The 115,343-nt window shown below is 63.6% G+C and carries 93 protein-coding genes and 2 pseudogenes (1 of these 95 running past the window's edge); 62 read left to right on the top strand and 33 right to left on the bottom strand.

What is annotated here, in order from left to right; all coding sequences use genetic code 11:
- The first annotated feature begins 226 nt into the window (after nucleotides 1-226).
- The 10 genes from BUS42_RS23650 (at nucleotide 227) to BUS42_RS23600 (ending at nucleotide 11,358) form a co-directional block, all read left to right on the top strand.
- Nucleotides 227-556 (top strand): tetratricopeptide repeat protein, encoded by a 330-nt coding sequence (locus BUS42_RS23650; RefSeq protein WP_074310234.1) that lies wholly within the window; start codon nucleotides 227-229, stop codon nucleotides 554-556.
- 211 nt (nucleotides 557-767) lie between these two features.
- Nucleotides 768-1,904 carry an iron-containing alcohol dehydrogenase gene (locus BUS42_RS23645; RefSeq protein ID WP_074310232.1) on the top strand — a complete coding sequence of 379 codons (1,137 nt, stop codon included), beginning with the start codon at nucleotides 768-770 and terminating at the stop codon, nucleotides 1,902-1,904.
- A gap of 212 nt (nucleotides 1,905-2,116) precedes the next feature.
- Nucleotides 2,117-3,286 (top strand): PP2C family protein-serine/threonine phosphatase, encoded by a 1,170-nt coding sequence (locus BUS42_RS23640; protein ID WP_074311386.1) that lies wholly within the window; start codon nucleotides 2,117-2,119, stop codon nucleotides 3,284-3,286.
- Nucleotides 3,287-3,374: 88 nt separating this feature from the next.
- Nucleotides 3,375-3,680 (top strand): STAS domain-containing protein, encoded by a 306-nt coding sequence (locus BUS42_RS23635; RefSeq protein WP_074310230.1) that lies wholly within the window; start codon nucleotides 3,375-3,377, stop codon nucleotides 3,678-3,680.
- 134 nt (nucleotides 3,681-3,814) lie between these two features.
- Nucleotides 3,815-4,180 carry a response regulator gene (locus tag BUS42_RS23630; RefSeq protein ID WP_074310228.1) on the top strand — a complete coding sequence of 122 codons (366 nt, stop codon included), beginning with the start codon at nucleotides 3,815-3,817 and terminating at the stop codon, nucleotides 4,178-4,180.
- A 437-nt stretch (nucleotides 4,181-4,617) separates the two neighbouring features.
- Nucleotides 4,618-6,897 (top strand): chemotaxis protein CheA, encoded by a 2,280-nt coding sequence (locus BUS42_RS23620; RefSeq protein ID WP_074310224.1) that lies wholly within the window; start codon nucleotides 4,618-4,620, stop codon nucleotides 6,895-6,897.
- Nucleotides 6,897-8,708, top strand: a complete 1,812-nt coding sequence (locus BUS42_RS23615; RefSeq protein WP_074310222.1) for a methyl-accepting chemotaxis protein — start codon at nucleotides 6,897-6,899, stop codon at nucleotides 8,706-8,708. Before BUS42_RS23620 ends, BUS42_RS23615 begins: the two co-directional genes overlap by 1 nt.
- 159 nt (nucleotides 8,709-8,867) lie before the next feature.
- Entirely contained in the window at nucleotides 8,868-9,380 is a 513-nt protein-coding gene (locus BUS42_RS23610) for a chemotaxis protein CheW (protein WP_074310221.1), read from the top strand.
- A gap of 1 nt (nucleotide 9,381) precedes the next feature.
- The gene (locus BUS42_RS23605) at nucleotides 9,382-10,239 is read left to right on the top strand and encodes a CheR family methyltransferase (RefSeq protein WP_254053694.1); all 858 of its coding nucleotides are present in this window, start codon (nucleotides 9,382-9,384) and stop codon (nucleotides 10,237-10,239) included.
- A 6-nt stretch (nucleotides 10,240-10,245) separates the two neighbouring features.
- On the top strand, nucleotides 10,246-11,358 hold the full coding sequence (locus BUS42_RS23600) for a protein-glutamate methylesterase/protein-glutamine glutaminase (RefSeq protein ID WP_074310217.1): 1,113 nt from the start codon (nucleotides 10,246-10,248) through the stop codon (nucleotides 11,356-11,358).
- A 236-nt stretch (nucleotides 11,359-11,594) separates the two neighbouring features.
- Here the strand turns inward: BUS42_RS23600 and BUS42_RS23595 are convergent, their stop codons facing one another.
- From BUS42_RS23595 to BUS42_RS23555, 8 genes are all read right to left on the bottom strand, one after another.
- The gene (locus BUS42_RS23595) at nucleotides 11,595-12,194 is read right to left on the bottom strand and encodes a chalcone isomerase family protein (RefSeq protein ID WP_254053693.1); all 600 of its coding nucleotides are present in this window, start codon (nucleotides 12,192-12,194) and stop codon (nucleotides 11,595-11,597) included.
- A gap of 496 nt (nucleotides 12,195-12,690) precedes the next feature.
- Nucleotides 12,691-13,047 (bottom strand): hypothetical protein, encoded by a 357-nt coding sequence (locus tag BUS42_RS23585; RefSeq protein WP_074310213.1) that lies wholly within the window; start codon nucleotides 13,045-13,047, stop codon nucleotides 12,691-12,693.
- A 51-nt stretch (nucleotides 13,048-13,098) separates the two neighbouring features.
- Nucleotides 13,099-15,033, bottom strand: a complete 1,935-nt coding sequence (locus BUS42_RS23580) for a hybrid sensor histidine kinase/response regulator (protein ID WP_074310211.1) — start codon at nucleotides 15,031-15,033, stop codon at nucleotides 13,099-13,101.
- On the bottom strand, nucleotides 15,026-17,200 hold the full coding sequence (locus BUS42_RS23575; RefSeq protein WP_074310209.1) for a response regulator: 2,175 nt from the start codon (nucleotides 17,198-17,200) through the stop codon (nucleotides 15,026-15,028). Before BUS42_RS23575 ends, BUS42_RS23580 begins: the two co-directional genes overlap by 8 nt.
- Nucleotides 17,197-18,228: an ATP-binding SpoIIE family protein phosphatase gene (locus BUS42_RS23570; protein WP_074310207.1), complete on the bottom strand. Its 1,032-nt coding sequence runs from the start codon at nucleotides 18,226-18,228 to the stop codon at nucleotides 17,197-17,199. Before BUS42_RS23570 ends, BUS42_RS23575 begins: the two co-directional genes overlap by 4 nt.
- A 2-nt stretch (nucleotides 18,229-18,230) precedes the next feature.
- A complete protein-coding gene (locus BUS42_RS23565; protein WP_074310205.1) occupies nucleotides 18,231-18,635 on the bottom strand; it encodes an anti-sigma regulatory factor in 405 nt (134 codons plus the stop codon).
- Nucleotides 18,616-19,011, bottom strand: coding sequence for an STAS domain-containing protein (locus BUS42_RS23560; protein WP_074310203.1), 396 nt, complete (start codon nucleotides 19,009-19,011; stop codon nucleotides 18,616-18,618). Before BUS42_RS23560 ends, BUS42_RS23565 begins: the two co-directional genes overlap by 20 nt.
- 13 nt (nucleotides 19,012-19,024) lie before the next feature.
- Nucleotides 19,025-19,891: an STAS domain-containing protein gene (locus BUS42_RS23555; protein ID WP_074310201.1), complete on the bottom strand. Its 867-nt coding sequence runs from the start codon at nucleotides 19,889-19,891 to the stop codon at nucleotides 19,025-19,027.
- Nucleotides 19,892-20,269: 378 nt separating this feature from the next.
- On the opposite strand from BUS42_RS23555, the gene BUS42_RS23550 reads away from it, so the two are divergent.
- Complete coding sequence (locus BUS42_RS23550; protein ID WP_173878252.1) at nucleotides 20,270-20,962, top strand: ABC transporter ATP-binding protein; 693 nt, start codon at nucleotides 20,270-20,272, stop codon at nucleotides 20,960-20,962.
- Nucleotides 20,959-21,759, top strand: a complete 801-nt coding sequence (locus tag BUS42_RS23545; protein ID WP_074310197.1) for an ABC transporter permease — start codon at nucleotides 20,959-20,961, stop codon at nucleotides 21,757-21,759. Before BUS42_RS23550 ends, BUS42_RS23545 begins: the two co-directional genes overlap by 4 nt.
- A gap of 548 nt (nucleotides 21,760-22,307) precedes the next feature.
- Here BUS42_RS23545 and BUS42_RS23540 read toward each other — a convergent pair.
- Entirely contained in the window at nucleotides 22,308-24,059 is a 1,752-nt protein-coding gene (locus tag BUS42_RS23540) for an IS1634 family transposase (protein ID WP_083670021.1), read from the bottom strand.
- A 491-nt stretch (nucleotides 24,060-24,550) separates the two neighbouring features.
- On the opposite strand from BUS42_RS23540, the gene BUS42_RS23535 reads away from it, so the two are divergent.
- Together BUS42_RS23535 and BUS42_RS23530 are read left to right on the top strand one after the other, a co-directional pair.
- Complete coding sequence (locus BUS42_RS23535) at nucleotides 24,551-24,850, top strand: hypothetical protein (RefSeq protein WP_143206448.1); 300 nt, start codon at nucleotides 24,551-24,553, stop codon at nucleotides 24,848-24,850.
- An 871-nt stretch (nucleotides 24,851-25,721) separates the two neighbouring features.
- Nucleotides 25,722-26,582 (top strand): hypothetical protein, encoded by an 861-nt coding sequence (locus BUS42_RS23530; RefSeq protein WP_254053692.1) that lies wholly within the window; start codon nucleotides 25,722-25,724, stop codon nucleotides 26,580-26,582.
- 107 nt (nucleotides 26,583-26,689) lie between these two features.
- Here BUS42_RS23530 and BUS42_RS23525 read toward each other — a convergent pair whose 3' ends face one another.
- Nucleotides 26,690-28,165 carry a DUF1501 domain-containing protein gene (locus BUS42_RS23525; protein WP_074310193.1) on the bottom strand — a complete coding sequence of 492 codons (1,476 nt, stop codon included), beginning with the start codon at nucleotides 28,163-28,165 and terminating at the stop codon, nucleotides 26,690-26,692.
- 119 nt (nucleotides 28,166-28,284) lie between these two features.
- Nucleotides 28,285-31,608, bottom strand: a complete 3,324-nt coding sequence (locus tag BUS42_RS23520) for a DUF1549 domain-containing protein (RefSeq protein WP_083670454.1) — start codon at nucleotides 31,606-31,608, stop codon at nucleotides 28,285-28,287.
- A gap of 1,142 nt (nucleotides 31,609-32,750) precedes the next feature.
- Here BUS42_RS23520 and zwf point away from each other — a divergent pair.
- Both zwf and BUS42_RS23510 read left to right on the top strand, forming a co-directional pair.
- Nucleotides 32,751-34,304 carry a glucose-6-phosphate dehydrogenase gene (zwf, locus tag BUS42_RS23515; protein ID WP_074310191.1) on the top strand — a complete coding sequence of 518 codons (1,554 nt, stop codon included), beginning with the start codon at nucleotides 32,751-32,753 and terminating at the stop codon, nucleotides 34,302-34,304.
- A gap of 112 nt (nucleotides 34,305-34,416) precedes the next feature.
- Nucleotides 34,417-35,562, top strand: a complete 1,146-nt coding sequence (locus BUS42_RS23510; RefSeq protein ID WP_074310189.1) for a glucose-6-phosphate dehydrogenase assembly protein OpcA — start codon at nucleotides 34,417-34,419, stop codon at nucleotides 35,560-35,562.
- 182 nt (nucleotides 35,563-35,744) lie between these two features.
- On the opposite strand, the gene BUS42_RS23505 is transcribed toward BUS42_RS23510, so the two are convergent.
- The 4 genes from BUS42_RS23505 to BUS42_RS23490 form a co-directional block, all read right to left on the bottom strand.
- Nucleotides 35,745-37,118: a transposase gene (locus BUS42_RS23505; RefSeq protein WP_074307590.1), complete on the bottom strand. Its 1,374-nt coding sequence runs from the start codon at nucleotides 37,116-37,118 to the stop codon at nucleotides 35,745-35,747.
- Nucleotides 37,119-37,446: 328 nt separating this feature from the next.
- Nucleotides 37,447-37,935, bottom strand: a complete 489-nt coding sequence (locus BUS42_RS23500; RefSeq protein ID WP_143206447.1) for a hypothetical protein — start codon at nucleotides 37,933-37,935, stop codon at nucleotides 37,447-37,449.
- A gap of 471 nt (nucleotides 37,936-38,406) precedes the next feature.
- Nucleotides 38,407-39,633: an IS4 family transposase gene (locus BUS42_RS23495; RefSeq protein WP_074304436.1), complete on the bottom strand. Its 1,227-nt coding sequence runs from the start codon at nucleotides 39,631-39,633 to the stop codon at nucleotides 38,407-38,409.
- Nucleotides 39,634-39,951: 318 nt separating this feature from the next.
- Nucleotides 39,952-40,503: a hypothetical protein gene (locus BUS42_RS23490; protein ID WP_074311381.1), complete on the bottom strand. Its 552-nt coding sequence runs from the start codon at nucleotides 40,501-40,503 to the stop codon at nucleotides 39,952-39,954.
- Nucleotides 40,504-40,665: 162 nt separating this feature from the next.
- On the opposite strand from BUS42_RS23490, the gene BUS42_RS23485 reads away from it, so the two are divergent.
- Complete coding sequence (locus BUS42_RS23485) at nucleotides 40,666-41,169, top strand: acyl-CoA thioesterase (RefSeq protein WP_074310185.1); 504 nt, start codon at nucleotides 40,666-40,668, stop codon at nucleotides 41,167-41,169.
- A gap of 36 nt (nucleotides 41,170-41,205) precedes the next feature.
- Here BUS42_RS23485 and BUS42_RS23480 read toward each other — a convergent pair whose 3' ends face one another.
- From BUS42_RS23480 to BUS42_RS23450, 8 genes are all read right to left on the bottom strand, one after another.
- Nucleotides 41,206-41,520, bottom strand: a complete 315-nt coding sequence (locus BUS42_RS23480) for a twin-arginine translocase TatA/TatE family subunit (protein ID WP_074310182.1) — start codon at nucleotides 41,518-41,520, stop codon at nucleotides 41,206-41,208.
- 108 nt (nucleotides 41,521-41,628) lie between these two features.
- A complete protein-coding gene (locus BUS42_RS23475) occupies nucleotides 41,629-41,847 on the bottom strand; it encodes a Sec-independent protein translocase subunit TatA/TatB (RefSeq protein WP_074310180.1) in 219 nt (72 codons plus the stop codon).
- A 75-nt stretch (nucleotides 41,848-41,922) separates the two neighbouring features.
- Nucleotides 41,923-42,246 carry a hypothetical protein gene (locus tag BUS42_RS23470; RefSeq protein ID WP_074310178.1) on the bottom strand — a complete coding sequence of 108 codons (324 nt, stop codon included), beginning with the start codon at nucleotides 42,244-42,246 and terminating at the stop codon, nucleotides 41,923-41,925.
- A gap of 280 nt (nucleotides 42,247-42,526) precedes the next feature.
- Complete coding sequence (locus BUS42_RS23465) at nucleotides 42,527-43,348, bottom strand: sulfatase-like hydrolase/transferase (protein WP_410001691.1); 822 nt, start codon at nucleotides 43,346-43,348, stop codon at nucleotides 42,527-42,529.
- A gap of 113 nt (nucleotides 43,349-43,461) precedes the next feature.
- On the bottom strand, nucleotides 43,462-43,827 hold the full coding sequence (locus BUS42_RS45310; protein WP_254053690.1) for a sulfatase-like hydrolase/transferase: 366 nt from the start codon (nucleotides 43,825-43,827) through the stop codon (nucleotides 43,462-43,464).
- 173 nt (nucleotides 43,828-44,000) lie between these two features.
- On the bottom strand, nucleotides 44,001-44,411 hold the full coding sequence (locus BUS42_RS23460) for a hypothetical protein (protein WP_074310176.1): 411 nt from the start codon (nucleotides 44,409-44,411) through the stop codon (nucleotides 44,001-44,003).
- A 421-nt stretch (nucleotides 44,412-44,832) separates the two neighbouring features.
- Nucleotides 44,833-45,543, bottom strand: coding sequence for an iron transporter (locus tag BUS42_RS23455; RefSeq protein ID WP_074310174.1), 711 nt, complete (start codon nucleotides 45,541-45,543; stop codon nucleotides 44,833-44,835).
- A gap of 215 nt (nucleotides 45,544-45,758) precedes the next feature.
- The gene (locus tag BUS42_RS23450; RefSeq protein ID WP_074310172.1) at nucleotides 45,759-47,963 is read right to left on the bottom strand and encodes an FTR1 family protein; all 2,205 of its coding nucleotides are present in this window, start codon (nucleotides 47,961-47,963) and stop codon (nucleotides 45,759-45,761) included.
- A 161-nt stretch (nucleotides 47,964-48,124) separates the two neighbouring features.
- On the opposite strand from BUS42_RS23450, the gene BUS42_RS23445 reads away from it, so the two are divergent.
- From BUS42_RS23445 to BUS42_RS42980, 3 genes are all read left to right on the top strand, one after another.
- Nucleotides 48,125-48,808, top strand: a complete 684-nt coding sequence (locus BUS42_RS23445) for a class I SAM-dependent methyltransferase (protein ID WP_074310171.1) — start codon at nucleotides 48,125-48,127, stop codon at nucleotides 48,806-48,808.
- A gap of 457 nt (nucleotides 48,809-49,265) precedes the next feature.
- Nucleotides 49,266-49,784: an RDD family protein gene (locus BUS42_RS23440; protein ID WP_074310170.1), complete on the top strand. Its 519-nt coding sequence runs from the start codon at nucleotides 49,266-49,268 to the stop codon at nucleotides 49,782-49,784.
- Between the two features lie 249 nt (nucleotides 49,785-50,033).
- Nucleotides 50,034-50,333: a hypothetical protein gene (locus tag BUS42_RS42980; protein ID WP_143206446.1), complete on the top strand. Its 300-nt coding sequence runs from the start codon at nucleotides 50,034-50,036 to the stop codon at nucleotides 50,331-50,333.
- On the opposite strand, the gene BUS42_RS23435 is transcribed toward BUS42_RS42980, so the two are convergent.
- Complete coding sequence (locus BUS42_RS23435; RefSeq protein WP_074310168.1) at nucleotides 50,293-51,222, bottom strand: dihydroorotate dehydrogenase; 930 nt, start codon at nucleotides 51,220-51,222, stop codon at nucleotides 50,293-50,295. The two genes, BUS42_RS42980 and BUS42_RS23435, sit on opposite strands and share 41 nt — an antisense overlap.
- Before the next feature lie 176 nt (nucleotides 51,223-51,398).
- Between BUS42_RS23435 and BUS42_RS23430 the strand changes: the two are divergent.
- The 11 genes and pseudogenes from BUS42_RS23430 to BUS42_RS23380 all read left to right on the top strand — a co-directional run bounded on the left by BUS42_RS23430 (nucleotide 51,399) and on the right by BUS42_RS23380 (nucleotide 64,808).
- Nucleotides 51,399-53,188: pseudogene (locus BUS42_RS23430) on the top strand (glycoside hydrolase family 15 protein).
- 256 nt (nucleotides 53,189-53,444) lie between these two features.
- The gene (locus tag BUS42_RS23425; protein WP_074310166.1) at nucleotides 53,445-53,786 is read left to right on the top strand and encodes an ArsR/SmtB family transcription factor; all 342 of its coding nucleotides are present in this window, start codon (nucleotides 53,445-53,447) and stop codon (nucleotides 53,784-53,786) included.
- Between the two features lie 15 nt (nucleotides 53,787-53,801).
- Nucleotides 53,802-54,287, top strand: a complete 486-nt coding sequence (locus BUS42_RS23420; RefSeq protein ID WP_074310164.1) for an SRPBCC domain-containing protein — start codon at nucleotides 53,802-53,804, stop codon at nucleotides 54,285-54,287.
- A gap of 297 nt (nucleotides 54,288-54,584) precedes the next feature.
- Nucleotides 54,585-55,934: a HEAT repeat domain-containing protein gene (locus tag BUS42_RS23415; RefSeq protein ID WP_074310162.1), complete on the top strand. Its 1,350-nt coding sequence runs from the start codon at nucleotides 54,585-54,587 to the stop codon at nucleotides 55,932-55,934.
- A gap of 16 nt (nucleotides 55,935-55,950) precedes the next feature.
- Entirely contained in the window at nucleotides 55,951-56,778 is an 828-nt protein-coding gene (locus BUS42_RS23410; protein WP_074305915.1) for an IS5 family transposase, read from the top strand.
- 8 nt (nucleotides 56,779-56,786) lie between these two features.
- On the top strand, nucleotides 56,787-57,038 hold the full coding sequence (locus tag BUS42_RS23405) for a HEAT repeat domain-containing protein (protein WP_074310160.1): 252 nt from the start codon (nucleotides 56,787-56,789) through the stop codon (nucleotides 57,036-57,038).
- Between the two features lie 240 nt (nucleotides 57,039-57,278).
- Nucleotides 57,279-58,850 (top strand): hypothetical protein, encoded by a 1,572-nt coding sequence (locus tag BUS42_RS23400; protein WP_143206445.1) that lies wholly within the window; start codon nucleotides 57,279-57,281, stop codon nucleotides 58,848-58,850.
- A gap of 78 nt (nucleotides 58,851-58,928) precedes the next feature.
- Nucleotides 58,929-59,426, top strand: coding sequence for a hypothetical protein (locus BUS42_RS23395; RefSeq protein WP_074310156.1), 498 nt, complete (start codon nucleotides 58,929-58,931; stop codon nucleotides 59,424-59,426).
- Entirely contained in the window at nucleotides 59,426-61,495 is a 2,070-nt protein-coding gene (locus BUS42_RS23390; protein ID WP_074310154.1) for a tyrosinase family protein, read from the top strand. Before BUS42_RS23395 ends, BUS42_RS23390 begins: the two co-directional genes overlap by 1 nt.
- Before the next feature lie 44 nt (nucleotides 61,496-61,539).
- On the top strand, nucleotides 61,540-64,317 hold the full coding sequence (locus BUS42_RS23385; RefSeq protein ID WP_074310152.1) for a LodA/GoxA family CTQ-dependent oxidase: 2,778 nt from the start codon (nucleotides 61,540-61,542) through the stop codon (nucleotides 64,315-64,317).
- Nucleotides 64,314-64,808, top strand: a complete 495-nt coding sequence (locus BUS42_RS23380; protein WP_074310150.1) for a hypothetical protein — start codon at nucleotides 64,314-64,316, stop codon at nucleotides 64,806-64,808. The genes BUS42_RS23385 and BUS42_RS23380 overlap by 4 nt, the downstream gene beginning before the upstream one ends.
- 36 nt (nucleotides 64,809-64,844) lie before the next feature.
- On the opposite strand, the gene BUS42_RS23375 is transcribed toward BUS42_RS23380, so the two are convergent.
- The gene (locus BUS42_RS23375) at nucleotides 64,845-65,792 is read right to left on the bottom strand and encodes a choice-of-anchor A family protein (protein WP_074310148.1); all 948 of its coding nucleotides are present in this window, start codon (nucleotides 65,790-65,792) and stop codon (nucleotides 64,845-64,847) included.
- A gap of 538 nt (nucleotides 65,793-66,330) precedes the next feature.
- Between BUS42_RS23375 and BUS42_RS23370 the strand changes: the two genes are divergently transcribed.
- Nucleotides 66,331-69,261, top strand: a complete 2,931-nt coding sequence (locus BUS42_RS23370; RefSeq protein ID WP_074310146.1) for an FAD-binding and (Fe-S)-binding domain-containing protein — start codon at nucleotides 66,331-66,333, stop codon at nucleotides 69,259-69,261.
- A 292-nt stretch (nucleotides 69,262-69,553) separates the two neighbouring features.
- Here the strand turns inward: BUS42_RS23370 and BUS42_RS42975 are convergent, their stop codons facing one another.
- Nucleotides 69,554-70,009 carry a hypothetical protein gene (locus BUS42_RS42975; protein ID WP_143206444.1) on the bottom strand — a complete coding sequence of 152 codons (456 nt, stop codon included), beginning with the start codon at nucleotides 70,007-70,009 and terminating at the stop codon, nucleotides 69,554-69,556.
- Between the two features lie 530 nt (nucleotides 70,010-70,539).
- Between BUS42_RS42975 and BUS42_RS23360 the strand changes: the two genes are divergently transcribed.
- The 3 genes from BUS42_RS23360 (at nucleotide 70,540) to BUS42_RS23350 (ending at nucleotide 73,195) form a co-directional block, all read left to right on the top strand.
- Nucleotides 70,540-70,884, top strand: a complete 345-nt coding sequence (locus BUS42_RS23360) for a hypothetical protein (RefSeq protein WP_074310142.1) — start codon at nucleotides 70,540-70,542, stop codon at nucleotides 70,882-70,884.
- A 166-nt stretch (nucleotides 70,885-71,050) separates the two neighbouring features.
- Entirely contained in the window at nucleotides 71,051-72,184 is a 1,134-nt protein-coding gene (locus BUS42_RS23355; RefSeq protein ID WP_074310140.1) for a glycoside hydrolase family 88 protein, read from the top strand.
- 153 nt (nucleotides 72,185-72,337) lie between these two features.
- Nucleotides 72,338-73,195 carry an NAD-dependent epimerase/dehydratase family protein gene (locus tag BUS42_RS23350; RefSeq protein ID WP_074310138.1) on the top strand — a complete coding sequence of 286 codons (858 nt, stop codon included), beginning with the start codon at nucleotides 72,338-72,340 and terminating at the stop codon, nucleotides 73,193-73,195.
- 23 nt (nucleotides 73,196-73,218) lie between these two features.
- Here BUS42_RS23350 and BUS42_RS23345 read toward each other — a convergent pair whose 3' ends face one another.
- Nucleotides 73,219-73,641 (bottom strand): zinc ribbon domain-containing protein, encoded by a 423-nt coding sequence (locus BUS42_RS23345; protein WP_074310136.1) that lies wholly within the window; start codon nucleotides 73,639-73,641, stop codon nucleotides 73,219-73,221.
- 269 nt (nucleotides 73,642-73,910) lie between these two features.
- On the opposite strand from BUS42_RS23345, the gene BUS42_RS23340 reads away from it, so the two are divergent.
- From BUS42_RS23340 to BUS42_RS23305, 8 genes are all read left to right on the top strand, one after another.
- Nucleotides 73,911-75,458 carry a sugar ABC transporter ATP-binding protein gene (locus BUS42_RS23340; protein WP_074310134.1) on the top strand — a complete coding sequence of 516 codons (1,548 nt, stop codon included), beginning with the start codon at nucleotides 73,911-73,913 and terminating at the stop codon, nucleotides 75,456-75,458.
- Nucleotides 75,459-76,190: 732 nt separating this feature from the next.
- Complete coding sequence (locus BUS42_RS23335) at nucleotides 76,191-77,693, top strand: cellulase family glycosylhydrolase (protein WP_254053687.1); 1,503 nt, start codon at nucleotides 76,191-76,193, stop codon at nucleotides 77,691-77,693.
- A gap of 248 nt (nucleotides 77,694-77,941) precedes the next feature.
- Nucleotides 77,942-79,330, top strand: coding sequence for a CehA/McbA family metallohydrolase domain-containing protein (locus BUS42_RS23330; RefSeq protein ID WP_074310132.1), 1,389 nt, complete (start codon nucleotides 77,942-77,944; stop codon nucleotides 79,328-79,330).
- A gap of 410 nt (nucleotides 79,331-79,740) precedes the next feature.
- Nucleotides 79,741-79,986 carry a hypothetical protein gene (locus BUS42_RS44430; RefSeq protein WP_074306014.1) on the top strand — a complete coding sequence of 82 codons (246 nt, stop codon included), beginning with the start codon at nucleotides 79,741-79,743 and terminating at the stop codon, nucleotides 79,984-79,986.
- A gap of 5 nt (nucleotides 79,987-79,991) precedes the next feature.
- Nucleotides 79,992-80,948 carry an ISAzo13 family transposase gene (locus BUS42_RS23320; RefSeq protein WP_254053738.1) on the top strand — a complete coding sequence of 319 codons (957 nt, stop codon included), beginning with the start codon at nucleotides 79,992-79,994 and terminating at the stop codon, nucleotides 80,946-80,948.
- Nucleotides 80,949-81,487: 539 nt separating this feature from the next.
- Nucleotides 81,488-81,907 (top strand): hypothetical protein, encoded by a 420-nt coding sequence (locus BUS42_RS23315; RefSeq protein ID WP_254053686.1) that lies wholly within the window; start codon nucleotides 81,488-81,490, stop codon nucleotides 81,905-81,907.
- Between the two features lie 188 nt (nucleotides 81,908-82,095).
- The gene (locus BUS42_RS23310; RefSeq protein ID WP_074310130.1) at nucleotides 82,096-83,085 is read left to right on the top strand and encodes a DUF1559 family PulG-like putative transporter; all 990 of its coding nucleotides are present in this window, start codon (nucleotides 82,096-82,098) and stop codon (nucleotides 83,083-83,085) included.
- A 685-nt stretch (nucleotides 83,086-83,770) separates the two neighbouring features.
- The gene (locus tag BUS42_RS23305) at nucleotides 83,771-84,313 is read left to right on the top strand and encodes an Hsp20/alpha crystallin family protein (RefSeq protein WP_254053685.1); all 543 of its coding nucleotides are present in this window, start codon (nucleotides 83,771-83,773) and stop codon (nucleotides 84,311-84,313) included.
- Between the two features lie 213 nt (nucleotides 84,314-84,526).
- On the opposite strand, the gene BUS42_RS23300 is transcribed toward BUS42_RS23305, so the two are convergent.
- Nucleotides 84,527-84,832 carry a helix-turn-helix domain-containing protein gene (locus BUS42_RS23300; RefSeq protein WP_074310126.1) on the bottom strand — a complete coding sequence of 102 codons (306 nt, stop codon included), beginning with the start codon at nucleotides 84,830-84,832 and terminating at the stop codon, nucleotides 84,527-84,529.
- Nucleotides 84,833-85,414: 582 nt separating this feature from the next.
- On the opposite strand from BUS42_RS23300, the gene BUS42_RS23295 reads away from it, so the two are divergent.
- From BUS42_RS23295 to BUS42_RS23270, 4 genes and pseudogenes are all read left to right on the top strand, one after another.
- Complete coding sequence (locus BUS42_RS23295; RefSeq protein WP_074310124.1) at nucleotides 85,415-88,168, top strand: non-ribosomal peptide synthetase; 2,754 nt, start codon at nucleotides 85,415-85,417, stop codon at nucleotides 88,166-88,168.
- Nucleotides 88,169-88,500: 332 nt separating this feature from the next.
- Nucleotides 88,501-88,728 carry a hypothetical protein gene (locus BUS42_RS23290; RefSeq protein WP_074310122.1) on the top strand — a complete coding sequence of 76 codons (228 nt, stop codon included), beginning with the start codon at nucleotides 88,501-88,503 and terminating at the stop codon, nucleotides 88,726-88,728.
- Between the two features lie 859 nt (nucleotides 88,729-89,587).
- On the top strand, nucleotides 89,588-91,174 hold the full coding sequence (locus BUS42_RS23280; protein WP_254053684.1) for a hypothetical protein: 1,587 nt from the start codon (nucleotides 89,588-89,590) through the stop codon (nucleotides 91,172-91,174).
- Between the two features lie 425 nt (nucleotides 91,175-91,599).
- A pseudogene (locus BUS42_RS23270) lies at nucleotides 91,600-92,426 on the top strand (class I SAM-dependent methyltransferase).
- Here BUS42_RS23270 and BUS42_RS23265 read toward each other — a convergent pair.
- Complete coding sequence (locus BUS42_RS23265) at nucleotides 92,392-93,669, bottom strand: MoeA family protein (RefSeq protein ID WP_254053682.1); 1,278 nt, start codon at nucleotides 93,667-93,669, stop codon at nucleotides 92,392-92,394. The pseudogene BUS42_RS23270 and the gene BUS42_RS23265 sit on opposite strands and share 35 nt — an antisense overlap.
- 308 nt (nucleotides 93,670-93,977) lie before the next feature.
- On the opposite strand from BUS42_RS23265, the gene BUS42_RS23260 reads away from it, so the two are divergent.
- The 8 genes from BUS42_RS23260 to BUS42_RS23225 all read left to right on the top strand — a co-directional run bounded on the left by BUS42_RS23260 (nucleotide 93,978) and on the right by BUS42_RS23225 (nucleotide 102,530).
- Entirely contained in the window at nucleotides 93,978-94,415 is a 438-nt protein-coding gene (locus BUS42_RS23260) for a hypothetical protein (protein ID WP_074310114.1), read from the top strand.
- Nucleotides 94,416-94,706: 291 nt separating this feature from the next.
- Nucleotides 94,707-95,405, top strand: a complete 699-nt coding sequence (locus BUS42_RS23255; protein WP_074310112.1) for a class I SAM-dependent methyltransferase — start codon at nucleotides 94,707-94,709, stop codon at nucleotides 95,403-95,405.
- A gap of 82 nt (nucleotides 95,406-95,487) precedes the next feature.
- Complete coding sequence (locus tag BUS42_RS23250; RefSeq protein ID WP_074310110.1) at nucleotides 95,488-95,841, top strand: TMEM14 family protein; 354 nt, start codon at nucleotides 95,488-95,490, stop codon at nucleotides 95,839-95,841.
- A 228-nt stretch (nucleotides 95,842-96,069) separates the two neighbouring features.
- The gene (locus BUS42_RS23245) at nucleotides 96,070-97,905 is read left to right on the top strand and encodes a DUF1549 domain-containing protein (RefSeq protein WP_074310108.1); all 1,836 of its coding nucleotides are present in this window, start codon (nucleotides 96,070-96,072) and stop codon (nucleotides 97,903-97,905) included.
- Between the two features lie 37 nt (nucleotides 97,906-97,942).
- The gene (locus tag BUS42_RS23240; RefSeq protein ID WP_074310106.1) at nucleotides 97,943-99,232 is read left to right on the top strand and encodes a DUF1501 domain-containing protein; all 1,290 of its coding nucleotides are present in this window, start codon (nucleotides 97,943-97,945) and stop codon (nucleotides 99,230-99,232) included.
- Between the two features lie 342 nt (nucleotides 99,233-99,574).
- Complete coding sequence (locus BUS42_RS23235; RefSeq protein WP_074310104.1) at nucleotides 99,575-100,228, top strand: hypothetical protein; 654 nt, start codon at nucleotides 99,575-99,577, stop codon at nucleotides 100,226-100,228.
- A 484-nt stretch (nucleotides 100,229-100,712) separates the two neighbouring features.
- Nucleotides 100,713-101,711: a hypothetical protein gene (locus BUS42_RS23230; RefSeq protein WP_074310102.1), complete on the top strand. Its 999-nt coding sequence runs from the start codon at nucleotides 100,713-100,715 to the stop codon at nucleotides 101,709-101,711.
- A 285-nt stretch (nucleotides 101,712-101,996) separates the two neighbouring features.
- The gene (locus tag BUS42_RS23225) at nucleotides 101,997-102,530 is read left to right on the top strand and encodes a hypothetical protein (protein WP_074310100.1); all 534 of its coding nucleotides are present in this window, start codon (nucleotides 101,997-101,999) and stop codon (nucleotides 102,528-102,530) included.
- A gap of 174 nt (nucleotides 102,531-102,704) precedes the next feature.
- Here the strand turns inward: BUS42_RS23225 and BUS42_RS23220 are convergent, their stop codons facing one another.
- Nucleotides 102,705-104,039: a sulfatase family protein gene (locus tag BUS42_RS23220; protein ID WP_074310098.1), complete on the bottom strand. Its 1,335-nt coding sequence runs from the start codon at nucleotides 104,037-104,039 to the stop codon at nucleotides 102,705-102,707.
- A gap of 317 nt (nucleotides 104,040-104,356) precedes the next feature.
- Here BUS42_RS23220 and BUS42_RS23215 point away from each other — a divergent pair, with 317 nt between their 5' ends.
- Both BUS42_RS23215 and nikR read left to right on the top strand, forming a co-directional pair.
- Nucleotides 104,357-105,520 (top strand): Gfo/Idh/MocA family protein, encoded by a 1,164-nt coding sequence (locus tag BUS42_RS23215; RefSeq protein ID WP_074310096.1) that lies wholly within the window; start codon nucleotides 104,357-104,359, stop codon nucleotides 105,518-105,520.
- A gap of 63 nt (nucleotides 105,521-105,583) precedes the next feature.
- The gene (gene nikR, locus BUS42_RS23210; RefSeq protein WP_074310094.1) at nucleotides 105,584-106,051 is read left to right on the top strand and encodes a nickel-responsive transcriptional regulator NikR; all 468 of its coding nucleotides are present in this window, start codon (nucleotides 105,584-105,586) and stop codon (nucleotides 106,049-106,051) included.
- A 41-nt stretch (nucleotides 106,052-106,092) separates the two neighbouring features.
- Here the strand turns inward: nikR and BUS42_RS23205 are convergent, their stop codons facing one another.
- The gene (locus BUS42_RS23205) at nucleotides 106,093-106,635 is read right to left on the bottom strand and encodes a DUF2721 domain-containing protein (RefSeq protein WP_074310092.1); all 543 of its coding nucleotides are present in this window, start codon (nucleotides 106,633-106,635) and stop codon (nucleotides 106,093-106,095) included.
- 332 nt (nucleotides 106,636-106,967) lie between these two features.
- Here BUS42_RS23205 and BUS42_RS23200 point away from each other — a divergent pair, with 332 nt between their 5' ends.
- The 5 genes from BUS42_RS23200 to BUS42_RS23180 all read left to right on the top strand — a co-directional run bounded on the left by BUS42_RS23200 (nucleotide 106,968) and on the right by BUS42_RS23180 (nucleotide 113,796).
- Entirely contained in the window at nucleotides 106,968-108,923 is a 1,956-nt protein-coding gene (locus tag BUS42_RS23200; protein ID WP_074310090.1) for a S8 family serine peptidase, read from the top strand.
- Between the two features lie 147 nt (nucleotides 108,924-109,070).
- On the top strand, nucleotides 109,071-110,492 hold the full coding sequence (locus BUS42_RS23195; protein WP_074310088.1) for a hypothetical protein: 1,422 nt from the start codon (nucleotides 109,071-109,073) through the stop codon (nucleotides 110,490-110,492).
- A gap of 314 nt (nucleotides 110,493-110,806) precedes the next feature.
- Complete coding sequence (locus BUS42_RS23190; RefSeq protein WP_074310086.1) at nucleotides 110,807-111,535, top strand: Crp/Fnr family transcriptional regulator; 729 nt, start codon at nucleotides 110,807-110,809, stop codon at nucleotides 111,533-111,535.
- Nucleotides 111,536-112,360: 825 nt separating this feature from the next.
- A complete protein-coding gene (locus BUS42_RS23185; RefSeq protein ID WP_074310084.1) occupies nucleotides 112,361-112,669 on the top strand; it encodes a hypothetical protein in 309 nt (102 codons plus the stop codon).
- Between the two features lie 788 nt (nucleotides 112,670-113,457).
- Nucleotides 113,458-113,796, top strand: coding sequence for a hypothetical protein (locus BUS42_RS23180; protein ID WP_074310082.1), 339 nt, complete (start codon nucleotides 113,458-113,460; stop codon nucleotides 113,794-113,796).
- A gap of 240 nt (nucleotides 113,797-114,036) precedes the next feature.
- On the opposite strand, the gene BUS42_RS23175 is transcribed toward BUS42_RS23180, so the two are convergent.
- The gene (locus BUS42_RS23175) at nucleotides 114,037-114,735 is read right to left on the bottom strand and encodes a PAS domain-containing protein (protein WP_083670448.1); all 699 of its coding nucleotides are present in this window, start codon (nucleotides 114,733-114,735) and stop codon (nucleotides 114,037-114,039) included.
- 172 nt (nucleotides 114,736-114,907) lie between these two features.
- Nucleotides 114,908-115,343 carry the 3' portion of a glycosyltransferase gene (locus BUS42_RS23170; RefSeq protein WP_074310080.1) on the bottom strand. Its footprint extends 851 nt past the window's final position, so the window shows 436 of its 1,287 coding nt (coding positions 852-1,287); its start codon lies beyond the right edge, outside the window — the gene reads right to left on this strand; its stop codon occupies nucleotides 114,908-114,910.

Here is a 115,343-nt window from a genome sequence, read left to right as displayed (position 1 = left end):
AAACCTAAGCCGATCGGGTCAATAAATTGTGGTGAATCGGGTACAAAACCAGTTCGGTGCCTCAGGCGAGCCGGGTTGGCTCGTTCAAGCGGGAGGGATCAGGCAAAAACGTCCGGCTGCGAACGCGTTGACTTTGGTTGACAGTGAGCCGTGGGTGCCGTTAGGCTTGAACCCATCGTTCGGCACGAAAGGCGCGCCGGCGGCGTGCCCGGTTCGAGGGGGTGTGATGGCGGAAAAATCGTCGCGTCGAGTGGCTCTCGAGCAGAGCCTCGCCGAGGATCCGGCCGACTCGTTTTTGCGATACGGTCTCGCCTTACAATGCCTGCGTGAGGGGGACGTCGACGAGGGGCGGCAACGGTTGCTCGCGCTGATCGCCGACCATCCCGAAGACCAGGTCGCGGCCTACCAGCAACTCGGTCAGTCCTTCATGGAGTCGGGTGACTCGGCCCGTGCCGTCGAGATCCTCCGACTTGGGATCGAGAAAGCGAAAGTGCGGGGAGACTGGCACGCGGCGGGCGAGATGGATGGCCTGCTCGCACAACTCGGAGGGAATTGACGAGCCCCGGAGCACACGGTCGGTCGAGTTCCGCAACTTGAACCGCCGACAATCTCTCTGATGTCGCTCATCCGTTTCTCTTCGAAAGAGCACGTCATCCGACCGTCGCGTTTCGTAAATTCTTCTCATGCCGCGGTTCGATTCTTGTTGAATTCTCTGCGCAGTCAGCTCTGAATCCATGCCAAGCCAAGCCGCCTGCGACGGAGCCGTGATGCCCGCGACATTCACCTTTCCGAACCGAATCCTCTTCGGAGCGGGTGCGCGGAGGTTGCTGGGTGAAGAGTTGGCCCGCCTCGGCGTTCGCCGGCCCTTGGTGGTCACCGACCCCGGCCTGCGATCGACCGGGCTGGTCGACGAGGTCCTCTCGGGGCTGGACGACCCGGTCGTCTTCGAGGAGGTCCAGGCCAACCCGACCGAGGCCGACGTGCTGGCCGGCCTGGACCGCTATCATGCGCAACGGTGTGACGGCCTGATCGGCCTGGGCGGAGGGAGCCCGATCGACGCGGCGAAGGCGATCCGCCTGATGGCCACGCACCCGGGCCGGCTGGTCGACTATGACCTGACCACCGGCGGGCTCGAGCGGATCACACCGAACCTGCCGGCAATGGCCGCGATCCCGACCACCGCCGGGACCGGAACCGAGGCCGGGCGCGGCACCCTGATCCAGCTTCCCCAGACCGGGCGCAAGACCATCGCCCTCAGCCCGCACCTGTTGCCGAGCGTCGCCCTCTGCGACCCGGAACTGACCCGTGACCTCCCGCCGGTCCTCACCGCGGGAACCGGCATGGACGCATTCACACATTGCATCGAAAGCTACCTCTCGACCACGTTCCATCCGATTTGTGACGGAATCGCGCTCGAGGGACTGCGCTACATTTCGCGCGGGCTCGAGGCCGCCGCCCGCAACGGGACCGACCAGGCAGCCCGCGAATCCTTGATGATGGGGGCGCTGCTCGGCGGGATCAGCTTCTCGAAGGGGCTCGGCGTGATCCACTCACTGTCGCACGCCCTGGGGTCGGAGGGGCGGGTGCATCATGGGACGCTCAACGCGATCCTGCTCCCGCACGCCTTACGGTTCAACCGCGAGGTCGCCACTCCCCGCCTGTCCGACCTTGCGGCCCGGCTCGGCCTGGGACGGAGCGGCGAGGGCCCCGCGCACTTGATCACGCTGACCGAGCTGGTCCTGATCCGACTCCCCTTGCCGAAGCGACTCCGCGACGTGCCGGACCTCCGCCACGACCGGATCGCCGAGTATGCCCGCCTGGCGATGCTCGACCACTGTCACAAAACAAACCCCCGCCCCTGCACCCAGGCCGACATGGAAGCGATGCTCGACCGAGCCTGGTGAGGCCTCGACCACGTCAAGCGCGGCGGCGATGGGAGCCGAGCCAACTCCGGGGAGCGTTCCCCAATTCCCGAGTCGGGTCCCTGGGCATCCCCCCCCTAGACAGTGGTGCCTACCGCTCCGTATCGTGAGTACGTCTCACTCATTCTGATAAGCCCTAAACGATCCGAGCGTTCTCGAGGCGGTCGCTCCCGAGCGTGGCCGAGGAGATCGGGATGATGGCATCGCGTCGCATCTTGCTGGTTGAAGATAGTTCCACCATGCGCCGAATGCTCTCGACCCTGCTCCAAGACGAGGGCTACGAAGTCGCCCTTGCCAAGGACGGCAAGGAGGGGCTCGCCAAGGCTCGGGAAGTTCCTCCGGTCGACCTGATTCTCACCGACTTCGAGATGCCCGAGTTGGACGGCGCGGGGCTCTGCCGCGAACTCAAGGCGGACACGGACCTGCGCTCGATCCCGGTGCTGCTACTCACCACCCTCTGCGAGACCGAGAACAAGGTGCTCGGGCTCGATTCGGGCGCGGACGACTACATCCAGAAGCCGAGAAACCCCGAAGAAATCAAAGAGTTGTTCGCCCGGATTCGCGCCCACCTGCGGATTTCCGCGCTCCGTACCGAGCTCGCCGAGCGGAATCGGCTCCTCGAAGCCGCCCACAAGAAGCTGAGCTTCGAGCTGGACCTGGCCCGCAAGGTGCAGCAAGCGATGATGCCTCGACCGCCCCAGCCGCGCGGGGTGCTCCAGGTGGCCGTCCGGTACACGCCCGCCAATCAGTTGGGGGGGGATATCTACGACTTTTACCGGCTCGACAAGATGCGGCTCGGAATCCTGGTGGCCGACGTCTCGGGGCACGGGGTCAACTCGGCGATGCTCTCCGGCATGGTCAAAACCCTCGCGGCGCCCTTGTCGATCGCGGTCATGGAGCCGGGCGAACTGCTGGCCGGGCTCGACGTCGCCGGGGAACAGTTCTTTCCCGAAGGCTATTTCTGCACGGGGTTTTACCTGATCGCCGACGAGGAGACCGGCCTGCTCCGCTACGCGGGCGTGGGGCATCCCCCCGCAATCATCGTCGGCCCGAACGGCCCTCGGCTCTTGAATTCAAACCCAGGCATGCTTGGAATCGGCATGGTTGACGGCACGGCCGGCGACAGCGATCGGCTCGCCCCCGGGGAATCGTTAATCATGTACACCGATGGTCTCACCGATGCCATGGATCCCAGCGATGTCCTGTTTGGTGAACAACGTCTGAAGACGGTCCTCCAGGCCCACCACGGCGCCGATCCGTTGGAAATCCTCAACCAGGTCGACCAGGCGGTGGCCATCCACACCTCTCCCGGGCGCGCATCGGACGACATCAATATCATCGTCCTGCAATATCCCGTCAGGTGATTGCTCCCCCTGGCCATCGGCGCGTGGTAGACTGAATCGGCCCGAGAAAAAATTCGTTCGACCGAACCGGAAACGAGCGGCGTGCGCCATGTCCTTGGGAGACCTCGGATTTCAGACCGTCTCACTCTCGGGCCCGGCCACGCTCTATGAGCTGGCCGAGATTCGCGAGTCGTTGTTGGCGGCGATCGCCGTGGGAAAAGACCTGCGGATCGACCTGGAAACGACGGGTCCCTGGGACCTGGCCGGTTTGCAACTAATCATTTCCGCGACCGCGTCGGGACGGCGGGCGGGCCAGGCGGTCCGGCTCGTGAACGTTCCCCGGGTCTGTGTCGAAATCGCCGAACGTTCCGGACTATCAAACTGGCTGACCGGTGTCACCGACACCTTTCTTTGACGATTCAAGACGCTTAAATTCTCTAACAGCCGACAACCCGAACGCAGGTCAAGCGAGAAAGCGAAGGCCGTCGCCTTCACGTCCACGAACCGGGCCGGAAGCGCGACGCTGGCGGGGTCCAACACGGCACGTTCATGGGTATGACGATCTTGCATGCCGACGACAGCTCTGCGGTCCGCCGCTGGGTCGCCGCGCAATTCCAACATTCGGGCATCCAAGTTGTTTCGGCTGCCGATGGGAACGCCGCGCTCCAGGTCCTGCGTGAATCCCATTGCGACTTGCTGCTGACCGACCTGGAGATGCCCCACCTGGATGGCCTGCAACTGGCGGCCGCCGTCCGAGAGTTGCCGATGTACCGATTCTTGCCGGTCCTGATCCTCTCCACTCGACGCCCGAACGAGGTCGAGCCGGAGCGGCGCCTGGGAGTCACGGGTTGGATCGTCAAGCCGACCGATCCGGAACACTTGCGACGATGGGTCCGCCGTTCCCTGCCGTTCTAGAAAGAGGTCCAGAAAAACATTCGGATTCTTAGAATGATAAGACACGATTCTTGTCCCGTGGTTTGACAGAACGTCCCGCGGAGCTCGATGCCGATGGCAAAAAACACAACGACCCGATCCAGGGCGAGGAAGCCGCTCGCGACTCGTTCCCACGGTCCCCCGTGGGAGTGAAGTCTGGGACGCTCTGCGTCCTCGGCTTGCGAAGGCCAGACGACGCGGAGCGTCGGGGACGGCATTCCCACGGGGGACCGTGGGAACGAGGGTGATTCCTCGCTCTCTGGCGGGTTGTTGGAAAAACATGCTTGTATTTAGGATCCGGCGTTCCTCATGCCGATGATGCTTGAGATTCTTTTCCTGACTCCCACTCACTGCCCCCTGACTATCGTCCGTCGTGCCCGATTAGAATTGGAGCCGTGGAACGAACGAGGGGTTGCACCTTGGCTGCCAACGACGATCGCTTCCGCTTGATGTTCTACGAAGAGGCACGCGAGCTCCTGATCGGCCTTGAGGAAGGGCTGGTGGAGTTGGAACGGCGCCAGGGGGACCGTGCGCACCTCGACCAAACCTTCCGCGCCGCACACAGCATCAAGGGAGCGGCCGGGATGGTCGGACTCGGTGCCATCGCCGAGTTCACCCACGGGCTTGAGACGGTGCTGGACCGGATCCGCGCGGGCAAGCTCGCGGTTGACTCGGACATCATCAGCACGCTTCTCGAGGCCAAGGACCACCTCGCGACGATGGTCGAGGGCGAAGCGGCGGGAGAGCCCGTCACCGGCTCCCCGGAACTGAACCAGCGGCTGGCGGCCTTGATCCACGATCCTGGTCAGACACCCGCGCCACCCGCCACACCCACGAGGCCCGACCCTCCGCCACTCCCACCGCCGACTCCGCCTGCTCCTGAACCGAACAGCCCGCGGCCTCCGTCCCCGCCTACCGCGCGGAACCGCAAACCGAGTCCGCGAGCCTCCGAAGAAAACACCAAGTCCACCCCCCGGACCCGAGCGAAGAAGTCGAAGGAGGGCGTGACGTCACCTCCGATCGAGCTCCCGTTGCACGAGCTCTACCGGATCACCCTGAAGCCTGGACGCGACACCTTGCGGCGCGGGGTCAATCCCTTGGGAGTCCTCGACGAGCTCCGCGACTTGGGCGAGGCGCACGTCAGCACCGACGCCGACCTCGTGCCGCCGCTCGACGAGATCGACCCCGAACGGTGCTACCTGGTCTGGGTCATCGACCTCAAAACCGTCGAGCCCGCCGACCGGCTCGACGACGTCTTCCTGTTCGTCGCCGAAGACAGCACCGTCTCGATCGAGCGGCAGACCGCGGACGGAACCCTGTGGGCCCAACCGCCTCCGCCGACCTTGGCGATCACGCCCACCGCCACCACTCCCGAGCCCCGTCGGGCACCGCGCAGTGCGCCGGCTCCCGACACTCCTGAACCTGAGCCCGAACCCGTGGCGGTCAAGCCCGCGCCGGAACGAGCGGCGGCTCCGCTCCCCTTGAATGTGAACGGGCACCGCGCGACGGCGCGGATCCGGGTCGATGCGGTGCAGCTCGATGACCTCGTCGGCCTGGCCGGAGAGTTGGCGGTACTCTCCGACAACCTCCAAGGGTTGCGCGAGTTGCCCGAGGCCCAACCCTGGATCCACACCTTGGAGTCACTGGAACGCGTCAGCCGACAGATCCGCGACACCACGCTCGACCTGCGGATGGTCCCCGTCGACGAGCTCTTCTCACGCTTTCCGCGGGTCGTCCGCGACCTGGCCGATCGGTCGGGCAAAGAGATCGAGTTGCGGATCATCGGGCAAGACACCAGGCTGGACCGCACGATCATCGAGCGGCTGAGCGAACCGATGATCCACCTGATCCGCAACGGGGTCGACCACGCCCTGGAGACGCCCCAGGAGCGGCAAGCCGCAGGCAAACCGCGGGCGGGCCGGATCACGCTGACGGCCGGCCACGAAGGGGATCGGGTGATGATCCGGGTCACGGACGACGGCCGCGGACTCGACCGTGACCGGATCGTCCGCAAGGGAATCAAGCAGGGGCTAGTCCCGGTCGGCACCTCAGCCGACGACTTGCGGGTCGACACCTTGATCTTCGAGCCCGGCTTCTCGACCCGGGACCAGGTCAGCGAACTCTCGGGGCGCGGAGTGGGCCTCGACGTGGTGCGCGACGCGGTGCGCGGACTCCGCGGCAGTATCGCCGTCGAGAGCACCCCCGGCGCGGGGACGTCGTTCATCTTCCGGCTGCCGCTGACCTTGGCCCTGATCGACGGCCTGCTCGTCGAGACGGCCGGGAACCGCTACGTCGTCCCGCTCGCTCAGGTGGAGGAATGCGTGTCGCTGAATGGGTCCAAGCCCGCGCTCTCTCAGGGCCGCCCCTGCGTCACGGTCCGAGGGGAGCTGGTGCCCATGGTTCCGCTCCGCAAACTGTTCCTCGCCAGCGGCGAGCCGCCCGCGCGCCAGGAGCTCCTGCTGACCCGGCACGCGGGTCAGCGGGTCGGCGTCTCCGTCGATCGGCTGCTCGGACGCGTCCAGGCGGTCATCCAGGCCCTCGGCGAAGGCTTAGTCGGAATCAATCGGTTCTCGGGAGCCACCATCCTGGGCGACGGCTCCGTCTCCCTGATCCTCGACCTGGCGGCGCTCGTGACCGAGTCCCGCACCGCCGACAATCATACCACGCCTCCTGCCGGCGGTAGAGCGGAGGGTTTTTGATGAGAATGTCCTTACAGAAGCAAATCACCCTGGCGTTGGTGCTGTTCGGCCTGGTGCCCTCGCTCATCATCGCATCGTTCGCGCTGGATGCGGCCGAGGACTTCAAGCTGAAACAGTTGATGCTGATCAGGCTCGCCGCGACCTCGATCGGCGACCGGTTCACGGCGTTCCTGGCGCACGGCGAGAAAGACAACACGGAAGACAAGCCGGCCTGGGACAGCGCCCTGGATAAAACAAAGCTCAACGGCATCCTCGACCTGGCGATGCTCCAGTTCGGCCTGAGCAACAACGCGCGAATCTGGATCGTCAGCCCCAAGGGCGAGGTCCTCGTCGACCGAAAGCCGGACGGCATGATCGACATCCCTGGCACCGCGACCCGCACCTTGCGCTACGCCCGCCCGGTCGACGCCGCCCGGCCCCAAGGTCCCCTCGGCGCGGTGCTCAATAACGGCTCGGGCGCCGTCCAGATCAGCGACCCCAACGACCCCAACGACGTCCCTGAAGTCGTCGGGTACGCCCCCTTACGGCTCAAGGGGAATACGAACTACGGCGTTTTGGTCTCGATTCCGCGGGGCGAGGCGTTCGCGACGATCTATTCGATCTGGTCGAGGACGGTCATCCTCGTCGCCGCCTGCCTGGTGCTGATGATCGCGCTCGGCTGGTGGCTCGGCCGACGATTCGTCAAGCCGTTGCACGAGATCATGGCGATCACGCAGCAACTACGCGAAGGGCACTTGAGCAACCGTGCACTCGTTCAGCGTAACGACGAGCTCGGCCAGCTCGCCGCCCAGGTCAACGGGGTCGTGGACAAGCTGGCCGACGTCGTCAGCCACATCCGCGGGGCCACCGCCTCGGTTTCCACGGCGAGCAGCCAGCTCAACTCAAGCGCCCAGCAGCTTTCCCAGGGGGCGACCGAGCAGGCGGGGACGATCCAGGAGATCGCCTCGAGCCTGCACTCGGTCGACGCGTCGGTCGCGCGGAACGCCCAGCACGCCAAAGATACGGCCAAGACCGCCAACCAGGCCAGCAGCCAGGCCGAGAAGGGGGGCGAGGCCGTTCAGGAGACGGTGACGGCCATGCGGCAGATCGCCCAGAAGATCACCGTCGTCGAGGACATCGCTTATCAGACCAACCTGCTCGCCTTGAACGCGGCGATCGAGGCGGCCCGCGCCGGCCAGCAAGGCAAAGGGTTTGCCGTGGTGGCCGGCGAGGTCCGCAAGCTCGCGGAACGGAGCCAGGCCGCCGCGCAGCAAATCGGCGAGTTGGCCGGCAACAGCGTGGCCGTGGCGGAGCACGCCGGGCAGTTGCTCGACCGGATCGTACCGATGATCCGCGACACCTCGAACCTCGTCCAGGAAATCGCCGCCGCGTCGCAGGAGCAGATGGCCGCGATCCGGGAAATCAACGTCGGCGTCAGCCAGCTCAACGAGGTCGTCCAGCAGAACGCGGCGGCCAGTACCGAGCTGGCCACCACCTCCAGCGACCTCGCCTGGCAGTCCACCACGCTCCAGCATCACGTCGACTTCTTCCAGCTCAACGGCGGGACCGACAGCCACGTGGGGCAGGGGCCGCCTCATCGCCTCGCGACGCCGTTGCCGGTCACGCATCGACGCCTCCCGCTCCCGACGCATCGCCCCACGGGCGGGCTCAGTCACGACAACCATGTCCCAACCCCCGCGCAGCTCCCTCCGCACCCACCGGCTCAGGGGAGCGGCCCCGGAACGCACGGCGGCCACCTCGGAGGCCCCCAACATAACGGCGGCGGGGTCGTGGTGAATCTGGACGACGATGACAACTTCGAGCGGTTCTAAACGAGCTCGGTTTTCTTGGGAGGCCTGGGGCACGGAATTTCCGACGAAACCAATAATAACGATGCGGGCGAGGCGCCCGCGGTTCCAGAGAACGCGACGGACTCGACACGGAAAGCGGCGATTTCACCCGTTCGTGCAGGTTGAGCAAAGGGGCCGGAGATGGCTGAGGCTGTGACCGAACCATTTCATGAATCAGAACGTGCTCAATCGTACGTAATATTTCGCCTCGGAGGTGAAGGGTATGCGCTGGAGGTGATGCGGGTTCAGGAAGTTCTTGACGTCGGCACGTTGACCCACGTCCCGGGCGGTCCCAAGTCATTGCGTGGGGTGCTCAACCTCCGGGGGCACGTGGTGCCGGTCTATGATTTGCGGATCCCGTTTGAGCTGCCGATCGACCCCCAACCGGTCCGTGCGCCGAGCGTCTTGATGGTCGAGTCGTCGGCGGGCCATGATGCCCATGTGACCGGCCTGCTCGTCGATCGCGTGTCCGACGTCCTCGAGTTTACGCCCGAGGAAATCCAGCCCGCGCCGCAACTCGGCCTGGGCAAGGCCACCCCCTTTGTTCGCGGCTTGATCCGTCATCAAGACGGGTTCTTGCTCGTGCTGGATGTGGACTGCGTTTTCACGGCGCTCGAGTCGCTGAACGCGCACTTCAATGGTGGGGGATTCTGACGTGGCGCCAACGGATCAGCCACTTTCGACGCCCCCTGAACCTTGGTCCGAGACCGACTTCGCGCCGATCGTCGCCTTCCTGCGCCACCAGATCGGAATCACGCTCGAGCCGCACCGGATGGGCTTGCTCCAGGCCCGGCTCCGTTCTCGCCTCCAGGCAAAAGCCCTGACCAGCTTCACCCAGTTCTGCGAACGGGTCCTCAAGCTCGACCCGACCGGGCCCGGCACCCAGCTCTTGATCGACCTCAGCACGGTCAACCACACCTCCTTCTTCCGCGAGCCCGCGCACTTTACGCTTATGGCCGAGCATATCACGATGCTCCTGAAAGAAGGAACGACGTCACCGATCCGGATCTGGTCGGCAGGTTGCTCGACCGGCCAAGAGCCGTTTAGCATGGCGATGGTCATGGCCGAGACGATCCCCGGGCTCTCACCGCAGCGGGTGGAGATCTGGGCGAGCGACCTCTCGTTGGAAGTGCTCAAGGCCGCCGCCAACGCGATCTACAATGAGAACGAGGTCAAAGGGGTTCCCCCCGCGCGGCTCCGCCGCTACTTCCTCCGCGGCCGAGGACCGCGCAACGGATCGTACCGCATCGTTCCCGAGATCCGCGACCTCGTCAAGTTCCGCCATGTCGACCTCCGCCACGCGAACTGGCCGCTTCCCGCCGACTTTCATCTCATCTTCTGCCGCAACGTCTCGATCTATTTCGCCGAGGACGAACGCATGGTGCTCATGAATCGCCTGGCGCGACACCTCCGGTCCGGAGGCTGGCTCGCGATGGGCAACGGCGAAATCCTCTCGTCCATCCCGGCCTCGCTCCGCAAGCTTTCCCCATCCATCTATGGCAAGGAATCGTGATCGATCATGCAACCGACCGAGCGCTCTGGAACCACTCCCGCTCCCATCGACGTCATGGTCGTCGACGATAGCGCAGTCGTTCGCCAGCGTCTCAAATCGATTATCGAAGCCGATTCTCGGTTCCGCGTCATTCTGGCCGCCGACCCGTATGAGGCGGTCGCCCTCCTCCGCAAGTCAGTCCCCGGCCTGATCCTGCTCGACGTCGAAATGCCCCGGATGGACGGCCTGACGTTCTTGCGAAAGCTGATGCGTCAGCACCCGCTGCCGGTCGTCCTCTGCACCGACCAGGCCGAGCGTGCGGTGACCGCCCTGGAGATGGGGGCCGTCGACGTGATCGCCAAACCCGACTGGCGCGATGCGGGCCGGCTGAGCGCCTGGTCGCACAACTTGCTGGAAAGCCTCCGGAACGCCGCGCGGGCCGGACGGATCCCGATGCACGAGGAACGGGCGGCAGCGACCGACCCTCGGCATACGGCCGACGCCATCCTCCCGAGGATTCCCTATCACCCGAGGACGGGCCTCGCCGAACGGATCGTCGTGATCGGCGTCAGCACCGGCGGCGTGCAGGCCGTCCAACGCCTGCTCTCGGACTTCCCGGCCGATGCGCCCGGCATCATCATCGTGCAGCACATGCCCCCCGACTTCACCGGCGCCTTCGCCTCACGTCTGAACAACGACCCCAAGATCGCGATGGAAGTGGCCGAAGCCAAACACCACGAACCGATCCGCCCGGGCCGCGTCCTGATCGTTCCGGGCGATCAGCACGGCCTGGTGCGCCGGACCGGCGTCGGCTGTCGCGTCGAGCTGGTCGACGGTCCCCCCGTCTGCCGTCACCGGCCGAGCGTCGAAGTCCTCTTCCGCTCCACCGCGCAGGCGGTCGGCCCCCACGCCGCGGGCGTGATCATGACCGGCATGGGCGACGACGGGGCAGGGGGCCTCCTCGAAATGCGCGAGGCCGGTTCGCTGACGATCGCCCAGAACGAGGCGACTTGCATCGTCTTCGGCATGCCCCGCGAAGCCATCCGCCGCGGCGCCGCCAAGTTCGTCACCCCGCTCGACCGCATCGCCGCCGCCGTTTTAGCCTGGAACGCCGGCTCCGACACCGGGTCTTGGCACTGAGATCCGATCCGGAAACGCGGATGCCGCAACCTCGAATCGAATTCCCCGGGACCGCGGGCGCCCCGCCCGCATCTCCTTCTTTTCAATGAAGAAAGAGCGGGCGAGGCGCCCGCGGTCCCAGGGAATACCAATCCCAAACCCATTTTAAACTAAAATAAAAATCATATTTGAACACGAGATTCAACAGTAGTTCCATGCACAAGAATCAGTCAGTCTCGCCCCAGCCGGCGAGCGGCTCACCGCGAAAGGTGGGACGTGAGGCCCGACTGGATCGCCACCCCCAGGTTCTTGCGACCAAGATAGACCTCCCAGATCGTCTGCGCCAGCGCGACGTTGGGGATCTTGAGTTCCGGTGCACCCGAGACCTGGCACCCCAGACCGACGCCGGGGACATAACTCAACCAGATCCGGCTCCCGGCCTTGACCGGGTGCGCCTTCATGTAGCGAGTCAGCGTCGCGAGCTCGGCCGCGAACGCGGGGGCGGGGCGGATCATGCCGATGGAGTCCCGGAACGACTCCGAAAGCGCATCGCCATCCACGTCACGTTCGAACGAGAGACAGAGCTGCTTGGGAACGTCCGCGCTCACCAATTCGCTGGCGTTGCGCACCGCCACCTTCTCCTGCACGTAGCTCGCGATCGAATAAACCTTGAAGGAGTATTTCGTCCGCATCGCGGCTCCGGTCAGCACCATCTTCACCGGCTTACCCCCGACGGAGCTGTCGAGCGATCTCGGATATCGGGTTCGACCCACGGTCACGCCCGGATCAGCGGCTTCGGACAGCACGCAGACCCCAAGCAAAATTGCTACCAGGAATCCCTTCCTGTAGATCATCATTAAATCTCCACCAGTCTCTAAAAAAAGGGGGGGGACCCGGACCGGTCGCGGGCATCAGAATCGCCCGCCAGACTGACTTGCGGCAAAAGATGCCGGAAGTGGCAAAATCGTGCAAGAGCAACCTCGACGATCAACCGGGGACACACGACCGCCAACGGTCCCCACCCCGCGGCGCCCAGTCCTCGATTCGGGTGGAGAACGCTGTCCAGCGGATTCCCAAGATCAAAATACAAGTCCCCCCTATCACGTTAGATCGTCGACGAGGGGAGACCGGGAACCGACAAGTCGTCGTAGCTCGAGTTTGCCGCGGTTCCGATCGCGATCTCCAACGTCTGTCCCAAGCGAGGGATGTGGATGGCCGGACGACTCGACAAGAACGCGATGCTGGAACCGCCCCCGCTTTGGCCGTTCAGGACGAACCCGATCTCATTTCTCAACCAGAGCCTAAGCCGTTGGTCTCGGTTTTCATTGCTATTTTGATGAGCGACCGTAGCGATCACCCCGTGCGCTGACTCGGCCGGGCCATCACGCAACGGATGCTTCCCAGCAACAACCCAAGGAGTAAGCCGATCATCGCGCAGGCGACGATGACGCCCACCGCCAGGAACGGAAGCATCGCAACAAACATGGGGCCTACTTCGGCGTCTTCAGGCTCTTTTGCTGACATATACAAAAGGATCATGGCAATCGAGTCCAACACCAGCCCCAGGCAACCGCCGATGGCGGCCCCGAGGAAAGACCCGCGCAGCGGGTGGAGGAGGCTTGTCCTTGATGTCGTATCGAGCGGAGCGACGGGCGATTGGTACGGGTTGTCGACCCAATCCGAGGTTGCGTCTGATGAGGGATCGGGCATCTGACCTCCTCCGTTGCCTCGCCTCGCGTCCCAGGAGATTTCGCCGGTCGACTAGGCCACGTCCTCACGGTCGGCTCGCAGGCGGGCCAGGTCGGGTTCGGAGAGGAGTTGGCGGAGGTCGTCGAGGCTGACCGGCTTGACCATGTGGAGGTCGAAGCCCGCCCTCCAAGCCCGGCGCAGGTCTTCTTCCTGGCCGTATCCCGTCAGGGCGATCAGGACCGGACCGCTCGCTCCCGAGCCGGCGATCTCCCGGAGTTGGCCGGCGACCTGGTAGCCGTCCATCCCCGGTAAGCCGATATCCAAAAGGACCAGGTCGAACGGGTTGGCGGCGACGTCTTCAATGGCCGCCGGCCCGTCGTGGACGACGCGGACCTGGTGGCCCCAGAGCCGCAAGACCCGGGAGAGACTCAGAGCGGAGTCTTCATGATCATCGACGACGAGCACGCGCCGGGGACCCGCGACCGGCGCTTCGGTCGAGTCCACGGCCTCCGTGATCGGCGACTGCGAATCGTCCATGAGGACAGGCAACCGCACGACGAACTCGCTTCCCTGCCCCAGGCCCGGGCTGGAGGCGGTGATGCTCCCGCCGTGCATCGCGACCAGGCTACGGACCAGGGTCAGACCGATCCCGAGCCCCCCTTGAGAGCGGTCGAGCGAGAGGTCGGCCTGGGAAAACAAGTCGAAGACGCGCGGCAGCATCTCCGCGCTCATGCCGATCCCGGTATCCCGCACCCGAAGCAACGCCTCTTCGGCCACGCACTCCAGGCTCAGGGTGATCTGTCCGCCCGGTTCGGAATACTTTGCGGCGTTGTTCAAGAGGTTGCCCACCACCTGCGCCAGACGGGTGGGATCCCCGGCCAGCCGGACGGGACCGTTCGGCAACCTGACAGTCAAGTTCTGACCGTTCGACGTGATCAAGGGGCGAGCCGTCTCGACGGCGAGGGGTACGAGCGCAGCCAGGTCGATCGACTCCTTCCTGAGCCTGATCCTGCCGCGGGTGAACTGGGAGACGTCGAGGAGATCATCAAGGAGACGAGACATGTGGCGAACCTGTCGGCCCGCCACGTCGAGTGCCTGCCCGATCCCCGAGTCGGAGGGCTGATTCAGGCGGATTTCTTCAAGGGAATTGAGGATCGGGGCCAGCGGATTCCGCAGCTCATGGGCAAGCATCGCGAGGAACTCGTCCTTGCGACGGTCGGCCGCCGCGAGTTCGTCGGCCCGCCGCCGCAGCTCCTCCTCCATCCGCATCCGATCGGTAATATCCGAGATGATGCAGAGAGCGCCCTTGATCTGGTCGTCGTGGTTCCGCACCGGGTCGACGGCGACCTGGAGCCAGCGATCGCCGCGTTTCAGCTCGACGGTCTCGCGCTGGCTGGTCTCGAGCATCCGCAGGAAGGGGGAATCGCTCCGGTTCGGCGGGACGCCGAGGACCTCGTGGACCGTCCTGGGAACGAGGGCGTTCCACGACTCGCCGAGGATCCGATTCAGAGCCTGGTTCACCTGGACCATCTTGCCGTCGACGTCGAGTAACACAACGCCGTCGCTGATCGCATCAAAAGTCACTTGCCACTGGCGGGCGGTAAGTTGAGCGGCTTCTTCGGCCCGACGGGCGCGGAGCAGCGCCTTGACCGTGGCGATCAGCTCCAACGGCTCGAGCACGTCGGTCAGGTAGCCGTCGGCTCCCCCTTCCAGGCCGTGCACCTTGTCCTCGATCTCGACGAACGTGGTGGAAAGATGGAGGACCGGAATGGTGGCCGTGGCGGGGTTGGCCTTGATCAGCCGACAGACCTCGAACCCGCTGATGTCCGGGAGTTTGACGTCGAGGATGATCAGGTCGGGTTGCTCGTCCACGAGGCGCAGGGCCTCGGTTCCCGTCGTCGCTTCCCGAACCTCGAAGTTCGCCTTCTTGAGGATCTTGGCGATGGTGTAGCGTTTCGCATCATCATCGTCGACAAGCAGAATCGTCACAAGTGAGGGTTCAAGCATGTCGCGACTCGGCGGGTGCCGAGGTAGGGGTCAGACCGGCTTGGACCAGGGCTTTACGGATCGTTACGAACATTTCTTCTCTTGTCCCGGTCGTCTTCGCGAGGATGGTGACGGTCTCGGCCGCCAGCCGTTGTCGCTCCTCGTCCTCAAGAATCATCGACGTACAGATAATTACAGGAATATTGCGAGTGAGGGGATCGCCCTTGAGGCGTTCCAGGACTTCGAATCCGGTCAATCCAGGCATGACCAAGTCCAGGAAGATCAGGTCCGGGACGAGTTCTCGAGCCCGGCGAATCCCGTCCTGGCCCTCCATGGCTTCAATGATGACATACCGGCCCTGCGCCGACAAGAGTCCCTTAAGCACGTACCGATGAGGTTCCTCATCGTCGATCAACAGAATCGTTTCGAGAGCCGGCCCCTGGCCGAACGTCGTCAGCGACTGCAAAAGCGAACATGGATTGATCGGCTTGGCAAGGAACTGGTTCGCTCCCAGGGCGAGCACGATTTCCTGGTCCGGGCGGCGGGAAAGGACGAACACCGGCACCTCGCGCAGGTCTTCCCTCGCCTTGATCTCGGCCAGAAACAACCAGTTCCCTTCCGCTTCGGGGAGGGTGTCGAGCAGGATGGCCACCGGCTCGACCCGCGCGAGCACCCGACGCGCCTCGTCACGCGTCCGCGCCGGGAGAACCTGGAACGGCGAGCCCTCGAGGATCTTGTCGACGATCAGCAAGTCCACGGCGTCGTCCTCGACGACCAGCACCGGACGTCGCGTCGGATCGAGCCGCCAGCGGGCCTCGGGGGAGGACTCAACCTCGGCGGGCTCGCGGTAGGTGCGTGGGATCGCGGCGAAGAAGGTCGAGCCGACGCCAGGTTCGCTCCGCACCGACACCGCTCCCCCGAGCAGTTCGGCCAGCTTGCGCGAGAGCGGTAGACCCAGGCCGGTCCCCGTGGACTTCGCCTGGAGGGGACCTTCGACCTGGCCGAATTCCTCGAAGATCCGTTTCCCGTCGGCCGCCGAGATCCCGATCCCGGTGTCGGCCACGGAGAAGAGGATCATGTCACCGGGCCCGGTCGTGGCCTCCAGCCGGATCTCGCCGCGCTCGGTGAACTTCACGGCGTTGGACAAGAAATTTCGGAGGATCTGCGCGACCTTACCCTCGTCGGTCCGGACCGTCGGGAGGGCGCTCGCCTCTTCGACGTGGAGGACCACCCTGCTTCGTTCGAGCAGCGGCAGAATCATGCCGCGGAGGCTCTCGAACAGGTCGGTGACCGCAAACGAACCGGGCCGAATGACGGCCTTGCCGGCTTCCACCTTGGCCAGGTCGAGGAGGTCATTGACGAGCGTCGTCAGGCCTTCGGCCGCCTTGCGGATGAACCGGACCTGTCTTTCCTGTTCCGCGGTCAACTCGCCGTCGCTCCGGTCCAGGAGGAATCCGGAGAGGCTCAGGATCGAGTTCAACGGCGAGCGGAACTCGTGGCTCATGTTCGAGAGGAACCGCGATTTCAGGTCGGAGATCCGCTTCAAGCTCTTGGCGTTCTCGTCCAGCTCGGCATAGAGCGCGACCACGCCGCGATTCGTTTCTTCCAGTTCTTGCGAGTGTAGCTCGGCGATCTCGGTCTGGCGTTCGCGCAGTTCCTGGAGGGTGCGAATCAGCTCCTGATTCTGCTCCTGCAGTTCCTCGAGCAAGCTCCTGGGCACCTGCCTGGTCAGTTCGCCGGAGATGCGAATCAGGTCATTGGCCGTGAAGCCAGGCGTGCGCTTCGGCAGGTTCTTGACCATCGACACCAGGCTGCCGCCGTTGGCGATCGGCTCGATCTCGAATCGATCCATCAACCGCCGCGCACCGAGCGTGCCATCGGCCAAGTCGGGGTTCGAGTTCGGCCCCGGAGGATCGGCAACGGCCTGCCTCCGCCTCCTCGTCGGCGAACATCGTTCCTGGACCCGGATCAGGAGAGCAGGGGGCGTTCCGTCCTGGACCAGGAACTCGACGCGTCCCTCGCTCGCGTTCTCGAAAACTTTACGGGCAATCTCCGAGGTGGCGGTGGCGATTCGCGTCTGGTCGAGCGAGGGAAAGCCGAGCAGGCCCGCGACCTGGCGGGCGCGTTGCCTCGCCAGGATAACGTCGGGCTCAAGGCAGACTTCCAAGGTCAGGAGCAACTGGCTCATCGGTCGCACGCGCTCCTTTCCCGGGCCACGAGAACCGTCACGTCATCCCTGCCACGCGCGGAGTCGCGGTAGAGCACCCCGGCGATCAGACTCGGATGCTTCCGGGCCAACCCGGCATGGCGATCAAGTCGCCAGTGCGTGGCCAGACCGTCGGAGTGCATGATGAGCAGAGAACCTTCTTCCCAGGGATAGACAAACTCCTGGATCTTGCGAACCGTGTGCCCGACCGTGCCGTTATGCGAGACCAGGCTTTGGCCCCGGCCCTCGCCGGGCTTGACGATGGCCCCCGCGATGTTGCCGACGCCGCAGTAGACGATCTCGCGCCGGTTCGGATCGAGCCGGGCGACCGCCATCGCGACGCCTCGCGTACCGCGCAGGGCCGCGTGCGCGGCGCCGAGGATTCCGACAGGGCCGAGTGCGGCTGAGGCGTGAAACTCCCGGACGGCCGCGCGCGAGGCCTCGGCGGCGTGGGGACCATGGCCCAGGCCGTCGGCCACCACAATCAGGGTTTGCCCCGAGTCGGCGGCGATCCCCCAGGCATCGCCGCTCACCTCTTCGCCCGGAAAGGGCAGATTCACCGCCCCCCACTCGAGAGGATCAGACCGGCCCGCTTGGGTCGGTGCGACGTCCCAAAGCCGCGCGGAGGAAACCGTGCCCACTCCGAGAACCGAGTCGATCTCGACCGAGGAGGAGAGCCGAGAAATCGCCCCCAGGCCGTTGCCCGGGGAGCCGGCCGTGGAGAATCCGTCGACGAAGCAACGCCCGATGTCGGCCATCCCCGGCCCGCGGTCGATCGCCAAGATCTCCAGGCCCCGCGCCTGGCCGGCTTCCAGTTCTTGTAAGATCAGCTCACCACCGACGGCGTGCTTGAACAGGTTCGTCGCGACCTCGGTCACGACGATCGCCACATGGCCGCGCTTCGTCTCGTCGAACCCCAACCTCCTGGCCAGCGCGACCGCGGCCCGCCGCGCCTCACCGACTTTGCTCGCGTCGTCGATCGCCAGGGCCAGGGGCTCGCCGGGGAGCATGATTACTTCCACCTAGTGATCATAACTCGGGTTCCCTCGCCGACACGGGAGTCGATCTCGAATTCGTTCACGAGCCGCTTCGAGCCACTCAGGCCCAGTCCGAGGCCCTGGCCCGTGGTGTAGCCGTCGGTCAACGCGAGTTCCAGGTCTGCAATTCCGGGGCCTTGGTCCTCAAAAGTCAGGCGAAGGCCCTTGCGGATCCCCTGCGTGACCGCGTCCAGGCGGACTGATCCGCCGCCGCCGTAGTCGATGGTGTTGCGGGCCAGCTCGCTCGCCGCCGTGATCAACTTGGTCTGATCCACCAGGCTGAGGCCCAGCTCCGTCGTCCATTTACGGACGGCCTGCCGAACCAAGACGACGTCGGTGGAGGTGCGGATCTCGAGGCTGTCAGTCCTCGAAACGTCCATCGCCATCCTCCACCAGACGCTGACCGACCAGGGTTCGCAGGAGGTCCATGCCTCGCTCCACATTCAGCGCGGTGCGAACGCCCGACAGCGTCAGACCGAGCTCAACCATGGTGATCGCCACCGCGGGCTGCATCCCGACCACCACCGTTTCGGCATCGAGAATCCGCGACATGTCGGCAATGTTGCCGATCATCCGCCCAATGAACGAGTCAACCATGTCGAGTGTGGAAATATCGATCAGCACGCCGCGAGCGTTTGTCTCGACGATTCGCGTGGTCAGCTCTTCCTGCAGGCTCATCGCGAGGCGGTCATGCATGTCCACCTGGATCGAGACCACCAGAAATCCACCCATCCGAAGGATCGGGATACGTTCCAAGCGAGCCCCTTTCTCAGGACCGAGCCGACACCCGAGTGATCGTGCGTCCGGTCCGCTCCAAGGCGATCGCCAAGGCGTCGGCCAGGGTGGCCTTGGTGGTGACGCCGCCGAGATCGACGCCGAGATGCACGATGGTTTGCGCAATCTGAGGGCGAATCCCGCTGATGATACACTCGGCTCCCATGAGCCGGGCGGCGGTCACGGTCTTCAAGAGGTGCTGGGCCGTGAGCGTGTCGACCGTCGGCACCCCCGTGATGTCGATGATCGCCATCCCTGACCCCGTCTCGACGATCTTCTGGAGTAGGCTCTCCATCACGATCTGGGTGCGGCTGCTATCGAGCGTGCCGATCATCGGGAGGGCAAGGATGCCTTCCCAGAGCTTCACCACCGGCGTCGACAGCTCCAGCATCTCTTGCTGCTGACGCACAATGACTTCTTCACGCGACCGCTGATACACCTCGATCGTATAGAGCCCCAACCGATCGAGAAGCTCGGTGGCGGCCCACGTCTCTTCGGCCAGAGTCTGAGCGTCCTGAGCGAATTCCTGCCTCAGTCGCGCAAACAGCGGCTTTTTCAAGGAGAAGACGAACGCCGCCGTCTCCGAGGGGCTATAACCTTGCAGACCCCGACCGCGCGAGAGGCTGGCGAGCAACTCCCGCAGACCACTCCAGGCGGCTCCTTGGAGATCGCTCAGGTTCCCTTTCCGCGTGGCGTCCCTCAGGTGTTCGAGAAATCCTGTGCACTGATCGCGGAGTTCCGCTTCCCGGAGCGAGGTTCCCTTGGGAAGCCCCGCAACCTGCTCTTTGATCCACTCACTGAGCAGGCTCGCCTCATGTTTCGCGAGGATCTCTGGAAGGCGACTCTTGCCGATCTGGCTCATATCTCTTCGCTCCAGGCGTTTGCCGGGGCCGTCGCGTCGGCCTTGATTCTTAGCTCGACCCTACAGTGCTCTGCTCGAATCAACGAGCCGGACAGAGACCGCATCCCGACGAGACGTGAGGGGATCTCGGCGACGGAACTCCCGCCCGCAGTCTCAAAAGTGAAGCCTGGGAACCCGCACTGGAGGGGGTGGCTTGTCGCGAATTCGTCGCGGCGAAAGTGGTCCCCGATCGACTCCGCAGGTCTCGTTCCCCTTCGAGGAAGTGAGTATAACGGTTCGAAACCGCAACTGAACAGGGGTATCCGAACAAGAACCGATCCGTCTCGAGCGTCCCTTGTCGGTCCCGGAATAAGTTCCCAAGTGGAAAGAGACCACGCCGTGCCAGAGACGTTGCAATTGCAAGCCCAGGGCATCGGCCGGCGCGACCCCAGGAGTGGAACCTGGCTGTTGCGCGGAGTCGACCTCACGATCCCGCTCGGCGACCGAATGGCGGTGGTCGGGTCCTCCGGGGCGGGGAAGACCGTCTTGCTACGTGCCCTGGCGATGCTCGACCCGCTCGAAGAGGGGGCCATCGTCTGGCAAGGGAAGCCGGTCCAAGGCGACCGCGTGCCCGCCTTCCGCAAGCAGGTCGTCTACCTACACCAGCGTCCCGCGTTGTTCGACGGCTCCGTCGAGGCGAACCTGCGTCAGCCCTACGCCTTGAAAGTCCACCGGGACGCCCGCGCCCACTACGACGGCGAACGGGTGGCCGGCCTGCTCACCGCCCTGGGCCGCGACCGCTCCTTTCTGGAGAAGGGGCACCACGACCTCTCCGGAGGAGAGGGGCAGGTCGTCGCTTTGATCCGGGCCTTGCAGCTCGACCCGGCCATCCTCTTGCTCGACGAGGCAACCGCATCGCTCGACCGCACGACGTCCCGAATGGCCGAAGCGTTGCTCGAGCGCTGGCACGCCGAGGGCGCGGGCGGGCGGGCCCTCGTCTGGGTGACCCACGACCCGGACCAAGCCAGCCGAGTCGCCGAGCGTACCGTCGTCATCCAAGCAGGCCAGGTCGTTCCGGAGCCGCCCCGATGAAACCCCCTTATCTCGAGCTCTCGTACCTTCAGGTGGCTCTGGCCGCGAGCCTGATCCTGATCAACGGCGCGATCTCGGCCGCTCTGCGCCTCGGCCTGGGCCGCCGCCTGATCGTGGCCGCGTTCTGCACCGTCGTCCAGCTCCTGCTGATCGGCCTGGTGCTCCAGGGGATCTTCGGCCTGAATCGCTGGGAGCCCGTCATCGCCATCATGCTGATCATGACGGTGGTCGCCGGGTTCGCCGCCGTTCAGCGGACCCACCTGCGGTTCCCCGGCATCTGGCTCGCCAGCATCGTCTCCGTCGGGGCGAGCGCCTGGCTCATGGAGGCGATCGCCCTGTTCGGGGTGGTGCGGGTCGACCCGTGGTACTCACCCCACTACGCCATCCCCCTGCTCGGAATGATCCTCGGGAACACTCTCAACGGCATCTCCCTCGGCCTCGATCGGCTGGGCAGCGAGCTGGCCGCCCGCCGCACCCAGGTCGAGGCCCACCTCGCCCTCGGCGCCACCCGCTGGGAGGCCGCCCGCCAGCCGATTCAACAGGCGGTCCGCACCGGGATGATCCCGACCATCAACGCCATGATGGTCGTCGGCATCGTCAGCCTCCCCGGCATGATGACCGGGCAACTCCTCGCCGGGGTCGCGCCCATTGAGGCGGTCAAATACCAAATCGTCATCATGTTCCTGATCTCCTCGGCCACCGCGCTCGGGATCGTCGCCGTCGTGCTCCTGAGCTACCGCCGCCTCTTCACCACCGACCACCAGTTTCTCCACGGTCGGATCACCGAGAAACGCTAGGCCGAGGGTCGCGTTCTTCTCGATGATTTCCGGATCGCCGCGGGCCCAGGGGGGAGAAGAATTTCGTGTTCAACCCCCTACCATTTGGCGCGAGAGCCGATATGATGAAAGACGAGCTACTACGTTTGTCACACAGAAGAACACCCAGGTTTCCATGAGCCTTTCGAGGGATCGGCGATGAACCGGTCCTGCAACCGATTCATTCCAGGGGGTGGATCAGTGAGCACTCCGTCAGCTAAAGCAGACGGCTTCTTGGGCGACGCATGCCGGTGCTACGTTACCGCCCACTGGCCCGCTCCGGGCCAGCCAGCCCGCGAGGGCTGGGGTTCGCTTCGGGGCCGTCTCCCGACGGTCCATCGCGTAGAGGAGGTTGACCCCCGATTCTTGCACGGGTGGTTACGGCGAAGCCATCGGGACGAACAACGTATTCTCGGTTTACTTGATTTCACTTATTAACTCAAGGGCGGCGATTCCTCCGTTGCTTAAGAGCAACCTACGTTCCGCACATCTCTGGTTCATTATCTCCGAATTTCCGGCGGCCTGCAATTTCAGCGATCGTAGGCCGTCGCCATGCCAAGCAGGTTCAGAATCTGGCGTTGCAACTTGGAGAGCTCGGTCGTGAATTCCACTGGCGCTTGCCCCTCCACGATCAGCTGATGACGCTGCACCTCCTCGAACAAATCAATCACCCGACGTGCCGTCGGGCGATGGCACGCTCGACCTTCCGGGTACAGAGGCACACTCTTCACACCATCGCGTTTCATCGCCGCACGCAGTTCCCGCTCCAGCAGCGCCTCGGTCAACAGGGCCAAGAAATAGACGCAAAGCAGCGACTGGATCCGCCCCACGTTCTGCAGGTACACGGGAGCCACTTCGAAGTCTGTCTTGAGTTGCGAAAACCGCTTCTCGATTACCGGCTGACGCTTGTATGCTAATAGCAATTCTTCCTCAGTAAGCAATAACTCGTTGGTGATTAGGGGAAAGACACCGTCGACGCACATTTCCGCCGCGAGAGCAACATGGTCGATGCGGTAAGTCAATGCGATGCGAACGGTCTCCTCTTTCACGTAGCGCGTCTTGTCGTTGGGACGGCCACGCCCCTCCTGACGGTAAGTTTCCTCCCGTTTTTCCACGACTTCGACTGTGATCCACCGGGCCAAGTCCCGCGGCTCCAGGATGGCCGCGACCGCCTCCTTGACCTTTCCGAGTTGGCGATAGCGGCTACGCGGCGAGCTGAGTTTTAACCGCAGTTCCGACAACGCCAGCAACGCACGCTCCACTTGCTGATGACGTGATGATGCGTCGACTTCCGCTTTCCGTGTGCTGTGACACCAGATCAGACGGTAGCCCTCGGCACTGAGGGTCGCCTGGTCGGCCACGCTGTAGCGTTCCAGGAGAACTCCCTTCTCATCCCGCTTCTCATGGATCGGCTTCCAGGTCACCTGGTCCTGGTACAACAACGCGCGGAATTCGCCATCTTCGGAGCGGGTACGAGGCAGGATGCTCAGGAATCGGCCGCCGTGCTGGTGCAGGTAAGCCATGTTCTCGGCGGTGGCGAGCTTGCAGTCGGCCACATAGAGAAAGTCCCGTCGCCCGGTCAACTGGCACAGCAGGTCCCAGGTGGCACGATGAGTGCGGTCGTCGGTGGTATTCCCGCTTTCGACGCGGAAGTGAACCGGTACGCCGCCATCGCGAGTGACGGTCAGGACGTAGAGCAGTTGTTTGAGGTCAGGGCGATGATCCTTGTTGTGCCCCCAGGTAATGGCCTGGGTCTTCTGGCCCCGCATCAGGTCCTCTTGGGCCGCCTCGCGATAGTCGCCGTGGAAGGTGATTGTGGTCGAGTCGTTATGGAGTTCGTCCAATGCGACGTTGAACTCCGCCACGGCATGGGTGGCGACGGCCAGGGTGAACGAGGGGACATTGGCGTCGAAGAGTCGGTCGAGACAACGTCCGACGCGGTCGTCGTTCCAGTGGGGCAGTTGGGCCGGGGTCAGAGCGAACCACTCGGCGGGGTGGCGACTCGCCCATTGGCCGACGCCATACATGGGTTCACGGGAGACGAGAAGGTTCTTGAGCAAGAGAAGGAGGCCGGTGGAGGTGGCGATCTTTTGGCGGGCATCCTCGGGGGGAAGGTATTGGCGGAGGAAGTCATCCAGTCGAAGTCGGCGGATGATCCGATCGAGGATGGGAAGGGCGCCGAGCCGGAAGGACTTGAGGGACTGACCGCCGGTGTGGGCCGCCTCGCCGGGACTGAGATCGGGAGCGGGATTCGACTGGCGCGGTCGTTTTTGTTCTGGCATGGACCATGGCCTCGAGAGGGATCAAATCGTCCTCGACATGCCCGCGATTGGCGACAGGCGTCGGGTTGTGATTCCCGTCGGCATGATTGTCCGAGAGTCGAGCGGGTCAAGGTGGAAAATTTTGTTGACTTGCAGAAATAATTACGCCTTGACGTAAGTCTAGGCCCGCAAGACTTACGTCAAAAGCGAATCCTCAAGTTTGACTCCGAAAGGAGGCAGGGAACGGTTGGGACATTGCCTTGCATGGGAAACAAGCGAAGAATCGATGGGGAACGATCACGATGGGTTGGCGGGACGAGGAGGCGTGATGTGAGCAAGTCAGTGGCGGAGATCATGGAAGGAGCGGGTCGCGGGAGCCAATACATCAGCGTATGCCAGAAATAGCAGGAGGTGAAAATTCCGAGAAATTGCAGGCGAGATGTGCGGAACGTATGGAGCAACGGTCCCCTCGCCGTAATTTTATGGGCGAGTTGACAGGGGACGGTTCTGACATGCTCTTCGGCCAACTTCACGATCGTTCTCAACTCACGGAGGAGAACGATCCGGCCCTTTCACCTTTGCTCGATCCTTCCAACCAGGCTGGCCAGAAGACAACCCGGCGCGATTTCTTCCGGTACTCGAACCGTCAATTCATGATTCTGATCAGCACCCTCTCGCTTTGCTTCGCGGTCAACCGGCACAACAACATCGACGATCTCATCTTTATCCTTGGATTCATTATGAGTCCCACTTTTCTCTGGGGCCTGCTGATCCTCCTGGCGTTGCTGTTCATGGTCTGGAACCTCCGATAAATCCAAAGCCCGTCACAACGGCTCAATGACCGGTGCGACGAGCCACTTCACGACCGCTCGCTCTCGCAGAATGCGCTCAAAAGCGGGCGCGACCGCGAGTCCGAATTTTCATGAACGGATCTCTGACCTCAGGACCGGGCGACAGCCGTTCTGAGGAAAGACGCTGCGTGTCTATCTCAGATGCCGCCCCCAGAACTCGCGCAAGGTCGTCGCCCTTAAGATCCGTGACTTCCCCGTGGGAGGGCGAATCGGCGTCGGAGTCGGCAGAGAGACCTGAGCCTGACGCCGAGAACGAGACGACGGGAGCATCCATTCAATAAGCAAAGCGACCGGGATCGCCGCAATTCCAATGACAAGCATCGCCAGCCGACAGGCTTCTAAAGAAGTGGGCATGACTGGTCCCTCCAACAAGGGGAGGATGCTGATACCTTATCGTTGATTGTAAGCGATTCCCTTCAGTCGCGTCCAGACGTAAGAAATCACCAATGGATTATTCCACGCCGACTCGCACGAATTCCCGCATGCTCGGGTGCGGCGGAACGGAACGACGGGCCACCTACCCACGCGATGCGCGTGTTGACGCGAAGCCCGATGGCTCGGGAATGGTCGTTGCGCCTCGTCAAGGGTCGGTGTGAGGAATCCCTTTCCGAGCCCCCCAAAGATTTCAGATTCCAAGCCGCTGGGCACGGTTTCCCTTGCTTTTCTCAGAGACGGCCACAACCATGCCAATGCGGCTGGCGGGGTGCCATTGGGTTGGACTCAACCCGTGAGCCGCACCCAATTCCAAAGGAAGACCGGATCCAACGGCTCAGGAAGTCCAGGGACGCGACCAATGAATCAAATCCTCTTTACTCTTTGTGGATTGGCGGCAATGGGGTCCCCCTCAGAGCCACCGACTGGAAACGCGGTCATCCGCGCGAAGGCAGGGCCCTCGGAGATCGTCATTACGACGACGGAACGACTGGCCGGGGCGATTCACTCGGTCACGTGGGACGGCAAGGAGTTCATCGACAGCTTCGATCACGGGCGGCAGCTTCAGTCGGCGGCCAATTTCGACTGCGCGGAGCGGTTTTTCCCCGAAGTCTTTAACCCGACCGAGGCCGGATCAAACGTCGATGGCGCAGGCGAGAAGTCGTCAAGCCGGCTCTTGAAGCTGTCCGTGGACGGGCCGGAGCTCCGGACCACGACCCAAATGGCGTTCTGGCTGGCCCCCGGTGGAAAATCCGATGGGCACCCGGCGAAGAACGATCGGCTCTTGTCGGACCACCTGGTTTCCAAGCGGGTCCGGCTCGGCCATGGGGGCAACCCCCACGTGATCGAGTACGAAGTGACTTTCGTCATTCCCGAGGGGGAGCGGCACCACTATGCCCAGTTCGAGGCCGTGACCGGCTACATGCCGCCCGAATTCAGTCGGTTCTTGAAGTACGACGAGCCCACCCAGAAAATGGTTCCGCTCGACGACGGCCCCGGCGAGCAGGCGTCGCCCGTGGTCCTCACCACCCCAAGCGGCTCGCATGCGATGGGCGTCTTTTCGCCCGACCCCGCGCCGGGCTACGGGCGATTCCGGTTCGTGGCTGAGAAGGTCAATAAGTGGAACTGCGTCTTCCGGGTCCACGACCCCAAGGGAGTCAAGCCGGGCGCGTATCGCTACCGCACCTTTGTCGTCGTCGGCACCCTCGAGGACGTCCGAAGCTCCCTCGGCAGTCTCCGCCAAGAATTCCAGAGGCCCTGAGCCTCCCGAATTCCATGGACCGCCCCTCGTTTTTTGCAGCCGCGATGGGCTGCAAAAAACGACGAATCAAACCCGCACGCGATCACATCGTCATTCAAACAAGCGAATCACCCCGTGACGATCTTCTTGTAGGCTTCGCCCTCGTTCAGGGTCGGCCGTTCCGGACGGCCTTTGTATTTGAAAACGAGGCCCATGTGATCGAGGCCCAGCAAGGAGAGGATCGTCGCGTGGAGGTCGTGGATGTGGAGCTTGTCCTGGACCGCGTGCAGGCCGAGCTCATCGGTCGCGCCGATGACTTGGCCTCCCTTCACGCCGCCGCCGGCCATCCACATGGTGAAGCCGGTGGGGTTGTGGTCGCGGCCGTCGCTTTTCTCCGAGGTTGGTGAACGGCCGAACTCTCCGCCCCAGATGACCAGGGTTTCGTCGAGCAGACCGCGTGACTTCAGGTCCTTGAGCAGGCCGGCCACGGGCTTGTCCATCGACAGGCAGAGCTCGGCGTGGTTCTTCTCGATGTGGGCATGGGCATCCCACTCGCTCCCCGCGCCATGGTAGAGCTGGACGAACCGGACGCCACGCTCGACCAGGCGCCTTGCCATGAGGCAGAGGCCCCCGAAAGGGGCCGTCTCCGGCCGGTCCATGCCGTAGAGCGCCTTGGTCGCGGCGCTCTCCCGGGCGAGATCGACCGACTCGGGTGATTCGGCCTGCATGCGGAAGGCCAGCTCATAGCTCGCGATCCGCGCTTCCAGCTCGGTCTGCCCCGGGTGTTCCGACGCATACTGATGATTAAGCTGGTTTAAGAAGTCGACTTTCCCATGCTGCTCGGCTTCGGTCACGCCTCGAGGGGTGTTCAGGAAGGGGATCGGTTCCGAGCCCCCTTGAATCCGGACCCCTTGATAGACCGCCGGCATGAAGCCAGCCCCCCAGTTCCGTGGGCCGTTGACGACCGAGCCCGGCCGGTCCTGCATCACCACGAACGACGGCAAGTTTTGATTCTCGGTCCCGAGTCCGTAACTGACCCAGCTCCCCAGCGAGGGGCGGCCACCGAGAATCGAACCTGTGTTCATCTGGCAGACGCCCGCTGAGTGGTTGATGCCATCAGCCCAGCACGAGCGGATCACGGCGAGGTCGTCCGCGCACCCGCCGATGTGCGGGAGCCAGTCGGAGACAGGCAGGCCACTCTGTCCGTACTTCGTCCAGCGGCGGCGCGGCGGCAGCAGCGGCGCCCCATACTCGCCCATTGCCGTGATCACTTCTCCAAAGCTCTTGGGGATGGGCTGGCCCGCCAACTTATCCAGAAGCGGCTTGGGGTCGAACAGGTCGAGGTGGCTCGGCCCCCCCTCCATGAACAGGAAGATCACGCTCTTCGCCTTCGCGGCGAAGTGGGGCGGTTTCCGCGTGAGCGCCGAGACCGGCCCCGATCCGTGCTTCGACCCGACCGGCCCGGCCGTCGCGGAGGCGTGCAGCAAATCGAGCAACGGCAAGGCGCCGAACCCGGCGCCGCTACGGAGCAGGAACTCACGGCGCGATTGGGGCCGCTCGTGATGGGGGATGCGAATATTGGCCTTCGTTTCCGCGTCTCTCATGGATCCCGATATCCCGGAAAGAGCTAAGCAGGTGGACCTGGTCTTCCGTTTGTCTTGTGCATGAGGAGGCAAGGCTGCGGTCATCCCTCAGAAAATCAAGGATAACCGTGACCATCAGCTTAGTCGACGTAGAGAAATTCGCTCGAGTTCAGCAGCACGTGGCAAAAGTCCGCAAGTGACGAGCGCCTCAGATCCCCTTGATTCGAGGCGCGGTTCGGCAACCGGAGGTCGAGGCCGTGGCCCGTCGAGTCGCAGAAGACGCCCGGTTTGGCCTCGAACCGCCAAAAGCCCAACGTATGAGAGTTGAGTTTCTCGTTGTTACAGAGCAAGTCGTTCACCGCCACCGGGTTGTCGGAGAGACGCACCTCATCGATCAGACCGTCGAAGCCATGATCCGTCCTGCCCCACTGGCCGCCAATGCTAAGGGGCCTGGTGTTATCAAAGCCTCCCACGATGTCATGCGCGACCTTCGTGACCCGAAGTGGCTCATCATCATCCGAGAGATCCTTGAGGTAGAACGTGACCAGGCCAGGACCTTTGTTCGCGAGCTGGACCGTCACCGCCGCATAGTAGGGCCGCCCAAGCTGGATCGGCTGTTCCGAGTAGACCGTCTCCGTCTCGAAGCCTCGCCCCTTCTCGACGCCGAGCAGATGCAACACCAAGGTTTGCGGACTGCGCGGTGAACCGCGGCCGGTGACTCCGAACGACCATCCCGGCTGCTTCTCGTCGCCATCCCACTTGGCGACGATCGTCCGCATCGAGTCGCCCTCGAGCACCGAGCGGACGAGGATCGTGGCTTCCAGAGTGAAGTCACCCGTGTTCAGCGGAGCGCGGTGCGGGACGTCCAGCCGGCGCTGGGGTCCCTCGGGAGTCAGAACGGCGGCCTGGCCGTCGCCCTCGGGAATGCAGCCTTGAAGGAAGAGCGCGTTGGTGGCGCTGGCGACCTTCGGGTCGATCCGGAGCGCTTGCTCGCGGAGAAATCGCAACGCGGAGGATTTCTCTTCGGGGGCGGGCAACCGGCCGAAGGCAAGCTGGTAGGCGGCGTCGACCAGGCCCTCTCCGCCCGAGGGCGCCTCCCACTCCAGACGCGCGGCGAAGGCTTGGGAGCGGGTCAGCATCGGCGGACTATTTAGGAGGAAGAGCGATTGCAACGGGGTGGTCGTCGTGTCCCGCGCCGGCGCACTCGTGAAGAAGAGCGGAAGGTCGAACGCATCAAGCAGCGGGTCGCGCGTGTTGCGCATCATCCGGGTATAGATCGAACGTCGCGGTTCGCTGCTATCCACGCAGGGCCCGCCCGCCGTCAGGTCGAGTTCGCCGGTCACGGCCAACGCGGCGTCGCGGATCTGTTCCGCGTCGAGTCGGCGGGTATTCCCGCGCCAGTAGAGCCGATTCTCGGGATCCTTGAGCCGGCAGAATTCCGCCTTGGGGTGGATGAACAACTCCCGATACGTTGCCGAAGTCAGGATCATCCGGTGGAGTCGCTTGAGGCTCCAGCCTTCCCGGACGAAGCGGGTGGTGAGCCAGTCGAGCAACTCCGGATGGGTCGGCGCTTCTCCCAACCGGCCGAAATCGCTCGAGTTGGCCGCCAGACCGCGGCCGAAGTGGTACTGCCAGATCCGGTTGACGATCACGCGGGTGGAGAGCGGGTTGTCCGACCGCGTCAGCCAGCGGGCCAGCGCGGCACGTCGGCCCGTGGAGTTCGGCACATTGGGGAGCGGCTCGATCGTCGCCGGCCCTTCGTCGAGGATCGACAAGAACCCGGGCGCTACGGGTCCGCTCTTCCGTTTGGGAATGAAGAGCGGCGGAGATTCCGGACCAACGTCGGTGACGACCGGGGGAGTTGGCAGCGGCTCCGGCTTCTCACGGTCAAACGCGGCGAGCCGCTGCCGGAGCGCTTGCAGTCGTGTCTTTTCCTCCCCCTTGATCCAGCCCTCCAGCCGACCCGCCTCGTAGATCACCAGGCGGCGGTCGACTTGATCCCCGAGCTGCTGCTCCAGGGGCGTCCGCTGGGCGACCGGCTTCCTGACCAGTTCCTGGATCTCCGCCGGATAGGACTCGATCGCCTCCTGGGCGGCCCTCTTACGATAGCTCGACTCAATCTTGGCGATCTGCTCGCGGAGATCCGCGGTCTTCGCCTCCCAGGCCGCGAGCTCGGCACGATACCGATCGATCTCGACCGGCGGCGCCGCCGGCAGGTCCTCGCGTGGCAGCATGGGGGCGAAGAACGACTGCAAGCGGTAGTAATCTTTTTGGAGGATCGGGTCGAACTTGTGGTCGTGGCAACGGGCGCACTGGATCCCCAGGCCGAGCATCACGTCGCCGGTCGTATCGGTAATATCGTTGAGCAGGAGCGCCCACTGCCCGCGCACGTCGGGGTTGTTGGACTCGTAGATCCCGTGCCGAAGGTAGCCGGTCGCGATCAGGGCGTCGGGGTCGTCGGGGTAGAGCTCGTCGCCGGCGACTTGTTCCCGAACGAAACGGTCGTAGGGCTTGTCGGCGTTCAACGACCTGACGACGTAGTCTCGGTAGAGCCAGACGTTGGGCCGGTAGTGGTCGAGTCGATAGCCGTCCGAATCCGCGTACCGAACCAGGTCGAGCCAATGTCTCGCCCAGCGCTCGCCATAGTGCCGTGAGGCCAGCAGCCGATCGACCACCCGTTCGTAGGCGTCCGGCGCCTTGTCTGATAGGAAGGCGCTGATCTCCGCGGGAGTGGGCGGCAGGCCGATGACGTCGAACGTGGCACGGCGGATGAGCGTGGCCCTGTCCGCTTCGGGGGCGGGGGACAATCCGGCATCCCGTAGACTGCGCCAGACGAATCGATCGATCGGGTTCCGCGACCAGTGGTCGTTCGGGTCTTCGCGGACTTGCGGATCACGGACCGGCTGAAACGACCACCAGGCCCGGTCCTCGTCACTGAAAGCGCCAACACGCCCCGGCTTCGGATTCTTCTCGGCGGTCTGACTTGCCGAGCTGGCCAACCGCTCCGCGGGGGAATCCGGCCAGAAGGCGCCGGCTTTCACCCAACTCACCAAGACCGCGACCTGACGGTCCGAGAGCCGTCCCGAAGGGGGCATCTCGAGCGACTCATAATGCACCGCCTCAATCATGAGACTCTGGTCGGGCTTCCCGGGCACGACGGCGGGGCCGGAGTCGCCTCCGGCCAGCACCGCGGCCAGCGAGTCGAGCCGCAAGCCACCGCTCTGCTTCTTCGCCCCGTGGCACTTGAAGCAGTTCTCGACCAGGATCGGGCGCACTTCCCGCTCGAAAAAACGGGCCTGCTCCTCCGCGGCATTCCCGTCGGTTCCGCCCAAAGCCAGCGGCAGCGCAACGAGCAAGGCGACCCCGACGCGAAGCCGACGGCCGCCGGCGCCACTTCGAACGAGCAGACTCGCAGTCGATTCGTACCGACCCGCGGTCGGAGCATGGGAAGAGATGCCTTCCATAGAACCCCGTGAGCTATTCGCGTTTTAGGGATAGATCTTCCGAAACAATCGACAGTCAAAGGAGTGAGAGCATCTCCCCATTCTCGCTCGAACCCAAGGGGAGGATGCTCAAGAGGCAGCACGGCGAATCACACAGATTCGGTTCGACCTTGGCGGACCGGCGGAGCGAGCCCGACCGCCAAGCGACGGTGGCCCACGACCCGCCTCGATTCGTCGTTGACACTTTCCTGATCCAGGCTGGACACGCGTTGCGGTCGAGTCGAGCTTATTGCGGCGAACCCCGGTGCGCGGCCCCATTTGCTTGGCGGGATCGTGGATACGGCGAACCGATCCGAACGAGGTCTTCTCTTCGCGGCTCACTGACTAAGCTAAGGTCGAGTGGGCCTCGATCAATGCAGCCCATCTCCAGTACGAAGGGATGGCCCGACACGTCGAAGCCCACGTTCAATTTCAATCAGACCGGTCTCAATCAGTCACGGATTCCGGGCATCCCTGGAGATTCATTCCCCGTCTTGGCGCCAACTTACCCCGAAGCGGAAGCGCTCCGGCACGACTTGGATAAGCAGTCCAGATGGAGGGGGAACGTCGTTAGACTAAGTTAACAGCAGACACGGTTCCAAAGAAAGTTAAATACAATCCGAGCCACTCATTTTTCGGAGGGCGGGCGGGACGGCAAAGTATCGAAGCCTGCTTGACCGCCCCCCCTCCCAAGCCTGATACTCGAGCCATCAGGTAGCCGGTGCTCGGTTGAGGGTAAGATCCTCGACATGCGTGGTTCGACTCCGCGGCCTGGTATCCGACCGATCGGCCCCCAGCCCGGAGTCCCGGCGCCGAAGGTTTCCGGATCAAACTTTCGGACGAAGGAGCTCCCCGGAACGGGTGACCACTTCCGAAAACAGGGTCATCCCATCCGCCTTTCCGGCTCGCCACCTCCCCAGTCAGCCAGATCGACGGTGAAACCCTAGTCCTCTCAATACGCCCCGCGCGAACGGGCGAAGCCGAGTCCCCCCCTCGACACTGGATCACTTGATTGGAAGGGCCCAGGCCCCGTACACTCTTCGAGATCGACTTGAGTCGGATTGAGCCCGGCGGAGTGGTCTCGTTTTGTCCTCCTTTTTTTCTATTCTCGCGGGAGCCTGCGGATGACGGAATCGATCGGCACGGTCGACGCCAACCCGTTGCGGCAGAACTTGCCAAGGGCACGGGTCCCTGACCCCTGCGCGGTGGTCCTGTTCGGCGCGACCGGCGACCTGACGCACCGCAAGCTCGTGCCGGCGCTCTACCACCTGGCGCGTGGGGGTAACCTCCCGTCCGAGTGCGCGATCGTCGGCGTGGCCCGGAGAGACTGGACCGACGAACAGTTTCGCGGGGAACTCGAAAAGAGCCTCTCCCAGAATGGCGACCCGGACTTCGCCGAGTTCTGGCCCCAGTTCGCCACCCGGCTCGCGTTCAGCTCAGGCACGTTCGACGACCCGCAGACCTACATCCGGCTCAAAGAGCGACTCGATCAGCTCGACGTCTCGCACGGGACCCGCGGCAACCGGCTCTACTATCTGGCCGTCGCTCCCGAGTTCTTTTCGACGATCATCGAACAGCTCGGCAACGCCGGGCTCGTCTATCCGAGCCGCCAGGAGTCTCCCTGGAGCCGGGTGGTCATCGAAAAGCCGTTCGGCCACGACCTCGCCAGCGCCCGCGAGCTCAACCGCGACGTCACGAGCGTGCTCGACGAGAGCCAGGTCTACCGGATCGACCACTACCTGGGCAAGGAGACGGTTCAGAACATCCTCGCACTTCGGTTCGGCAACGCCATCTTCGAGCCGATCTGGAATCGGCGGTACGTCGAGTCGGTCCAGATCACCGTATCCGAAGAGCTCGGCATGGCCGGAGGGCGGGGGGGCTACTACGATAACTCGGGTGCGCTCCGCGACATGGTCCAGAACCACCTGATGCAGTTGCTCTGCCTCGTGGCGATGGAGGCCCCGGTGAATCTCTCGGCCGACGCGGTCCGCAACGAGCGCGTCAAGGTGCTCGAGGCATTGCCGCACTGGACCCCCGAGGATGTGGCCAAGAACGTGGTCCGCGGCCAGTACGTCGCCGGGTCGATCGAGGGGAAGGAAGTCCCGGGCTACCACGACGAGAAGGGGGTGAAGCCCGACTCGAAAACCGAGACCTACGTGGCCGTGCGGACGACCCTAAACAACTGGCGCTGGGCGGGCGTGCCATTCTATCTGCGGACCGGTAAGCGGCTCCCCAAGCGGGCCTCGGAAATCGCGATCCAGTTCCGCCAGCCGCCGACGACCTTGTTCGAGGTGGATAGCGACGAGGCAGGGGGGGCGAACCTGCTCGTGCTCCGGATCCAGCCGAACGAAGGTGCCAGTCTCGCCTTCCAGGCCAAGGTGCCCGCCTCGAGACGCAGGCTCCAAGAGGTCCGGATGGACTTTCGCTACGGCACCGCGTTCGCGGTTGCGCCGCCCGAGGCCTACGAACGGCTCTTGCTCGACGTGATGCTCGGCGACCCGACCCTCTACACCCGGACCGACGCCGTCGAGAGCGCCTGGCGGTTCTGCGACGCGATCCTCGACGCCTGGGCCCGACCCGACGCGCCGCCGCCGGCCCCGTACGTGGCCGGAAGCTGGGGTCCCGAAGCGGCCGACGCGCTCATCACGGGCGAGCACTCCGGTTGGCGCCGGCTTTGATTTGAGGGGTGGGAATCCGTCCCCCTTTTTTTCTCGCTCTCCTTCTTAAAATTAACGTGTCGGGACGCGACGTCGAACGACCCAGGGCCTCACTCAATCAAGGGCGAACCAGATGGCTGAGACATCGTCCGACGCATTCCTGAACGGTGAAGGGATCCCCGTCGACCTCCACAACATCGAAACCGAACTGCTTCGGCTCTGGGGCCCCTCCGCCGACCGCGCGGGGGGCCCCGACCTGGAGAGCCCGCACGTCACGCGGGTGGTTCTGGCGAACCTGGTCGTCGAGGGGCGCGAGGCCAATGCGCCCGGCCTCAAGCAGGTGCTCGATGAAGTGACCTCGCAGTACCCGTGCCGGACGATCGTGCTCCGGAGAACCGAAGGGACGGACCGCACGATCACCGCCGAGGTCTCCGCGCTCTGCTACATCCCCGCGCCCGGGCTCCCGCAAGTCTGCAGCGAGCGGATCGTCCTCCACGGCGGGCCGCAAGCGACCAACCTCCTGCCGGGGGCGGTCCGCCCCTTGCTCGAAGCCGACCTGCCGTTCATCCTGTGGTGGACCGACGACCCAAGGCTCGATGAGCCCTTGTTCCGGAACCTGGCCGACGAGTGCTCGCGGCTGATCCTCGACCTCCCCGACCCGGGCGCCGACCTCGCCGCCATCCGCCTCGGGCTCGACCCCAAAATCAACGCCTACAGCCGCGACGCCGTCTGGTTCGGTCTCACCCGCTGGCGCGAGCTGGTCGCGCAGTTCTTCGACCTTTCCTGTCATCACGAGTCCCTGAAGCGGATCGATTCGCTCCGGATCGAGGCCCTGGCGCCAACCCACGAGGTTCCCCCTCGCCTGGCCGTCTGGTTGGCCGCCTGGCTGGCGGGTCAACTCGGCTGGAAGCCCCTGGGGAACCCCACGCACTCCCCCGGCCACCTCCGCGCCCAGTTCCAGGGCCCCGCGGGCGAAATCGCCGTCGAGATCCTCACCGAGGTCGACTCGACCGCTCCGCGCGCCCAACTCCTCGCAACCACTCTGACCACCCAAGGTCCCGACGGTCCCGAAAGTTTCCGTCTCGAGCGGCCCTCGCCCCAGTCGGCAGAGGTCCACATCAAGATCCACTCCTCCGCCTACTGCAACCTACCTCGGATCGTCCGCTCTCCCGAGATCGAACCCGCGCGGCGGGTGGCCGCCGCCCTCCAGGCCTCACGCTCCGACCCCACGTTCGACCACGCCCGCCCCCATTTCTTCTGGCTGATGGAACAACGGTAGCCGGGTCAACTTCGCTCGCCTCAAAAGGCGAGCGGAAGCGTGGACCTGGTCCTTTTTTTTTGCATTGAATCATGTACAAACCCTGGGTGCCACAGGTTGGATCTAGCCCGTGAGCCAAAAACCCGGGCGATCGTTGACGGGTTGATTCCAACCCGTGGCACCCAACGTCGATTACTGATGCCTCATCCTACTGCACTCATGTGCTTGTTTAGCAAGGCTTTCTGTTCCTGAGTCAGGGTGTGGAGCACAGGCGGTTTCGGCGGCTTATGCGGTTTGCGACGAGGCCACTTGCGTGTGGCTTTCGGGCTCTTCTGCTTCCGGCACCCGGCGCGGCAGCCCGCGAGTCGCTTGTGGTAACACTTGGCCTTGGGTTTCACGGCCGCGTCGATCTCCTTGCGGATCTCGATCAGAACTTTGCGGGGGCTGATCACTGGGCCATCGGTCGCCGACGCCGACGCCGACGCCGGCCGAAGCGCCAGGTCGGCATGCGCCAGGAGGATCTGCGTGGCCAGCAGTGACAACTCGGCCTCGCGATGCACCAAGGCCACCGTGCGGCTAGCGAGTTTCAATTTATTGATTATACGCTTGTATGTGCGAAATAGTCCTTCATTACGCCATCTCCAGCGGTAGAATTTGGCGGCCGTCGCCGCCGACATCCGGGCTGGGTCGAGGACGTCGGTCAGGAGCCAGACGTCGCGTTTGACCGACCCCTTACCCTTGCCCTTGGCCGGGATCCGGATCAAGCGGCATTGGATCGGCGCTTCCCCTTTCTTCTGGACATAGTTCGGCCAGTACAAGACAGGGCCTTCGGTCCAATCCTCCAGGTTCGCCACTTCGAGGGTGTAGAGGTCGACCCGCGACGACATCCGGAACAGGAACGATCGCTTGACACCGAGGATCGCCCGGACCAGATCGAAGCCCATATAAGCGGCGTCGCAGACGATCAGGGCCTCGGGCGAGAGGGTGGCGAGCAAGTGCCTCAAATGCTCTTGCTCGGCCGCGGTGCCCGGGCCGAGTCGCCACGACCAAAGCAGTCCCGTGGGCAAGTGGACGAACGCCGTCAGCCAGACGTTGGGGGCCGCGTCGTTCTTGCCGGCCTGCCCGAGTCCCCGTTCCAACTCGGGGGTGCGGGGGCACTCGATCCGCGAGCCGTCGCAGCCCATCGGCTCGAAGCCGTCGACAATCCGCCGCGACCCCAGTCGGGCGTGGATCTGTTGCCGAACCCCCGCGGCCAACGCCCTGAGTTGTCGCATGGGGACGCGTCGCATCGCTTTCTGGAAGCCGACGAGGGTCTTTCCCGGGCGTCTTCGCGACTCATGGCAGGCGACGTAGTATCCCCGGGCCTTCTCAAACCTCTCGGACTCGGAGTCGCCGGTGGCCCAGGTCATGGCGAGCATGACCACGACCAGTGGCTGGAGATCCCACCGCGGCGCCGACCGCCTTTGAGGAACAACCCCTCGGGCTTGCTTCCAGACCGTCGGGGTGAGAAACTGTCGGACATAGCCGATCAACGACTGCGGTTGCTGCAAGCCTTGCAGCGTCCGAGCTGCCTTCATCGCCGTTCTTCCTCAATCCAGGTGAGTGCCGGTTGCTAGCCGCACCCATCATGACGAAGAACGGCGATTTTTTGCCCCCCCTTCTCTCGAACGAACCGCAGCCACGGAGCGGCAGTAATTCTCTGGTCCGGTGAGAGTTACATCCGTTGTTGACGACGCCGAGTTACTGACGTTGCGTGGCACCCAACGGCGATTCCAGCCCCGCGGTCACCGATCAGAAAATCAAAGAGAACCGAGACCAGTGGCTTAGCCCGGAGATTTCACCCGATCTCCGATAATCGGATGATCGTATCGAACACCCTCGCGCGGAGAGCCGTGATTGCAAGCATCAGGGGGGGGTGAGGTCGCTTAACCTCCGAGGCACGTACGGTTTGATCGCGTAATCGTTGCGATGGCTTTCGGCGAGGTTCGCTTTTTCGATGAGCGCCGCACGAGTCAACGGGGTTTCCCATTTTGCAAGCTGCTCCTCCGTCGGAACAAGCGGTGGTCTCGGAGGATCGGGTTCTACGACTGTCCATGGGGCTGAAGCCGCTTTCGTGTACTTCTTCTCGAGATCGCCATAATATCGGGCCTGTTCGGATAGCCAGGCCCTGTTCTCCGATTTGGGCTGATTTTTGAGGCTCATTTCAAACGCCTTACGAAATATTGCATTTGAATCGGCCTTTGCTGCGTAGCGAGCTCTGGCACGCTCGAGTTTCGCTATTTTCTCCGATATTCTCATGTACGAGCAAACGGCGACAGCCGACAAGGCAACCAGCAGCATCAGAGTGGCGACGCCAAATCGGGCATGCCGCTTCGCGAGCAAGAATCGTCCCATCGCGAGTCCTTCCTTGTTTTGCCACGAGAACAAGGCAGCAAACAGGGACATAGCAATAGTGTTCGGCACTCCGTTTGCTGTGGGGGGGGGCGATCCGAGCAACGGCAAGCCGGCAACCCGGGGAACTCCCCCTCAGAGCGTTTCACACGACCCTGTGGGGCGGGCGGGGGACCTGCGGCCCCAGTGGGCACGAGCTTTCGGCTTTGCTGGGGGAGGGACAGGGAGCTCACGCTCCCCACTTGCCTTTCGCACAAGCGAAACCAGCCACCAGGCCAGCGCATGCTCGCCTCCCAGGCGAGCGGGGAGCGTGAGCTCCCTGTCTTCCTGAAGCGAGGAAGCCTGGCCGACACGGCCGCCCCGCAGAGGCGTGCGGGACGTTCTCGGTGACCTGGGGCGAGCCGACGACTCGGGTGAACTACAAACCACCGCGCAGCAGCGAACACCGCGGACTTGGGAGTCGAGCCGCGGGCACTACGTCTCTTCAGATTTTAATTTACTAATATGGTCCAAGAGTTCCTCAAGGCTCGCCCAGCCTGCGAAGTACAGACAGATCATCTCGTAAGACCGGAGCGTCGGCTTGCGGCCCGTCCACAGGCTGATCAGCAGACACGCGATGATCGCGCAGTACGCCTGGATCTCGATCCCCTTGGGATGCGTACTCAGCAGGTGGCGACAGCCGAGCACGTGCTTGAAAAATCTAAAGAAGAGTTCAATTGTCCACCTGTGTCGGTAGATGTCAGCGATCACCTCGGCGGGAACATCCAGGAGGTTCGTGGCGATCCGCAGCACGCCGTCGCTGGGAGGACCGGCCGTGCCCCCTTTGCGGCCCCCACGCTTGGTGTGGGGCGTCGTTTTCACCAGAATCACCCGCACCCGATGGGCCGGCCGCTCGTCGGGCTTCTTGGCGGCGCCGAGGTCCACGATGAAGTCGCGGAGGACGTCGGCAGCCGCGGCTGTCGCCGAGACCGGGCGCTCTTCGATGACCGCATTGAGGTTGCTGTTGTCGCGGATGCGGCAAACATAGCTGCTCCCCGCGGCCACGATGTCGTTCCAGAGGGTGAACTGGGCATACCAACGGTCCAGGACGTAGCAGTGGTCGGACTGCAAGGCGGCGCGGAGTCGGTTCTTCTCGTCGTTATGGCCACTGTTGGCAGCGGCGCTGACCTCGATCCGGGTGGGGACGTGGCGGTCGATGGCGAAGTGGGTGTGGAGTCGCCAGCCGCTGTGAGAGCCGCCGTTCTTGTCGTTCATGAAGGCGGCCTCGGCGATGGTCTTGAGCGTCTTGACCACGCTGCCATCGACGGCCGTCAGGGCATGGGCGAGGTGGCCGCCGCGCACGTCGCGGACGGGCTTCACTTCGGCGGCGAGGGACTCGATGATGCCGCGCAGCCGCTCGGGTTCGAAGACCTCGACGGCCTCGGAGAGCGACCCCAACGAGGCCCGGGCGCAGCCGAGCTTGCGCTGCACGTTGTTGAGTGTGCTCGCCTGTTGCAAGGAGCGCAAGGAACGGAGGACTGGGTTGAAGAGGAAGAGTAAGACGAGCATGCAATACTGATCGTAATGCAGGCTGCGATTACCGGACCTGTCGCGTTGGCAGCCGACATCGTGGAGTTGGTCGAGCAGCGGCAGTAACCGCTCGACGTACTTCAACCCCTGGATATCTCGGGGTTTCAGAGGTTTTGCTGAGCGTTTTGCCATTCCCAAGGCCCTGCCAAAATGACGGCAAGATGCACTTGAGTGGAGAAGGCGCAAATTCTGTGCCGAAAGTCCTTGCGAAATCCCCGTTTTCGGCCCTTGAGGGCAAGATTGGCCTGGGTGGAGATGTCGCAAATTTCGTGCCGAACACTATTGGGGACATAGTGCTTATCGATAAATACCAATAATCTATATGTCCCCATTTGTTTTCTCGTCATCGGTCATCAGCGCGGACCACACCGTCAACGAGGCCGCAAGCGAAGATGGTCCGCAATAGCGGACCCTACGGGGCAAGACAAAGCGATTGACTGACGTCGCTCGTTAGAACTCCATGAGCGGCACGAACCGGCGGAAGCGTTCGGTCAGGGCGTCGGCCAGGAGAAGGGGTTCAGGGAAGAGTTTGTCGTCGTTCGAGGCGAGAGCAAACGAGATCGCCTCCTGGCCCAGGTTGACCCGGATCACGCCGAACGGAACCGCGCGGGTGCGTCCGAGGGAGCCAAGGACCTGGCTGAGGATCGCGTCGTCCGCGGGGCCGATCGGCTCGGGGGTCAGGACGACGATGGTGAGGCCGATGACCAGGCCGCACGGACCTGGCTTCTGCCAAGGAGGAAACCGGCCGTTGACGGCCATCGCGAGCCGGGTCAGGAACCGCCGGTAGTCGACCACGGAGAGGCCGATGTCGATCGGTTGCCGGACCACCGCCACCACGCTCAAGGCGCGGCCGAGCCAGGGGATCCAGTGGAGCCGGACCGGGCGCCGGTAATAGCGGAGGACGTCCAGGGGAGGCTCGCGATAGTCCTCCCCGTCCTCGGCAATCGAGCCGGTCGGCTGTAAGAGCGGGTCGATGATCGCGAAGAAGTCGTCCTCGATCATCGGATCGGGCATCCCTTCAAAGAGGCTGGCCAAGGCGCGAGGCGGTGGCGTAGGATCAAGCCGGCGTTGCCCCCAAAACCAAAAAGGGCTCGGCCACCGCGGGATGAATGAATGGACGGACGGACGGCTGGCCGGCCGGAACAAAGAAGAAGAGTAACCCACGTGGATCGCGCAAAACGGGCCGCTGACTCGCGTGTCAGCCTGGCGATCATCACCGACCCGGGCCAGGCGAACTCGTTCGGCACACTCCACGGCGGGGTCATGCTCCACCTCGCCGACGAATGTGGCGCCGTCGCAGCGCTCCGACACGCGGGCGGGGGACGGATCACCACCGCCGCCATCGACTCGATGACGTTCCTCGGCCCGGTCTATGTCGGCGAGCGGGTCGAGCTGACGGCCGAAGTCACCTACGTGGGCCGGACCTCGCTCGAGGCCCGGATCGAAATCTTCGCGGAACCCCTCGCCCGAGCCCAGCGAAGGATGGTCGCCCTGGGCTACGGCCTCTACGTCGCACTCGACGACGAGGGACACCCCCGACCGGTCCCTCCGCTGCTCCTGGAGACCGAGTCGGACCATCGCATCGCCCAGGCCGCCAAAGCGCGGCAGGCGGTCCGCCTCGCCCGCCGCGCCGAGGCGGCCGCGACCGACGAGAGCGCGATTCCGTGAGCCTTGATTCACGCCAGGTAGCGACTGCGGCCGTGATCAGTCCTGAGCGGGCTGAGGCTCGTAGTTCATCTCCATCTGCGGGATCGGGGGGACGGTCGGAGGCTCGAACTTGGGCACCGACGTCTCGATGGAGTCCACCGGACGCGCTCGTTCCTCGGCCCGTCGGCTCGGAGTGTGCGAAGACATCGTGGAGGAAAAGTCGAGCTCATCCTCGAGTCCACGCAGCCCCTTCTTGAACTCGACGATCCCCTTGCCCAGGGAGCGGCCGACCTCGGGCAGTCGCTTCCCGAACAGGAGCACGGCGACGGCCATCACGATGATCATTTCCAACGGACCAAGGTTGGGAAGCATTGCGAGCAGATCTCCACGGAGAGGAGAGGATTCAAGGATTCAGTTCGATTCGGTTCAGGTCTGTCCCGGTCGTGGATTTGCGTGCAGCCGACACAAGCTCGGGCTTCGTCAAACCTCGGGCGGCGGCACGGGCTTCTTGGTGTCGGCCGTGACCGCCTGATCAAGGTCATCCTCAATCCCCGCGACCCCCTTCTTGAACTCGACCACGCTCTTGCCGAGCGACCGCATCACGCTGGGCAGACGATTGCCGAACATCAAGAGCATCACACCGCCGACGATGGCGATTTCCATCGGGCCCAGGCTTCCGATAAATCCGAACGGCAGCATTGGTCTAACTCCTCATCTCAGATCAAAAGAGGGGTGAAGGCATGGTGTCGGTAGCAAGATCAGTATCCGAATCCGTCAGTGCGAAACCCCGGACCCGCTGACGATGATCGTCCGAGTCACGATCCAGGCGGCCAAGGCCGCCGCGGCCATGATCGTGAAGAACCAGAAGGTTCGATCCCCGCCGAGCCCAAACCGCGCCGCAGGCCTTGAGGGCGGCGTCTGAGCCGGAGCCGCCGCCGAGCCAGGCGCCCGTCGCGCGGGCGTCAGCCAAGGTAAGATCGCCCGCGCCTGACGCGTCTGCAACACGCCCGACCGACCGTACAAGGCAAGCACGACCATGACGATCAGGGCGATCGAACGAGGTCCCAGCATGGCCCAGATCATCCCCAGCCCGATCATGATCCCAAGACTCCGAACCGGAACGCACGGAAAGGCGACCGTCCCGCAACGCGTGCGAGCGGCTCTTCCATAATACCGCGAGGCACGCCAAACGGCGCTCGCGAATGCATTCGAAAGACTGGGACATCACAGTGGGGATTGTTTCGGTGGGGGGAGCCGACAGATCGGCGCCAACCGAGGCCAAGGCGTCTCGACAGGGACGACGCGGGGTAGGGCGGACATCATTCATCCTACCCACCCCAACCTCGGTGTCAATCCCCATCCCCCGTTCAACTCGAGTTCAGGGCGTCTTGAGCGGGGGAGGGGGAGCGGTGTCGGCAACCTCTCGTTGCCAGCCACGCAGCAGTGCGGAGAGCCGCTCGAGCTCCTGGGCGTGGTTCGGGTCGCCGGCCCGATTGGTCAGCTCATCGGGGTCGGCACTCAGGTCAAACAACTGGAGTTGCTGGGCCTTCGGATACCAGATCAGCTTCCAACGCTCGTCCCGCACCGCTCGCTGCACGTCGCGGTACGCGAGGAAGAGAGCGTCTCGGACACCAGCCTTCTCTCCCTGGATCACGGGGGCAAGGCTCCGACCATCGAGCCCAGGCGGCACCGGCACCCCGGTCAGGTCACAGAGCGTCGGAAACAGGTCGTACAGATAGACCAGGGCGGCGGATCGACCCTTCGGAATGCCGGGGCCGGCCAGGACGAGTGGCGGCTTCACATGCTCATACAGGTTCTGCTTGCCCATCAGTCCGTGCCGCCCCCCCACCGCCAAGCCGTGGTCGCTGGTGAAGACGACCACCGTGTTGTCCCACCGGCCCGCCGCTTTGAAGGCGTCAACCACCCGCCCCACGTGGTGGTCCAGGTCGGTAATGCAGGCGTAGTACTCCGCGAGGTGCCGCTGCATCGCGTCGGGGGTCCGGGGAAAAGGGGCGAGCAACTCGTCGCGAATCTCCAGCTCGCCATTGTCGAACGGATGCTCCGGCATGAAGTTCTTCGAGAGCGTAATCTTGGCCGGGTCATACTTCGCCTGGGTCTCCGGCGGGGCCGTCCGCGGGTCGTGCGGCATCGAGGGGGCCAAATAGACGAACAAAGGCTGGTCGGCTTGCTGGGTGCCCACCCATTCGATCGCCGCGTCGGCGCACTTCCGACTGGTGGACGCGCCGGAATGGGGGATCGGGACAACCTTCGAGAATTGGTCGTGCCCAACCCGGAACGAATTCCCTGGTTTCGTCACACAGAGGGTGGCGTACCCGTTGGCGGCGAATGTCCCCCGAGCGTGGGACCGGCGTACGACCGAGCGTTCGGGGCCGGAATCCGGAACAACGACTTTCCGGTCAAGAGCATCGTGCGGCTCGGTGCGCAGACCGCCGGGATCATGCTCCCCTGGCAATAGGCGTTGCGGAACACGAACCCGCGACCGACCAGGGCGTCCTGAACCGGGGTCTCAATCTCCGGATTGCCCAACGCCCGGATCGTGTCGGCCCGCTGGTCATCGGTCACGACCAACAAGATGTTTGGCCTGGCCGCGGCCGACTGTCCCGGAGCCATCAAGGTCGTGAGGGTCAAGGCAAGGCCGACGATTCGTGGGACAATCATTTGCAGGGTCCTCAAGGTCGTCACCTGCCCCGTCCCTCGGGGTGGTGGCAGGCTGAAGCCTACCCGACAATGAAAGAGAAAAATACCGGTGGGCACGGCCCACCGGCTTTCGGCGATGACCAAGCTTTGGCTTGGCTCAGGTGCTTCTGAATCGACTCCCGAACCCGCATGACTCACGACCGGAGGAGTTGCTCAATACAGTAATCAATAATATCGACGTTATTAAACATTGTGACGTGGGTGACGGGTCCGGTGGTCGTGGTGAAGGTGGGGCCACCGGGGACGGGGGTGCCGTGGCCCCACTGCTGGATCGTGACCAGCGGGTCGCCGATGAAAGTCGTCTGCTGCGAGACGAGCGGGACGACGGTATCGCCGTAGGGCTGCAACACGTTGAGATACCAGGTCTCACCGGGGAGCGTCGGGATCGGAGGCGCTCCGGGAGGGAACTGGATCGACAAAATCTCTCCGCCTACGCCCAACTTCGTCTGGACCAGGGTATTGGTCAGGGTCGTGACGCAGTAGGTGGCAACGGCATGCCTGAGCTTTTTGACCCAAGGGTTGTTACCGGGGGGTGTTGAGCGCATTGAGGTCCAGCAGGATCTGGCTCGCCGCATCGGTGCTGTTGACGTTAGTGGCCGTGCCGTCTTGCTGGATCAGGAAGTCGTCCGTCCCACTCATGACGATGCTTCCTCTCGCCGAGCCAGCAGGCTCCGAATGCCATACAAAGGCATCCGAAGCTTGCCCTGAGCCAACGGCCTCGTTATTTAACGTTCCGAACCGGCCGGAACGGCTAAATCATGAGCATACCGCTGGATGGGACCAAGCGGTAGCCTGAGGGAGAGAAAGCCGACAAGGGGGAATAGGTTAACCGCGGAATGGGGAGCCCTGATGTCAGCAGCGACTGAAATCCAAAATCAAACCGCCCCGATTCCGGCTCCAGCCTTGAGGAAGCGGGGCGTTGGCCTCAGGCGACTGGCACTGCCCGAGCCAGGTCGAGTCTTCGGTTCAGCCAGCCGGCTTCGGGGCCGCGGCGTCCGCCTTGGGGGCGGCTTGGGGAAGACCTTCGTAGTCCCAGTCGAAGGAGGCCTGAAACGGCTTCCACCAGGGGGCGACACCGGTCGCGGAGTCGGAGTGGCGACCGAGGCCGCCGGCCGACGGGGGATTGATGTCAAAGACGAGTTGATACGCTCCCGGCTTGGGCATCGTGAGGCTCGCGCCGTAGTGGAGGCCGTCGCTTGCAACCATAGGCATAAGTTCGCCCTGTTGGATCGCGGCGACCATCGGCTTGAGCTCGCCCTGATGAACCGGTTTGCCCCCCTGGGCGGGAAAAACCTTGTAGCTGATCTTCATATAGGGGACGAACTCATCTTTGGCGAACCCGTTGCGGTTGCCCTCGGTCGCGTGGATGTCGGCTTCCAGGTGGATCATCTCGGCGCCGGACGCGTCGACCATTCCGTCCATCTGGATCGAGGGGAGCCAGACGGCCGCGATGCGCATCTGGTTCTTCTCAATCGACTCGCCGATCGGGTACTCGCGGAAGCCCGCGGGCTTGGCGGACCCGGGCGCGGGTTCCACGGGGACAGGATCCACCGTAGGCGTTATGGAGGCCGATCGCTTGGCTGATCCCCCCTTCAAGTCGAGGTTCAACACCACGACAAGCACCACCCCACCGAAGATCAGAGCCGTGACCAGTGGACCCGCCCAGCGCTTGAGCACGAAGTGCCTCCTTTTGATTTCTGCGAGGAGAGCAGAGGGGCCCCGCAATCCCTCCCTGAGTTTTGGAGGGAACGGCAAAGGCCCACTGAGCTCGAGAAAGGGCGTGCGAAAAATAAGAGGATCCCGTGGGTCTGTCCGATCCCCGCGGTCCATTTCTCTCGAACACGCCCTTTCCAATGAGGATCGGCCACCGGACCAGGGGCCGACCGCGACGGTTAGCGACTGGTGGCAGGGCGAGGAGCCGGCTTCGGCGCCGACGAAACATCCCCCGTAAGCACGAGCAGCAGAGCGAAACCGGCACCGAGGAGCAACAGGCCTTGCACCGAGAGGGCCTGAACGTTCGGATGCAGGCCGAGGGCCGGCAGACCCGGGCCAAACCATTCCAACTCGGTCGTCTTGAGGATCCCCGCGTTCTGGAGCTCGAAGATCCCGTTCCCCGCGAAGACCACCGCCATCGCAAACAGAATCATCCCGGAGACCTTGAAGAAGGAGCGGAGCGGCAGGCGAACACTGCTCGCCCGGATGATCAAGGCGATGACGGCCAGGAGCACCAGGCCAACTCCCAAGCCAACGGCCAGACCCATCAAGCCTTCACGTGATTTCCCATGCCCGCCGAGCAACGCCTGATACATCAGTGCGGTCTCGGCCCCTTCGCGATAGACGGCCAGAAACGCGGTCAGGGCCAGCGTGCTGAGCCCGCCGATCTCCGACCCGCGTGCGGCCTGTCGCTTGAGGAAGTCCATCCACCGCTTCGACTCGGACTGGGAGATCAACCAGTAGCTGACGTAGAAGAGGACCCCCGCCGCCGCGAGCATGACCACCCCCTCGGCCACCTCCCGCGTCTTGTTCTGCGCGGAGCTGACGATCAGGTTCAGGCCCACGGCCGTGATGATGCTGGCGACGACCGCCAGTCCGACCCCCCAGCCGATCGCCCGCATCGCCCCGGGCTGGGCCGTCTTGGTCGCCAGGGCCACGAGCATGGCCAACAGGAGGATGACCTCGACCCCCTCGCGGAGCATGATGAACAGCGACCCCGCGAACGCCGGCCCGAAGGTCCCGGCCGGTTGCCCTTCCACCCGGCCCAAGGCGAGCGCGACCCGCTCCTGCAAGTCGTCCAGCTTCACCGCCAGCTTCTCGCCCTTCAGACCCGCCCCGACCTCGCCGCGAATCCGGTTGAACTCAATCTCCAACGGGCGAACCTCCCGTGGGTTCAGCGAGTTCAAGATTCGCTCCAAGGGCTCGAAGTCGACCAGGTAGACCGAGGTCATCGCCGAGGCGGCGTCGTCGGGCTCGTCCTTGTCGGCCAGCGTCTGAAGTTGGTGCAACCCCCGCTTCAGACCCAGCAAGAGCCCACGCTGATCGCGTGCGCCGGGCACAGTCGCCGCGAGCGGCGGAAGCCTCGAATCGGCCCCCCCCACGAACACATGGGCCCGATCGGTGATCCCCTTCTTGTTCAGGGCATCCGAGACACTGACCAAGTTCAGGAGCAGCTTGCGTGTGAGCTCGGCCATGGCCTCCGGCGGCTTCTCTCCTTTGGCCACTTTCGAGGCTTCGTCCGCGATCGCGTAAAACTCACCTTCGAGCTCCTTCGCCCGCGCGTACCCCAGATAGCTCCGCACGGCGATTTCCATATCCGACCCTTCAAACTCGCCCCAGTAGGCGTCCTCCGCCAGCCTCCTTGCCTTCTTGAACTCACCGGGGCGGGTGGCCGCATCGAAGCTCGCGGCCAAGGTCAGGCTGATCCGGTCGATCACCTCGGACCACGGCAGCACCGGCGCCACCTGGCCCGCGACGGGCGTCAACGACGGCGCCGTCACGGTCAGCGTGCCCAGGTCCGAAGTGGCGCCGCCGCCGATTTCGATTTCCTTACGGAGCGGCTCGCCCATCTCGTGCCAGACGTTGACGACGTAGCGGCCCTCGGGAACGTCACTAAACCGGAATTTGCCGTCGCGTGAGCAGACCGCCACCCAGGGCGAATCGCTCACCACGACATATCCACGCATGTGACTATGAATATCGCAAGCGAGCCGCACGACCCCTGGCTTATCAGGAACCCAGTCATGGGGTTCCCCAGGAGCCATCGACTGGTTAAAGTCGAAGCCGGGAGTGACGACGTGGACGCTATGCCGCTCCGAGTCGGCATTGGTAAACCGCAACGTTCGCCCCAGGGACATCGCCTGCACCCGAGGTACAAACTGCAACCCCTTCTGGTCGACCAGCACGACCTCGGCATCGGCCACGTTGGCCTTCGCCCGCGCCGGACGGGATCCGGAGACCGGCTCGAGGCTGACAACCGCGGGACTGACCCCGGGCGAGCAAACATCGGGCATGGCAACCCGGCCCGAAACGTCCCCCGCACGGACCGGCGTCCCCCCGATCAGCAGCAGCAGGAGCGAGGCCAAGACCGCCAACCGTCGCATGGAAGTGTTTACCACGTCGCGATCCATCAAAATGTGGGTGGGGTGGTTCTTGACCAGGGGGGAGTTACGTAGGGTATTGAGATTCAATCTCAGCAGGATCCTGCTCATTATAGTCGCGTGTTTGCGAGGTCGTCAAACAGTTTTTTCGCGGATACCTAACGATGATTACTGAGTCTAACCCAAAGCCCGGCACGACTTACGAAGGTCCGGTGCTGACCTCGACGTTTTCGTTCGGGGGGCGGGACGTTCGTGTGGTGCGGCCTGCCGACCCGGACCGGTTGCTGGACGACCCCAGCGTTTTGGCCTGGAACCGGCAAGATGATTACATGCCTTACTGGGCCTATCTCTGGCCTGGGGCTCATCTTCTGGCGGAGGTGGTGGGTCGCGAGCCCTGGACGGCGGGAGCGCAAGCGCTGGAGATCGGCTGCGGCCTGGGCCTGGCCGGCCTGGTGGCCTTGGCCTGTGGCCTACGGGTCCGGTTCACCGACTACGACGATGCCCCCTTGCAGTTCGCGGCCCGAAGCGCCGAGGCGAATGGCTTCGCCCCCGAGACCTATTCCACCGCTCTGCTGGACTGGCGTGAGCTACCCGAGGAACGGTATCCGATCATCCTGGGGGCCGACGTTCTCTACGAGAGCCGGCTGGTCCCGCTCGTCGCCGACCTCCTAGCCCGCCTGTTGGAACCGGACGGCCTGGCGCTGATCGCCGGCCCTTACCGCGTCGCGACCGAAGGGCTCGACGCCTGCCTGCGTGATCGCGGCCTGGTCCAGGAACTCGAGCCGATCCGCGCGGAGAGCGAGCACGGCCCGGTGCGCGGGACCTTGCACCGGATCCGGCGTGCCTAAGATCTTGCACGGATCTCGAAACCCACAGCATCGATCGATGCGCATTTCCTCGACTGCCGGATTCTCGCTCCCCAAATCACATCATCACCAAAGGAGCTCACACTCCCCATTCGTCTCGGGAGGTCTCGGACGAACGGGGGGTGAGTTCGCTCGGCCCCGTCGGTCCCGAAGGCGGTTTCCTGGTGGGCCGTGCCTACCCTAAGACCAGTTCGATACATGCTCATTTTTCCGATTGTCGCAGGCCGGCTTCAGTGAGCTTGAATTGAATAGTCATGGTCTTGGATCACCAGACACTTTACACTCAAACGACATTCGATCTCGCCGCGATGAACCAGGCCGGAGGAGTCCCCGCAGCCAAGAGTTCACGACGACGAGTACGCCCCTGAGAACATGGTCACACAACGAACGCTCGAACGTAGTACAACGCCCTTGCCCCGCTCTCAATCAGGAACGATCCATGAGTTTCGACAACCCCTACGCAGCGCCCGAGGCCGACCTGACCGTGATCAAGGAAGTCGAGAGTGACGGTGAGCTCGCCACTCGCTCCACCCGGCTCGGCGCGGCGATCGTAGACAGCTTGATCGGTATTGTGTACGCCATGCCGATTACTTATCTGCTGGGAACATGGAACTACATAAGCCAGGGGCTAACTCCTCCGATCGGCCTTTCCCTCACCGCGACGGCCCTTGGCTTCCTCGCCTTCCTGTTGATCCACGGCTCCTTCTTGAAGGCGAACGGCCAGACCATCGGTAAGAAACTCGCCGGGATCCGAATCGCCGATCTCAACGGGAACGTCCCCGACCTCGGCACCTTAATCCTGCGACGCTATTTGCCGATCTCGATCGTTGCGTCGATCCCGCTGCTCGGCGCCTACTTGCCGATCGGGGACGTCCTCTTCATTTTTCGAAAAGATCGCCGCTGCGTTCACGACCTGATTGCCGGTACGAAGGTGGTTCTCAATCAAAAACAGCGTTGATTTGGCCCCACTTACGCCATCAGGTCTCGGCAAGGAGACCCTGGCGCGTGCCACCCCGTCGACACGGCCAGGGTTGAAGCAATCGCGCGGACTTCGGGGAAGAGACCAACCCCGACGGATCGTCCACGCCCGCTTCTCCTTGAATTGACGCGGCAGGGTCGACCGCTTGCCGTCGGACGACCGAGCTGCCGTTAACAACAGATCTGTTGTGCAACAAAATTGTTGTCAACGGACGGAGTCTCTTCGATCGTGGAAAGCTCCTCAGACGTCGTGGTCGACCTGGAGCGTGTACTCGATCAGCACACCACTCTCATCATCGCTCGTCTTGAACCAGCTTCACGCGCCGGTTATGCCGCGGACGCCGTGAAGCTGTTGGACGAAACGGGAACCGGCGAACGCTGGCGTCCCCTGCGTGAGGCGTTAAACGCCGTGGCCGAGAATGCCCCGGAGTCCCTGCGGCGATTGGCCCCCGAAGTCCGCGAGCCCGCCCTGGAAATCTTCAGACAAATCACACGCTCACGTCCCGATTCGAGCGAAGCGTCCCGATAACCTCGTCGACGCTACCGACCTTCTCCTCTTCAAGAATCCGGGTGAGGTCATCGACGAGCCGGTCGGACGCGGTCGGGTCATAGAAGGTGGCGGTGCCAACCTGGATAGCGGAGGCGCCGGCGACGAGGAACTCGAGGGCGTCGTCGACGCTGGCGATCCCGCCGATGCCGATGATCGGCAGATCGGGCAGGGCGCGGGCGATCTCCCAGACCATCCGCAGGGCGAGCGGCTTGATCGCGGGGCCGCTCAGGCCACCGACGTCGTTGGCCAGGACCGGCCGGCGTTTTCGCCAGTTGACGACCAGGCCGCGAAACGTGTTGATCAGGCTGACCGCGTCAGCACCCCCATCGGCCGCCGCCCGTGCGATGGCGACGATGTCGGTGACGTTTGGCGTCAGCTTGGCGATGATCGGCAGTGAGGTCACCGCGCGGACCCGCCGCACCAGTCGACCGACGGCGTCGGGGTCGATTCCCAGGTCGAGGCCGTGGCTGACATTCGGGCACGAGACGTTGAGCTCGAGCGCGGCGAGGCCAGGGTCGCCGCCGAGCATCTCGGCCATCGCGACGAACTGGTCTTCGTCCTCACCCGCGATGTTGGCGATCACGGCCGTGCCGACGGTCCGCAAATAGGGGAGGTGGTGCTCCCGGAAGTGGTCGATGCCATCGTTGTCCAGGCCGATCGCGTTCAGTAGGCCCGAGGCGGTCTCGACGGTCCGAGGCGTCGGGTTGCCCGCTCTCGGTCGATAGGTCACGGTCTTGGGGATTACCCCGCCGAGCCGATCGAGCCGGACGAAGGGGGCCATCTCCCGGACGTAGCCGAACGTGCCCGAGGCGACGAGAACTGGGTTCTTTAACTCCAAACGTCCGAGACGGACCCGCAAATCGACCACGTCGCAGCTCCCGCGTTCAAAATGGCTCGAAGGACTGTTCCCACCCAATCATCCCGATTTCGGCCGCCCGCGCCCATCGGGCCTTGAGTGACCTTCAAGGTACAATAAATACGGACCGAGCCGACACCCCGATCGTGGGGGCCGCCCTCCCGACCTCGTCTGAGGATCCCCACGCCATGGCCCTGCGGATCGAAGACTACGCCTTGATCGGAGACTGCCGGACGGCCGCTCTGGTCGGGAACAACGGATCGATCGACTGGCTCTGCGTCCCTCGGTTCGACTCGGGCGCCTGCTTCGCCGCGCTGCTGGGCACGGCCGACAACGGTCGTTGGCAGATTGCCCCCGTGGAACCGGTCCGCCGGGTCCGCCGCCGCTATCGGCCCGGAACGCTCGTGCTCGAGACCGAGTTCGAGACCGACTCGGGCACGGTCGCGGTCATCGACGCCATGACGATGACCGCCCCGACCCCAACCGTCGTCCGACTCGTCGAGGGCAGGGGGGACACGTCCCGATGCACCTCGAGCTGGTGATCCGGTTCGACTACGGCTCCATCGTCCCCTGGGTCCGGCGGACCGACGGCTCGATCTCGGCGATCGGGGGCCCGGACATGCTCCGGTTCACCTCAGGCGCCCCAATCCGGGGCGAAGGCCTGACGACCGTCGCCGACTTCACCGTGGCCGACGGCCAGCGGATCCCGTTCGAGATCACCTGGCACCCCTCGCAGGAGCCCTGCCCGCCGCAAGTCGACGTCGAGCGTGCAATCGAGGAGACAACGGCTTGGTGGTGCCATTGGTCGCAAGGGTGCAAGCACGAGGACGGCGACACCGAGGCGGTCCGCCGCTCGCTGATCACCTTGAAGGCCCTGACCTATGCGCCGACCGGCGGGATCGTCGCCGCCCCGACCACGTCCTTGCCCGAGGCCCTGGGCGGAGTCCGGAACTGGGACTATCGCTATTGCTGGATCCGCGACGCCACCTTCACGCTCTATTCGCTGATGACCTCGGGCTACCTCGAGGAGGCCTGCCAGTGGCGTGACTGGCTGCTCCGCGCCGTGGCCGGCCAGCCGGCGGAGCTTCAAATCATGTACGGGTTATCAGGCGAGCGCAGGCTCACCGAAATGGAGCTCCCCTGGTTGCCCGGCTACGAGCATTCGCGTCCCGTCCGGATCGGCAACGCGGCCTCGAACCAGTTCCAGCTCGACGTCTTCGGTGAAGTCATCGACGCCTTGTACCAAGGGCGTCGTGACGGCCTGGCTCCGCTCGAGGATGGCTGGCGGGTCGAGCGTCAACTGCTCAAGCACCTGGAGACCGCCTGGACGCTTCCCGACGAAGGGATCTGGGAGGTTCGTGGCGAGCGCAGGCCGTTCACTCACTCGAAGGTCATGGCCTGGGTCGCCTTCGACCGCGCGGTCAAGTCGGTCGAGCAATTCCAGGTCGAGGGCCCGGTCGAGCGCTGGCGGGCGGTGCGTGACCAGATCCACGGGCAAGTCTGCCGCGCGGGCTTCAACTCCGAGTTGAACTCATTCGTTCAGGCGTACGGCACCAACCGGCTCGACGCCAGCCTGCTGATGATCCCGCTGGTCGGCTTTCTGCCGGCCGACGACCCCCGGGTGCTCGGCACCGTCGCAGCGATCGAGCGTCGCCTGATGAAAGACGGTTTCGTCGCCCGGTACGAAACCGACCCGGAAGTCGATGGCCTCCCCCCCGGCGAAGGATCGTTCCTCCCTTGCACCTTCTGGTACGCCGACAACCTGGGACTTCAGGGGCGAACCGACGAGGCGCGTCGGATCTTCGACCGGCTCCTGGCCATCCGCAACGACGTCGGGCTCCTCGCGGAAGAGTACGACGCGACGACGGGCCGACAACTGGGCAACTTCCCCCAAGCCTTCTCCCACGTCTCGTTGATCAATACCGCCCACAACCTCGGGCGCGGTCGCAAACCCGCCGAGCTCAGACAGCGAAGCTGAGAACAAGACACACACCGAAGCCAGAGCCCCGAACAGGCGACGGACCAGCCCGTCGTCTCGATCGGCTTTGGATCACCAGACTCCCGGAAAACCGAAGCAAGCCTTCCCCCTGCCAAACCGTCGACCGGTTCGCCAACAGCCAGCTTCCCCCGCGCCTCGACTTCGCAATCGATGCGCGGGGGAAGCTGGCTGTTGACGGACCGTCGACCGGCCGCTAAATTACCATTTAGCTATACAACCTAGAGGCTATCAACCAATGGTCACCGCGAGTCTCGACGCCACGTTTGCGGCCCTATCCGACCCCACCCGGCGCGCGATCCTCGCCCGGCTGGCCAAGGGCGAGGCCACGGTGAATGAGTTGGTCGCCCCGTTCAAGCTGAGCCAGCCCGCGATCTCCAAGCACCTCAAGGTTCTGGAGAAGGCCGGCCTGATCACGCGAGGCCGGGACGCCCAGAGGCGGCCATGCCGGATCGCGGCCGAGCCGCTCGCCGAAGCCAACGGATGGCTGGAGGACTACCGGAAAATCTGGGAGGTCAACTTCGACCGCCTCGACAACCTGCTGGACGAGATGAAGGCCGAGAACCAGAAACCCTCATAAACACGGAGCCTGCCGATGCGGAACGCCCTGAAGGTCACGACCCCGACCGACCGCGAGATCGTCATCACCCGCGAGTTCAACGCCCCGCGAGAGCTGGTCTGGGACACGATGACCAAACCCGAACTGATCCAGCGTTGGCTGTCGGGACCGACTGGCTGGTCGATGGCGGCCTGCGACAACGATCCTCGGGTGGGCGGCACGTTCCGCTGGATTCTGCGTGCCCCCGACGGCACCGAGATGGCACTTTGCGGCGTCTACCGCGAGGTCGTCCCCCCCGAGCGCGTCGTCCGCACGGAATCGTGCGAGTTTGGAGGCGTCGTTCAGGGGGGCGAGCAACTGGCCACGCTCAGCCTCACCGAGGCGAGTGGCAAGACGACGCTGACGCTCACCCTGCTCTACCCGTCAAAGGAGGCGCGCGACGGGGCCGTCGCCGCCGGGGCCGCCGACCTGGCCGCCGCTTACGAGCGAGTGGACGAGATCCTCGCGGGCGCGGCCGTCTGACTCGCGGAAGGGGAACGGGGGCGGGCCGCTTCGAGGACTTTGACTCGCTCCCCTCCCGGCTTGAAACCCAACTCCTCAACGGGTGTGCGTCCGGCAAAACCCATAGCGCGGGTACAAATGTGATAACACGAAGGTTGCTGGGTCTTGACAGACGCATTCGAGGGGCAAGAACATGCTAATCCCGTAGATCAACGAAGGAAGCTCGGTCAGGGCCGATGGGGAAACCCGCCGGTCGTCATGGGTCGACGACCGCGCCTGTTCCCAGTCAGCACGCGAGTGGCATCGGGAGAGGGCGACATGAATCCTATTGGAGAACGCCTTTCGGAGCGATCGGCGTCCGAGCCCCAACGAACCCGACACCACCTGACCGGCCTCCGTGCGATGATCGCCTTGGTCGCGTGCACCGGACTGATCCTGTGGGCGGCGCGCGTGGTCTGGGAAAACCGTGACCCCGCCCTCACCGAGGAAAGAGCGATCCAGGACCATGCGCTCCGCGTGCTCCTGTCGCCGAACGCGACCGAGCGGATGGGTGCGATTCAAGACCTCGAGCGGCTCCGTCACGCCGACGGTGCGATCGCGATCCGCCACCTGACCGCGATGCTGGGAGACGCGGATTCCACCATCCGCATCGCGTCGGTCGATGCCTTGGGCACGATCGGCGCCCGTGCGATTCGAACCGGCTCGGACGATGCCGCCATCCCCGCGGCGATCAGAGCGCTGACCGGCCTGCTGAAGGATCCACAGCCCGCCATGAGGATGGCCGCGGCAAACACCCTCGGGGCCATGACCGAAGCCAACCATCGGCCAGGACCTCCCCGATCCGGTGGGAGAAACAAGGCTCCCACGCCCGCGTCGGCGGTCATCACCCCGGTTGAGACCAAGTCGGTCATCGCCGCTCTCACCGAGACGCTCGGCGATCCGAACGCTGAGGTCCGTGGCAAAGCCATCAACGCCCTGGCCGCCGCCACTTCGCTGGCCGACCCGCCCAAGGCGTTCGCCGCAACCTTGAAGGATGAATCCGCCGAGAACCGACGAACGACCGTCGTTGCCCTGGCCCAATATCGACGTGGCCTCGATTCTTGGATCCCAGCCCTGCTCCGGATCGCGGAGCACGACGAGAACCCAGCGGTCCGCACGATGGGCGTGGGCGTTCTGACCGTACGGATCGGGCCTCCCAAGGTCACGGCGGCATCCGTCCCGGCCCTGATCGCGCGGTTGGAGAGCCGCGATCCGGAGGTTCGGCGGGCGGTCGCTGAGGTCCTCGGCCGATTCGGACCCGATGCCGACCCAGCCATCCCCATTCTGCTCCGCATTTTCACCGAGGCGACCGACGGAGAAGTAGCCGGCTCCCCGTACGAGAGCCAAGTCCAGGGAGATGCTGCTCAAGCCTTGGGGAAGATCGCCCCCCTAACGGCGTCGGCCAAAGAGGTCATCACGACCTTGACCGAAGTCGTGCGCTCGGGCACCAGCGACAAGCAGCGCCAGGCAACCTGGGCGCTGAGCGAATTCGGCCCCAAAGCCGCGCCGGCCATCCCCGTCCTCATTCGGATGGCCAGGGAGGCCGGCCCCCTCCACGCCTTCGCAAACGAGGGAGCGGCGGCTTGGGCACTGAGAGACTGTCCCATAAGGGGAACAAACGAGCACTGAGCGACGTAGAAGTGGTATGAGAACCCACCATTACCCCAGCGACGTCACCGACGAGCAGTGGGCCTTGATCGAGCCGCATCTCCCGCCTGCGCCCCTCGGCGGACGGCCTCGTAAGACCGACCTGCGGGACGTCGTCGATGCCATCTTCTACATCCTCCGCACCGGTTGCCAGTGGCGATACCTCCCTGTGGACTTCCCGCCCAAGAGCACCGTCTGGCGGTATTTCAATGAGTGGCGGCACGATGGAACTTTCGACAAAATCCACGACCTACTTCGTCGTAAAGTCCGCACGGTAGAGAAGCCTTACCACCCCCGCACCTCGGCGAGTGTCGACAGCCAGTCGGTCGACACCACCTCCGGTGGCGAGGAGCGGGGCCGCGACAACGCCAAGAACGTCGATGGTCGGAAACGCCACATTGTGGTGGACAGTATGGGTTTGCTGCTGGCCGTTCTGGTGACGGCCGCCGATGTCGACGACGCCAAGGGGGCGACCGAACTGTTCACTCGGCTGGACGGCCAACCGATGAGCAAAGTCGTACGGATGTACGCCGACTCGAAGTATCATAACTTCGATCTCTACGCTTGGGTCCAGGAGCACGAGCAATGGGAATTGACCATCGTGCGACGTCCCAAGGATGCCAAGGGTTGGGTGCTCCTGCCAATTCGCTGGACGGTCGAGCGGACGTTCGCGTGGCTCGGCCGATGTCGACGCTTGAGCAAGGACCGTGAAAAGAGCGTCCTGTCGTCGGAGTCGTTTGTCAAATTGGCCATGATCCAATTGATGCTCAATCGACTCAAGCCCTCGACAGCGGACGCCGAGTTCCACTACCGAAAATCGGCCTAACCCTGCTTATGGGACAGTCTCTGAGCCGGATCGCCCCGGGCACACCCGCGGAGGAAGAGGCGATCACGGCCCTGACGGCCCTACTCCAGTCAGATCAGGCAGAGTCTCGGGTCGCGGCGATCGACGCGCTCCAGAAGTTCGGGCAAACGGCCGCGATCAGCATCCCCAATCTTCGTGCCCTGCGCGACGATCCGGACCGTGAAGTCAGGCGCGTCCTGGCTCATGCGCTCGTCGTGCTCGGCGACGAGGGCATGCCGTAAGCCACTCGATCGACGCTCACAACGCGGATTTAAGCTTGCGGTCCGAGTCCCGCCCCTTCACCAGCATGTCATCCGTGCTCCATCCGCTCGGAATTCGCGCTCGCCCAGTCCAACGGACGCACCCGTTTTTCTCGGGCCGTCGGCGATGCCGTTCCACCTCCTGGGCTGGCGGAGGAGATGACCAACGACGATTTCCTGGCCGAATAAATCTCAACGGCTCTCTGGATATATGGCTTTGGCATGCGCATAATTAAACCGAACCCTGTCACGTCCCAATCATTTCAGCATGGTCAACATGCGACTTTTGGAGCACATTCCATGATAACACCGAACGTAGCTCGCAGCAGATCCGCTGGATTTCTGGCAATAATTGTTGGTTTGACCACGCTCTCAGTCGGCCCAACCGCGACCGCGCAAGTCGCTTCAAAGCTACCGACGCCCGCGGAATTGCTCGACAAAATGATCCGCGACTTCACTCCGAGAGTTCCCTCGGACGTCGATAAATCGCTCAAAGAACAGTTGGAAGCGCAAAAGAAATTCGCTGAGGTCCAACTTCAGTTCGACATTCTCTCCTGGGAAACGTTCGTTGCGCTCTGCTGGCCCACGGACAAGGCCAGTAAACCATTGCCCAAGATCTCCGATGCAGGGGATCCTGCATTCGATCATTACTTCACTGACACGGATGTTTTCCCAGCGGATCCGAACGATCAAGCACCTAAGCCTACAAAGCCCAGGCAAAACCGTCGGCTCATCAACGTCCTCAAACTCGCGGGGATTGATCCGGGCGATCGTGTACTGACACTGATCAGCAGCACCGGCGGCGAGCTGCGTCACCCCGAATTCTCCCAAGCGTTCAAGTGGCCGATTTGGGACCAAAACGGATTCATGGTTCGCTACGAAATTCTGGTGAATGACGAAGAACGCAACTATGTCTGGAACAACGGCCTGGAAACGCTCAACGGCCAGGTAAAATTCTCGCAGGCCGGCAAGGTCGTGGATTTCCCGATCGGGTCCTTCGGCAAGTCCCCGATCGGGGCGATGGAGGTCAAGCTCGCCTGGAAAGTCTTAGCCGATTCCGACGACGCGAGTCGCTTCCTGCTGGCCAATGCCAAGATCCTGGGAGCCGACGGAAAGCCGAAGACGGTGAAGGCGGGCTTGGTGGGCATGCACATTGCGCACAAGACAGAAACCTCGCCTCAATGGATCTGGTCGACATTTTCGCATGTTGATAGCCTCAGGGCGAATGCGTTGGCGACCAATCCGAAGAACGGCAAGCCGCTGACGCCGCTGTTCACAAACCCAGGAAATGAAACGGCGCCGGTCAATGTCCCCTCGGCGACGTCGAACTTCAAGGATGGTTTGCCCCCAACCCAGGTTCTCCAACTCACACCGATCCCGCAGGCGACCGAAGAAGTCAATCGCAAGGCCCAGTCCGCGCTACACGCCGCGAATTCGGTGCTCCAGTACTTCGAGTTGCTCAATACCCAGTGGCCCACCGACCCCAAAGCAAAACCGACTCCCGGTGGTCCAGGCACCGCGCCCGGCAGCATCACGAACAAGTCGGGGGGGAATCCGACTCCGGTCTATCTCGTCAATCCGCTCTTCGAAACCTATTTCCAGCAGGGAAATCAGAGTGCGAGCGGCCAGGAAGAGGGGAATCCCTCCGATAACCAACGGGTCTTTGGTACCGAAAGCTGCATGGGCTGCCACTCCTCCGCGGCGGTGGCGGTTGCAAAATGGAAGAAGCAGACGTTTTTCGGACCTCAGCTCACCGGCGATTTCAGTTGGTTGCTTCAAACAAAGGCACACTGATCGTTGCCATTGATAAAAAGCAAGCCTGCCGGTCTTCGCCCCTTGAAGCGAGACCGGCAATCCACTGGCAATATCCCCATGAATCCACTCACTCCTGAAAAGTGTGAGTGCCCCCGCGAACCCGCGACGGGCACACGGAACGCCCGCGCCTGCGATCAGGCTCGTCGGCTCTGCCACTCAAGGGGGCTGGGGGCAATCACCGCGGGACTGGGGATTACGCTGCTTCCCAAATGTCCGATCTGCTTGGCTGCGTACTTCTGGACCTTCGGCTCGGTCGGCCTGGTGGTGACCCGCGGTTTCGACTGGTTCTTGCCTCTGTCCGTCCTCGGCTTGGTCGTCAGCGTGACCGCCACGGGTCTGGGGGAGGGAGCCCGGCGCCATCAAGGCCCATTCGTCATGAGGGTGATCGCCGTGATCGCGATCCTTGCCGGCCGGTTCGGCCCCGTGAAATCGCCGCTCCTCGCATCCGGCCTGGCCCTCCTCATCGTCGCGTGGCTGCTGGACCACCGACCCGTGAAGGCGACCGCACCGGAGGTTTCCCTCAGAATCGAAGCAACGGTGGAGGTTCCTCAGTGATGACAATACCAGGCCGTAGTCGCTACTTGATGGTCAGGGACATCCTCGACAAGGCCGCCGGAGCGAGTGCGGCGGCTTATGGCGGGGTCGGCCGATTCTGGAATCTGCCCCGCGCGGAATTCCTCGAAGTCACGGTCCAGGGTCAGCGAATGATCGCGCCGGCCGCGGAGGACACGGGCTCGACCCCAGGCCGAGGAAACAGCTCGGCGCTCGTGATTGGGCTACGGGGCCTCGCTCCGTTTGACGGGTCGCAATTTCCGCCGCTGCCGTGGGGCGGTACACCCGTCGCCCCGGCTGACGTCGCGTTCATCTCCGATTGGATCGACGATGGCTGCCCCTTCGACGACCACCTGATCGAGAGCCTTCCCCTCAGCACGGCGCCGGAGAACCCGCTCCGCCTCGTCGTGCTCCAGCCTCAGGATCACTCACCTCCGGCCCGGACGACCTTCGACGCCATTGAGGGCTCCGGCAACGAATACCTCGCTCAAAGAGGCGAACTGAAGCGACGACTGAATATCGATTGCCTGACCACCTCCGAACTGGAACGATACCGCGAAGTGTTCCGCGAACTCTACAATCTCAACAAGTGGCCCAATGATCGGCGCAACTACAATAACGTGGCGTTAATCCACCAAAATCACTGCCAGCATGGCTGGGAGCGATTCCTGCCCTGGCATCGCGTCTACCTCTACGAAGTCGAGCAAGTGTTTCAGGATCATTGCCCCGGGGTGACAATCCCGTACTGGGATTTCACGATGCCTCGATATCGACCGGAGCACCCGGAAACGGGGGCGATCATTCCGGAGGCCTTAAAATGCTTCCTCACTCCGAAATCGATCGCCGACTTGAAGCCCTTCTTTCCCGCCGAAGTGATTCAGGCCGTCCGCACCATCGCGAATCAGACCTATTCGTCGCAGCGAAAGTTCTTCGACGAGATCCGCAATCTGGTTGGCCAAGAATTCACGACGGGAACCTATCGAGAACACTTTCTCGATGCACTGCTGGCGAGCAACTCACTCTGGTATCCCCTGCGCTACCCCGCCGAGTACACCACCCCGAACGGCAAGCCGGCGACGATCAACCAGGCCGTCCATTACCACTATCCGACCGCCGACGACATCGCCCAGATCATGAGCCTGGAATCGTTCCGGGATTTCGGGGGCGGCAACCTGTACAATGACGCGTTCGGATTTTTGGATCAAAATCCCCATAATACAATGCATCTTTGGACCGGAGGCATGAACCCCGACTACAAGCCGGGACAACCTGACGGTTCCGCGCTCGTCACGTCGCCAACGCTGGCCCAAGACAACCGCAATCGGGGTGTCCAGGTCGTCGGGCGGCGATTCCATTCGCGGGAGGACCTCCACTCCCAGCCCCAGTACGGCGACATGTTCAGCAACCTGACTGCGTCGTTCGATCCGGTCTTCTGGCCGATCCATACCAACATCGACCGCATCTGGTCGGAATGGCAGCGACTGCGTCCCAATTCCTCCCCCGTCGATCTCGACGCCGTCCTCACGCCGTGGAACTACACCGTCCGCGACACCCTGGACATGAGTCGCTTTGGTTATGAATATGTCAAGAGTTCTCGCATCATTCCGGTCGGACTGGAAAGCCCGGTTGGTCGGTTCGTCTCTCGTTCGCTCGAACTCCCCGAGGCGGTGAAACGATCGTTCCGACAGGCCGAGGTACGGCTGCATCGCGTTCCCCAATTGCCCCGCTCCTGCTTCATCCGCGTCTTCCTCAACCTGCCGGACGCAACAGCTTCAACTCCCCTCGATCACGAGCATTACGCGGGCTATCTCGCGATTTTCGGGCACGGGCCTTGCTACGGCGGTCCCGGGCATTGCGACATCCCGCCGGATCGACCCCGCAAGTTCGACATCCGGGAACGGAGCCACCAAGCGCTTCGGCACCATCGTCTCCCCGTGACGCAATGTGTCAGGAGACTCCTCGACCAAGGCGCAACCACCCTTCAGATTACCCTCCTCGTGATTGGTGCCGACTACTCCGAGGATCACGAGTTGCTCCGACTCGATGGGGTTTCGCTCGACTTCTTCGACTGATCGTTCGCCGGCCGGGTTTGATCTCCACCTCGTTGAGAACCGATATGCAACCGATCTATCGAATTCATCCGGGTATCGGTGTCGCCCGTCTCGGCAACAGTCCGTCGGAGTTCTATCTCGGGCCAGAGACGCCCGGGGGACTTCCGATCGCCTGCGATTCCAACGGAAATCCACGACTCACGCCCAATGGTAACGCGCATGTCACAGTCGATAAGTTCAAGGATGCGGACGGACGCGTCAAGCGTCAGGCCGCGCGTTTCGAGGTGTACGTCTACGACGACCAGTCTCCCGAGGGAAGGCCCTTGAAGCTGGGCGACCCCATCCAGGGTGGAGGAAACTCGGGAAAACTTGTCGATATCCAATGGCGTGTCTATCTTGCCAACAAAAAATCCGCCTGGTACGAGTTCCAGCAACTCGACGGCGAGCACGGCTATGCATCCGACCATCCGTTACGAAACAAGGACGTCACCGAGAGCTCCGCGCGACAACGTCTGGTGATCGATCCGGGGCCCCGAATCGTCAATCGCACGAATCGACGCGAGGCGAGCTTCGACAGGGGAGGCGGCAACATCTACGCCGCCACCTTTCCCCCGCCGCTCGCTCCCCATTCGATCGACACCCTCGGCGACCTGAAGACGGACGATGAGGGCCGACTCCTCGTTCTGGGCGGACACGGCCATTCCGGCACCTACAAAGGGGCTGACTTCGGGCAGCCTCGGATCGACAGCTATGCGAATACCGACGGTTGGTTCGACGATACGTCCGACGGGCCCGTGATGGCCCGCCTCGTGATGGACTCCGAGGAGGTCACCGCGATTCGGTTCGTCGATGTCGAGGCGGCTTCGTGGGTCGTCGTGGGTTACCCACGTTACGCTCCGCAGATCCTGGACATGGTCACTCTCGATGATGTGATCGCCGACCTGGCGATCCGAGAGTTCGCCGATCAATTGAACATCTACGGAATCATTGGCACATTCGACCACCCCGCGCCCGTCGACGCTCACGATCCGGTGGCGTTGAGCGTCTGGAAAAACCAGCGATTGGGTTGGAATCCTACCTACAAACCGTGGTTTTACCGAGACATCTGGCCAATCCTCGATCGTCCCGATCAATATTCCTACCTGTCAAACATTCTCGGCCAGTCAAACTATCCTCATAACCAGTCCACCCGCGGGGAATTCGACAAGACGAAGCTCGCCACTCCCCCCATGATCGATCACGACAAGTTGGAGGAGTGCGAAAAGCGATGCCTCGAGAAGCACGAATCCGGCGAGCTCGTGCTCGAGCGCATTACTCCGACCTTGCTTGAGGCGGTGAATTTCCTCAGCCTCAAACTCGGTGTTCCAGCGCTCAACCCAACAATCAACTTCGATCCCTCGCTCGCGTCAACCGACGCGATGACTCACAGTCTCGGGGACGTAGGCTCGCGAGACAATTCTCCCGCCCGCCTCGGGACCTATCTTTTCTCCGAGTTCAAGTCGGATCTGAAGCAAGCGATCACCGACTCCAGTTCCCGGATCGCGAGCGAAGCGGTGGCTCCCACGCGCCAGACATACTCCTCAGCGATGGAACCGAGCGGCCGCGATGCGACCGCCGCGCCCTCGAAGACGATCGATGAGCTCGAAACCACCGTCAAGGGTTTGATCGCCAAGCTGGAAACGAAGGCTCAAGAGCTCTGGCCCTCGCGGCCCACGGCCGAAACGAACGTTCTCAGAGACGATGAGCACGCCAGGATCTTCCGTAAACGACTTGTGCAGCCGGTTCAGACCGCCCTGAACCAGGCCTTGAGTGACCATCGCTCCGGGAAACTGCTCGCGGATTGTCAGCAGGACTGCCGGAAACGTTGCACACTCGACCCGCACCGCGCGATCCGTGAGTATCTTGTCTCGATGCTCCGCCGACCGGGCGAAGAGAACCAGTTCAGCCTCCGAGGCAAACCGACCGACCGAACCTTCGGCCTTCCCCTGATGCCCCTGCTGTGCGGCGACAATCCGATCAGCAATTCTGTCACTTCTAAATTTCTACGATTGACTGACCATCAGCTCTACTTGCTCAACCAATGGGCGAAGGGGCTCTTCGTCAACGAGTGCGCCGAAGGCTGGATCCCTGAGACACCGACGAGCGTTTACGCCAATTGGGTCAACCGAACCGGCAGGAGTCTCGATCGGGCGGTGTTGTCGAACATGCTTGGGGGTGCGTTCTGTCCGGGGGCCGAGGTGACCTGGATCATCCGCAACCCGTCGATCCACACCCAGGCCTATCGGCTCAAGGCCGACCCCGACACTTCGAATTTCCAACAAACCGCCGCGCAAGCGAACTATCTGAGGGGCAGTGTGCCCGAACAAGACTACACGTCCTATCAATCGGTCTCGTTGAGTCTCTCGAATGACTTCGACCGCGGGTTGCAACCGGGCGACCTGACCAAATCCATGGCCGTGCCATGGCAGGCGGATTTCAACGAGTGCAGCACCCAGCCGATCGATATCACATACGACTCATGGGCCAGTATCGATCCCTTGAGCGAGAACGATCAAGCCCTGAAGAACCGCGAACGGGCGTGGGTCACCATGTGGTGGCCGGCCCATCGACCACTCCAAGTCTTCGAAAGTGTCAGCCCCGCAGGCCAACCACCCAGCTACATGATGCTCGACTGGTCGCGCGGCATCCCGCAGTCGGACGCGGGGGACTTGAAGATGGTGACCTCCTGGTCCCATCTCGGATTCGTCGTGCTCAACCCCGACACCTCGGCGCAGGCCCCCACCGCACTTCCTCCGAATCCCAAGTTTATCTCGATTGAACGTAACGTGGAGCACAAATCATGAGCGAAAACCCATTCGTGGGAAACTGGACCTATCGCAGCCTTCTCAACGACCCCAGCCAGTTCTTCGACTCCATCGATTCAGCCCTCTCGGATCCCGAGAAGCTTCTGAACGATCCGACAAAGTGCCTCGCCTACCTCAATCAAGTCTACGGCCTGTTCTTCGGCCACGGCACCATTACGATCGGCGAAGCTCCGCTCAATCTTCTCCAAGGGACCATCGGAGGCTCCGGTTGGTCGCTCGACCTGCACGGATCCCGAAGCTACGGAAACCCGATGGAGATCCGGTTTGAGGGCAAAGGAATCATCGGAGGCTCTGAGTGGATTTATGATTACGTGGGATATCTTGTGCCCCAGTGGCCAAACGGCGTGCAACAACGGCAGGCGATGGTCGGATCGATCGTGCGCGCCATCCCACACCCGAGCGGAGGCGGCGGCGTGAGTCCGGCAGGAGTCGTCGCTTCCTGGTACGCGGTGAAACAGGAGGAACGATGACGCTCGGCTCCCACTCCCCGTTCCACTTCGTCAGGTTTAAACGGGCGGTTCGGCCCCCTGAAAGCCTCGCCTCAGGTGCGGTGAAAACAGGAGAACCAGTCCGCATATTCCCATCAGGGTCAGTGACGACGGCTCGGGGACGGCTTGTGGGAGTGTTCCTCCGAAGGGATAGTTGTGCGCCTCAACATGCCCGGTGAGCGAGGCCCCGACCAATGTCCCGTTAATATGGTTATAGTCAAACCGAAGAGCTGCGCCAGGCGCCAGGACGCTGCCATAGATCGAGACATTCGTATCGGTCAATGACGTCGCCTTCGAGAAGTTGAACAGGATGTTGTTGATCAAAGGATTCGTTTCCGAAGCCGACCCGTTGACATACATTTGAAAGTTCGCCAACGAAGGAGACGTCCCATCGACGTTGATCAGGATGGTCGAGCCGGCGAGAGAGACGATATTGAGTCCGTTGTTGTTAGCGCTGGCGAACTGAGCGGCCGTCAGATTAAACACGTTGAGGCCACTGGACGTCCCCGTCAGGGTCAGGCCGAGCGCCCCCGCGCCTACCGAACCGGTCGAGGACTGCGTCGCCAGGTAAGTCGAGAGGGCGGTCAACGACGTCCCGGCCGCCGCGAAATCGATCGGCTTGTCGTAAAAGGTCCCGCCGGTGACGTTAACCCCCGACAGGTTGGCCGTTCCGCCCACGTGAAGGTCACCGTGGATCGTGCCGTTGCTGAAGTTCAGGTTGCCGCCGACCACAAGTGAGTTCGTCGTATTCGTCGGCAGCTTCGACGCGAAGCTGTAGCCCGAGTAGTACGCGTTGCCGCCGACCGCCACCCGCCCTTCTGCATCGCTGTAGAGTTGATTCGCATCTCCAAGAATGAAGAGGTTGTAATCTTGAGCGGGCCCGAGCAGTCCCGCCTGGGCCTCGCCGGTCACGATCGCAAGGGTGGCGATCAAACCCCAAAAACCACAAACACGCCGATTCAGCACGCATCTTCTCCTTAATGTCAAAACGTACAGCTGCGGCAACCCTGCCGAGCATCGCTCATGCAGGAGCGTGGCTCGGGGGAACGAATCCGTCGGGAGAGGGAAGTCAATTCCTCTGAATCGGGTTCAGAGTGGGCGTAATGGAAGCACGCCCGATCGAGCCTTGGAGCGAGAAATCCGAGTCGCTCGCTTCCCCTCTCCTTAAAACAACCGGACAATGGGGCTGGCCCAACGGCCCCAGAGATGTCATGTTAATGCCGAAAACCGAGCAGGGTCAAAGCGAACTTGGGCTTCCGATACTCTGGGCAATCTAGGAAATATATTACGAAGAAAAATCCGTCCTATGATGCCGAAAGACACCATAAAGATCCTCATATAGAAACAGAAGCGTAGATTCACAGCCCTCGATCGGCTGCTCTTGCCGGGCCGTTCGGGGGGTGGCAATCGTCAGCATGCCCGCCCGCACCAAGCTCAGGATCAACCCAGAAGAAAAGTGAGGACGGGATCGCCTTCGTGGTCGATCCTGGCATAAGATATCGTGATGACGACGACCACCAATCTGCAGCGTCTCCAAGACCGACTGAGCCGGGAAACTCGCGCCGAGGTTCGCTTCGATCGGGGGACCCGCGGCCTGTACTCGACCGACGCGAGTCTCTACCAGATCGAACCCCTGGGCGTGGTCCTGCCACGCACGGCGGCCGACGTCGTGACGACGGTCCGGATTGCCGCCGATGAAGGGGTGCCGATCGTGCCTCGCGGGGCGGCCACGAGTCTCTCCGGGCAGACGATCGGGCCGGCGATCGTGCTCGACTTCTCCAAGTACCTGAACCGCGTCGGCGTGGTCGATCGTGACCGGATGACCGTGCGCGTCGAACCGGGGGTGGTGCTCGACCGACTCAACGCCCACCTCCGTCCGCTCGGCCTGATGTTCGGACCCGACGTGTCGACCAGCGACCGCGCGACGATCGGCGGCATGATCGGTAATAACTCGGCGGGCGCCCGATCGCTCCGCTACGGCAAGACCGTGGACCATGTCCATTCCGTCGACGTCGTCCTGGCCGATGGCACGCCGACGACCCTGGGACCGGTCGCCGCGGCAGACCTCGACACGATCTGCGCCCGAACCGATTCCGTGGGCACGATTCATCGCGTGGTCCGCGACACCGTTGCCCGGCACCGCGCGGCGATCGAAGCGAAGTTTCCGAAAATCCTCCGCCGGGTCAGCGGCTATAACCTCGACGAGTTCGTGCCCGGCCTGCCGGTCCGCGCGGCCGGCTGGCGGGACGATCCCTGGCAGTTCAACCTGGCGCGTTTGATCGTTGGGTCGGAAGGAACGCTGGCGGTCATCCAAGGGGCCGAGCTCAAGTTGGTGCCGATCCCCGCGGCGACCGGCCTCGTCGTCCTCTCGTTCGCGACGATCCCGGCCGCGCTCGACCGGCTCGAAGAGATCGTGGCAACCGGTCCGGTGGCCGTCGAAATGCTCGACCGGATGATCCTCGACCTGGCCGCGACCCACCCCGCCTACGCCGGCCGGATGGAGTTCGCCGAAGGGCGTCCGGCCGCGGTCCTGGCCGCTCAGTTCTATGCCGATAGCGCGGAGGAGTTGGCCGACCGGGCCAACGACCTGGCCCGCCGGTTCGAGGGGCGGCCGCACGTCCTGGGGGTGCGCAAGAGCCTGGGGGGCGCGGAGAAGGATGACTTCTGGAAGGTCCGCAAGGCCGGGTTCTCGCTCCTGATGGGGCTGGTCGGCGACTCCAAGCCGGTCGCGTTCGTCGAAGACACGGCGGTCGCTCCCGCCCGCTTGCCCGCCTTCTACGAACGATTCGAGGCGATCGTCGACCGCCAAGGGGTCGAGGCCGCCTGCTACGGCCACGCCGACGTCGGCTGCCTGCACATCCGGCCGATCCTCAACGTCAAGACCCGCGAGGGGGTCGAGTCGCTTCGAACCATCGCGCGCGAGGTGTCCGACCTGGTCGTCGAGTTCGAAGGCGCGATGAGCGGCGAGCACGGCGACGGCCTGGCGCGCAGTCTCTGGAACGCCAAGCTGTTCGGCCCCGAAGTCTACGGCGCATTCGAAACGGTCAAGCACGCGTTCGACCCCGAGAACCGGATGAACCCGGGGAAGGTTGTCGCCGCCCCCGATCCCGGCGACAACCTGCGGATCGGCCCCGACTACCATCCCCACGAGCCCGAGTCGACCGTGTTCGACTTCTCGAGCCAGGGCGGGTTCGCCCGAGCCGTCGAGATGTGTTCGGGCGTCGGTGCCTGCCGCAAGACAGGGACCGGCACGATGTGCCCGAGCTACATGGTCACGATGGAGGAGGAGCACACGACCAGGGGCCGCGCCAACAGCCTCCGGATGGCGATGACCGGAGAGCTGGGCAACGACGGATTCAATAATGAGACGCTGCACGAGGCGCTCGACCTCTGCCTTCAATGCAAGGCGTGCAAGAGCGAGTGCCCGTCAAGTGTCGACATGGCCAAGCTCAAAGCCGAGGTCCTCCACCAGGTCTACAAAGCCAAGCGCGTGCCGATCGGCACACTCTTAATGGGCCACATCCACCACCTCAACCCGATCGGCTCGGCGACGGCCCCACTCGCCAACTGGACCCTGCAACAGCCCTCGTTCAAGTGGCTACTCGAGAAGGTTGCCGGGATCGATCGCCGGCGAACTCTCCCCACGTTTGCGCGCGACCACCTGCGCCGCTGGTTCCGCCGCCACCCGGTCGACTCCCGCGCGGGGACGCGGGGGTCCGTCCTCTTAATGGACGACTGCTTCACCACCTACAACAACCCGGAAATCGGCCGGGCCGCCGTGCGGGTGCTCGAGGCGTCCGGCTACCGGGTCGAGCTGGCGGGCTTGCCCTGCTGCGGCCGCCCCGCGCTTTCAAAGGGCCTGCTCCCCCTGGGCCGCGACCTCGCCCGCGAGAACGTCCGCAGATTGGTCGGCCACGCCCGCAAGGGAACGCCAATCCTCGGCTGCGAGCCGAGCTGCCTGCTCACCCTGGTCGACGAGTACCGCGACTTCCGGCTCGGCCCCGACGCCGACCTCGTCGCCAAGTCGGCGCTGCTCGTCGACGCCTTCGTGGCCGACCCGGCCCGGGTGCCCTCGCTCCCCTTGCGTCCTCTTGAGGAGCAAGTCCTCCTCCACGGCCACTGCCAGCAAAAAGCCCTCGTGGGCACGGCCGGAACGCTGGCCGCCCTCCGCCGGATTCCGGGACTCGAGGTCAAGGAACTCGACTCGGGCTGCTGCGGCATGGCCGGCTCGTTCGGCTACGAGCACGGCCACTACGAGGTCAGCGTGGCTTTGGCCAATCGCGTGATCCTGCCGGCCATGAAGGCCAACCCCCAAGCGCGGCTGATCGCCCCCGGGTTCTCCTGCCGCAGCCAGGTCCACGGCCTCGCCGGACTCACCCCGCTCCACCCGATCGAGCTGCTCGCCGACCAACTGACCCCGCAAGAGTCAGCCTGAGCCCGGACGGCCACGGTTGCCCGCACCACCAATCCCAGCGTGCAACCGGCCGACCGCGGCAAGCCACGCACGCAACATCCATCATCACACAAACAAGACATCACATATCGCTTCGCCAAGAAATCTACCAAACCCAAACCCAACAGAGGATTCACACCTACAAAATGCGGTCAGCAAAATCGGCTGGCACGTCCCACCTCTAAGATTAACCAGGCGGGATCTAGCATCCAGACGCGATGCCGTTAGAATATCTCACCTTCGCTACGAATCGCATCTCTGCTTTGAGGCCCGTTCAACAATGGCAAAGGTTCCTTTCCAACGAGAGCTCGAAGACCTTTTCGCTTCCGACAAATCGGTCATCCTCAAGTTGCTCGGCGGAGCGTTCGTTGGCGTGGCCCTTTCCTTGCGGATGGTTTTGAAAGACGCGAACGGCGGGGCGTCCAAATTCTCCTCGACCGCGAAAATTGCGATCCTGGCCGGCAGTGCAATCGTCGGCGCGTTCGTCGTCATCGGCCTTCTGCTTAGAGATGTCGTGGTCCGTCGCGTTGAACAGGGAAAACGTGTCAACCCCCTCCTCCGTGCCTATTTTGGCAAGGGCAATGGTTGCTTGATGGTGGCACTCTGGTTTTTCACCGTCATCTTCGTCACGTTTGTCGTCACGATACTCACGACGAATCTTTGATTCCTCGACGATTGAAACCGTGGGCAGAGCTGAGCCGATCGCCTCCAACCGATGATTGTCATCCATCGGCTCCCTGCATGCCCGCCTCGTCCGCTTGCGAGCGGTGGCGGGTGGGCGTGCCAGGCATTCAGAGAGGCCATGGCCTGGGACTTGACCAGGGACACATGATTCATCCGACAGAAGCGTGCCAGGCATTGAGCGGTGAAATCTCATCGATCCCACCAGCCTCATCCCGATCGAATCGCGGATGGGATGGCGACGGTCCCAGGAGTCGTAGCCCAGCATCGCCTCAAATTCGCGATTGATATCGTCACATTTTAATTTTCAATGACACCTAAAGGCCCCAAACCGCATTCTCAGTCCAGGCTCGCCACTCTCGTTCCATTCTCCCTGATCCTTAAACCTCTCCATGCCACCCCATCTCGCCGGAACCCACGGTTCGAAACCGGCGAAAAATGCCCGAAAATCCCGCTCTTTCGGCCTCACGAGGGACTAGACGATGATTCGCGTTTGATCTATGATCGATTTAGTATCATAAAATACATCCACGCTCGACACACTCCACCTTCCCGCTGACTGCGGCTTTGGAGTTGGACATGTCTCCGCACCTCGCAACTCTCGGTAAGCAAAAAACCAGAAAGACCAACAAGGTCACCGAATCAGGAAGAGCTGCGGAACCGGTTGCGATCGCAAGTCTGGCGGCGCGGCCCGGCGTCGACGAGAATGAGCTCAACATCGAGTCGAGCCGGTGGCGTCGACCTGTCTTGATCGGCTCGATCATCGGGAGTGAGATCGCCGTCCTTTTAGGGATCCTCGCCAGCCTCTCGCGGGGATCGACCGACCGTCGTCAGTTCGCCTGGACGCTGGGGATCCTGTCGGTCGTCCTCCTCGCGCTCTCCCGACTCAGGCGGAAGGCCTTGCCGGCCGCGTCGGAGTATTGACCCTTCCTTCAAGCTCCGCAGGTTCCCCACTTGCTTTGAAAAAAGCGACGAGGCCGACCCCGCGTCGCGTCTTGCGCTTCTGGGTGGTTATTTCGCCCACGATCCGGGCCCGGTGCGGTATATTCGACGCGGTTTTCGAAAACTTGCGTCCGAAGGAGCACGAACCGTGGCCGAACCTCGTGAGATCGATCTGGCCGACCTGAAGCCCCGCCTAGAGCGGGCTTTTGACTTCGCGGGCCGCCAGGTCCGGGCGACGATCGAGCGGACCCCCGACTATTTTCCGATCTACACGGTCGAGGGGCGTTGGAAGCACGCGGGCGAGCTCTGGACCGACTGGTGCGCGGGGTTCCATGCCGGCATGATGTGGTTGCTCGCGGAACGCGACGGCGACCCCTGGTGGCGTGCTCAGGCCGAGCACTACTCGAAGCGCATCGAGCACAAGCAGCACGACCGCGACGTGCACGACCTCGGCTTCATCTTCCTGAACACCTACCTGCCCTGGTACCGGCACACCGGAGACCAGGCGCTCCGCAAGGTGTTGATCCAGGCGGGGCAGACCCTGGCGCTTCGGTTCAACCCCAAAGGCAAGTACTTGCGGTCGTTCGTCGCGCCCGAAAGCCTGTTCATCGACATCATGATGAACGTGCCGATCATGTTCTACGCCGCCAAGGAGTCGAACGACGACGCCCTCTATGACCTGGCCGTCTACCACTGCCGGACCACCGAGCAAACCCTGGTCCGACCCGACGGCGGCACCGCGCACGAGGGGATCTTCGACCTCCAGACCGGCGCATTCCTCCGCCAGACCACCCACCAAGGCCTGAATGGCGACTCCGACTGGACCCGAGGGCTGGCCTGGTCGCTCTACGGCTTCGGGACCGTCTTCAGCTACACGAAAGATCCGATCGACCTCGCCGTCGCCGAGCGCAACGCCGACCACTTCATCGCACGCTGCCCGGACGGGCTCGTCCCCCCTTGGGACTTCGACGTCCCCCCCGGCCCCGACCGGATCGACGACAGCTCGGCCGGCGCGATCGCGGCCTCCGGGCTCTGGAACCTGGCCGAGCTCACCACCGATCCCGACCGCGCCCGCCGCTACCGGAACGCCAGCCTGACGATCCTCGATACCCTCTGCACCGACCGCTACCTCGCCTGGAACACCCCCGGGTGGGAAGGTGTGCTCATGCACGGTGTCTATCATTTTCATAAGAAGCTGGGCGTCGACGAGTCGGTGATGTGGGGCGACTACTTCTTCCTCGAAGCGGTGGCCAAGGTCCTCGGAATCCGCAAGCCGGGCTGACGGGTCGAAGACCCCGCGGCGCCCCGTTCGGCCATCGGCTCTCCTGGTGTTCCTCGCCCTCATGCGGTATCGTCTGGGGGCGACTGCGCCTCTTCGGCTGGTTGATCGAATTCGCGATGGACCGCCTCACGCCTCTTCTTGAAAGCTGCCGCCATGAACCTCGACGAGTCAGCCGACCATGATGAGGAGAACCGCCTCAATGGTGCGGACGCCTTGCCCAGCTTGCCGATCTACAATCCCGAAGCCGAGTTCGATGACGAGGACATGGAAGAGGGTCCGCGCACCGTTCTCATCACCGGAGCGGCCGGCAACATCGGCCGGAAGCTCCGGGCCGCCTGGAGCGAGCTCTACGACCTGGTCTTGATCGACAGCGCGGCCGACCCGGACGATCCCGACCTCATTGTGGCCGACCTGGCCGAGCTTGACGAAGACTGGATTACCCACTTCCACGGGGTCGACACGGTCATCCACCTGGCGGCCAACCCGAACGACGCCGCTTCGTGGGAAGACCTGGTCGGGCCCAACCTCGATGCGCTCGGCAACGTGCTCCACGCGTCGGCCCTGGCGGGCGTCGATCGGGTGATCTTCGCCAGCTCGAACCATGTGATGGGTGGGTATCGCGAGCTCGACGACGGGCCGATCGGCGTCGCGCGTCCGCCCCGGCCCGACGGCCCTTATGGCGCGACCAAGTTAATGGGCGAACGCCTCGGCCGTAGCCTGGCGAGCTCGTTCGACATGACGTTCATCGCGCTTCGGCTCGGCTGGATCCAGCCGGGAGAGAACCGGCCCGAAACACTCACCGACGATTGGTCGCGCGGGTTGTGGCTGTCCAATGGCGACCTGGTGCGCCTCTTCGAGGGGGCCGTCGAGTCAGACATGGACGACCGTGACTTCCTGGTGGCCAACGGGATGTCGAACAACCGAGGGATGCGCTGGGATCTGAGCGAGGCGATCGAGTGGCTCGAGTACCACCCCGAGGATGACGCCTACGCCGGGCAACCCGAATCGTGATCCAGAACCAAGGGCAAGGCCGCTCAGCGCCGCCTTGCCGTCAGGCTCGTGATCACGAGCAGGAAGATCGTGATGACCCCGAAGATCGCCACCTTCATGAAGTTTCCCGTGAGGAACGCCGTCGCGACCGACGAGACCGACGAAAGTAGCAAGATGGCCAGCGCCACGCGGCGAACAGCACCAGGGTAGGTTCGATGATAGCCGCCCTGTTCACCGGTATCCAGGCCTGGGGCATCCGTGGCGGGGCCGATCACCAGGACGTCGTCGCCCGGCAAAATCGGGTCGACACGAGGCGTCCTCACGAGCTCCGGCGGCAAGTTCGCCCGCCCGCACTTCGGGCAACGGAGCCAGGTCTGCGCCTCGCTGGTCCTCGCCTCGAGCGCAGCCTGGCAGTTCGGACAGCGATAGGCCACGATGTAGGTGATCTCCGACGGCTGCTGGGGCACGGTCGTGGACCTCGCTCGTTCGCTGATTCGTTCGTTCGTTCGTTTTGGGGGAGGGGAGGGGACGCACCGATCGATTCGGGTTTCATGATACACCCGCGAACCCCCGAACACACCGAAAACCGGCGCGGCCGCTGAGGAACCGGAATGGAATCAAGAGAGGCCAACTCCTCTCTTCCGCGCTGCGAGGCGGGCACGTACGATGGTGACCACCCCAATCCCAGTTCGGTAGGCAGGCAGGCACCGAGACTCCCTCGACGGATGTAATCGTCATGAGCGTTCCCGAAGAATCCGTCCGGCTCCGGATGCGGCAGATCACCAAGAACTTTGGCGGGGTCCACGCGCTCCGCGACGTGACCTTCACGGCCCGTGCCGGCGAGGTGCACTCGCTCTGCGGCGAGAACGGGGCGGGCAAGAGCACGCTCATGAAGATTCTCGCCGGCGCGATCACCGACTACGACGGCCAGATCGAGATCAACGGCCGCCCGGTCGCCTTCTCAGGGCCGCGTGCCGCCGAGGACGCGGGGATCCGGATCATCTATCAGGAGCTCAACCTCGTTCCCCAGATGACGGTGGCCGCCAACATCTTTCTCGGCCGCGAGAAGACGCACGGGCCAGGGTGGCTCGACAACCGCGCCATGGAGGCCGAAGCCAGACGCCTGTTCGACCGCCTGGGCACGCCGATCTCCCCCCGGACCCGGGTCGGCGACCTGCGGATCGGCGATCAGCAGATGGTCGAGATCGCCAAGGCCCTTGTCTTCGACGCCGCCGTCCTGATCATGGACGAACCGACCTCGGCCCTCTCCGACGCCGAGGTGGCGCGGCTCTTCCGCGTGATCGACGACTTACGCAAGCACGGCACGACCGTGCTCTACATCTCGCACAAGATGAACGAGATCTTCACCTTGTCCGACCATGTGACCGTCCTCCGCGACGGCCGGTTCGTGGCCGATTCGCCCCGCGCCCAGACCGGCCCCGAGCAGGTGGTCCGCTGGATGGTCGGGCGTGAGATCGCCGAACTGCAAATCGAGCACAACGCCGTCGCCGGCAAGGCCCTCCTCCAGGTGGACGGACTCTCGCTCGAGAGCCCCCCCGGCAGCGGTCGCCCCGCGCTCTCGAACCTCAACTTCGAAGTCCGATCGGGCGAGGTGCTCGGCATCGCCGGCCTGCTCGGGGCTGGCCGAACCGAGCTGCTCGAGGCCCTCTTCGGCGCCAGCCTGGCCGCGCCCGGCGGCACTATCCTGCTCGACGGCAAGCCGGTCCGGTTCCGCGACCCCGGCCAGGCAATCGCCGCGGGAATCGCCCTGGTGACCGAGGATCGCAAAACGCTCGGCCTCTTCGACCGGATGACCGTGGCCGAGAACATCACGATCCGGCACCTCAACGCATTGACCCGGGGCGGCCTGATCGACCGCCGCGCCGAGGCCCTCGCCGTGACCGACTCGATCCGCCAGCTCGCGATCAAGACCGACGGCGGCGGCGCGGCCATCACGAGCCTCTCCGGAGGCAACCAGCAGAAATGCATCCTGGCCCGCTGGCTCCTGACCGGTCCCAAGGTCCTGCTCCTGGACGAGCCGACCCGCGGCATCGACGTCGGCGCCAAAGCCGAGATCTACGCCTTGATCCGCCGCCTGGTCGCCGAAGGGATGGCGATCATCATGACCTCGAGCGAACTCCCCGAGCTGCTGGCCGTCTCCGACCGAATCCTCGTCCTCTGCGAAGGCCGGCTCACCGCCGAACTGTCCCGCGCCGAGGCCGCCGAAGAGACGATCATGCACGCGGCAACCCAATTCCTCGACCGCGCGGCGAAAGCGTCGTGAGTGTCACCTCGAGTCATTTTTATCATTCCAGGATGGTGGTTTCCGGCCCTGGTGCCAAGGCCAAGAGACCGAGGGTCGGGGACCCCAGTCACACCGAGCGAACGCGTTCGGAACCGGTGGCGCGGGTTCCATGCTCCGGGCTTCATTCGACGGAAAATTGCTGGAAGCAAATAAAAAAACATTGGTGGGCCGTGCCCACCCTACAACTTAAACATCAGCATTCATGCAAGAGAATCCGCAGTCTGCTGAGTTGAGAACAGGCCGTCGCGGGACGAGACGAGGGCCGAGGTCACCCTCGGTTGGCTCATTCCAGGAAGCCAAGGAACGGAGAAGACCCGGCCAAGCCAAACCTGGCCATGCCCGGCAATTCAACCAACACCTCCAAACCACTTCAGCCGCGCGGCCAACACAAACCTCAAAAATCACCAGCCCAACAGACAAGCATACTTCTGCGAACGAACGAGCTCGCACCTCAAATCGAGAGCGAAACGACCTTTTTTTCTGAGCTCCGCGGCTCGCCCTCATGTTCGTTTCCCTTGGATGCCACTGATCATACGCCGTCGGCCACTCCCTTCTTGGCGTCCCGGTTCTCTGATCGGGGAGAGTCCGAGCCACCTCAATTGCAAAACGAGTGATATACTGCCATGAGCAGCGCGTGCCCACTGCCAAAATGGCTTCGTCCGTCCTCGGCGAGAGCCGGGGGCCGACGCGACGGATCGACACAACCAGGCCATGATGCGCCATCGAAATATTCCCCCCACTCTTCTGGCTCGCCGCCTCGCGGTGCTGTTGTTGCTCGGCCTCGGGGTCGGTCGTGACACGGCCGCCGCCGAGCCGCGCAATCCTCCCAAGGCGCCCCAAAAGAGTCTCCCCGCAGGATCGGCAGTTCCCACCGTTCGCCCCCCCATCCTGATCGCCGCGGGCCGACACTTCGTCGAGCCCACCGGCCGTGTGGTCATCCTTCGCGGGGTCAACCTGACGGGAGACTCGAAGGTCCCTCCGTTCCGGCCTGGCCTGACGGAGACCGACTTCGCCCGGCTCCAAGGGCTCGGCATGAACGTCGTTCGGCTCCTCTTCCTCTGGGAAGCGTACGAACCTCAGCCGGGTTGCTACGACGAGTCTTATCTGGCGGAAATCCGCGCCACGGCCGAAGCGGCCTGGGCGCACGGGATGTATGTGGTGATCGACATCCATCAGGACGGATTCTCGCGGTTCACATCGCGCGGCAGCGGCGATGGTTTCCCGTCCTGGGCGATCTCACGCCGGGGCCGGCCTTCGAGGCCCGACAACAACAGCCCAAGTCGCCGGTACTGGCCGATCCTCATGGCCACCGACCCGACAACACATCAGTCGTTCAAAGACTTTTTTTCCGATGCCGTGGGGGTGCGAACCCGCTACCTGATGATGCTCTCGCGCATCAGCCTGACGTTCGCCGAGACGCATGGCGTCATCGGCTACGACCTCATCAACGAGCCCTGGGGTGACGAGGAGCACGAGCTCGGCCCGCTCTATCAGGACGCGACCGCGGTCCTGAGGGCACGGCACCCATCGGCCCTGATGTTCATCGAAGGGCACGTCACGACCAACTCCGGGCTACAGACCAAACTGCCTCGGCCCACGTTCGACGGTGTCGCGTACGCGCCCCACTACTATAAGCCGTTAACCCTCGCGTTCAACCGTTGGTATGGCAATCCGACCAGCGCCCAACATGCATTCGCCAACATGAAGTCAAAGGCCAACGAGTGGAACGTCCCCCTCTTTCTCGGCGAGTTCGGCGTCGGGGTCGGTACGCAGAACGCGGGCGGTTACGTCTCCCACCTCTATGACCGCCTTGATGCTTGCCTCGCCTCGGGCGCCCAGTGGAACTACACCCCGCGGTGGAACGAACAGGCCAAGGACGGCTGGAACGGCGAGGACTTCTCGATCCTCGACCCGGCAGGCATGATCCGCCCCAATTTCCGGCCGCGTCCGTACCCCCGTCATACCGCGGGCACTCCGCTTCTCTTTCATTATCAGGAAGAAGATCAGGGCGGCCGTGGGCTGTCATTCGCCTGGGATCATGATCCCGCGCGGGGAGATACCGAGATCTTCGTGCCCAACGCCCTCTTCGCACGCGACTCCGCCGTCACATGCTTCCCGGCCGACGCCACCTGCTGGCGCGACGAGGCCAGGCAGTTACTCGTCTGCCGCGCCGCCAGGCCAACGACGATTCGCGTCCAAATCAAGCGGCAATAGCGAAGACGAGAAGATCAATGAACATGAAGCCTTCTCGATAAATAGGTTGGTCGCAGCCCCACGAGGGACGCAAACGGAGTGCGTTACCGTTCCCGCACTCAATCGAGAACCGGCAGCCCGTTCGTGGGGATTTCTTCCAGGGGTCGAGCCCTGGTCCGGTTCCACCCACGCAGCCGCCTCTTGATGGGGACTCAACCCCCCGATAGTGTGAGGTCACCTCCGAACTTCACCCCTCGAGCGAATCCGCCATGATCGGCTTCATCGCCTCCGCTTGCCGTAAACCGCAAGGGCTCGTCTTCCTCGGCCTGATCGCGGCGAATTCCGTGATCGCCGCTGACGGGAAGGCTCCCGAACCGAAATATTCGCCCGTGGAACGGATGGCCCCGGCCCGCCTGAAAGCGGCGCACGAAGATGCGCTTCGGATCCAAGGGACGCGACGGACTCTTCCGCCCATCGCGGGCCTGAACGACTATCGCGCCATCCTCCACGCCCACGCCGAAGACTCGGCCCACACCGGCGGGACGCGACTGGAGATGCTCGCGGAGGCGAAACGGGCGGGGGTCCATGCGATCCTCCTGACCGACCACCATCGGCCGCCCAAAGACTTCATCACCGATAGCTGGCGCGGAATCCGCGAAGGAGTCCTGTTCGTTCCCGGCTCGGAAAGTCGTGGATTCCTGATCTATCCGACGCGGTCGATCATGGGTCGGATGAGCGACCCAACCCCGGCCTTGATTCAGGCGGTTCGCGACAACGACGGCCTGATCTTCCTCTCGCACATCGAGGAACGGCCCGAACACCCGATGACCGACCTCGACGGCATGGAGATCTACAACCGCCACGCCGACCTCAAGAAAGACAAGGAGAGCGTGGCGGCGCTCACCCTCCAGCTCACCGACCCGGCGACCGTCCTCGAACTGGAGGAGAGTCTCCGGCTCTACCCCGACGAGATCCTCGCGGCCCAACAGACGTATCAGGCCGACTACCTGGCGAAGTGGGACGCCGAAGCCAAGTCGCGGCGATTGACCGGCGTGGCGGCGAACGATTGCCACCACTACATGGTGCTGCTGGTAACGATGGTCGACGCCGACCACGTCCGAATCGGCACGAACGTGGACCCCGAGCAGGACCGGCGCACGATCGACGCGACGCGCCGACCCGGAATCCGGGCCATGACCAAAGGCCATCAACCCGGAGACGTGCTGGCGCGAATTGATCTCGATCCCTACAGCCGCTCGTTCCGCAACGTGAGCACCCATGTCCTCGCGGCCGAGTTGACCGAACCGGCGATCCGCCGAGCGCTGCGCGGGGGGCATGCCTACGTGAGCCATGACTGGATCTGCGACCCGACCGGATTTCGGTTCGAGGCGGTCACCGGTCCGAATGGCTCCCCTCATGCCCTGTTGGGAGACGAGGTGCCGGTTTCGCCAAGCTTGCGACTGGTCGCCCAGTTCCCGGTCGCTTGCCGGATTCGCTTGCTCCGCGACGGCCAGGTGATCGAGGACCGTCAGTCTGACACCCTCGACCACGCGATCAAGGAACCGGGCGTCTATCGCGTCGAAGGCTGGCTCAGCTTGGACGGCGAGGAACGTCCTTGGATCTACGCGAATCCCATCTACGTGCGCGAGGCGAAATAGACGGTCCAAGAACGAACAACGGGTGGCCCACGGAGAACCGAGAATGGATGGGTTCCCTCAGCCGTTGGTCATGGTTTTCTTGAGTCTGTCGCAAGGAAACCGGGCCGTCTGTCTGCCTCGGAGGCCGAAATTCGCGGGAGAAACTCGTTCCCATGCTCTTCGTGGGAACGAGATCCCGGTATCTTTGCTGCAGTCTCGTTTTCTTTGCTTTTTGCTGGGCCACCGCAGCGATGCAAAAAGCCGCAGGAGGCCACGAGTTGCACTCATCTAGTGCACATTTCTTGCTATTCACATCATCGAATTCAACAACTCCATCAAGCCAATTAGGAATAGGCCGGGAATAACTTCCGTGGTTGGCATCGGTTAGGATGTCAGACCAGATGTTTGGAGGGAGTATACGGGAGGGTCACATGGAAGCCTACACACCGACAGTCCAACGGATGATGAAACGGCTTTTCGGCTCGTTGAAAGAGAACGACCGGCGGCGGTATGCGGCGATTGAGGCCGCGAAGTTGGGGCACGGCGGGGTCGAGTACATCGCGGGTGTCCTGGAGTGTGACCCGAAGACGATCCGGTTGGGCCTCGGGGAATTGGAAGGCGAGGACGACCTGGACACGGGCCGCACTCGCAAAAAAGGGGCGGCCGGAAACGGTTGATCGAGGTGGACTCGGCCATCGAAGCGAACTTTCACAAGGTCCTTGAGGACCACACCGCGGGCGACCCGATGCGACTCGAAGTGAAATGGACCAACTTGTCACGGCGCCAGATCGCCAAGCGGATGGAGGAATTGGGGACACGCGTCAGTCGCGACATCGTCTCGAAGTTGCTCCGGAAGCATGGTTACCGCAGGCGGAAGGCGGTGAAGAAGAAGACGATGGGGCCGCGCCACCCGGATCGCAACGCCCAGTTCGAGAATATCTCCCGTCTCAAGAAGAGGTACTTGAAGGCCGGCTTGCCGGTAATCAGCATCGACACGAAGAAGAAGGAATTGCTGGGCGATTTCCAACGCGACGGGGTGATCGATACTCAAGAAACGATCGTGGTCAACGACCATGACTTCGGGAGCATGGGCTCGGGTACTGTGATCCCGCACGGGATCTACGACGTGGGGCGGAACCTTGGATTCGTCCACCTCAACACCAGCCACGACACCAGCGAACTGGCCTGTGACAGCATCGCGGCTTGGTGGGAATCTGACGGTCGGTCGGCCTATCCCGGGGCAAAGAAACTGCTGGTGCTGTGCGACGGCGGAGGTAGCAATAGTGCGTCGAGATATGTATTCAAGGAGCAACTTCAGAAGTTGGCGAATCGGCTGGGCATCGAGATCCGAATCGCCCATTACCCGCCGTACTGCTCGAAGTACAACCCGATCGAGCACCGCCTCTTCCCGCACGTGACGCGGGCCTGCCGCGGGGTGATCTTTCGAACGTTGGAGACGGTCCAGTACTACATCTCCAAGACCGAGACTGCCACGGGCTTGAAGGTGGCAGTGCGAATCCTTGAGAAGGTGTATCAGACCGGCATGAAGTGCGCCGAGGGATTCAAGGAGGGCATGAAAATTGTCTTCGACAAAGTCCTGCCCAAATGGAACTACCGGGCTCTCCCCAAACCAGCATGAAAACGGGAAGTTATTCCCGGCCTATTCCTTAAACCGCAATCATGCTTGCAAGAGAGGCTGGTCCGGTGCTTGGAGTGCCTGGCCTCACCTCCAGAGACGGCCCGGCTTCATAAGAACACCTTCTACCCGGAGCCACACAGGAAATCGGGCGATCACAGCGACTGGCACATATTTGACATTTGCCAACAAAAACTAAAAATTGAGGTCTTGCCTTTAGTGTTAGACTGGATTATGTTGACGTCACATTCATGGAAGGGCCTCTAGATCTCGGAGCGCAATGGCTTCCGGGGGTTCTGACCAGGAAACGTAACGTCCTTGCTTCTCTCCAAGCCAGTCGTCCAGGGGATTTCAAGCTCTCCCGCGGCATTGTGCATTGAACCAGATTGAGCGTTGAACCGGTCCTCACCAGACTCGGTACATTCGTGATGGTTCCAGGAGAACAAAGCATGTCCATGCCACGACGTATGAGCCGAGGCTCGCTGTGGTTGGGTTTGGCCAGCACAACTTTGATTGCGGGCTGAGCTGGCGCGCACGACGAATTGCCACGGCATGCCGTGTCGGGCGAAGTGAAGCTGGCCGGCGCGCCGTTGAAGTCCGGGATGATCCAGTTCATGCCCACCGAGCCCGGCGCCGCGACCCCTGGCGCGGCGGCCGTGACGGACGGCAAGTACGCGATGTCAAGGGCCGTTGGTCTCGTACCCGGCCCCTACCAGGTCTCGGTGACGAGCGCCCCGGCATCCTCGACCACCCCATCCCCAAACCTGATGCCCGGCGACCCGGTTCCGCCGGCCAAAGAACCCATCCCCAGCATCTACAACGCGAAGACGACCTTGAGTGCCACAGTCACCGAAGTCGGACCCAACACGTTTGACTTCGAGCTCGACGCGACGGCCTCAGCCTCGGCCCCAACCCAATCCGCGTCCCAAGCCAAAGCCAAAGCCAAATCGAAGCTCAAATAGCGTGATCGCCGTGCGGGGGATCGTCCCGCACCACCACGCCATCTCCTCTCCGCAATCGATCCACCATCTCATCGGTCCGCCTTCTCAGGCGAGCCGATCGCCGTCCACCCGAGGGTTTCGTCTCGACATTTCCGTCTTGATTCCTCGTCATTCGGCTTCGGCCTATCTCCGAAGGAGGGAGTTTCACCATGGCACGTCCACGAAGTGGGTTCACCCTCATCGAGCTCCTGGTCGTCATCGCCATCATCGCGGTCTTGATCGCCTTGCTCCTGCCAGCGGTTCAGGCGGCCCGCGAGGCTGCGCGACGGGCCCAGTGCATCAACAACCTGAAGCAGATCGGGATCGCCATGCACAACTACCACGACGTGGTCGGGACCCTGCCGCCAGGCACCCGGTCCTCGGTCTGCGGCACCTGGCAGATGTTCATCCTGCCCTTCATGGAAGCGAGTCCACTCTTCAACTCCTACAATCAGATGGGGAGTTACCTCTTGCCGGATAAATCGAAGAATCCCGACGGCAACCTACGTTACGGCGGGATCTGCAACACCACGTGTACCGGCTCGCGGTTCAACACTTTCACCTGCCCCAGTGACACTCCGACCAAGATCGGCAACATCACCGAGCATAACTACGTCGCGAACTTCGGAAACGCCGGATTCTTCCAGGAATTGCAGACAAGCTCGAGCGGCGCCACCTACGCCACGCCCTATTACGCGACCGGGGGTTGGCTGGGCGCTCCGTTCTCCGACAGCGACCCCTCGTTTTATCCGTCCCGCCAACGGACCTATAGCCTCTCATCGCTCACCGACGGCACGAGTAACACACTCATGGCCTCTGAGACCATCCAGAGCCAAGATGGCTCGTTCCGCGGTTACACCTGGTGGGGCGATGCCGCCGAGTTCACAACGTGGCTGGTCCCGAACAGTTTGCTGCCCGACGTGACCCAGGGGTATTGCACTTCGATCTTCCCGGTCGTCACCCCACCGAATCCGCCTTGCATGAACGCCACCGCCACCCAAGGCCCCACCTACGCCGCGCGGAGCCGACACCCTGGTGGAGTGAACACCGTGTTCTGCGACGGCAGCGTGAAATTCATCAAAAATTCCATCTACCTGAACACCTGGCGGGCCTTGAGCACAAGCCAGGGAGGCGAGGTGATCAGCTCCGACGCCTATTGATCGCGTCCCGAGGCCCCGCGCCCGCGTCGCCTCCCGGGGCCTCGGGGAGGCGTCGAGTCGCCTCGAATCCGGAGAAGCTCCAGGAGGCTCGCGGCTCTGGCTGGCGACTGACGGTCGCCCCCGCGGCGGCGAGCCACGCCCCAAACGTCCATGAAACGGTACGGCTGAAGCCTCAATCGGACCGTACCGCGCCGGTCACTCGAATTCCGAGTCGTTCCCTCCGTCCCAGGTCGCCTCCTCCGCACGGCGACAATCTGTCAGTCCTCCCTGGAGGACGAACATTCTGTCTCGGTTCTTCCTTGTCCTCCCCCCCGGAGACTCGCCCCCGGGTCCGGACCGCCAAGGCATAAGTTCTTTTATGCACGGGTGTTGGCACGCTGGTCCTTCATAAAACGCGGTCCGGCGAGCGAATGGGCACGCCGCTTGAATAGGTAAGAAAGATAGCTGGGTGATGAGTGGACGAGGGACACTTGAGCAAGCCAGCCCCTCAACCCAGTGACGAACGGTCGCCGACCGACTTCCGGCCGGCGACATTCGAGGAGACTGCGTGAGTCAACGATTCGTGACGAGGGCTTGACCAAGGAGTCAACCCTCTTCACCACACCCCAATTCCAGGAGACTGATTCCCGAGCAAGAAAGGAGCGAAGCAGCCATGGCCATTCAAGCTTACGAGCCCCTCCGCGAGATGGTGAGCCTTCGCGACGCGATGAACTCGCTGTTTCAGGAGAGCTTTGTCCGTCCCCTTGGGTTGACGGCAGAAGGCTCCTCGGTGACGCTCCCCCTGGATATCACCGAAGACGAGAATGAGTTTATCCTTAAGATGTCGATGCCAGGCGCGCAACCTGAAGATGTTCACATCACGGCCCACGGCCACGATATGACCATCCGTGGCGAGATCAAGGCGGAGCAAGAAAGAAAGGACACGCACTGGCACCTGCGCGAACGACGTTGCGGCCAGTTCCAACGGACGGTCACTTTGCCGACCATGATCAGCCCCGACAAGGCTCAGGCCAGCTTCGAGAACGGCGTGCTGACGCTGGTCCTGCCCAAGGCCGAAGAGGCCAAGCCCAAGGAGATCAAGATCGGCCGCCAAGTGCCGACCCAGATCAGCGGTCAAAAACAATCCCACAACGGCGGCCAAAAGCACGCCCAAGTCCGATCCCAGGGCGCTGCCCAGGAGCCATCCCCGGCCGCCCCGGTGAGCCAAGCCTCCCCTGATGTGCGGTGACGAACCGCGGGAGAGCGGAACGGAGGACCCCCCAATGGCGGCTCCGAAAAAGTCGCCAGTGGGGACCATGCCGATCGAATCGGCTTGAACCCGAGAAAAGCGTCCGCCCCAGAACCACGGGCGTGCCGACCGCGCTTGGATACCGCCCCAGTTCGATCGGCCAGAAGGTCGAAGGGGATCGTCGGTCGTGATTCCCAGTCCAACGGATCGCGCTCATTTCGGCCGCTGGTGTCCCGACCGACGGTCCGGGAGAGCGCGAGTGTTGGCAAGACCGTCCACTGCCTCGTCAGCGCTTGACTCTGACTCGACGATGATGAGGCCCAGCGCGGCGGCGAGTTTGTCCGCCGTCGCCAGGCTCAGGCCCCGGTCCCCGAGCAGGAACCGCCGGACCATCCCCGGGTCAACCCCAGCCGCCCTGGCCAACTGAGAGGCCGTCAGTTCCCGGGTTGCAATGATCTCACGTAGCCGATCGCTGATAGGTGACCGCGAACGCTCCGCCCCCTCGTCACTCGTGGTCATACCCCGCGATCTCCGACCCCCCAAGGAACGAGGCCCACGACGACACTTGAATCGGGGCCTCTGAGGGAACGCGCTTCATCTCCGACAACCGGCGAGCGGGGCGAACTCTCGAAAAGCCTCCGCCCCATCGGCCCCGGCCACACCACCGCTCCCACGACCAGTATCAGCGCCAGCCAGGCTCGAAGCGGGCCGGGAAAATTCGGCCCGTCCCAATCTTGGTCACCGATCGGCATGAGCGAGGTGGCAGGCCGGTGCCGCGAACCCGGTGGGTCGGCAACCCGGGGAGACGCGATTATCGGCCAATTGGCCGAAAATGGGGTTGTCGCGGCCGATCGGCCGATCTATGCTCGCCGCGCAATCACCGCCCTTGGACGTAGCCACATGCCTCCGACGCGTCGCCGCCGTCGCCGTTGACGGCTGCGTTGAGGGGACGTGGCCACGGCTTAGGCTCCGCACGAGGCTCACCGCACCCGGTCTAGAACCGACCGGCGGGTGAGCCGGCCCCGAGGGGCGTCCGCCTGAGCCGACGCGGGGAGCGGCGGCGGACCGAGGGGAGCCCGGGGCGAGCCGGAGGCTTTTTGCATGCGCATCATGCCGGCCGAGGACATGAACCGGTCCGCACTGTGCGAGCGGTCCCCGATGATGGAGGTCGAGATCCAATGGCCAGCGGCAGAGTGGAACGCCACGGCGACTGACTATCCCCGTGACACCTGCATCCACGAACTTTTCGAGGACTGGGCTCGCGAGACCCCGGAGTCCGTCGCCGTCGTGCTCGGGTCCCACGAGTTGACCTACGGTGAGCTGGCCCGCCGGTCCAACCGGCTGGCCCGCCAACTCGTCGACCTGGGCGTTGGGCCCGAGGTCCTGGTCGGAATCCTCCTGGAGCGGTCCCTCGAGTCGGTCGTCGCAGCCCTGGGCGTCTTGAAGGCGGGCGGCGCCTACGTCCCACTCGACCCGTCGCACCCCCCGGAGCAACTGGCGTTCCAGCTAGAGGACACTCGGGCCCCCGTGCTGCTGACCCGGACCGCGCTCCGGCCCCTCCTCCCGCCGCATGCGGCGACCACGGTCTGCCTGGACTCCGATTGGCCGTCGGCCTCCCCATCCAGACTGGACCAAGTCCCCCAACGTGGCTCAGCCGAGGGCCTCGCCTGCGTCATGTACACGTCGGGCTCGACCGGCCGTCCCAAGGGGGTCATGGTCACCCACCGGGGCGTGGTCCGCCTGCTGTTCGGCGTCGACTACGTCCAGCTCGGCCCCGACTCGACCGTTCTCCACATGGCCCCACCGGCGTTCGACGCGTCGACCTTCGAGGTCTGGGGGCCGTTGCTCCACGGGGGACGGTGCGTGATCGCGCCCGACGCCTTGCCGTCCGCTCGTGAGCTCGGGCGCATCCTCCGCGAGGGACGGGTGAACACCCTCTGGCTTACCGCGGCCTTATACAACGTCGTGATCGACGAAGCGCCCGAGGCACTCGCCTGCCTCGACCAGCTCCTGATCGGCGGGGAGGCCCTGTCGGTGGCCCACGTGCGGCGGGGGCTCGACTGGCTCCTCACGACCAGGCTGGTCAACGGCTACGGCCCGACCGAGGGGACAACGTTCACTTGCTGCTACCCGATCTCCCGCACGCTCGGTCACGGGACGGACTCCGTCCCGATCGGCCGACCCATCGGCAACACCCGAGTCCACCTGCTCGACGGGGCAATGCGGCCGGTCCCGGTCGGCGCGACGGGCGAGCTGTACGTCGGCGGCGACGGGGTTGCCCGAGGCTACTTAAACCGCCCGGAGCTCACGGCCGCGGCGTTCGTCCCCGACCCGTTCGCGGCGTCGCCCGGGTCGCGGCTCTATCGCACCGGCGACCTCGCCCGGTGGCGGCCCGACGGCCTGCTCGAGTTCCTCGGCCGAACCGACGACCAAGTCAAGGTGCGCGGCTTTCGGGTCGAGCTCGGCGCGGTTGAAGCGGCGTTGCGAAGTTGCCCGGGCGTGGCGGGAGCGGCGGTCGTGGCGCGGGAGGACGGGCCGGGGGGCAAGTGGTTGGCCGCCTATGTGACGTCCACCCCAGGCTCCCCGGAGCCCTGCGAGTCCGACCTTCGCGCCCACCTGGCGGCTTGCCTGCCGGGGTTCATGGTCCCCTCGGCGTTCGTGCCCCTGAACGCCCTGCCGTTGACCCCCAGCGGCAAGGTCAACCGCCGCGCACTTCCAGAGCCCGACCCCGCGGCACGCCGCGGGGGGACCGCCTATGTCGCCCCGCGCGACGAGGTCGAGGCGCGACTGGCGACGGTCTGGAGCGAGGTCCTCGGGGTGGCGCCGGTCGGGGCCACTGACGACTTCTTCCAACTGGGGGGCACTTCTCTGACGGGGCTTCGGCTGATCGCCCGAGTGGAGCACGCATTCAGGCTGCGACTGCCACCCCTGGCGCTGCTCCGCGCGCCGACCGTCGGCGACCTGGCGGCCGTCATCCGCGCTCTGGGGAGCGGCCTGAGGCCGGCGGGGTCTTCGCTCGTGGCGATCCGGGCCGGCGGAACGGCCCCACCCTTCTTCTTCCTGGCGGGGGGGGCGTCCGTCCTGGACGGCCGCGGCGTCCTTTACCTGCACCGGTTGGCGGAGTTGCTCGACCCGAACCGGCCGGTGTACACCTTCGTGGGCGAGGGCTACGACTCGGGGATCTCAACCGACCACCTCATCGAGCAGTTGGCGGCGCGGTTCGTCTCCGATCTGGGCGCAGACTTCCCCGACGGCCCCTACCACCTCGGCGGCCATTCCTTCGGGGCGTTCCTGGCCTTGGAGATGGCTCGACAACTCCACAAGCTGGGCAAACCGGTCGGTCTGGTGGCCCTGCTGGACCCGTTGAGCCCGCACTACCCGAAGAAGCTCGCCCGTCGGGAGCGGCGATGGGGCCGCCCCGCGCGACTCGCGGGTTACCCGGCCGTCGAACGCTTCGCCGAGTCCGCCGGAAAGATGTGGGGACGGCTCGCCCCCCGTCCGACCCCGACCATCCCCGCCGAGCCGGCCGTCCCCGCCGAGCCGGCGGTCCCCCCGACCGAAGATGAGATTCGGCTGGGACTTATCAAGGAGTCCGTCGCCCGTTATACGTCAATACCTCGGCCCTTCCCGGGCCGGGTGACGCTCTTCCGGCCGTTGGAGGCGCCACCTGGGCACGCCGGGTTCAGTTGCGATGACCCGTTCAACGGCCTCGTCCCCCTGGTCGGCACCGGGATTGGGGTCGTCCCGGTCCCAGGTAACCACTCGACCATGGTGTGGGAGGCGGGCCTGCGCGTCACCGCCGCCGGGCTGGAAGAAGGGATGCACAACAAGGGCGTGGGGGCCGAACATGGGTAATTCCCCCGGAGGCGCACATCAAGCAGAGAGTCCTCCGCCCGATCGGCCGAGGCCTTGTGCTACCGCGCAAGCCGCAAGCCTTTGCCGTGCATTGCCATCACACAAATCAATTAATGCAATTCCACGAAACGAACATTAACAAAAATCAAACACGTCTATTGCAACAAATCGCCACAATATAAATGTTTCTTGATTGTGGATCCGGGCAATAAACCCGGTAAGGTGGTGACAGTCTCCACGAAGACACTGGAGCAAGGGCACCAGGTGGATGGATCCGGGTGACCCGGCGAAAAACCCGGTAATCGTGCTATAGACTCTCGTCGTCCCCCCCTTTGACCGACACCTACTCGACCCGTTCCGACAGCGCGGAAGTTGCGAACGGGTCGACCTTCCTCTCCGGCGTGGTGGATGACTCGATCACCACGAGCGTCTACCAGCCGCCGATCATCCTCGGCGGCATGATCGATTTCTCGATCACCCATCAAGCGTCCATGTACCGAGCGGAAGCATCGCACGCACACACGCACGGCGTTCTGCAATCGCTCCGAAGGCCGCAGTAACGAAGCGAACCAAGTCGGGTAACCGCGGAAAACACAGGGCGCAAGCAAAGCCAGACTGATCAGGCATTCCCGTAGCAGGCGAGCACCAAACTTCGCAACGCCGTGGATGGCGCCCAGCGAACCTCGGCACAGCCAAGGCAGGGCACCAGACGCTCAACAGAGACCTCTCCACCCCGTGGCCCCCCGAGACGGCTCCATCAAAGTCGGTGGCTCAGCGATCGCTATTCAAGACACCAAAAACGACATAAATTCGCTATATTTTTCTTTTGCAGACAATTTTAATATCACATTATTCTGAAACCTGCATTGATTTGTTAACAGCTTATTTTTAAATTCATTAAATGCACTTCAACTCCAGCGACCGGTAACAGCCACGCGATCACCGGGAGGGTTCCCTTCGGCGGTTGCTCAATCCGGGAGTTCCTTGCCCTCCCCAAAAAAAGCTTTCTTACTTGAGATGACGAAGGCATACCACGATGCTCGCATCACAACTCCCCAGCCAGCGTGCACCGTTTTCCCGTTCCAAACGTCGCGTGCAATCCGCCGCTCGGCCGAGGGGACGGAGCCCCACATGGCTCCAGGGAACTTCGCGGCCATTGGGTCCGCCAGTCACCCTGATGCGCGAAGTCGGAGGAACTGATTCCCCGACCTCGCGGATCCGCCGGGCAGTTCGCTTCGATTCTGGCGCGGAGGATTATGGTCGTGGGATCGATCGGCGGGCCGATCCTCATCTGACGGTGGGTTTCGGGCCCCTCGCATGACCGACCCGACGATGAACCCGATTTCGTCCAAGGACCGTTCTTGAGCGAGATCGGGGCAATCGAGGGGTGATTGCTCGGTTGGCAGCGAGAGGAGATCCATGATGGCAGATAAGTTACGCTGGCGCAGCGTCATCCTGATCTTACTGCTGCTTGCGTGGTGCCCTCGAATCGTCCTGGTGCTGCAGGGCGGCCAATGCTACTTCCCAGACGAGACACGGTACTTCCTGTGCTGGAACGTTCTCGGCCACCTGGCGAGGGTCGAGTTGGGACGGGCGGCCGACGTTGTTGTCAACTCCGTCGCGCACTGCTTTTACCCGGTGATCTGCTGCGTCCCCGCCGCGGTCCAGTGCACCGTGGTCCGCCTCTCTGGGCAGTCGATCCGGTGGGGCATCATTCGCGAGTGGTTGTCGGTCTCTGCCCTCATCCTGTCGCTGGCCTCGGTCGCTTGTATCGGGTTGACCTACGCCATCGCCCGGCGGGCCGGCGGCGACCGTCGCGAGGGTTTGACTGCGGCCCTGATCATGTCTTGTTCCAATTCCATGTTCTACTACGCGCGTCATCTCGTGCCCTACGACATCGCGATGGCCCTCGCCCTCCTGGCCCTCTGGATCGGTTTGACCGACCGCCCCGGCCTGATACGATCGGCTCTGGCAGGAGCGGTGGCCGGATTGGCCTTCCTGACCTACTATGGCTACTGGCTCATCGCGGTGGTGGTGATGACGATCCATGTGCTCCGCGGCTTACCGTCCAAACCGGCCGTCGTGCGGCGCGGGCTGGCCGCCGGGCTCGGTTTCGTCGCGCCGACCGCGCTCTTGATTCTCATGGCCGTCGCCCGAGGGGCCGACTTCCTGGCTCGCCTTTTCAGCCTCTCCGGCACGGTGATTCAGGGGGACTTCAGGGAAGGCTGGTCCCTCCCCTGGGCCTATTTGTGGCACGCGGAACACGGCCTCCTGCTGGCCTGGGTCGTCGGTACTCCGGCGATCCTCCTGCCCGCCGGGCGCACCTGCCGCGATGCATCAGCTCGCGCACGGGGCCTGCTATGGCTCGGGGCGGCCGTCTCGATCTACCTTGCACTCACGGCCGCCTCGACCGGGGTGGGAAAAATGGTTGTCTATGGCCGGCTCGCCCGGCAAGTCGTGCCATTCCTCTGCCTGGCGACCGCGTGCGCCACAACCCGCGTGCTCGATGGCCGGCCGCTCGGCCTGGCAGCGGTCCTCGGCACCGCGGCGTTGTTGGCACAGGCCGCGTTCAATTTCGGGCAACCTCTTGCGCTGCGATTCCCCGTCGACGTACGGCGCCAGGTCGAGGCGACGTACGGCCCCGTCGCCCGCGGACTGACGTTCGTCGGGCTCCGCCTGGACCAGGAGGTCCCGGATCACTCGGGCCGGCCGGTGGGAAAACGCGAAACCACGCCTGGAGGACCCGATTTCGCCGAAAAAATCGGCCATAAGGCGAACTATCTCCTCTTGAATGCCCAGTTCCTTTACCCCATCAACGGCCTCCAGCGCCGCCCCCGGGGAGTCACAGTCCTTCGAATCCCCCACCCCGCGGGATTCCTCCCCTATCAATACGAGGGTTTCGGCCCCCGGGAGCGAGCGATACTCCGTTCCCGGCAGACCGTGATCGAGCTCATCGACATCCCCTCGCCCAACAAACACAATAAACATATAGCTGTTCACAATTAGCAAATTTCACGTCACTCCCGGGCGCTCGCGAGGCAGGCGAAAGCATGGCCACCGGCTGGCCTTCCCGCGATAGAAACGCTCAATCGCGGATCCACGCGGAATTCACCAAGCGGTGTTGAAGCGAGAAATACGGTAGAGTTCGACTCACAGCGTCCTAACCCATTGTCCTCGATTTTTCTTTGATTTTCTAATGGGCAACCGCGGTGATACAATCGCCGTTGAGTGCCACGGGTTGGACTCAACCCGTGAACGATCGCCCGGGTTTTTGGCTCACGGGCTGGGTACAACCCATGGCACCCAGGGCTTGCACATTATTAAATACAAAAAAACCCAAGTCCACGTGCTTAGGGACGATCGCATCCTTGATTTGCCGCCCGCAGGGAACTCGAAGGCGGGCGTCGTCGAATCGAAGTGAAGGACACGGCATGAGCCAATATCAGAACGTGAACCGCGCCAACTGGAACGACCGGGCCCCATTCACGCGGCCTCGCCCGACTACGCTCGGGACCGATTCATCGCCGACCCGGCGTTCCTCAGCGACGTCGTCCGGTTCGACCTACCGCGACTGGGCGACGTCAACGGCCTGCGCGGCGTCCACCTGCAATGCCATATCGGTACCGACACGATTTCCCTGGCCCGCCTGGGTGCTCGGATGACCGGCCTGGATTTCTCCCCGGCTTCGTTGAGCCTGGCCCAGGATCTCGCGGGCCGCGTCGGTGCGGACGTCGACTTCGTCGAATCGGACGTCTACGACGCGGTCGAGACGTTAGGACGCACCGACTTCGATCTCGTCTTCACAGGCATCGGCGCGCTCTGCTGGCTTCCCAACATCCGACGTTGGGCCGAGGTGGTCGCGCGCCTGCTGCGGCCGGGCGGTCGACTCTTCCTTCGGGAGGGGCATCCGATCCTCTGGGCGTTGAGCGAGCCGCGCGAAGATGGCCTGCTCGTCGTGGAGTACCCCTACTTCGAGCGTGAGGAACCGCTCGTCTGGGACCAGAATAGCACGTATGTTCAAACCGATGCCAGACTCTCGGCAACCGTGACCCACGAGTGGAATCACGGCCTGGGCGAAATCGTCACGGCCCTTCAGTGCGCGGGGCTGACTCTCACGGCACTGGTCGAGCACGACAGCGTGCCATACGAAGCGTTTCCGGGTTCGATGGAGCGTCTCGACAATGGCGAGTGGCAGCTCATCAAAGCCCGCTGGCGGCTGCCACTCAGCTATACGCTCCAGGCTGGCAAGCCAGCCTAGAGCGGGTGACGCGATCAGGAGTCGTGGGGCGGCCAGGGACCGAGGGGAGCGACTTCGACGATTTCGCCGCCGCGCCAAGGACCACTATTGGGGGCGAGCAGGGCGAGGGCCTCGGCGCGGGCGAACCCGAGGAGGTCGTCCTTGCCGCGATAGTCGATCGGGGTCGCGAGGAGGCGGGCCTGGTCGTCGACTTTAAGGGTGACCGGGACGGCCCAGAGGCGATCGTCGGTCGCACGGTGGGGGGCGGTCCAGACAGCGCGGAGGGCAGGGGGGGACCGGACGAGCCCCCTTGGAGTCGCGCAATCAAAGGACCGACGAGCAGGCTGGTGACCGTCAAGGCAGCGATCGGGCTCGGCGGTAGGTGGAAGACGTGGTGTTCGACACGCCCCGACGGACCGACGACGACCCCGTAGTTCATCCGCTTGCCGGGCTGAATCGAGACTCCCGAGATGACCGGCTCAACCCCGGCGCGAAGCAGGGCGCGCCGCAAGGTGGCGGTCGATCGGCCCATCACGACCACGATCGGGGCGGTCAAGGCACGCGACAGGGCGGCATCGAGGTCGTCCTCGGCGATCGCTCCCAGGTCGTGCGCGGTGGCTCCCCAGCGGAGGCAAGGCGCCACGACCGTCGCGCCGGCGGCATTCCGTTCGCGGTGCATGACCGGCGCCTCGCCAGGGCCGACCATATGGTCGCCCACCGCGAACACGGCCACCCGGACCCGGCGGTAGCAGACCGGATGGACGCATCCCTGCGCGGCGAAGAGACCGACCATCGCCATCCGCACCCGAGCGCCCGCGGGGGCCAGTTCCGTGCCGGCACGGAGGTAGTGGCCCCGGGGGACGAGGTTCTCGCCCACCTCGACCGGTTCGAGGACCTCGACAAGCCGAGGGGGACCGAGGTCGGGCTCGGGGCGGATCCGGTCCGACCGGAGGACCGCGTCGGCCCCCCACGGGATCGGATCACCCGGCGCGACATGGGCGGCCTCGTCGGCGCTAATCTCGAGCTCGGCACCGTCCTCGTCGTCGTGCAGCCCGACGACCCGAAGTCGAGTCTCAACCCGCCCGTCGGACGCGCGAAGGGCATAGCCGTCCAGTGCCGCGCGGTCGAACGGGGGGAGGTCCACGTCCGCGACGGCCGGTTCGGCTAACACCAGTCCCAGGGCTTCGGCCAGACAGACCTCAATGGTTTCGCCCGGTTCCGCCCGCTCCAATATTTGTGCCCGCGCCTCGGCCAACGACAACATCAAAGAATTGCCCCAACCCTCGATCGCAAGCCGGGCCCGACCCCCGTTCCTCGGCCTCTGAGCGGAGCATTGTAACGATGCCCGGAGATCGGCCAAGCCCGATCGCCGAGCCCCCCGATCGTGTCTCTTTTGGACAGTCTGCACGGAAACATTGGGCTTGACCCTCCCGACCGACCGATTTCCTAGGTGTGATCGAAACCCGACGACCGAAACGACCCAAATCGTTGCGGTTTTCGGATCGAGTCGAAAATGACGCACGGACGGCGGTATAGGATCAACCGCCGCTTTCGCCAAGGAGGGTGGAAACGATGGGGTCCCACCGTACGGGATCGTCGCGACGGAATCGCCAACGCTACGTGGCATGGGCTGCGCTCGCTCTTGGCTGGTTACTTCCGTCGGTCGGTTGTCAGGTCGAGTATGCCGGCATGACCCTGCCTTCGGGCAAGTACATGCACGATGACGTCCAATATTTCGCCCCCGGCCCTGACTTCCCCATGGCCAACTCGCAGGCCGCCGCGCAACGAGCACGGATGCAAGCGATGGGCCTGGAGCCGGAGTCGATCGGCGCAGTCGCCGTTCCCCCCGCGCCGGGTGCGATCCCCGCGGTTCAGAACCAGTTCGGTCGGCCCACCGACGTCAACGCCAGCCCGCTGAGCATCGAGCCGCCGGTCGGCACGCCGGTGACTCCGCCGGCCCCCGACGCGATTACGCCGCCGGGCGCGGTTCCGCCCCCCGGTGCCCCCTAAATGTTGAAGCCGTACCGAGAATGACGGCGGGAGGGCGTGGTGGACTCTTCGAGAGTTCACCCGCCACCCGCTTCGATCTTCTCGTCGCACGTGGACGCAACCTCGGGCTCCTCCCGCAAACACCGGGACGCCGAAGTTGCGTCCACTTTTTTTTCATTTCGAACGCACCCGGCGGACCGCAACGGCCGATTCCGGGTCGACCGCCAAGAAAGGTCCATTGCCCGCGACCGAACCGAACGTTTGAATGGAAGCCGCACACCGTCGACGTCCGACCACCAGAGCGGGCCACCCATGCGCCAGGAACTCCCCGAAGAGTTTTCGATCCAAGCGGGCTACGCCGCCTGGGCCTCTTGCTACGACGACGATGGGAACCCCTTGATCGCGCTGGAAGAGCCGGCCGTGAGGAACTGGTTCGGCCCGTTGCACGGGTCCCGGGTGCTCGACCTGGGCTGCGGAACCGGCCGCCACACCTGGGCCCTGGCCGACGCGGGGGCGAAAGTCTGGGCGCTCGACTTGACCCTGGAAATGATCGCGAAGGCCCGCGCGAAGCGCGACCACCGCAGCGTCTGCTGGGTCCGGCACGCCCTCCCGCACCCGTTGCCGTTCCCCGGCGCCACGTTCGACGTGGTCGTGCTCGGGCTCGTGATCGAGCACATCGCCGACCTCCCCCGATTGCTCGCGGAGTCGGCCCGCGTCTTGAGACCGGGGGGCCGCTGTATCGTCTCGGCATTGCACCCCGACCGGACCGGTGAAGGGCAGCGTGCCCGGTTCATCGACCCCGAGACCGGGCTCCGCCGCGCGATCACCACGTTCCACCGAACCATCGAGCAATATCTCCAGGCGGGGACCGAGGTCGGTTTGCTCCTCGAAGGCGAGCAATCCTTGATCGTCCCCCCCGAGCTCGCCGACCAACTCCCACGCGCCATTCCCTACGTGGGCCGGGCCCTGGGATGGGTTGCCTGCTGGTCCACGCCCACGCCCCGCACGTGAAGCCCTTGATTTCTTTTCCGCCTCGGAAGAACACCGGCGTGGTTTTCACGCCCTCTCCCCAACGAATTGAGCGAGACCAATTATGTACCCACTCGTGGGACACGTCACACTCGGAATTTACGCCCTCCTCCTCGCGATGGGGGGCATCATGGGGTTCGTGAAGGCACGGAGTCGTCCGTCGTTGATCGCGGGCCTCGTGAGCGCGGTGGCGGCCCTGGTCGCTCTCGTGCTGTCGGTTCAAGGCAACGATTGGGGTCGGCCCCTGGGATTGCTCCTGGCGGTCTTCCTGTTCCTGTTCTTCGGCTATCGGTACGCCCTGAGAGCCAAGGTCTTCATGCCCAACGGCCTGATGGCCGTCGTCAGCCTCGTGGTCGTGATGATCCTGATCGTCTGGACGGTCATCGGCGGTCCGGCCCCGCTTCAGCCGGTCTTGTAACGGCTTGAGGAACTGTGCTCCCTTTCTGGTTGCATCCAACCTATAATGCAAGGGAGCACATCCCCCTCGCACCGAGAAATCGACACGCCAACCGCAGTCACGCGAGACGGAATGCGTGTTTCGGGGTTTAAATTGATCGTCAACGCTGGGCTCCGAAGCTGTCATGGAGTGAGGCTGCGAAGGGGGTTGAATCTCGATCCGAATCCGAAATGAAAAAGGAGGGTTGGCATGGCGAGTTCCCGGAAGCCGGGCGCGCGGTGGTGCCGAACGATCGCGATGGTTCTGGTCGTCGCGCCCTCGGCCGGCCTGCTTGCCATGGCCGCGGCGCCTTCGAATCCGAACGCGGAGAAGGCAAGCACGGCGGTGGCCAGCGTCAAGAAGCCCGAGCTCCCCGCGAGCAAGAAGGGGCATGGCAAGGCCGCCAAGGCGAAAGACGCGGAAAAAGGGGGTAAGAAGCCTCAGCGTCCCACCAAGGTGGTGTCGATTCCGACGCTCACCAGCGAAGGGCTCGACGCCCTGATGGAGAAGCACCTCGAGGCGGCCAAGGTCCCGCTGGCGAAGGCGACGACCGACGTCGAATTCGTCCGTCGGGTCCACCTTGACCTGACCGGCAAGCTGCCCACCCCCGAGCAGGTCCGCGGCTTCGTCCTGACCCGCGAGAAAGACAAGCGTGCCAAGCTCATTGAGTACCTGCTCCGCTCCGACGACTACGCCGAGAATTGGGCCCATTACTGGCGCGACGTGATCCGGTTCCGGGCCACGACCCAGAACGCCAACCAGGTGCTCTTCCACGAGCTCGAAACGTGGCTGGCCGAGAAGTTCGCCAAGAACGCCCCGTGGGACGAGATCGCCAAGGGGATGATCACGGCCACCGGCCGCGACGACGAGAACGGCGCGGTCATTTTCTCGCTCGCGCATGAGACGCAGGCCGTCGAGCTCGCGGGCGAAGTCTCACGCGTCTTCCTGGGCGTGCAGATCCAGTGCGCGCAGTGTCACGACCACCCGAACGACGCCTGGAAGCGGCAACAGTTCCACGAATTCGCCGCCTACTTCGATGGGTTGAACCGGAAACGGGTGGTACCGGCGGGCCCGGGGCAACGAGCCGTCTTCGAGGTCATGGCGAAGGCGAAGCCGCGCTATGCGATGCCCGACAAGCTCGACCCCCAGAAGAAAATCTTCGTCGCGCCCAAGTTCTTCCTCGACCCCAAGGGGGAGATCCTCCCGGCCGGCCTGACCGCGGCCGAGCGGCTCGGGATCGCGGCCGATTACGTCACCGGCCAGGATAACCCCTGGTTCGCCAAGGCGTTCGTCAACCGCGTCTGGTACATCCTCCTGGGTGAAGGATTCTACAACCCGGTCGACGACATCGGCCCCGAGCGAACCGCCAAGGCCCCTGAAGTCATCGAGGTCCTGGCCTCGGAGTTTCAAAAGGGGGGCTATGACGTCCGCTGGCTGCTCCGCACGATCCTCAACAGCCGGGCCTATCAGCGTGAGGTTCGCTCGACCTATACCGCGTCGGGACGGACCTCGTTCGCCGCCGTCTGCCCCAGCCGGCTCCGCTCCGACCAGATCCTCGACTCGCTCGCCCACTCGCTCAACTTCGAGGTGGATCCCGCACCCAAGAAGGACGCTCCAGGCAAAGACGCGAAGCAGAACGCCCTGGCGAAGGACCTCAAGGAAGCCGTCGGCAAGACCAAGGGGATGCGCGGCCCTGGAAGCAGGCGGGCGCAGTTCAACGCGATCTTCGGCGCGGATCCGTCGACCCCGTATGAAGACGTCCTGGGCACGATCCCCCAGGCGCTCTACATGATGAACAGCCCGGTGCTCAACAACGCGATGCGCGGCAACGGCAACAGCGTGCTCGGCCAGATTCTCACGGCCAACCCCAAAGATAACCGCGCGGCCCTGGGCGCGATCTACATCCGGGTCCTGGCCCGCGAGCCAACCCTCAAGGAAGTTCAGACCTGCGGCCGCTACATCGACAAGGTGGGCAACCGCAAAGAGGCGTTCGAGGACATCCTCTGGAGCCTGATCAACTCGACGGAATTCATCACTCGCCGCTGACCCACAAAACAAGTCCTGACGTGAGAGGATGACGACTATGTTCGAGAAGACGATCGTCAAAGTGGCGATGAACGGCCAGGGAGTCCTCCATCGCCGTGGGTTTTTGGGCGGCATCGGCCTCGGGGTGGCGGGATTGGCCACCGTCAGCTTCACCGACATGCTCGCCTTGCAAGCCGAGGAGCTTCGCAAGCGGCAGATGGCCTGCATCCTGCTCTGGATGGCCGGCGGGCCGAGCCAGATGGAAACGTTCGACCCCAAGCCGGACCACGCCAACGGTGGCGGCCTCAAGCCGATCGAGACCGACGTGCCCGGCATCCTGATCGCGCCGGGTTGGGAGCGGACCGCCAAGGTCATGAAGGACGTCGCCCTGGTTCGCTCCATGACCAACAAAGAGGGGAACCACGAGCGGGCCACCTACCAGCTCCACACCGGCTACCCCCCCTCGGGAACGGTCAAGCACCCGAGCTTCGGCTGCGTGAGTGCCAACGAGCTGGGTGATCCCAAGTTCGACCTCCCGCATATCGTCAGTATTGGCGGAGCCACGGTCGGCGCCGGCATGCTCGGCGTCTCGCTCGAGCCGTTCGTCGTCCAGAATCCAACGAAACCACCCGCCGACGTCGTGCCGCCGGTCAGCACCGCGCGGTTCACCAGGCGATTGGGCCTGATGCAGGCGCTGGAGCAGGGGGCGTTCGAGCGGACCGGAGGCGCCGATCGGGTCAAGGACCACACGGCGCTCTACAGGCAGACCGCGGGGATGGTCCTATCGCCCCGCATGAAGGCGTTCGACCTGAGCAACGAGGACGCGAAGGTCCGCGCAGCGTACGGAACGAGCGCTTTTGGCCAAGGCTGCCTGCTGGCGCGCCGGCTGGTCGACGCGGGCGTGACCTTCGTCGAGGTTCGCTCCGGCGGTTGGGATACGCACAAGGACACCGTCGAAGGGGTCGCCAAGAACGCCAGCCAGGTGGACCCTGGATTCGCGTCCTTGATCGCCGACCTGAAGAGCCGGGGGATGCTCGATCGGACGCTCGTGATCTGGATGGGGGAGTTCGGCCGCACCCCCAAGATCAACCCGACCGCGGGCCGCGACCACTTCCCCCGCGTGTTCAACATCGCCCTGGCCGGCGGCGGCATCAAAGGGGGCCAAGTCCTCGGCGCCTCGAGTCCCGACGGAACCGAGGTCAAGGATCAGCCGATCGCGGTCACCGACCTCCTCGCCAGCTTCTGCCACTCGCTGAAGATCGATCCGGCCAAGGAAAACATGAGCGCGCTCGGCCGGCCGATCAAGATCGTCGACGGTGGCAAGGTCGTCAAGCAGCTCTTCTCCTGAACGATCGCCTGGTCGGGGACCGTGGACGGCTCTCCCACGGTCCCAGGGGAGGAGTAGAGGTGGCAGGGGGGCCCCAGGAAAGCCTCTCGGCACTTTGGGCTTGGTCGAGAAAACCTCGTCTTGGGGTGACCCCAACCGGGTGATCGGTCCCGAGACCCGATGCTCCGCCTGACGGCATTGCGCCGATTCGAGGGGTTTTCCGCAAGACGGCAGGCATATCAGGTCGATCATGGAATAGGGATCGGGAGGGTTGTGTCCGAGGATTGGTGACGCGACCCCCTCGCCGTCTTGTATGCCGACGTTCCCGAGGGGACTCGGTTCGCTTTCGGGAAAGGAGTTCCCATGACCCTCCTCACGCGCACCGGCCTGGCCCTACTTGGCCTGGCCCTGGCCACTCCGGTCGCCGTCTGGGCCGATCCGCCCGCTTCGGCCGGCAATCCGCACAATCACCGTCGAGGACTGTTCGGCAAGCAGAAGCTTTGCGCCGAATGCCAGCGGGCCAAGTTGCAAGCCCAAGGAATCAACATTCCTCCGCCCCCGTCGTTGCCTGCTGGGGGAGTGACGACCGAGGGAGGCGTCTGCACCGCCTGTCAGGCAGGGCAGGGCATGGTCGTCTCGGATTCGGCCGCGGGTTATGCCGTCGTTGGCGGCGATTCGGCGCCGGGCTATGCGGTAGTCGGCGGTCAGGTTCCGAGTGCCGACCCGTCGCCGATTGGCGTCGTCCAGGGCCGCCCCTCGCAGGCTCCGGGCCGTTCGGCCGGGACCGATCGCTCGGTGATGCAGGCGAGCACCATGCCCGCCCCCGACCCGGTCCGTCCGGCGGGGTCCAACCGGCCCCGGGTTCTCTCGCACCTCTTCGGCCTCTCCGAGATCGGTAGCGAGTATCGCGAGAGGAAGCAGCGGCTGCGAGGCCAAGATCACGCTTCGATCCGTTACGACCAGCCGGAGACCCAGCGGGTCACCGACCTGCCCGCGTCGAAGGTCTACGGCAAGTAAGCCCCTGCCAACGGGAGCGCGAACTCGATTTCCTGAAGTCCGCCGAAGACCCTCGGAGCCGAATCTTAAGGAACACGGGCTAATTCGCACGATCGGCCCGACCCGAGGACGGATCCTCGAATCCATCGACCACTTCCCGTTTTTTCGCCTCCGAGACTTCCGCGGACCCCGCCTCTGTTTTCGGCGGAACTGAGCCGAGAATCATCGCTGCTACCCCCCGGACCGGCCCAACGTCCCCCGACGATGGGCCGGTCCGGCGCGCGCCGTCAGGTTTCACTCCAGAATCGGGGTCGGTCGAACCGATCCACTACCCATGGCCAAACTGGACCGCGAACGACGTCCTTTCTCCAAAAGGGACGGAGGACGTAAGGACCGGCCCTGGTCGCCGGCATGCTCCACGCGAAGGATTGCGTGGGAGACTGTCGATCGCTTGCTTCCGGAACTCCAGGAGGGATACACCGATACGATACAAAAGGGAGTGACCATGCGTTTCGGAAAATGGCGAGGAGTGGCGCTGACGTTTGCCCTGGCGGCAACGTTCACGATCGGTCAGGGCCGTTCGGTCCAAGCCGATGGATTCCATACGATCCCTCGTGAAGTCGACGCCGTCGACATCAACACGGGTGGACCTTACTTCGCTCCTCCTGTCCCCTATGGCCACTACGCCAAGGGGGGCCACGGCGGCCTGGCCAAAGTGGGCGGACTGCTGCACGGGGGCCTTGGCGGCCACGGCAGTGGCTGCGGTCTCGGGAGTGGTTGCGGGCTCGGCGGCCACGGCAACGGCTGCGGGCTCGGCGGCGATTGCGGAGGCCACAAGCATGGCCTTTTCCAACATGACGGTGGCTGCGGGGACGGCGGCTGCGGCGACTCCGCGGGCGGCTGTCGCGGTCTCGGCCTGTTCAAGAAGGGCCACGGCCACGGTGGAAAGTTCTTCGGATGCGACGATTGCGGTGGACCGGTCTCGACCGGTGCCACGATCGTAGCCCCGTCGAGCCAGGCTCCGCTCGTCTCGGCCCAGTCTGCTTACCCCTCGTCTCAGTGCGGCGATTCCGGGTGCAAGCTCAAGCTTCGCCACTTCCATCGCCGCGGTAGTGGCTGCGACCAGTGCAGCGGCAATGGCTGCGGGATCTGCCAAGGTGGGGCCGGTGGATTCTCGTCCGGGAATCTCTGCGATAGCTGCCACGGCGGAGGGTGCGGAGCCTGCGGCGGACGGGGTCTCTTTGGTAAAGGTGGATGTGACGCTTGTGGTGGTAAGGGCTGCGGATCCTGCCTCGGCGGCCATGGGTTGCTCCAAGCCTCCCATGGCGTGCTCGGCCTCCCCAAAGCCCTCGTCGGCAAGGCGCTTCACAAGGGTGACATCAAATGGTTCGTGGGGCCTGGGGGACCGGTTCCCCTCACCCCCGGCTACGTGCCCTACATCGTGACGACCCGTTCCCCTCGCGACTTCTTCGCCTTCCCTCCGTTCAACGAGAACGTCCCCTGATTTGGGTTCCGATCGGGTGACTCACCCCAAGATCCGACGCAGGCCCGGCATGAACTGCCGGGCCTGCGTCGTTTCGGTTTGCGCTCGCATTCGAGGTCAGATCGACCCGCCCCCGGTAGGGCTTCAGCCGATTATTCCGGCTTTACGAATTAGGGGGCCCTCAGGGCGAGCGAAGGTGATTCGAATCGCTCCAGGGGTTCCAACAATCGGCCGACATAGAAGAAACCCGCCGGATGCGATGCACGGAGGCGATCAGTACGAATCTTTTGATGAGGAGGGGTGGCGATGCGCGTTGGTTCTCCACGACTTGGCCGGATGGGGCTCTCGGCCCTGGCGGTCCTGGGCGCGGTCATGGTCCTGCCTGGCCTGCCAGCGTTCGGGCAGGTCCCTCAGCCGATCATCCCCGATCTCGTAGAGCGGAGTGGTCTGATCTCGCGGTTCGATCGGATCGAATCAACCTTACCGGCCGACCCGCGCCGCGATACCTGGTATCACACCCGCTGGGGCGACCGCCCCCACGGCCATCGCCCGAATAGCATCAAAGAGGGGGGACTCTACGGCCATCCCCTGAAGGCGAACTGCACGGCAAGCATCTACCCCTACTTCTACGGCAGCCCCGGCAAGAGCACGATCAACTGCGACTGCAAGCCTTGGCACCCATCGCTCCGCATCATCCAGAGCTTTGCCAAGCCCTTCAAGCCGATCGGCATGTATTACGACCAAGGATCATACGTGCCGATCTACGACCTCGATCCGATCGCGCCCGGCCCCGGCCCCTATCCCTACCCCTGGTACTTCAACCAGGCACGCGGCGGTTGAGGCGGAGTGAATGAGTGGGCCCGACCTCGATTGAGGCGAACGGAGAGCGCAAGCTCACTCGACTCGCTTTAAAGGCCCGACGTCCGAAGATGTCGGCCCGCAACAGCAACAACATGTGTGAAAAAACTGTCTTGTATGGTGGGCCGAGTCCACCCTACAAGACATAATCGCCTGTCAATCTTTGGTCTCGGTCGCTAGCCACGTCTTCAATTCATTCTGAAGTTGGCGAGCGAGCTCAGGGTACTCGGCGATCGCGTTGCGACGCTCGGCGGGATCGGTCTCGACGTTGAACAGTTCGGGGCGGCCGGCGCTGGTGATCACCAGCTTCATGGCGCCTCGCATCGCGGCGAGCTGGTTCGCTCCCTCGACCCGCCACTCCCAGAACAGGGTCCGTTCGGGAGACTTCGCTTTGCCGGTCCAGGTCGACCAGAGGTCGGCGCCGTCGACCTGCCAGGCCGGTTCCGGGTGGGCACCCGTGGCGGCGAGAAGCGTCGGAAAGAGGTCGGTCATATGAACCACCTCATTGGAGACAACCCCGGCGGGCACGTGGCCCGGCCAGCAGGCGATCCCAGGGACACGAATCCCCCCCTCCCAGAGCGTTCGCTTCTGACCTCGGAACGGCCGGTTGCTGTCGTGGTAGTCGCTCGCGCCCAGGTTGCCCGACTCGAAGGTCGCGCCGTGGTCGCTCACGAACACCACCAGCGTATCACCAGCCAACCCCAGGCCTTCCAGCGCGGTTATGATCCGGCCAACGTTCTTGTCGAGTTGGGTGACCATCGCCGCATAGGTCGCCCGGATCGGTTTCGAGGGGTCCGCCTCGGTGAACTTTCCTTTGTGAAGCGCCACTTCCTCGGCCGGGGCCTCGATATTGAAGTGGGTATTGATGAAGGGAACGTAGAGGAAGAACGGCGTCGCCTTCTCCTTGTGCCGCTTGAGGAAGTCGATGGCGTGGTCGGCGAACATGTCATCAGAATAACCTGAGACCGGCTTGAGCTCTCGGCCATGCCAGAGCGTTTCGGGATACTTCTCCCAGGCGTGTTTGGCATCGGTGAAGCCGAAGAACTCGTCGAAACCCTGGTCCATCGGGTGGACGTAGGTCTTGCCGCCATCCCTCGGCTGGCCGTGGTGCCACTTGCCGAACAGGGCCGTGTCATAGCCTTGCGTCTTGAACGCTTCGGCCAGGGTCACCTCGCGGGCGGGCAGATCGTCATTGTTGCGCGAAACCCCGTTGTGGATCGTGTACTTGCCGGTCATCAGGGCCGCTCGGCTCGGGGCACAGACGACAGCGGCCGTGTAGAACCGCTTGAAAGTCGTCCCACGCGTCGCCAGTCGATCGAGGTGAGGGGTCGCCCACTCGGTGCGCCCGTTGAACCCGACGTCGCCCCAGCCGAGGTCGTCGGCCAGCAGCAACAAGACGTTGGGCCGTTTCGTCCCTTCTTCGGCCGCGAACGCCGGGGCGCCGATGCTGGTGACGATCAGGGCCAAGAGCACCCGGAGGCGATAGGTCATGGCGCGGTTCTCGCTCTGGAAGCGGTGTGTTTGCCAATCGGTCCTTCGGAGGAGGCGACCTCACTCTACAAAAGTGGGTTCTCGCGGGCTATAGTGGCGCTTTCCGGACCTCGGCTCATGGGTGCGGCTCGCGGATTCCCTGAAACCAGAAGGAAACGGAGCGGGTACGAGTACCCCTCGACCCGTTCCGATCCGCGGCCGGAACCCGAAAAAATGGGTGAGCGACGGCTCACCCCGTTGCGGCACGAACCAACGCGCCCGGGGCCGACGGACCGTCCGAACCAAGGGTATGACTCTTAGGGTAGGGGAACGACACGATGAGCCAGCGGAAGTTGCGGGTAGGCATGGTCGGCGGCGGGGGGCCAGCCAACTTCTTCGGCGGACCTCACCGCCGCGCGATCCTCATAGACAACTCGGCCGAGCTCACGGCAGGGGCCCTGCGGAGCAAGCCCGAGGAGTCGCTTGAGGCGGCTCGCGACCTGTTCTTCACCCGCGGCTATCCCGACTGGCAGAGCTTGGTCAAAACCGAGGCCGCACTGCCCGAGTCGGAGCGAATCGACTACCTGACCATCGTCACCCCCAACGACGCGCACTTCGGACCGGCCGACGCCGCCGCGGCCGCCGGGATCGCCGTGCTCTGCGAGAAGCCGCTGACGACCACGCTCGACGAGGCCCGCCGCCTGCACGCGACCGTCGCCGCGCACAAGACTCCGTTTGTCGTCGCCTACACCTACACCGGCTTCCCCATGGTCATGCTCGCCCGCGAGTTGATCCGCGACAACGCGATCGGCGAAGTCCGCAAGGTCGAGGCCTGGTATCCCCAAGGCTGGCTCGCCACCAAGCTCGAGTCCGACGGCCAGAAGCAGGCGGCCTGGCGGGTCGATCCCAGCAAGGCGGGCGCATCGGGGTGCGGCGGCGACATCGGCACGCACGCCTATGAATTCGTTCGGTTCGTCGCCGGCCGGCAGGCGACTCGGATTCGCGGCCGCCTCAAGGCCTTCGTGCCGGGCCGCGCCCTCGACGACGATTTCACCGTCCTGGCCGAGCTCGACAACGGCGGGATCGCCACCATCGCGGCCTCGCAGATCACCATCGGGGCCCAGAACGACAACGGGTTCCGGATCAGCGGCACGACCGGCACCCTCGAGTGGTCGATCACCGATCACACCGTGCTCAAGCATTACTCCGGCGGCCAGCCGCTCCGGCTCTATCGCCAGGGGGCCGATTACGACTATTTCCCCGGTTCGATCAAGCCCTACCTGCGGCTCCCCTCCGGCCACCCCGAAGGGTTCCACGAAGCGCTCGGCAACCTCCACCGGACCCTCGAGTGGACCATCCGCGGGCGCCGAGGGGAGAAAGTGCCCACCCCCTACGACCATCCGGGAATCCTCGACGGCGTCGCGGGAATGGCGTTCGTGGAAGGGGCCGTCGCCAGCTCCCACGAGGACGGTGCCTGGATCGAGATGCCCAAGTTCGGCTAAAAAAAAGACGTCCCACGACGAATCCAGCGGATCCGCCTCTTGAAAATGAGGAAGTGAGCCACAGTGAAAGACCCCTTGGTGCGGTTCAGCGTCGCCATCGGTGGCGAGTTGCTTCAAAAATTCGACCAGTACCGCGAAACGCATCAGTACCCGAACCGGAGTGAGGCGGTTCGCGGTCTGATGCGCGCGGCGCTGATCGAGGACGTGATCACCGTCGACGAGAGCGACGCGATGGGCGTCGTCACCCTGATCTACGACCATCACGCCGGCCGGATCTCGGAGCGGCTCACCGAGATCCAGCACTTGCACCTCGAGCGCGTGGTCACCACGACCCACGTCCACCTCGACGCCCACCGCTGCCTCGAGGTGATCCTCCTCCGCGGGTCGGCCAAGCTGATCCGCGAGTTGGCGGACAGCCTCATCGGCACCAAAGGGGTCGAGTCCGGCCGCCTCGTCCTGACCGCGGCCGGGCCTATCCCCCACGCGCACCCGCATGGTCATGACCATGACCACGGAGACCACCACCACTGAGCGCCCCCGGCCGACTCTTGGAGGGTGGGTCGACCCTCCTTTTACAAAGGGAGCGAAGTCGGGCGCTCCCCCATCTCGTCGGCTTTCCGCCGCGCTTGCAGCTCGCGAAAAAACCAGAGTTCCTTGCGGTTGCCGCGCAGGGCCTCCAGGCCCTCGCGCACCAGGTTGACGCAGGCGGCGAGCATCATGAAAACGCCGAGGACCGCCAGGAGCGTCGGCAGGAAGATCAGGCTGTGTTTGCCCGTCCAGACGTCGAGCGCCAAGGTCAGGCTCGTCCCCACGAAGGCGCCGAAGGCGAGGTAGAGGGCCACCAGGGCATACCGAATCCGGTAGCTTCGCCAGACCAAGCGGTCGAGCTCGGCCTCCACGTTCGCCAACCGCTCCCTCGGATAGTCGAAGTCCGCGCCCCGCCGGCCGATTCGGTCCCCCAGGTCATTGAGCACCCGGATCCGATCGACGATCCGCGACATCCGGTTCGAGGTCGAGATGATCAACGAACCATTGGCTGTCAGGAATATGGCCGGCGTAATCATGGCCGAGAGCGTCGCGTAGACGTCGAGATCGCCAGACAGACCGATTGGCATGGGCAGACCTTCTTCTTCCTCGGGGCAAGTCGAGAGCCGTTGGCAGGCCTCCCTAGCCCTGGATCATCGTCGCCCCGCCCTTGGAACGTCAATTGCAGTCGCGAGAAACTTTTCCGTACGAAAGAATGGTATGGAAGAGGAGGGGAATCGCGCCTTAACAAAACAATACGATTGCATGGATTGGCCGGCCCCAAAACGTCGGGTACACTTAGAAACTTACTGAAGGCGAGCCCGACTCTCTCAACGCGCCTGAGAGGACCTCCTCGCCTTCCTAAATTCGCGCCGGAAGCCCAAGTGGCTTCCCTTTGATTCCGCACCGTGACGAGACACCCATGGCACGTAGAGCCGGACGCGCAGCGGCAACGCTCCGATTCGAGGTCCTCGAGCCTCGCACGTTATTGAACGGCAGTACAACCGACGACTTGTTCGTCCGGTTCAAGCCGAATCTGTCGGGGGGGACGATCCAGACGGCCCTGGCCACCGTGGGCGCGTCGGTTGTCGAGCAATATCCCTCGGGGCCGATGTTGATCTCGGTGCGGCCGGGGAGCGACAGCAGCCGCCTGCTCCAGTGGTTCCGAGCCAGCCCTCTGGTCAGCTACGCCGAGCCCAACGCCTCGATCCATGCCGCGGCGACGCTCACTCCCAACGACCCCTCGTACAATCAGCTCTGGGGTCTGAACAACGCCAACAACGTCGATATCGATGCCCCCGAGGCCTGGGGCATCACCCAAGGCCGCTACACAACGGTCGTGGCGGTGCTCGACACGGGCATCGACCTCAAAAATGTCGATCTGACGAATCGGATCTGGGTCAACCCCGGCGACCTCTCCGGGGCCGACGGGTTTCGCAACGCCGTCAACGGCTGGAACTTCGTCAATAACAACAACAACGTCCAAGATAACAACGGCCACGGCACCCACGTCGCGGGCATCCTGGGGGCGGCGGGCAACAACGGGTATGGCGTCACCGGAGTGGACTGGTACTCGTTGATCATGCCCGTGAAAGTCCTCGACAGCAAGGGCGACGGCACCACCGACGCCGCAGTCAATGGCATCTACTTCGCTGTGAACCACGGGGCCCGAGTGATCAATGCGAGCTGGGGCGGGGGCGACTACTCGCAGGCCCTCCGCGACGCGATCGCCTACGCGGGAGCCCACGGGGTCGTCTTCGTGACGGCCGCGGGCAATGACGCGGCGAACAACGATCTCTCCGCCTCTTATCCGGGGAGCTACAACCTCAACAACGAGATCACCGTCGGCGCGGTCGACTCGCAGGGAAACCTCGCGAGTTTCTCCGACTACGGTGCCCAGACCGTCGACCTGGTCGCGCCCGGCGTCAACATCTTGAGCCTGATCCCGGGGGGCTTCGCCACCTACTCGGGAACCTCGATGGCCACCCCGTACGTCGCCGGAGTCGCCTCCTTGGTGCTCAGTCTCCATCCCGAATTCAACGCGGAACAGGTCGTTCAGCGGATCCTGTCCACGACCAAGCCACTCCCCGGCGTGGCCGGCAAGACGGTCACCGGCGGAATCGTCGACGCCTACAACGCGGTCAACTTCGCCGCCAACGTCACGTCGACCGCCGTCGTGAGCGACGGAATTCCGACCTCGGTCACGCTCGTCCCCAACGGAACGAGCGACTACGACGTGCTCGCCAAGATCCTCGGAACCAACGACTTCTACAACGGCCAGGGCGGCACCAACGCCGGCTTCGTCACCGGCCTCTACCGAACGCTCCTGGGACGCGACCCCGAGCCCGCGGGGCTCGCGAGCTGGGTCGGGCGACTCAACTCGGGCCAGACGCGGATTCAGGTCATCGAGACCTTCGAGCGGACCCCCGAAGCGCTCCAGGTCAAAGTCGCGCACTGGTATCAGGACGTCCTGGGCTGGAACGCGCCCTTGGCCCAGCTCAAGCTCGATCCCGGAGTCGTCTTCTGGGGCAGCCTGCTCGCCGCCGGTCAGACCGATAACGCGGTGCTTGCCCGAATCCTCTCGACGAGCGACTACCTGGTGGCCAGCGGGGGAACGAACGAAGGGTTCGTCACCGCGCTCTATCAATCCTTGCTCGGCCGGTCGACCGACCCCGAGAGTTTCCAGTACTTCGTCGGCCAACTCCAGGGGGGCATGTCCCGCGTCAACCTGGTTCAAATGGTCCTGAGCTCGGTCGAGGCCAAGCGCACCAAGGTCGCGCGCTGGTATCAGGAGCAACTCGGCTGGAGCCAATCCCTGGCCCAACTCCAGGCCGATCCGGGCGTCCAGTACTGGGCCGGATTCCTCGGCAACACCTGAGCCCCGAGCCGTCTCCTCGTGTCCTCGAATCGAGGCCGACGGCTCCCGCTCCCGCTCCCGCTCCATCGCCCTTTCCCGATCGCCGGCCGGTGGGTATGATCCGTAGTCTCCCGATGGATGGGGAAGAGTCACGCTCAAGGAGGAGCCATGACCATCACGACGCGCCCCATGACCTCAAGCCTGCGTGAGGCATTGGCCGTGGTCGAGTTGTTCCTTGACGTCTTCCGCCGCGACCTGCTCAGCTTCTACCCTCAGTTCCAATTCGAGCACCTGCCGAACGATCCGGGGGTCTACGACTTCCGAGCCGGCCCCGACTTCCAACTGATCGCCGACCCCGAAAACGGCGGCGAGTCGCTCGATATCGTGCTCTTCGGCACCCGTCATCGGCTCATTCTTCGCCACAACATTCGATTCACGCTCCACGATCAGCAGATGATCCGCGCCCTGGGAGCGGTGCTCACCCTCCGCTACCACCACCTGTTCCAGATCGCGCACACGTCGCGTCTCGAACTGTTCCGCGGCGGTTCGGAAGACCACTACGTGGCCGCCTTCATCGACCCCTCCGCCTACGCCGTGACCACCGCCCGCCCCAGCCGGATCGCATCCACAATCCTGACCTTACGCACCGCGGCCCTCTCCACCTACGAGAACCGCCGGGTCTCCACGGGCGCCCTACTCCTGGGTCCCGGCAATGACCGCGATCACCCGCTTTCTCCAACTTCCGCCGACGCCCTCTTCTACGGGGTCGAGCTGACCAGCCTGAAGAGTATCCATCGACTCTGCGACGGTAAGCGGACCTTGTTCCTGGTCGATCAGGAGGGGAAGCTCGCCGACATCATCGACGTCGAGCGCTGGGCGGCCGCGACCCCGGGAGCCGGAACGAACGAGACCCCGTGTGCCCGCGCCTACACGGCGCACGCACGGGCGACCCGCGTCTCCGGGCACGTCTGCCTGGTTCTCAGCCCGAACCAGGAGATCAAGCTGTTCGCCGGCGGTTTGCAGGCGTTTGTCTTTGCCCACGGCCGGTGGCGAATCCTCGACCCAGCCGCCAAGTTCGCCGTCTGGGAAGCCGCGACCGCCCATCCCCAACTGGCGCGTGCGCTCTTCCAGACGGCACTCGACCTGGCCGAGTCTCGCCAAGGCGGCCTCTTCGTCGTCGCCACCGATCCCGGGGCCGCCGTCGGCCACTTGATCGCGCCTCACGACCTGCTCGAGCCCGATTCGGAAGTCCCGTGCGGACCGCCCCCCGAACTGACTCCCGGTGATCCGCTCGCCAAGCGGGCGTTGCACTACCTCGCGCGGGGACGCAACGTGACCGCGCTCGCCCCGTCGGTCCTCGAAGCCCTGGCCGGCCTCGACGGCGCCGTGGTGACCGACCGCAACGGCGGCCTGATCGCCTTCGGAGCGATCCTCCGCCACGACGCCGCCCATCTCCCATCGCCAATCACCGCCGAAGGGGCACGTACCACCGCCGCCATCGTCGCCAGCCGGTTCGGCCCCGTCCTCAAGGTCAGCGAAGACGGCCTCATCTCCTGCTTCCTCAACGGCGCCAGGGTCTGGGACCTCTGAGAAGTCGATCCCTGCCGAATTGACACACCTTTGCAATCACAACATTCACCATGATCCTTGGACATTCCAGCTCATTACCAACCCGATTCGACCCGGCGAGTCACACCGCAAAACTAAATTCGCATGCAGACCTAAACACATTACGTTAGCAAAATGACACTCCCGGCGAGGTGGGTGTCCTGCTCGAGCGTAAGCCTGATTTTCTCGCCTGCATCCGGTTACACTCGATTAGCGCTACCCGCCACAGATGCCCATTTGCGTCTCACGCTTAGCGTCCGCTTTAGCCGGACCGCTATCCGCAAGCAATCATTTTTATGTCTCCCTCCACTTCGACGCTGCGTCATGACTTGCCCGCATCGGGCGAGAACCGCCTCTTGGCGGCCCTTCCGCCGGATGAGTACGCGCGGATCCTCGATCAGGCTGAGTTGAAATCGCTCAAGCTCCGGGATATTTTGCATCGGGCAGGAGGGCCTCTCGAACACGTTTATTTCGCCAGGAGCGGGGTCCTTTCGAGGATCCTGATCATGCTCGACGGGAGGGCCGCCGAAGTGAGCCTTGTGGGCAATATGGGCATGGTCGGCCTCACCGCCTACCTTGGAGCCGACACCTGTTTGACTCACGTGATTTGCCAGATCCCGGCCGAGGTTCTCCGGGTGCCGGCGTTGGCCTTCGCCACTGAAGTCCGGCGAGCCGGGAGACTGCAAGAGATCGTTTATCGATATACCAGAGTCGTCGTCAACACAACCTCCATCCTGTGTGCATGTAACTGCCTGCATTCGATCGAGGAGCGCTGTGCCCGATGGATCCTGATGAGTTGGGACCGGGCCGGTACCGACGAGTTCCCTCTCACCCAGGAATTCCTTGCCGTGATGCTTGGAGTTCACCGGCCGAGTGTCACCCTCGTCGCCGGGGCTCTCCAAAATGCCGGACTCATTTCCTACCGGCATGGCCGTGTGACCGTGCTCGACCGAGAGCGTCTCGAAGAGGTTTCGTGCGAGTGCTACCGGACCATCCGGGATGACTTCGATCGCCTGCTCATTTGATGAGGGAAGAAGTGCAGTCCGGGCCAAGTGCCTTCGGTTCATGCGGATTCTAGACAGTTTTCCTAAATTTCCCACTTTGTCTGATTCCGTACAAACTATTCTGGCGCATTCGATACCCTGAGAAGCCATGACCTGGCGAGTCGAAGCCCCTCGCGACACCGAATGGGCGTGAACGGAGCAGATCCAAGAGCGTCCTCGTCCAATCATCGGCCGGGAGGCAGGGCGAACCGACTGCTCGATGGCGATCCGTAAGCTTCTGAGCAATCTGCGGGTCTGTCATCGTCGGACCTTCACTCGAATCTCCGAGCGGATCAAAGAGCTTCAGAAACGACAGGAAACCCCGGACCATTTTGACACGCATCGGCCTGCCCGGTGTGATGCCGTGCCGCCGTCGCAGCGATCTGCGGAACAGAGATGCTGGACGGCGGCACTGGCTTTGTGGGGCCGACTATCAATCGGGAGATTCTCGGAGTCCGGCCATTTGGACTTGCCTTGCCTTCACATCAGAATTACAAAAACTTGATGACAGAGAGGATCTCCGCGAATTTGTAATGCCTGGGCCCCCGGTCTGATCCAGGGCGGGGTGAACCACGCGAAGTCATACGACGGAAACCACGGCGCCACCGGGCATCTGTTATTTATGCGTACGGTGTTTGCTAGCATAAAAATAAAAAAATTATTTGCACAATACAATTGAGTCGGCTAATCTGAAATTAGCCTAATAAGCAGGACAGGAATATTGGGGAAGGGCTGACCTGGAACGCCAGCCACTCCTCAAGCCACCCGCTGGTGTTCGAAGAGGCGCACCAGTACGGGAGGTCAATTATGGCTACCGAACGCCAGATCCAAGAGACTGTCGCCAGCTTCCTCTCAGGTATGTTCTTCTACGTGAACAGCGGGAAGACGCCACAGGTGATGCGCGTGATGACCGCCGAGCTGCAAGCCACCGCACATCTCGTCCTCGATGGGGGCTTGAGCGAACGGGAACTCGTCGATTCCCTCCTTCGCCCCATTGAAGCCAAAATGATCGCCCGATTCGGCTCCTCGGAGAGTTCCAAACTCTTCGATAAGCTCGCCGAGGTCTTCAAGGGGTTGATCAAGGCTGGTGAAGTTCATTCCCTCGCCTTGGAGTGACTCCGGCGGGTGAGTATTCGTTGCCACACGAAATCGGCTTGGCACCAACCCCGCGCCATGAGTTGGTACTGCGTCGCCGAACGTCCTTGGCTTGGCAGCCCCCTTCGTGGGGCCATTGACCTTGCTGCCCTCAGGGCGTGGTTCACAGCCACGTGGGCCTGACGGTCCGCCCATTGGGCTCAGCTTTTGGCTAGCAGCAGGTACTTTTCACCAAGCCTCACCTGCTGTCGTCCTGAACGGCCCGCTCGGCGACCATTCGCTCACGCTGCTCGGAGCGAGCAAGTCGTCCGTGACATAGCGACCCACTAAACGCATAACCACTACACGCAATCACTCCTGAGAATAGCATGCGAAGAATCTACAAGAATGCCCCTTCTCCTCGTTTTCCGACGTCCTCTCCGGTCATCGAAAACTGCATCGTCAGCGAGACAGTATGTGAAGTCCGTGTCTGGACTGATCACGAGTGGCAGCAGCTCCCCTTGGATGCTCGTCCCTACACGGTGGAATATATCCCGGGATTGGGCTGGGTGGGAGCCATGCTCAAACGGAAAACGTAAAAAATCACCATTAACTCACGAGATATTTATTTTTTGACTTAACTTACGTGAACCATTTTGATTAGAATATGAATTGTGTTCCTCATTCTTGGCACGCCTGAATACCAATTCGCTTTGGCATGAAATTCGGCATGCAGGCCCAAGATGGTCAAATGGGGAAATAACGGATAGGGACGGAGCCCTTGGCAACACCGCCTCTCTTGCGACAGTCGCCCGAAAGAAGGATCTCCAATGTCCAAGCGATTCATGGCCACCCTGGCTGGCCGCACCAATCTCAAGTCGACGATGGGCTCTCTCAAGGTCCCAGAGCCGATCATTCCTGCGACCTGGGAGAATGACAACGATTGCGAACAGGCTTATCGTGCGAGTCAGGCCCCTGTTGAGAGCGTTCGCAGCCAGAATCTGAATCCGACAACCGGCCACCGCAAGCATTCGTCGGCCGAACTCGAGTTCATGAAGGCCATCCAGGAATACAAGCAGGCGAGCGGTTGCTTGTACCCCACTTGGGCTGAAGTTCTCGAAGTCTTAGAGAAAATGGGACACCGCTTACCTAAGACCGACCCAATTTGACGTCGGATTCGCTCGCCTGACACCAGATCATGGCCACGCAAAAAATCATTGGTGCGATTCCCATGGTGGAATCGCCATAGAAAAGCCACCCCTCCATCGTTCCATAATCCATGGCAAACTTGGGGATGCGGGGTTCGTCGGCAAATCAGACGAGAGGGTTCGGATCGGGTCGCGATGGGTAAGACCCAACCCGATCTGAGTTGACGGGGTCAAGGCGAGGCTGGCGAGGCGAGGTCCCGTTTAAGCGAGCGGTCGGCAAGGTGGCCGGTTGGTGGACTGGCCAGGCGCGTCACGATTCAGAGGCCACATCCACACCAACGGCACGACGACCTTTGATCGAGAATGCCACCGACAACGGGAAGCAACCCGCGGTTCGATCCAACACGAGCGATCCGGACGTCGCAGGCGACGGCGCCCCATGCCATCCCCAGGTCCACGCAAGTTCTCAGCACCGGGGAGAAGCGACAGCCGGACGCAATCAAGGCAATCCTTGGCCGACTGGATCGCCAATTCGGCCTGGCGTCGTCCGGTGATGTCCCGAAAGATGAGCACCACGCCGACGACGTTGCCGCGATCATCCTTGATCGCCGCCGCACTATCGTCGATGGGCCGCTCACTGCCGGCTCGGGCAATGAGCAAGGTATGGTTCCCCAGTCCGACGGTCAGCCCACGCTCGATGACGTTCCTGACCGGCTGCGTGACGGGCTCCTTCGTCATCTCGTTGATGATGCGAAAGACCTGCTCGACCTCCACGCCGGCTGCCTCGCCGAGTGTCCAGCCGGTGAGTTTCTCGGCGACGGGATTGAGGTAGTTCACGCAGCCGTCTCGGTCGGCGGTGATGACACCATCGCCGATGGAAGCGAGCGTGATTAGGAGCCAATCACGCTGGCCGAAGACCGTGTCGTCCGCGTGTCGATCCCATTCTGAATTCGGGACCATGGAGCCTTTTCCAACTCATGCCGACAAATTTATGCCGTCGGAGATCGATCCGTGCGTACGGAGAGCTTGAAGCGGCTCACGGGTTGAGTCCAACCCGTGTGGTGGCACCCAGCGGCCTTTGAATCGCGACGGTCGCCCCTCAGAAAATCAAAGAAAAATCGCGACCAACGGCTTAGGACGAGAGCGTCCCGCTCTGGAGATGCTGCTCCAGCAGTTCGACCGCCCGGCCGACCCCATCCTCGGCGCGGATACGTCCCCCAAGTTCGACGGCCCGGCGGCGCATGGCTTCGTCGGCGATCATGCGCCGGAGGCTCTCGGCGAGATTCTCGACGCTGAGCCTGTGGTGCGGGATCGGCTTCGGACCGACCCCGAGAGCGTGCACACATCGTCCCCAAAACGGCTGGTCAGCCATGAAGGGCACCACGAGCGACGGCACGCCGGCTCGCAGGACTGCGGCGGTGGTGCCGGCTCCGCCGTGGTGGACGACCGCCTGCACGCGAGGGAAAAGCCACGAGTACGGCGCGGATTCGACCGAGAAGATGCGGTCCGAAACCGGCGCGGCCAGGAGTCCCCCCCAGTTCGTTACCAGGACGCCACGCTGACCGCAC

The sequence above is a fragment of the Singulisphaera sp. GP187 genome (assembly GCF_900129635.1).
Lineage (GTDB): Bacteria > Planctomycetota > Planctomycetia > Isosphaerales > Isosphaeraceae > Singulisphaera.
Note: the sequence above shows the minus strand (reverse complement) of the source record. Positions and strands in the feature narration are given on the sequence as shown.

Excerpts from the sequence above, each read along its gene's own strand:
- BUS42_RS23510 (WP_074310189.1), top strand. The coding sequence starts at position 34,417 with ATGGCTGAGACATCGTCCGACGCATTCCTGAACGGTGAAGGGATCCCC.
- BUS42_RS23575 (WP_074310209.1), bottom strand. The coding sequence starts at position 17,200 with ATGAGCCAGTTGCTCCTGACCTTGGAAGTCTGCCTTGAGCCCGACGTT.
- BUS42_RS23415 (WP_074310162.1), top strand. The coding sequence starts at position 54,585 with ATGAATCCTATTGGAGAACGCCTTTCGGAGCGATCGGCGTCCGAGCCC.
- BUS42_RS23195 (WP_074310088.1), top strand. The coding sequence starts at position 109,071 with ATGACCATCACGACGCGCCCCATGACCTCAAGCCTGCGTGAGGCATTG.
- BUS42_RS23280 (WP_254053684.1), top strand. The coding sequence starts at position 89,588 with ATGATGGCAGATAAGTTACGCTGGCGCAGCGTCATCCTGATCTTACTG.
- BUS42_RS23235 (WP_074310104.1), top strand. The coding sequence starts at position 99,575 with ATGACCCTCCTCACGCGCACCGGCCTGGCCCTACTTGGCCTGGCCCTG.
- BUS42_RS23175 (WP_083670448.1), bottom strand. The coding sequence starts at position 114,735 with ATGGTCCCGAATTCAGAATGGGATCGACACGCGGACGACACGGTCTTC.
- BUS42_RS23425 (WP_074310166.1), top strand. The coding sequence starts at position 53,445 with ATGGTCACCGCGAGTCTCGACGCCACGTTTGCGGCCCTATCCGACCCC.
- BUS42_RS23565 (WP_074310205.1), bottom strand. The coding sequence starts at position 18,635 with ATGGACGTTTCGAGGACTGACAGCCTCGAGATCCGCACCTCCACCGAC.
- BUS42_RS23305 (WP_254053685.1), top strand. The coding sequence starts at position 83,771 with ATGGTGAGCCTTCGCGACGCGATGAACTCGCTGTTTCAGGAGAGCTTT.
- BUS42_RS23635 (WP_074310230.1), top strand. The coding sequence starts at position 3,375 with ATGTCCTTGGGAGACCTCGGATTTCAGACCGTCTCACTCTCGGGCCCG.
- BUS42_RS23495 (WP_074304436.1), bottom strand. The coding sequence starts at position 39,633 with ATGGCAAAACGCTCAGCAAAACCTCTGAAACCCCGAGATATCCAGGGG.
- BUS42_RS23525 (WP_074310193.1), bottom strand. The coding sequence starts at position 28,165 with ATGAGAGACGCGGAAACGAAGGCCAATATTCGCATCCCCCATCACGAG.
- BUS42_RS23255 (WP_074310112.1), top strand. The coding sequence starts at position 94,707 with ATGCGCCAGGAACTCCCCGAAGAGTTTTCGATCCAAGCGGGCTACGCC.
- BUS42_RS23250 (WP_074310110.1), top strand. The coding sequence starts at position 95,488 with ATGTACCCACTCGTGGGACACGTCACACTCGGAATTTACGCCCTCCTC.
- BUS42_RS23385 (WP_074310152.1), top strand. The coding sequence starts at position 61,540 with ATGCAACCGATCTATCGAATTCATCCGGGTATCGGTGTCGCCCGTCTC.
- BUS42_RS23630 (WP_074310228.1), top strand. The coding sequence starts at position 3,815 with ATGGGTATGACGATCTTGCATGCCGACGACAGCTCTGCGGTCCGCCGC.
- BUS42_RS23555 (WP_074310201.1), bottom strand. The coding sequence starts at position 19,891 with ATGAGCCAGATCGGCAAGAGTCGCCTTCCAGAGATCCTCGCGAAACAT.
- BUS42_RS23310 (WP_074310130.1), top strand. The coding sequence starts at position 82,096 with ATGGCACGTCCACGAAGTGGGTTCACCCTCATCGAGCTCCTGGTCGTC.
- BUS42_RS23480 (WP_074310182.1), bottom strand. The coding sequence starts at position 41,520 with ATGCTTCCCAACCTTGGTCCGTTGGAAATGATCATCGTGATGGCCGTC.
- BUS42_RS23405 (WP_074310160.1), top strand. The coding sequence starts at position 56,787 with ATGGGACAGTCTCTGAGCCGGATCGCCCCGGGCACACCCGCGGAGGAA.
- BUS42_RS23475 (WP_074310180.1), bottom strand. The coding sequence starts at position 41,847 with ATGCTGCCGTTCGGATTTATCGGAAGCCTGGGCCCGATGGAAATCGCC.
- BUS42_RS23215 (WP_074310096.1), top strand. The coding sequence starts at position 104,357 with ATGAGCCAGCGGAAGTTGCGGGTAGGCATGGTCGGCGGCGGGGGGCCA.
- BUS42_RS23360 (WP_074310142.1), top strand. The coding sequence starts at position 70,540 with ATGTCTCCGCACCTCGCAACTCTCGGTAAGCAAAAAACCAGAAAGACC.
- BUS42_RS23390 (WP_074310154.1), top strand. The coding sequence starts at position 59,426 with ATGACAATACCAGGCCGTAGTCGCTACTTGATGGTCAGGGACATCCTC.
- BUS42_RS23295 (WP_074310124.1), top strand. The coding sequence starts at position 85,415 with ATGCGCATCATGCCGGCCGAGGACATGAACCGGTCCGCACTGTGCGAG.
- BUS42_RS23180 (WP_074310082.1), top strand. The coding sequence starts at position 113,458 with ATGTCCAAGCGATTCATGGCCACCCTGGCTGGCCGCACCAATCTCAAG.
- BUS42_RS23440 (WP_074310170.1), top strand. The coding sequence starts at position 49,266 with ATGAGTTTCGACAACCCCTACGCAGCGCCCGAGGCCGACCTGACCGTG.
- BUS42_RS23190 (WP_074310086.1), top strand. The coding sequence starts at position 110,807 with ATGTCTCCCTCCACTTCGACGCTGCGTCATGACTTGCCCGCATCGGGC.
- BUS42_RS23220 (WP_074310098.1), bottom strand. The coding sequence starts at position 104,039 with ATGACCTATCGCCTCCGGGTGCTCTTGGCCCTGATCGTCACCAGCATC.
- BUS42_RS23185 (WP_074310084.1), top strand. The coding sequence starts at position 112,361 with ATGGCTACCGAACGCCAGATCCAAGAGACTGTCGCCAGCTTCCTCTCA.
- BUS42_RS23610 (WP_074310221.1), top strand. The coding sequence starts at position 8,868 with ATGGCTGAGGCTGTGACCGAACCATTTCATGAATCAGAACGTGCTCAA.
- BUS42_RS23340 (WP_074310134.1), top strand. The coding sequence starts at position 73,911 with ATGAGCGTTCCCGAAGAATCCGTCCGGCTCCGGATGCGGCAGATCACC.
- BUS42_RS23395 (WP_074310156.1), top strand. The coding sequence starts at position 58,929 with ATGAATCCACTCACTCCTGAAAAGTGTGAGTGCCCCCGCGAACCCGCG.
- BUS42_RS23615 (WP_074310222.1), top strand. The coding sequence starts at position 6,897 with ATGAGAATGTCCTTACAGAAGCAAATCACCCTGGCGTTGGTGCTGTTC.
- BUS42_RS42975 (WP_143206444.1), bottom strand. The coding sequence starts at position 70,009 with ATGGATGACAATCATCGGTTGGAGGCGATCGGCTCAGCTCTGCCCACG.
- BUS42_RS23490 (WP_074311381.1), bottom strand. The coding sequence starts at position 40,503 with ATGATCGAGGACGACTTCTTCGCGATCATCGACCCGCTCTTACAGCCG.
- BUS42_RS44430 (WP_074306014.1), top strand. The coding sequence starts at position 79,741 with ATGGAAGCCTACACACCGACAGTCCAACGGATGATGAAACGGCTTTTC.
- BUS42_RS45310 (WP_254053690.1), bottom strand. The coding sequence starts at position 43,827 with ATGATTGTCCCACGAATCGTCGGCCTTGCCTTGACCCTCACGACCTTG.
- BUS42_RS23205 (WP_074310092.1), bottom strand. The coding sequence starts at position 106,635 with ATGCCAATCGGTCTGTCTGGCGATCTCGACGTCTACGCGACGCTCTCG.
- BUS42_RS23535 (WP_143206448.1), top strand. The coding sequence starts at position 24,551 with ATGCTCTTCGGCCAACTTCACGATCGTTCTCAACTCACGGAGGAGAAC.
- BUS42_RS23350 (WP_074310138.1), top strand. The coding sequence starts at position 72,338 with ATGAACCTCGACGAGTCAGCCGACCATGATGAGGAGAACCGCCTCAAT.
- BUS42_RS23640 (WP_074311386.1), top strand. The coding sequence starts at position 2,117 with ATGATGGCATCGCGTCGCATCTTGCTGGTTGAAGATAGTTCCACCATG.
- BUS42_RS23420 (WP_074310164.1), top strand. The coding sequence starts at position 53,802 with ATGCGGAACGCCCTGAAGGTCACGACCCCGACCGACCGCGAGATCGTC.
- BUS42_RS23400 (WP_143206445.1), top strand. The coding sequence starts at position 57,279 with ATGCGCATAATTAAACCGAACCCTGTCACGTCCCAATCATTTCAGCAT.
- BUS42_RS23585 (WP_074310213.1), bottom strand. The coding sequence starts at position 13,047 with ATGCCCGATCCCTCATCAGACGCAACCTCGGATTGGGTCGACAACCCG.
- BUS42_RS23600 (WP_074310217.1), top strand. The coding sequence starts at position 10,246 with ATGCAACCGACCGAGCGCTCTGGAACCACTCCCGCTCCCATCGACGTC.
- BUS42_RS23645 (WP_074310232.1), top strand. The coding sequence starts at position 768 with ATGCCCGCGACATTCACCTTTCCGAACCGAATCCTCTTCGGAGCGGGT.
- BUS42_RS23520 (WP_083670454.1), bottom strand. The coding sequence starts at position 31,608 with ATGGAAGGCATCTCTTCCCATGCTCCGACCGCGGGTCGGTACGAATCG.
- BUS42_RS23200 (WP_074310090.1), top strand. The coding sequence starts at position 106,968 with ATGGCACGTAGAGCCGGACGCGCAGCGGCAACGCTCCGATTCGAGGTC.
- BUS42_RS23380 (WP_074310150.1), top strand. The coding sequence starts at position 64,314 with ATGAGCGAAAACCCATTCGTGGGAAACTGGACCTATCGCAGCCTTCTC.
- BUS42_RS23335 (WP_254053687.1), top strand. The coding sequence starts at position 76,191 with ATGATGCGCCATCGAAATATTCCCCCCACTCTTCTGGCTCGCCGCCTC.
- BUS42_RS23245 (WP_074310108.1), top strand. The coding sequence starts at position 96,070 with ATGGCGAGTTCCCGGAAGCCGGGCGCGCGGTGGTGCCGAACGATCGCG.
- BUS42_RS23540 (WP_083670021.1), bottom strand. The coding sequence starts at position 24,059 with ATGCCAGAACAAAAACGACCGCGCCAGTCGAATCCCGCTCCCGATCTC.
- BUS42_RS23410 (WP_074305915.1), top strand. The coding sequence starts at position 55,951 with ATGAGAACCCACCATTACCCCAGCGACGTCACCGACGAGCAGTGGGCC.
- BUS42_RS23445 (WP_074310171.1), top strand. The coding sequence starts at position 48,125 with ATGATTACTGAGTCTAACCCAAAGCCCGGCACGACTTACGAAGGTCCG.
- BUS42_RS23260 (WP_074310114.1), top strand. The coding sequence starts at position 93,978 with ATGGGGTCCCACCGTACGGGATCGTCGCGACGGAATCGCCAACGCTAC.
- BUS42_RS23240 (WP_074310106.1), top strand. The coding sequence starts at position 97,943 with ATGTTCGAGAAGACGATCGTCAAAGTGGCGATGAACGGCCAGGGAGTC.
- BUS42_RS23265 (WP_254053682.1), bottom strand. The coding sequence starts at position 93,669 with ATGTTGTCGTTGGCCGAGGCGCGGGCACAAATATTGGAGCGGGCGGAA.
- BUS42_RS23370 (WP_074310146.1), top strand. The coding sequence starts at position 66,331 with ATGACGACGACCACCAATCTGCAGCGTCTCCAAGACCGACTGAGCCGG.
- BUS42_RS23460 (WP_074310176.1), bottom strand. The coding sequence starts at position 44,411 with ATGCGCTCAACACCCCCCGGTAACAACCCTTGGGTCAAAAAGCTCAGG.
- BUS42_RS23505 (WP_074307590.1), bottom strand. The coding sequence starts at position 37,118 with ATGAAGGCAGCTCGGACGCTGCAAGGCTTGCAGCAACCGCAGTCGTTG.
- BUS42_RS23450 (WP_074310172.1), bottom strand. The coding sequence starts at position 47,963 with ATGCGACGGTTGGCGGTCTTGGCCTCGCTCCTGCTGCTGCTGATCGGG.
- BUS42_RS23300 (WP_074310126.1), bottom strand. The coding sequence starts at position 84,832 with ATGACCACGAGTGACGAGGGGGCGGAGCGTTCGCGGTCACCTATCAGC.
- zwf (WP_074310191.1), top strand. The coding sequence starts at position 32,751 with ATGACGGAATCGATCGGCACGGTCGACGCCAACCCGTTGCGGCAGAAC.
- BUS42_RS23230 (WP_074310102.1), top strand. The coding sequence starts at position 100,713 with ATGCGTTTCGGAAAATGGCGAGGAGTGGCGCTGACGTTTGCCCTGGCG.
- BUS42_RS23225 (WP_074310100.1), top strand. The coding sequence starts at position 101,997 with ATGCGCGTTGGTTCTCCACGACTTGGCCGGATGGGGCTCTCGGCCCTG.
- BUS42_RS23330 (WP_074310132.1), top strand. The coding sequence starts at position 77,942 with ATGATCGGCTTCATCGCCTCCGCTTGCCGTAAACCGCAAGGGCTCGTC.
- BUS42_RS23650 (WP_074310234.1), top strand. The coding sequence starts at position 227 with ATGGCGGAAAAATCGTCGCGTCGAGTGGCTCTCGAGCAGAGCCTCGCC.
- BUS42_RS23595 (WP_254053693.1), bottom strand. The coding sequence starts at position 12,194 with ATGATGATCTACAGGAAGGGATTCCTGGTAGCAATTTTGCTTGGGGTC.
- BUS42_RS23500 (WP_143206447.1), bottom strand. The coding sequence starts at position 37,935 with ATGGGACGATTCTTGCTCGCGAAGCGGCATGCCCGATTTGGCGTCGCC.
- BUS42_RS23580 (WP_074310211.1), bottom strand. The coding sequence starts at position 15,033 with ATGCTTGAACCCTCACTTGTGACGATTCTGCTTGTCGACGATGATGAT.
- BUS42_RS23570 (WP_074310207.1), bottom strand. The coding sequence starts at position 18,228 with ATGCTCCCCGGCGAGCCCCTGGCCCTGGCGATCGACGACGCGAGCAAA.
- BUS42_RS23530 (WP_254053692.1), top strand. The coding sequence starts at position 25,722 with ATGGGGTCCCCCTCAGAGCCACCGACTGGAAACGCGGTCATCCGCGCG.
- BUS42_RS23470 (WP_074310178.1), bottom strand. The coding sequence starts at position 42,246 with ATGATCGGGCTGGGGATGATCTGGGCCATGCTGGGACCTCGTTCGATC.
- BUS42_RS23545 (WP_074310197.1), top strand. The coding sequence starts at position 20,959 with ATGAAACCCCCTTATCTCGAGCTCTCGTACCTTCAGGTGGCTCTGGCC.